This window comes from Amycolatopsis sp. NPDC045836, assembly GCF_056431745.1.
This window is the reverse complement of record NZ_JBWKKF010000001.1, coordinates 401,004-515,574: the sequence shown is the minus strand read 5'-3', so window position 1 is coordinate 515,574 and position 114,571 is coordinate 401,004. Positions and strand designations below refer to the sequence as shown.

The 114,571-nt window shown below is 72.5% G+C and carries 104 protein-coding genes and 1 other RNA gene (1 of these 105 running past the window's edge); 34 read left to right on the top strand and 71 right to left on the bottom strand.

Going from position 1 to position 114,571, the window contains the following annotated elements; genetic code table 11:
- The 5 genes from AC07EG_RS02500 to AC07EG_RS02480 all read left to right on the top strand — a co-directional run.
- Window positions 1–62, top strand: partial view of a winged helix-turn-helix transcriptional regulator gene (locus tag AC07EG_RS02500; protein ID WP_478251164.1) — the final stretch only. Its footprint begins 346 nt before the window's first position; the window shows 62 of its 408 coding nt (coding positions 347–408); its start codon lies off the left edge, out of view; it ends in the stop codon at window positions 60–62.
- Window positions 63–88: 26 nt separating this feature from the next.
- Window positions 89–271: a hypothetical protein gene (locus tag AC07EG_RS02495; RefSeq protein ID WP_478251163.1), complete on the top strand. Its 183-nt coding sequence runs from the start codon at window positions 89–91 to the stop codon at window positions 269–271.
- A gap of 219 nt (window positions 272–490) precedes the next feature.
- On the top strand, window positions 491–1,024 hold the full coding sequence (locus AC07EG_RS02490; RefSeq protein WP_478251162.1) for a hypothetical protein: 534 nt from the start codon (window positions 491–493) through the stop codon (window positions 1,022–1,024).
- Between the two features lie 30 nt (window positions 1,025–1,054).
- Window positions 1,055–1,534, top strand: coding sequence for a thioredoxin-dependent thiol peroxidase (gene bcp, locus AC07EG_RS02485; protein WP_478251161.1), 480 nt, complete (start codon window positions 1,055–1,057; stop codon window positions 1,532–1,534).
- A gap of 1 nt (window position 1,535) precedes the next feature.
- A complete protein-coding gene (locus AC07EG_RS02480) occupies window positions 1,536–4,571 on the top strand; it encodes an NACHT domain-containing protein (RefSeq protein WP_478251160.1) in 3,036 nt (1,011 codons plus the stop codon).
- On the opposite strand, the gene rdgB is transcribed toward AC07EG_RS02480, so the two are convergent.
- A complete protein-coding gene (gene rdgB / locus AC07EG_RS02475) occupies window positions 4,558–5,166 on the bottom strand; it encodes an RdgB/HAM1 family non-canonical purine NTP pyrophosphatase (protein WP_478251159.1) in 609 nt (202 codons plus the stop codon). The genes AC07EG_RS02480 and rdgB overlap by 14 nt on opposite strands.
- Window positions 5,163–5,936, bottom strand: coding sequence for a ribonuclease PH (rph, locus tag AC07EG_RS02470; RefSeq protein WP_478251158.1), 774 nt, complete (start codon window positions 5,934–5,936; stop codon window positions 5,163–5,165). The genes rdgB and rph overlap by 4 nt, the downstream gene beginning before the upstream one ends.
- Window positions 5,937–6,026: 90 nt before the next feature.
- On the opposite strand from rph, the gene AC07EG_RS02465 reads away from it, so the two are divergent.
- Window positions 6,027–6,854: a hypothetical protein gene (locus tag AC07EG_RS02465; protein ID WP_478251157.1), complete on the top strand. Its 828-nt coding sequence runs from the start codon at window positions 6,027–6,029 to the stop codon at window positions 6,852–6,854.
- Here AC07EG_RS02465 and AC07EG_RS02460 read toward each other — a convergent pair.
- Genes AC07EG_RS02460 through AC07EG_RS02450 form a run of 3 tightly spaced genes read right to left on the bottom strand, consistent with a single transcriptional unit; the run spans window position 6,842 to window position 9,083 of the window.
- Entirely contained in the window at window positions 6,842–7,609 is a 768-nt protein-coding gene (locus AC07EG_RS02460; RefSeq protein WP_478251156.1) for an MBL fold metallo-hydrolase, read from the bottom strand. The genes AC07EG_RS02465 and AC07EG_RS02460 overlap by 13 nt on opposite strands.
- 26 nt (window positions 7,610–7,635) lie before the next feature.
- On the bottom strand, window positions 7,636–8,436 hold the full coding sequence (murI, locus tag AC07EG_RS02455) for a glutamate racemase (RefSeq protein ID WP_478251155.1): 801 nt from the start codon (window positions 8,434–8,436) through the stop codon (window positions 7,636–7,638).
- Window positions 8,433–9,083: a rhomboid family protein gene (locus tag AC07EG_RS02450; protein WP_478251154.1), complete on the bottom strand. Its 651-nt coding sequence runs from the start codon at window positions 9,081–9,083 to the stop codon at window positions 8,433–8,435. The genes murI and AC07EG_RS02450 overlap by 4 nt, the downstream gene beginning before the upstream one ends.
- A 124-nt stretch (window positions 9,084–9,207) precedes the next feature.
- Here AC07EG_RS02450 and AC07EG_RS02445 point away from each other — a divergent pair, with 124 nt between their 5' ends.
- Window positions 9,208–12,294, top strand: coding sequence for an amidohydrolase family protein (locus AC07EG_RS02445; RefSeq protein WP_478251153.1), 3,087 nt, complete (start codon window positions 9,208–9,210; stop codon window positions 12,292–12,294).
- On the opposite strand, the gene AC07EG_RS02440 is transcribed toward AC07EG_RS02445, so the two are convergent.
- The gene (locus AC07EG_RS02440; protein WP_478251152.1) at window positions 12,291–12,881 is read right to left on the bottom strand and encodes a rhomboid family intramembrane serine protease; all 591 of its coding nucleotides are present in this window, start codon (window positions 12,879–12,881) and stop codon (window positions 12,291–12,293) included. The two genes, AC07EG_RS02445 and AC07EG_RS02440, sit on opposite strands and share 4 nt — an antisense overlap.
- Window positions 12,882–12,934: 53 nt before the next feature.
- Here AC07EG_RS02440 and AC07EG_RS02435 point away from each other — a divergent pair, with 53 nt between their 5' ends.
- Window positions 12,935–13,453: a methylated-DNA--[protein]-cysteine S-methyltransferase gene (locus tag AC07EG_RS02435; protein ID WP_478251151.1), complete on the top strand. Its 519-nt coding sequence runs from the start codon at window positions 12,935–12,937 to the stop codon at window positions 13,451–13,453.
- A 155-nt stretch (window positions 13,454–13,608) separates the two neighbouring features.
- Here the strand turns inward: AC07EG_RS02435 and AC07EG_RS02430 are convergent, their stop codons facing one another.
- From AC07EG_RS02430 to clpS, 6 genes are all read right to left on the bottom strand, one after another.
- The gene (locus tag AC07EG_RS02430) at window positions 13,609–14,559 is read right to left on the bottom strand and encodes a PLP-dependent cysteine synthase family protein (protein WP_478251150.1); all 951 of its coding nucleotides are present in this window, start codon (window positions 14,557–14,559) and stop codon (window positions 13,609–13,611) included.
- A gap of 3 nt (window positions 14,560–14,562) precedes the next feature.
- The gene (locus AC07EG_RS02425; RefSeq protein WP_113696298.1) at window positions 14,563–14,841 is read right to left on the bottom strand and encodes a MoaD/ThiS family protein; all 279 of its coding nucleotides are present in this window, start codon (window positions 14,839–14,841) and stop codon (window positions 14,563–14,565) included.
- A 57-nt stretch (window positions 14,842–14,898) separates the two neighbouring features.
- Entirely contained in the window at window positions 14,899–15,309 is a 411-nt protein-coding gene (locus AC07EG_RS02420) for a M67 family metallopeptidase (RefSeq protein ID WP_478251149.1), read from the bottom strand.
- A 66-nt stretch (window positions 15,310–15,375) separates the two neighbouring features.
- On the bottom strand, window positions 15,376–16,374 hold the full coding sequence (locus AC07EG_RS02415) for a P1 family peptidase (RefSeq protein ID WP_478251148.1): 999 nt from the start codon (window positions 16,372–16,374) through the stop codon (window positions 15,376–15,378).
- Window positions 16,371–16,928 (bottom strand): DUF2017 domain-containing protein, encoded by a 558-nt coding sequence (locus AC07EG_RS02410; protein ID WP_478251147.1) that lies wholly within the window; start codon window positions 16,926–16,928, stop codon window positions 16,371–16,373. The genes AC07EG_RS02415 and AC07EG_RS02410 overlap by 4 nt, the downstream gene beginning before the upstream one ends.
- The gene (clpS, locus tag AC07EG_RS02405; RefSeq protein WP_153035575.1) at window positions 16,925–17,218 is read right to left on the bottom strand and encodes an ATP-dependent Clp protease adapter ClpS; all 294 of its coding nucleotides are present in this window, start codon (window positions 17,216–17,218) and stop codon (window positions 16,925–16,927) included. The genes AC07EG_RS02410 and clpS overlap by 4 nt, the downstream gene beginning before the upstream one ends.
- 64 nt (window positions 17,219–17,282) lie before the next feature.
- On the opposite strand from clpS, the gene AC07EG_RS02400 reads away from it, so the two are divergent.
- Together AC07EG_RS02400 and AC07EG_RS02395 are read left to right on the top strand one after the other, a co-directional pair.
- Complete coding sequence (locus AC07EG_RS02400; RefSeq protein ID WP_478251146.1) at window positions 17,283–18,578, top strand: nicotinate phosphoribosyltransferase; 1,296 nt, start codon at window positions 17,283–17,285, stop codon at window positions 18,576–18,578.
- 13 nt (window positions 18,579–18,591) lie between these two features.
- Window positions 18,592–19,164, top strand: coding sequence for an isochorismatase family protein (locus tag AC07EG_RS02395; RefSeq protein WP_478251145.1), 573 nt, complete (start codon window positions 18,592–18,594; stop codon window positions 19,162–19,164).
- Window positions 19,165–19,182: 18 nt separating this feature from the next.
- Here AC07EG_RS02395 and AC07EG_RS02390 read toward each other — a convergent pair whose 3' ends face one another.
- Complete coding sequence (locus AC07EG_RS02390) at window positions 19,183–19,815, bottom strand: choice-of-anchor P family protein (RefSeq protein WP_478251144.1); 633 nt, start codon at window positions 19,813–19,815, stop codon at window positions 19,183–19,185.
- Between the two features lie 192 nt (window positions 19,816–20,007).
- On the opposite strand from AC07EG_RS02390, the gene AC07EG_RS02385 reads away from it, so the two are divergent.
- From AC07EG_RS02385 to AC07EG_RS02375, 3 genes are read left to right on the top strand one after another with little or no spacing between them, the layout of a single operon-like run.
- Window positions 20,008–20,598: a biotin transporter BioY gene (locus tag AC07EG_RS02385; RefSeq protein WP_478251142.1), complete on the top strand. Its 591-nt coding sequence runs from the start codon at window positions 20,008–20,010 to the stop codon at window positions 20,596–20,598.
- A gap of 27 nt (window positions 20,599–20,625) precedes the next feature.
- A complete protein-coding gene (locus AC07EG_RS02380) occupies window positions 20,626–22,704 on the top strand; it encodes an ATP-dependent DNA helicase (RefSeq protein ID WP_478251141.1) in 2,079 nt (692 codons plus the stop codon).
- A 57-nt stretch (window positions 22,705–22,761) separates the two neighbouring features.
- Window positions 22,762–23,109 carry a hypothetical protein gene (locus tag AC07EG_RS02375; RefSeq protein ID WP_478251140.1) on the top strand — a complete coding sequence of 116 codons (348 nt, stop codon included), beginning with the start codon at window positions 22,762–22,764 and terminating at the stop codon, window positions 23,107–23,109.
- A gap of 651 nt (window positions 23,110–23,760) precedes the next feature.
- Here the strand turns inward: AC07EG_RS02375 and AC07EG_RS02370 are convergent.
- Window positions 23,761–24,189, bottom strand: a complete 429-nt coding sequence (locus AC07EG_RS02370; protein WP_478251139.1) for a DUF4267 domain-containing protein — start codon at window positions 24,187–24,189, stop codon at window positions 23,761–23,763.
- A 94-nt stretch (window positions 24,190–24,283) separates the two neighbouring features.
- Here AC07EG_RS02370 and AC07EG_RS02365 point away from each other — a divergent pair, with 94 nt between their 5' ends.
- A complete protein-coding gene (locus AC07EG_RS02365) occupies window positions 24,284–24,829 on the top strand; it encodes a TetR/AcrR family transcriptional regulator (RefSeq protein ID WP_478251138.1) in 546 nt (181 codons plus the stop codon).
- Here AC07EG_RS02365 and AC07EG_RS02360 read toward each other — a convergent pair.
- The 7 genes from AC07EG_RS02360 to lysX form a co-directional block, all read right to left on the bottom strand.
- On the bottom strand, window positions 24,804–25,208 hold the full coding sequence (locus AC07EG_RS02360) for an OsmC family protein (protein ID WP_478251137.1): 405 nt from the start codon (window positions 25,206–25,208) through the stop codon (window positions 24,804–24,806). The two genes, AC07EG_RS02365 and AC07EG_RS02360, sit on opposite strands and share 26 nt — an antisense overlap.
- 11 nt (window positions 25,209–25,219) lie before the next feature.
- A complete protein-coding gene (locus tag AC07EG_RS02355) occupies window positions 25,220–25,969 on the bottom strand; it encodes a peptidyl-tRNA hydrolase (RefSeq protein ID WP_478251136.1) in 750 nt (249 codons plus the stop codon).
- Window positions 25,966–27,195 carry a phosphoserine phosphatase SerB gene (serB, locus tag AC07EG_RS02350; protein ID WP_478251135.1) on the bottom strand — a complete coding sequence of 410 codons (1,230 nt, stop codon included), beginning with the start codon at window positions 27,193–27,195 and terminating at the stop codon, window positions 25,966–25,968. Before serB ends, AC07EG_RS02355 begins: the two co-directional genes overlap by 4 nt.
- Window positions 27,196–27,267: 72 nt before the next feature.
- On the bottom strand, window positions 27,268–29,049 hold the full coding sequence (gene ctaD / locus AC07EG_RS02345) for an aa3-type cytochrome oxidase subunit I (RefSeq protein ID WP_478251134.1): 1,782 nt from the start codon (window positions 29,047–29,049) through the stop codon (window positions 27,268–27,270).
- A 228-nt stretch (window positions 29,050–29,277) separates the two neighbouring features.
- Window positions 29,278–29,850 carry a DinB family protein gene (locus AC07EG_RS02340; RefSeq protein ID WP_478251235.1) on the bottom strand — a complete coding sequence of 191 codons (573 nt, stop codon included), beginning with the start codon at window positions 29,848–29,850 and terminating at the stop codon, window positions 29,278–29,280.
- A gap of 42 nt (window positions 29,851–29,892) precedes the next feature.
- The gene (locus AC07EG_RS02335; protein ID WP_478251133.1) at window positions 29,893–30,522 is read right to left on the bottom strand and encodes a DUF998 domain-containing protein; all 630 of its coding nucleotides are present in this window, start codon (window positions 30,520–30,522) and stop codon (window positions 29,893–29,895) included.
- A 37-nt stretch (window positions 30,523–30,559) separates the two neighbouring features.
- Window positions 30,560–33,883 (bottom strand): bifunctional lysylphosphatidylglycerol synthetase/lysine--tRNA ligase LysX, encoded by a 3,324-nt coding sequence (gene lysX / locus AC07EG_RS02330; protein WP_478251132.1) that lies wholly within the window; start codon window positions 33,881–33,883, stop codon window positions 30,560–30,562.
- A 189-nt stretch (window positions 33,884–34,072) separates the two neighbouring features.
- On the opposite strand from lysX, the gene panB reads away from it, so the two are divergent.
- The gene (gene panB, locus AC07EG_RS02325) at window positions 34,073–34,948 is read left to right on the top strand and encodes a 3-methyl-2-oxobutanoate hydroxymethyltransferase (RefSeq protein ID WP_478251131.1); all 876 of its coding nucleotides are present in this window, start codon (window positions 34,073–34,075) and stop codon (window positions 34,946–34,948) included.
- A gap of 413 nt (window positions 34,949–35,361) precedes the next feature.
- A complete protein-coding gene (gene pip, locus AC07EG_RS02320) occupies window positions 35,362–36,315 on the top strand; it encodes a prolyl aminopeptidase (RefSeq protein ID WP_478251130.1) in 954 nt (317 codons plus the stop codon).
- Between the two features lie 139 nt (window positions 36,316–36,454).
- Here the strand turns inward: pip and AC07EG_RS02315 are convergent, their stop codons facing one another.
- Entirely contained in the window at window positions 36,455–37,858 is a 1,404-nt protein-coding gene (locus AC07EG_RS02315) for a PucR family transcriptional regulator (protein WP_478251129.1), read from the bottom strand.
- A gap of 74 nt (window positions 37,859–37,932) precedes the next feature.
- Between AC07EG_RS02315 and gabT the strand changes: the two genes are divergently transcribed.
- On the top strand, window positions 37,933–39,255 hold the full coding sequence (gabT, locus tag AC07EG_RS02310) for a 4-aminobutyrate--2-oxoglutarate transaminase (RefSeq protein WP_478251127.1): 1,323 nt from the start codon (window positions 37,933–37,935) through the stop codon (window positions 39,253–39,255).
- A complete protein-coding gene (locus AC07EG_RS02305; RefSeq protein ID WP_478251126.1) occupies window positions 39,252–40,661 on the top strand; it encodes an aldehyde dehydrogenase family protein in 1,410 nt (469 codons plus the stop codon). Before gabT ends, AC07EG_RS02305 begins: the two co-directional genes overlap by 4 nt.
- Here the strand turns inward: AC07EG_RS02305 and AC07EG_RS02300 are convergent.
- From AC07EG_RS02300 to AC07EG_RS02290, 3 genes are all read right to left on the bottom strand, one after another.
- Complete coding sequence (locus AC07EG_RS02300; RefSeq protein ID WP_478251234.1) at window positions 40,618–41,400, bottom strand: helical backbone metal receptor; 783 nt, start codon at window positions 41,398–41,400, stop codon at window positions 40,618–40,620. The genes AC07EG_RS02305 and AC07EG_RS02300 overlap by 44 nt on opposite strands.
- Window positions 41,401–41,410: 10 nt before the next feature.
- Window positions 41,411–42,817 carry an RNB domain-containing ribonuclease gene (locus tag AC07EG_RS02295; RefSeq protein WP_478251233.1) on the bottom strand — a complete coding sequence of 469 codons (1,407 nt, stop codon included), beginning with the start codon at window positions 42,815–42,817 and terminating at the stop codon, window positions 41,411–41,413.
- 61 nt (window positions 42,818–42,878) lie between these two features.
- Window positions 42,879–43,076 carry a hypothetical protein gene (locus AC07EG_RS02290; RefSeq protein WP_478251125.1) on the bottom strand — a complete coding sequence of 66 codons (198 nt, stop codon included), beginning with the start codon at window positions 43,074–43,076 and terminating at the stop codon, window positions 42,879–42,881.
- 127 nt (window positions 43,077–43,203) lie between these two features.
- Here AC07EG_RS02290 and AC07EG_RS02285 point away from each other — a divergent pair, with 127 nt between their 5' ends.
- On the top strand, window positions 43,204–44,295 hold the full coding sequence (locus AC07EG_RS02285; protein ID WP_478251124.1) for a chitinase: 1,092 nt from the start codon (window positions 43,204–43,206) through the stop codon (window positions 44,293–44,295).
- Window position 44,296: 1 nt separating this feature from the next.
- Here AC07EG_RS02285 and AC07EG_RS02280 read toward each other — a convergent pair whose 3' ends face one another.
- The 7 genes from AC07EG_RS02280 to AC07EG_RS02250 form a co-directional block, all read right to left on the bottom strand.
- Window positions 44,297–45,955 carry a hypothetical protein gene (locus AC07EG_RS02280; protein WP_478251123.1) on the bottom strand — a complete coding sequence of 553 codons (1,659 nt, stop codon included), beginning with the start codon at window positions 45,953–45,955 and terminating at the stop codon, window positions 44,297–44,299.
- Window positions 45,956–45,966: 11 nt separating this feature from the next.
- Window positions 45,967–46,965 (bottom strand): C40 family peptidase, encoded by a 999-nt coding sequence (locus tag AC07EG_RS02275; protein ID WP_478251122.1) that lies wholly within the window; start codon window positions 46,963–46,965, stop codon window positions 45,967–45,969.
- Between the two features lie 3 nt (window positions 46,966–46,968).
- A complete protein-coding gene (locus AC07EG_RS02270) occupies window positions 46,969–47,568 on the bottom strand; it encodes a hypothetical protein (RefSeq protein ID WP_478251121.1) in 600 nt (199 codons plus the stop codon).
- Between the two features lie 4 nt (window positions 47,569–47,572).
- Window positions 47,573–49,627 (bottom strand): magnesium transporter, encoded by a 2,055-nt coding sequence (locus AC07EG_RS02265; RefSeq protein ID WP_478251120.1) that lies wholly within the window; start codon window positions 49,625–49,627, stop codon window positions 47,573–47,575.
- A gap of 67 nt (window positions 49,628–49,694) precedes the next feature.
- On the bottom strand, window positions 49,695–52,625 hold the full coding sequence (locus AC07EG_RS02260) for an ATP-binding protein (RefSeq protein ID WP_478251119.1): 2,931 nt from the start codon (window positions 52,623–52,625) through the stop codon (window positions 49,695–49,697).
- A gap of 3 nt (window positions 52,626–52,628) precedes the next feature.
- Complete coding sequence (locus AC07EG_RS02255; protein ID WP_478251118.1) at window positions 52,629–53,066, bottom strand: hypothetical protein; 438 nt, start codon at window positions 53,064–53,066, stop codon at window positions 52,629–52,631.
- 7 nt (window positions 53,067–53,073) lie between these two features.
- Window positions 53,074–53,340, bottom strand: coding sequence for a hypothetical protein (locus tag AC07EG_RS02250; protein ID WP_113696269.1), 267 nt, complete (start codon window positions 53,338–53,340; stop codon window positions 53,074–53,076).
- A 638-nt stretch (window positions 53,341–53,978) separates the two neighbouring features.
- On the opposite strand from AC07EG_RS02250, the gene AC07EG_RS02245 reads away from it, so the two are divergent.
- Window positions 53,979–55,106, top strand: a complete 1,128-nt coding sequence (locus tag AC07EG_RS02245) for a DUF1996 domain-containing protein (RefSeq protein WP_478251117.1) — start codon at window positions 53,979–53,981, stop codon at window positions 55,104–55,106.
- Between the two features lie 107 nt (window positions 55,107–55,213).
- Here the strand turns inward: AC07EG_RS02245 and AC07EG_RS02240 are convergent, their stop codons facing one another.
- The 6 genes from AC07EG_RS02240 to AC07EG_RS02215 all read right to left on the bottom strand — a co-directional run bounded on the left by AC07EG_RS02240 (window position 55,214) and on the right by AC07EG_RS02215 (window position 60,236).
- The gene (locus tag AC07EG_RS02240) at window positions 55,214–56,092 is read right to left on the bottom strand and encodes an SCO6745 family protein (RefSeq protein ID WP_478251116.1); all 879 of its coding nucleotides are present in this window, start codon (window positions 56,090–56,092) and stop codon (window positions 55,214–55,216) included.
- Between the two features lie 32 nt (window positions 56,093–56,124).
- An RNA gene (gene rnpB / locus AC07EG_RS02235) (RNase P RNA component class A) lies at window positions 56,125–56,533 on the bottom strand.
- Between the two features lie 18 nt (window positions 56,534–56,551).
- On the bottom strand, window positions 56,552–57,316 hold the full coding sequence (locus tag AC07EG_RS02230; RefSeq protein WP_478251115.1) for a COG4315 family predicted lipoprotein: 765 nt from the start codon (window positions 57,314–57,316) through the stop codon (window positions 56,552–56,554).
- A 15-nt stretch (window positions 57,317–57,331) separates the two neighbouring features.
- On the bottom strand, window positions 57,332–58,597 hold the full coding sequence (locus AC07EG_RS02225) for an NAD(P)/FAD-dependent oxidoreductase (protein ID WP_478251114.1): 1,266 nt from the start codon (window positions 58,595–58,597) through the stop codon (window positions 57,332–57,334).
- Window positions 58,597–59,418: a 4Fe-4S domain-containing protein gene (locus AC07EG_RS02220; RefSeq protein ID WP_478251113.1), complete on the bottom strand. Its 822-nt coding sequence runs from the start codon at window positions 59,416–59,418 to the stop codon at window positions 58,597–58,599. Before AC07EG_RS02220 ends, AC07EG_RS02225 begins: the two co-directional genes overlap by 1 nt.
- 38 nt (window positions 59,419–59,456) lie before the next feature.
- Window positions 59,457–60,236 (bottom strand): DUF4142 domain-containing protein, encoded by a 780-nt coding sequence (locus AC07EG_RS02215; RefSeq protein WP_478251112.1) that lies wholly within the window; start codon window positions 60,234–60,236, stop codon window positions 59,457–59,459.
- 289 nt (window positions 60,237–60,525) lie between these two features.
- Between AC07EG_RS02215 and AC07EG_RS02210 the strand changes: the two genes are divergently transcribed.
- From AC07EG_RS02210 to AC07EG_RS02200, 3 genes are all read left to right on the top strand, one after another.
- A complete protein-coding gene (locus AC07EG_RS02210; protein WP_478251111.1) occupies window positions 60,526–61,059 on the top strand; it encodes a sigma-70 family RNA polymerase sigma factor in 534 nt (177 codons plus the stop codon).
- Window positions 61,060–61,074: 15 nt separating this feature from the next.
- Window positions 61,075–61,386, top strand: coding sequence for a zf-HC2 domain-containing protein (locus AC07EG_RS02205; RefSeq protein WP_478251110.1), 312 nt, complete (start codon window positions 61,075–61,077; stop codon window positions 61,384–61,386).
- Window positions 61,387–61,726: 340 nt separating this feature from the next.
- The gene (locus tag AC07EG_RS02200) at window positions 61,727–64,531 is read left to right on the top strand and encodes an AAA family ATPase (RefSeq protein WP_478251109.1); all 2,805 of its coding nucleotides are present in this window, start codon (window positions 61,727–61,729) and stop codon (window positions 64,529–64,531) included.
- Here AC07EG_RS02200 and AC07EG_RS02195 read toward each other — a convergent pair.
- A complete protein-coding gene (locus AC07EG_RS02195) occupies window positions 64,528–65,016 on the bottom strand; it encodes a gluconokinase (RefSeq protein WP_478251108.1) in 489 nt (162 codons plus the stop codon). The genes AC07EG_RS02200 and AC07EG_RS02195 overlap by 4 nt on opposite strands.
- A 100-nt stretch (window positions 65,017–65,116) precedes the next feature.
- Between AC07EG_RS02195 and AC07EG_RS02190 the strand changes: the two genes are divergently transcribed.
- Window positions 65,117–66,067, top strand: a complete 951-nt coding sequence (locus tag AC07EG_RS02190) for a cobalamin biosynthesis protein CobD/CbiB (RefSeq protein ID WP_478251107.1) — start codon at window positions 65,117–65,119, stop codon at window positions 66,065–66,067.
- Between the two features lie 70 nt (window positions 66,068–66,137).
- Here the strand turns inward: AC07EG_RS02190 and AC07EG_RS02185 are convergent, their stop codons facing one another.
- From AC07EG_RS02185 to AC07EG_RS02170, 4 genes are read right to left on the bottom strand one after another with little or no spacing between them, the layout of a single operon-like run.
- Entirely contained in the window at window positions 66,138–67,010 is an 873-nt protein-coding gene (locus AC07EG_RS02185) for an SURF1 family cytochrome oxidase biogenesis protein (RefSeq protein ID WP_478251106.1), read from the bottom strand.
- Window positions 67,011–67,042: 32 nt separating this feature from the next.
- Window positions 67,043–67,864, bottom strand: coding sequence for a fructosamine kinase family protein (locus tag AC07EG_RS02180; RefSeq protein ID WP_478251105.1), 822 nt, complete (start codon window positions 67,862–67,864; stop codon window positions 67,043–67,045).
- Complete coding sequence (locus AC07EG_RS02175; protein ID WP_478251104.1) at window positions 67,861–68,325, bottom strand: low molecular weight protein-tyrosine-phosphatase; 465 nt, start codon at window positions 68,323–68,325, stop codon at window positions 67,861–67,863. Before AC07EG_RS02175 ends, AC07EG_RS02180 begins: the two co-directional genes overlap by 4 nt.
- 4 nt (window positions 68,326–68,329) lie before the next feature.
- Window positions 68,330–68,896 carry a chorismate mutase gene (locus AC07EG_RS02170; RefSeq protein WP_478251103.1) on the bottom strand — a complete coding sequence of 189 codons (567 nt, stop codon included), beginning with the start codon at window positions 68,894–68,896 and terminating at the stop codon, window positions 68,330–68,332.
- A gap of 32 nt (window positions 68,897–68,928) precedes the next feature.
- Between AC07EG_RS02170 and AC07EG_RS02165 the strand changes: the two genes are divergently transcribed.
- Genes AC07EG_RS02165 through AC07EG_RS02155 form a run of 3 tightly spaced genes read left to right on the top strand, consistent with a single transcriptional unit; the run spans window position 68,929 to window position 71,576 of the window.
- A complete protein-coding gene (locus AC07EG_RS02165) occupies window positions 68,929–69,738 on the top strand; it encodes a Nif3-like dinuclear metal center hexameric protein (protein WP_478251102.1) in 810 nt (269 codons plus the stop codon).
- 24 nt (window positions 69,739–69,762) lie between these two features.
- Complete coding sequence (locus AC07EG_RS02160) at window positions 69,763–70,500, top strand: zinc ribbon domain-containing protein (protein ID WP_478251101.1); 738 nt, start codon at window positions 69,763–69,765, stop codon at window positions 70,498–70,500.
- A gap of 2 nt (window positions 70,501–70,502) precedes the next feature.
- Window positions 70,503–71,576: a histidine phosphatase family protein gene (locus AC07EG_RS02155; RefSeq protein WP_478251231.1), complete on the top strand. Its 1,074-nt coding sequence runs from the start codon at window positions 70,503–70,505 to the stop codon at window positions 71,574–71,576.
- A gap of 188 nt (window positions 71,577–71,764) precedes the next feature.
- On the opposite strand, the gene nudC is transcribed toward AC07EG_RS02155, so the two are convergent.
- From nudC to AC07EG_RS02125, 6 genes are all read right to left on the bottom strand, one after another.
- Entirely contained in the window at window positions 71,765–72,784 is a 1,020-nt protein-coding gene (gene nudC / locus AC07EG_RS02150) for an NAD(+) diphosphatase (protein ID WP_478251100.1), read from the bottom strand.
- Entirely contained in the window at window positions 72,781–74,166 is a 1,386-nt protein-coding gene (locus tag AC07EG_RS02145) for a M16 family metallopeptidase (RefSeq protein WP_478251098.1), read from the bottom strand. The genes nudC and AC07EG_RS02145 overlap by 4 nt, the downstream gene beginning before the upstream one ends.
- On the bottom strand, window positions 74,163–75,449 hold the full coding sequence (locus AC07EG_RS02140) for a M16 family metallopeptidase (RefSeq protein WP_478251097.1): 1,287 nt from the start codon (window positions 75,447–75,449) through the stop codon (window positions 74,163–74,165). Before AC07EG_RS02140 ends, AC07EG_RS02145 begins: the two co-directional genes overlap by 4 nt.
- 10 nt (window positions 75,450–75,459) lie before the next feature.
- Window positions 75,460–76,776 (bottom strand): DUF2207 domain-containing protein, encoded by a 1,317-nt coding sequence (locus tag AC07EG_RS02135; RefSeq protein WP_478251096.1) that lies wholly within the window; start codon window positions 76,774–76,776, stop codon window positions 75,460–75,462.
- Window positions 76,773–78,428, bottom strand: a complete 1,656-nt coding sequence (locus tag AC07EG_RS02130) for a DUF2207 domain-containing protein (protein ID WP_478251095.1) — start codon at window positions 78,426–78,428, stop codon at window positions 76,773–76,775. The genes AC07EG_RS02135 and AC07EG_RS02130 overlap by 4 nt, the downstream gene beginning before the upstream one ends.
- Window positions 78,429–78,652: 224 nt before the next feature.
- Entirely contained in the window at window positions 78,653–79,483 is an 831-nt protein-coding gene (locus tag AC07EG_RS02125) for an RDD family protein (RefSeq protein ID WP_478251094.1), read from the bottom strand.
- A 78-nt stretch (window positions 79,484–79,561) separates the two neighbouring features.
- Between AC07EG_RS02125 and AC07EG_RS02120 the strand changes: the two genes are divergently transcribed.
- Window positions 79,562–80,569, top strand: coding sequence for a stage II sporulation protein M (locus AC07EG_RS02120; RefSeq protein WP_478251093.1), 1,008 nt, complete (start codon window positions 79,562–79,564; stop codon window positions 80,567–80,569).
- On the opposite strand, the gene AC07EG_RS02115 is transcribed toward AC07EG_RS02120, so the two are convergent.
- The 5 genes from AC07EG_RS02115 to AC07EG_RS02095 are packed head-to-tail and all read right to left on the bottom strand — an operon-like array spanning window position 80,566 to window position 85,661.
- On the bottom strand, window positions 80,566–81,837 hold the full coding sequence (locus tag AC07EG_RS02115) for a DUF58 domain-containing protein (RefSeq protein ID WP_478251092.1): 1,272 nt from the start codon (window positions 81,835–81,837) through the stop codon (window positions 80,566–80,568). The genes AC07EG_RS02120 and AC07EG_RS02115 overlap by 4 nt on opposite strands.
- Complete coding sequence (locus tag AC07EG_RS02110) at window positions 81,837–82,796, bottom strand: AAA family ATPase (RefSeq protein ID WP_478251091.1); 960 nt, start codon at window positions 82,794–82,796, stop codon at window positions 81,837–81,839. The genes AC07EG_RS02115 and AC07EG_RS02110 overlap by 1 nt, the downstream gene beginning before the upstream one ends.
- Entirely contained in the window at window positions 82,793–83,929 is a 1,137-nt protein-coding gene (locus tag AC07EG_RS02105) for a DUF4350 domain-containing protein (RefSeq protein WP_478251090.1), read from the bottom strand. The genes AC07EG_RS02110 and AC07EG_RS02105 overlap by 4 nt, the downstream gene beginning before the upstream one ends.
- Window positions 83,926–84,549, bottom strand: a complete 624-nt coding sequence (locus AC07EG_RS02100) for a DUF4129 domain-containing protein (RefSeq protein WP_478251089.1) — start codon at window positions 84,547–84,549, stop codon at window positions 83,926–83,928. Before AC07EG_RS02100 ends, AC07EG_RS02105 begins: the two co-directional genes overlap by 4 nt.
- On the bottom strand, window positions 84,546–85,661 hold the full coding sequence (locus AC07EG_RS02095) for a YciC family protein (RefSeq protein ID WP_478251088.1): 1,116 nt from the start codon (window positions 85,659–85,661) through the stop codon (window positions 84,546–84,548). The genes AC07EG_RS02100 and AC07EG_RS02095 overlap by 4 nt, the downstream gene beginning before the upstream one ends.
- 213 nt (window positions 85,662–85,874) lie before the next feature.
- Here AC07EG_RS02095 and AC07EG_RS02090 point away from each other — a divergent pair, with 213 nt between their 5' ends.
- On the top strand, window positions 85,875–87,002 hold the full coding sequence (locus AC07EG_RS02090) for a neutral zinc metallopeptidase (RefSeq protein WP_478251087.1): 1,128 nt from the start codon (window positions 85,875–85,877) through the stop codon (window positions 87,000–87,002).
- Window positions 87,003–87,010: 8 nt separating this feature from the next.
- On the opposite strand, the gene AC07EG_RS02085 is transcribed toward AC07EG_RS02090, so the two are convergent.
- From AC07EG_RS02085 to AC07EG_RS02070, 4 genes are all read right to left on the bottom strand, one after another.
- Window positions 87,011–87,463, bottom strand: a complete 453-nt coding sequence (locus AC07EG_RS02085) for a hypothetical protein (protein ID WP_478251086.1) — start codon at window positions 87,461–87,463, stop codon at window positions 87,011–87,013.
- Window positions 87,464–87,523: 60 nt separating this feature from the next.
- The gene (locus AC07EG_RS02080; RefSeq protein WP_478251085.1) at window positions 87,524–88,603 is read right to left on the bottom strand and encodes a potassium channel family protein; all 1,080 of its coding nucleotides are present in this window, start codon (window positions 88,601–88,603) and stop codon (window positions 87,524–87,526) included.
- 64 nt (window positions 88,604–88,667) lie between these two features.
- Complete coding sequence (locus tag AC07EG_RS02075) at window positions 88,668–91,940, bottom strand: ATP-dependent helicase (protein WP_478251084.1); 3,273 nt, start codon at window positions 91,938–91,940, stop codon at window positions 88,668–88,670.
- On the bottom strand, window positions 91,937–95,128 hold the full coding sequence (locus AC07EG_RS02070; RefSeq protein ID WP_478251082.1) for an ATP-dependent helicase: 3,192 nt from the start codon (window positions 95,126–95,128) through the stop codon (window positions 91,937–91,939). Before AC07EG_RS02070 ends, AC07EG_RS02075 begins: the two co-directional genes overlap by 4 nt.
- Window positions 95,129–95,235: 107 nt before the next feature.
- Between AC07EG_RS02070 and AC07EG_RS02065 the strand changes: the two genes are divergently transcribed.
- Both AC07EG_RS02065 and AC07EG_RS02060 read left to right on the top strand, forming a co-directional pair.
- On the top strand, window positions 95,236–95,547 hold the full coding sequence (locus AC07EG_RS02065) for an MGMT family protein (protein WP_478251081.1): 312 nt from the start codon (window positions 95,236–95,238) through the stop codon (window positions 95,545–95,547).
- Between the two features lie 30 nt (window positions 95,548–95,577).
- Window positions 95,578–96,402, top strand: a complete 825-nt coding sequence (locus tag AC07EG_RS02060) for a siderophore-interacting protein (RefSeq protein ID WP_478251080.1) — start codon at window positions 95,578–95,580, stop codon at window positions 96,400–96,402.
- Window positions 96,403–96,485: 83 nt separating this feature from the next.
- Here AC07EG_RS02060 and AC07EG_RS02055 read toward each other — a convergent pair whose 3' ends face one another.
- On the bottom strand, window positions 96,486–97,295 hold the full coding sequence (locus AC07EG_RS02055; protein WP_478251079.1) for a uroporphyrinogen-III synthase: 810 nt from the start codon (window positions 97,293–97,295) through the stop codon (window positions 96,486–96,488).
- Window positions 97,288–98,250 (bottom strand): helix-turn-helix transcriptional regulator, encoded by a 963-nt coding sequence (locus AC07EG_RS02050; protein ID WP_478251078.1) that lies wholly within the window; start codon window positions 98,248–98,250, stop codon window positions 97,288–97,290. Before AC07EG_RS02050 ends, AC07EG_RS02055 begins: the two co-directional genes overlap by 8 nt.
- A gap of 63 nt (window positions 98,251–98,313) precedes the next feature.
- Here AC07EG_RS02050 and AC07EG_RS02045 point away from each other — a divergent pair, with 63 nt between their 5' ends.
- Entirely contained in the window at window positions 98,314–98,709 is a 396-nt protein-coding gene (locus AC07EG_RS02045; RefSeq protein ID WP_478251077.1) for a DUF3224 domain-containing protein, read from the top strand.
- Between the two features lie 11 nt (window positions 98,710–98,720).
- Window positions 98,721–99,812 carry a winged helix DNA-binding domain-containing protein gene (locus tag AC07EG_RS02040; protein ID WP_478251076.1) on the top strand — a complete coding sequence of 364 codons (1,092 nt, stop codon included), beginning with the start codon at window positions 98,721–98,723 and terminating at the stop codon, window positions 99,810–99,812.
- Here AC07EG_RS02040 and AC07EG_RS02035 read toward each other — a convergent pair.
- The 11 genes from AC07EG_RS02035 to AC07EG_RS01985 all read right to left on the bottom strand — a co-directional run bounded on the left by AC07EG_RS02035 (window position 99,737) and on the right by AC07EG_RS01985 (window position 113,630).
- Window positions 99,737–100,441, bottom strand: coding sequence for a sirohydrochlorin chelatase (locus AC07EG_RS02035; protein ID WP_478251229.1), 705 nt, complete (start codon window positions 100,439–100,441; stop codon window positions 99,737–99,739). The two genes, AC07EG_RS02040 and AC07EG_RS02035, sit on opposite strands and share 76 nt — an antisense overlap.
- 2 nt (window positions 100,442–100,443) lie before the next feature.
- Entirely contained in the window at window positions 100,444–101,559 is a 1,116-nt protein-coding gene (locus AC07EG_RS02030; RefSeq protein ID WP_478251075.1) for a uroporphyrinogen-III synthase, read from the bottom strand.
- The gene (gene nirD, locus AC07EG_RS02025; RefSeq protein WP_478251074.1) at window positions 101,556–101,897 is read right to left on the bottom strand and encodes a nitrite reductase small subunit NirD; all 342 of its coding nucleotides are present in this window, start codon (window positions 101,895–101,897) and stop codon (window positions 101,556–101,558) included. Before nirD ends, AC07EG_RS02030 begins: the two co-directional genes overlap by 4 nt.
- Window positions 101,894–104,395: a nitrite reductase large subunit NirB gene (nirB, locus tag AC07EG_RS02020; RefSeq protein ID WP_478251073.1), complete on the bottom strand. Its 2,502-nt coding sequence runs from the start codon at window positions 104,393–104,395 to the stop codon at window positions 101,894–101,896. Before nirB ends, nirD begins: the two co-directional genes overlap by 4 nt.
- Before the next feature lie 25 nt (window positions 104,396–104,420).
- The gene (locus tag AC07EG_RS02015; RefSeq protein ID WP_478251072.1) at window positions 104,421–105,764 is read right to left on the bottom strand and encodes a nitrate/nitrite transporter; all 1,344 of its coding nucleotides are present in this window, start codon (window positions 105,762–105,764) and stop codon (window positions 104,421–104,423) included.
- Between the two features lie 10 nt (window positions 105,765–105,774).
- The gene (locus AC07EG_RS02010; protein ID WP_478251071.1) at window positions 105,775–107,223 is read right to left on the bottom strand and encodes an FAD-dependent oxidoreductase; all 1,449 of its coding nucleotides are present in this window, start codon (window positions 107,221–107,223) and stop codon (window positions 105,775–105,777) included.
- Complete coding sequence (locus tag AC07EG_RS02005; RefSeq protein WP_478251227.1) at window positions 107,220–109,196, bottom strand: molybdopterin oxidoreductase family protein; 1,977 nt, start codon at window positions 109,194–109,196, stop codon at window positions 107,220–107,222. The genes AC07EG_RS02010 and AC07EG_RS02005 overlap by 4 nt, the downstream gene beginning before the upstream one ends.
- Before the next feature lie 205 nt (window positions 109,197–109,401).
- Window positions 109,402–110,208, bottom strand: a complete 807-nt coding sequence (locus AC07EG_RS02000; protein ID WP_478251069.1) for a TIGR02569 family protein — start codon at window positions 110,206–110,208, stop codon at window positions 109,402–109,404.
- Between the two features lie 32 nt (window positions 110,209–110,240).
- On the bottom strand, window positions 110,241–111,419 hold the full coding sequence (moeZ, locus tag AC07EG_RS01995; protein WP_478251068.1) for an adenylyltransferase/sulfurtransferase MoeZ: 1,179 nt from the start codon (window positions 111,417–111,419) through the stop codon (window positions 110,241–110,243).
- Between the two features lie 105 nt (window positions 111,420–111,524).
- On the bottom strand, window positions 111,525–112,529 hold the full coding sequence (locus AC07EG_RS01990) for a DUF3152 domain-containing protein (protein ID WP_478251067.1): 1,005 nt from the start codon (window positions 112,527–112,529) through the stop codon (window positions 111,525–111,527).
- 180 nt (window positions 112,530–112,709) lie between these two features.
- Window positions 112,710–113,630, bottom strand: a complete 921-nt coding sequence (locus AC07EG_RS01985) for an alpha/beta fold hydrolase (protein ID WP_478251226.1) — start codon at window positions 113,628–113,630, stop codon at window positions 112,710–112,712.
- A gap of 184 nt (window positions 113,631–113,814) precedes the next feature.
- On the opposite strand from AC07EG_RS01985, the gene AC07EG_RS01980 reads away from it, so the two are divergent.
- Window positions 113,815–114,444 (top strand): TetR/AcrR family transcriptional regulator, encoded by a 630-nt coding sequence (locus AC07EG_RS01980; protein ID WP_478251066.1) that lies wholly within the window; start codon window positions 113,815–113,817, stop codon window positions 114,442–114,444.
- Window positions 114,445–114,571: the final 127 nt, after the last annotated feature.

Sequence of the window (114,571 nt, the reverse complement as noted above, 5' to 3'; positions counted from 1 at the left end):
CCATTTCAGCGGCCCGTGAACGCTACGACGCGGCGGAGCCCGCCGAAGCGACCGCCAGCTAAGGTGGTGGCGACCAGGAGGTGAGCGCGTGCCCGCGAAGAACCCGTTCCGCTGGCTGGGCGCGTGGGCCGACTGGTTCGAGGCGCGGGGGGTCTACGTGCCGGGCGAGGAGGCCCGGCCGGTCAACCCGTGGCGGGATTTCGGCTGGCTGGTCGTGGTGTGGCTGGCGGGGCTGGCCGTGTTCGTGCTCTTCTTCGCGCTCGCGACCTGAAGTGGACCGCGTGCGGAACACTGACACTTGCGTGACGACTGTCACTCGCCGTGCAGAATCGGTCACGGATCGGCCACGGGCCGACGTCAGCTCCGCGTCAACACCCCCAGTTGGCTCGCGCGTACCGCACGGTACGTAGAGAGTGGAGCGCGTCGGCCGAAGTACCTACGCCGAACGGACCATCGCCAGCATCCGGACCGGGAAGAGGGAGAAGGGCCAGTGCGCTCGCTAGGACCCCTGCTGCTCGCCTGCGGGCTGCTGGCCACGGCGGGCTGCGGGGCAGCCGGGGTGGACGCCAATTCGGCGATGACCCTGCCCAGCCCCGGGCAGGCCGCCCACCAGGCCATGGTGCCCGCCGAGAACCGGGTCGACTTCGGCCGCGAGTTCCGCTTCCCCGACGGCCTGGTCGTGCTGGTCTCCACGCCCAGGACGTTCCAGCCCAGCGAGACCGCCTATCCGCGGTGCGCGCGGGCCGTGGCGTTCGAGGTCAACCTGACCAACGACGGCAAGCAGCCGTACCGCCTGTCCAGCTTCTCGGCCTCGGCCACCGTCTCCGGGGAGGCCGCCAAGCAGGTGGTCGACTCGGCGCAGGGCTTCACCGGCATCGTCGACGCCGCGAAGGACATCGAGCCGGGCCGGAACGTACGGCTGAACTTCGCCTTCGCCATGCCGGCCGACCCGGTCACCCTGCAGATGTCCGTGCGACCGGGACCGGAGAGCCAGGCGACGGCGTTGTACACCGGCCAGGCCTGAGCCCCGCCCCGCACCCGGTAACCTCCGGGCATGACCGAGCAGCAGCGGCTTTCCCCCGGCGACGCGGCCCCCGACTTCACCCTGCCCGACAGCGCGGGCAACCCGGTTTCGCTGTCGGACTTCCGCGGGCAGCACGTGATCGTGTACTTCTACCCCGCCGCCGGCACACCCGGCTGCACCAAGCAGGCCTGCGACTTCCGGGACAACCTCGGCGAGCTCAACGGTGCCGGTTACCAGGTGCTCGGCATCTCCCCGGACAAGCCGGAGAAGCTGGCGAAGTTCGCCGAGGCCGAGGCGCTGACCTTCCCGCTGCTGGCCGACCCCGGCAAGACCGTGCTCACCGAGTGGGCCGCGTTCGGCGAGAAGAAGAACTACGGCCGCGTGGTGCAGGGCGTGATCCGGTCCACCTTCGTGGTCGACCCCGACGGCAAGATCGCCAACGCGCTGTACAACGTCCGCGCCACCGGTCACGTGGCGAAGCTGAGCAGGGACCTCGGCGTCCACGCCTGACGTGGCGGGCCTGGAAGCCGCGGCGCTGAAGCTGGGCGGTTCGGTCGCCCAGCACGCCGCCAGGTTCTGGCTCCAGCGCCGCAGGGCGAAGTTCGACCGGTCGGCGAGCCTGGCCGAGCTGGCCGAGCAGGAGCTGGGTGGGCCGCTCCGGCGCCGCAACCTGGACCACCTCGTCGACCGGGTGGAGACGCTGGTCGCCGAGCAGCTGGCGCCGGTGCTGGACAGCCGGTTCGCCGCGTTGCCGGAGAACGAGGTGGCAGCCGCCGTGCTGGCGGTGACCGACGTGCTCCGGCAGGCCGACCTCTCCGACGAGGCGCTGCTGGCCGACGACGCGGACCCGGAGGCGCTGGCGCGCCGCGTGCGGACGCAGTTCGCGGACCGGCCTGCCGAGGTGGCGCTCGCCGAGCGGGCGTGGCCGCTGTACGAGTTCGCGCTCGACCAGTCCTGCCGCCACCTGGTGCAGGTGGTGCGGTACCTGCCCGCGTTCCAGCCCGCCGCGCTGGCCGAGGTGCTCAGCCGGCTGAGCAGGCTGGAGGAGCTGCTCACCCGTGCCCCGGTGACCACCCTGCTCGCCCCGCGCGGCACCGATCACGACACCGAGTTCCGGCACACCTACCTGCGTGCGCTGGCGAAGTCGCTGGACCGGCTGGAACTGCTCGGCCTGCCCGTCGACGAGCAGCCGCGCCTGCCGCTCACCGTGGCCTACCTGAGCCTGCGGGTCTCGGTCCCGGTGCCGGAGGAGCCGGACGACGAGCCGTGGCGGGGTGAGGTGCCGGTGGAGTGGGCCGTCGGCCACACCGGGCGCACGCTGCTGCGGGGAGAGGCGGGTTCGGGCAAGACCACGCTGCTGCACTGGCTGGCGGTGACGGCGGCGCGGTGCGAGTTCGGTGGTGAGCTGAGCGGCTGGAACGGCCTGGTGCCGTTCGTGGTGCGGTTGCGCACCTTCGCGGGTGGCAGGCTGCCCGCGCCGGAGGAGTTCGTGGCGCACGGCGCGAGCGCGATCGCCGGGTTGATGCCGGAGGGCTGGGTGCACCGGGTGCTGCACTCCGGCGCGATCCTGCTGGTCGACGGCGTGGACGAGGTGCCGGCGGCCCGTCGCCGGGAGGTGAAGGGCTGGCTGCGTGAGCTGCTCGACGCCTATCCGGGGGTGAAGGTGGTGGTCACCGCCCGCCCGGCGGCGGCCGACCACGCCTGGTTGTCCGAAGAGGACTTCCGCGCGGTGGCGCTGGACCCGATGGGCCCGGCGACCGTGCGCGCCTTCCTGCGGCACTGGCACGACGCCGCCGAATCCGCCGGTGTCCGGGCCGACGTGGCCACCGCGCACCGGCGGCTGATCGCCCAGCTGGAACGCCCGCACCTGCGTGAGCTGGCCGCGACCCCGCTGCTGTGCGCCATGTTGTGCGCGCTGAACCTGGCCCACCGCGCGAGCCTGCCGACCAGCCGGATGGACCTCTACGCCAAGGCCCTGGCGATGCTGCTGCACCTGCGGGACGCCGAGCGCGGCATCACCGCCGTGCTGGCCGACGCCGAGAAGCGGGTGGTGCTGCGGGACCTGGCGTGGCGGCTGACCCTGGCGAACCGCGTCGAACTGGCCAGGGACGACGCCCTGCGGCACCTGGCCGCGAAGCTGCCCGCGATGCCGAACGTGACCACCGAACCGGAGGCGCTGCTGGCGCACCTGCTCGAACGCAGCGGGGTGCTGCGGGAACCGGTGCCGGGCCGGGTCGACTTCGTGCACCGGACCTTCCAGGAGTACCTGGCGGCCGACGAAGCCGTGCAGCAGCACCACCTGCCGACGCTGCTGGCGCACGCGCACCTGGACACCTGGCGGGAGACCGTGGTGATGGCCTGCGGGCACGCCACCGCGCGGCAGGCGGGTGAGCTGGTTGACGGCCTGCTGGACCGGGCCGCCGCCGAACGCCGCCACACCCGCCGCCTCCGCCTGCTGGCGGCGGCCTGCCTGGAAACCGTGCAGGACATCGCTCCCGCGACGCACGCCCGGGTGGACGAGGCGCTGCGGAAGCTGGTGCCCCCGCGGGACTCCCGCGAGACGGCTTCACTGGCCGCGGTCGGGCACCGCCTGCTGAAGCACCTGCCGACGGACCTTTCGGAGCTGTCGGACGCCAAAGCGGCGGCCACGGTCCGGACGGCGACCCTGACCGGGGACCCCACCGCCCTGCGGTTGCTCGCCGGTTACGCCAAAGACCCGCGCGAGGGGGTGCAGGAAGAACTGCAGCACGGCTGGCAGTTCTTCGATCCCGAGCGGTACGCCGCCGAAGTGCTCGCCGAGGCGCCGCTGCGGAATGGCTGGCTGGTCGTGCGCTCCCTGGACTGCCTGCCGTTCGCCAACCGGCTACGGCACCTGAAGTCGCTTTCGATCTACGCCGATCCACCCGAGGACCTCGGCGAGTTGGGTGAGCTGCCGTTCCTCGACGACCTGATGTTCTTCGGCGACCCGCAACGCCCGATGGACCTCGGCCCGCTGCGCGACTACCCGGAGCTGTGGCGGCTGCGGGTCTACCGCGCGCAGCACTTCACCGGCCTGGATGTGCTGGCCGACCTGCCCGCGCTCGTCGAACTCGGGCTCAGCCAGACCGAGCCGTGGCCCGATCTCGGCTTCCTCCGGCACACCCCGCGGCTGCGCTGGCTGAGCCTGGACGACACCGGCACCCTGCCGGAGCTGAACGCCCTGCACGACCTGCCGGAGCTGCGCAGCCTGGTGCTGGTCAAGTACTCCGGCGCCACGCTGGCCGCGACCACCCCGCTGCCCGGCCTGCAGAGCGTGGCGCTGTTCGACCAGGAACCGGAACTGGCCGCCGTGCCCACCACCTTCCCCGGGCTGGGCCGGATCAACATCAGGCCGGTCGGCGTGGCCGACCTCTCGCCGCTCCGCGGGCTGCCGCTGGGGCAGGTGATCCTGCAGAACTACGGCGGGACGGACCTCAGCGCGCTCGCCGGGGTGCGCGAGGTGCTGTTCTTGAACCCGGAGGTACCGGTGGACCGCTCCTCGCTGACCGGGAAGGTCAGGATCTGCTGAGCGCCCGCAGGTGGGGCAGCAGCGCCCGCAGCGCCCGCCCCCGGTGTGACTGGGCGTCCTTTTCGGACGGTTCCAGCTCCGCCGAGGTCCGCGATTCGCCGTCCGGCACGAAGATCGGGTCGTAGCCGAAGCCGTTGGTGCCGCGTTCCGCCCGGAGCAGCGTGCCCCGCCACTCACCGCGGACCACGACCTCCTCCCCGCCCGGGACCACCAGTGCGGCGGTGCAGACGAACGCCGCACCCCGGCGCTCGTCCGGGGTGTCGGACAGCTGCGCCAGCACCAGGTCCAGGTTGGCCTGGTCGTCACCGTGGCCGCCGGACCAGCGGGCCGAGAGCACCCCCGGCATGCCGTTCAGCGCGTCGACCGCCAGGCCCGAGTCGTCGGCCACCGAGGGCAGGCCGGTGGCCGCCGCCGCGTCGCGGGCCTTGGCGAGCGCGTTCTCCTCGAAGGTCGCCCCGGTTTCCGGCGCTTCCGGGAACTCCGGCACGTCACCGAGGCCGACCACCTCGATGCCGCCGAGCCCCTCCGCGGCCAGGATCCGGCGCAGTTCCCCGAGCTTCTTGGCGTTGCGGGAGGCCACCAGCAGCTCGGTCACTTCTTCGCCTTCTTGTCCGGCTTCGGCTCCGGCAGCTCACCGGGGTACGGCAGCGCCAGCGCCTCCTTCTGCTTCTCCACCAGCTGCGCGCAGCCGGCCAGCGCGAAGTCCAGCATGGTGTCCAAAGTGGACCGCTGGAAGGTGGCGCCCTCGCCGGTGCCCTGCACCTCGATCAGCGTGCCCGCGTCGGTGGCCACCACGTTCATGTCCACTTCGGCCCGCGAATCCTCCTCGTACGGCAGGTCCAGCCGCACGCGGCCGTCGACGACACCGACGCTGACCGCGGCCACCGACGTGGCCAGCGGCTGCGGGTCGGCCAGCCTGCCCGCCGCGCCCAGCCAGGTGATCGCGTCGGCCAGCGCCACGTAACCGCCGGTGATCGCCGCGGTCCGGGTACCGCCGTCGGCCTGAATCACGTCGCAGTCGATCATGATGGTGTTCTCGCCGAGCGCGGCCAGGTCGATGCAGGCCCGCAGGGACCGCCCGATCAGGCGGCTGATCTCGTGCGTGCGGCCGCCGACCCGGCCCTTGACCGATTCGCGGTCGCTGCGGGTGTTCGTGGCCGAGGGCAGCATCGCGTACTCGGCGGTGATCCAGCCGAGCCCGGAACCGGCCCGCCACCTCGGCACGCCCTCGTTCACGCTGGCCGCGCACAGCACCCTGGTGCCGCCGAACTCGATGAGCACCGAGCCGGCCGGCCACTGCTGGAAGCCGCGGGTGATCTTGACTTCGCGGAGCTGGTCGTCGTTCCTGCCGTCTTTTCTCGCCACCCGTGCACTCTAGAACGCCCTCCCGGGTACTTGTTGACCGGTGCGCACGCGATTACCGTCTGCGGGCACCGAACTCACCGGGGAGGTCCGATGAACCGGGTCCGCACCGTCCTGCTCACCCTGCTGAGCGCCCTGCTGATCGGCGGTGCGGCACCCGCCGTGGCCGTCGCGCAGGACTGCACCGCCACGCTCGAGTGCACCGCCGAGGACATCAACCTGATGAGCATGCCCGAGCGGCTGGACTTCGTCCGCGAAATGTCCGCCGGGCCCGCCGCCGAACTGCTGCCCGGCTACGCGCCGCGCTGGCGCAACATCGAAGGCATCATCGGTTTCTTCCGCGACCGCGGGATGGGCGCCCCGGGCAGCTGGGTGTCCTATGTGGACGCGGGCATCGTGGAGGGCATCGAGCGCGGGCTGGCCATCGCGTCCGGCTGGGGCACCGACACCTTCGGCAACCCGGGCTCGGCGTTGTGGGCGGAGTACCTGACCGAGCTGCGGAACGGGCAGCTGACCGGCCGCGCCGCGCACGACCGCGCGTGGAGCCTGGCCGAGCAGGCGTCCACCGAGCACGGCGTGCGGCTCGCCGAACAGGTGCACGGCGTGCCCGCGAGCGCCGAGGAGGAGCGGTTCTTCGCCTACTCCGAGTTCTACCGCTGGGTGCTGCGGAACCGGCCGCCGCTGCTGGACCTGCTCTCCCCCGGCGGGGTGCCCGGGTCACCGCAGCAGCTCACCTTCCTCGACTGGTTCACCGACGTGACCAACGAAACCCCGTCGCGCAAGGGTGCCGAACTCGCCTACGACCTGGCCGAGTTCGACGTCGGCGGCGGCGCGCTGAGCATGCTCCGGCTGGCGAGCGCCTACTTCGCCGAGCTGTTCGACGACTACCTCGCCGACGTCGGCGGCCGTCAGACCTCGTAGACCTCGCCCTGCTCCACCAGTTCGGCCGCGCCGAACTCCAGCCGCGCCTCGGCCAGCACGGCTTCTCGATCGGTCCAGGGCGCGACGTGGGTGAGCAGCAGCCTGCGGGCCCCGGCGTGCCGGGCCAGTGCCCCGGCCTGCCTGCCGGACAGGTGCACCCCGGCGGGCCGGTCCGGCGCGTCCGTCCACGAAGCTTCGCTGAGCAGCACGTCGGCGTCCGCGGCGAGTTCGGCCAGCGCGTCGCACGGGCCGGTGTCCCCGGTGTAGACCAGCGTCCGGCCGCCGTGCCGCACGCGCAGCCCGAACGCCGGGGTCGGGTGGTCGACCTCGGCCACGTCCACCTCGAACGGGCCGAGGCGCAGCCGGCCGGGCACCAGCTCGCGGAAGTCGTACACGTCGGACAGATCGGTCTCGGCCAGCTCCACCGCGTCGGGTGCGTAGGCGTTGGCCAGCCGCACCGCGGTGTCCGGCGGGCCGTAGAGCGGGAGCTTCGCCGGGCGCCGGTCGTAGGGCAGCTCGGGGTGGTAGCGGCGCAGCACGGTCAGCGCGCTGACGTCCGCGCAGTGATCGGGGTGCAGGTGCGAGAGCACCAGCGCGTCGAGGTCGAACGGGTCGCGGGCGACCTGCAGCTGTGCGAGCGTGCCGTTGCCCAGTTCCACGCCGAGCACGAAGCCGTCGGCTTCCAGCAGGTATCCGGAGGCGGCGCGGTTCGGCCCGGGGATGCTGCCCGAGCAGCCGAGGATCGTCAGTCGCACCCCCGGCACTCTGCCACGTGGACCCCCTAACCGCTCATGGCCGAGAACACACCCGGGGTGAATCCCATGAATCGCTGCGCCAGCCGGGTGAACGGTTCGGCGGAGCCGGTGGCGGTGAACTCGTGCCGGGGCGGCGGTCCCGCCTCGGCCAGCAGGTCCAGCTCGGTGAGCACGCGGACCACGTCCTTGGCCGTCTCCTCGGCGCTGGAGACCAGGGTGACCTCCTGGCCCATCACGATCTGCAGCACGCCGGTGAGCAGCGGGTAGTGGGTGCAGCCGAGCACCAGGGTGTCGACCCCCGCCCGCAGCAGCGGGTCGAGGTAGCCCTGGGCCAGGCCGAGCACCTGGCGCCCGGAGGTCACCCCGCGTTCGACGAAGTCGACGAACCGCGGGCACGCGACGCTGGTCACCTCGACGTCCCTGGCTGCGGCGAAGGCGTCTTCGTAGGCGCGGGAGCGGATGGTGCCCTCGGTGCCGATCACGCCGATGCGCCCGGAGTGCGTGGCGGCGACCGCGCGCCGCACGGCCGGGAGCACCACTTCGACCACCGGCACGTCGTACCGCTCGCGCGCGTCGCGCAGGCAGGCGGCCGAGGCGGTGTTGCAGGCGATCACCAGTGCCTTGACCCCGCTGTCGACCAGGTCGTCCAGCGCGGCCAGGGCCAGCTCCCGCGCCCGCGCGATCGGCAGCGGGCCGTACGGGTTGTGCGCGGTGTCGCCGACGTACCGGAGCTGCTCACCCGGCAGCTGGTCGACGATCGCCCTGGCCACCGTCAGCCCGCCGACGCCGGAGTCGAACACGCCGATCGGGGCCTGGGCTCGGGTCACCCCCCGAGATTACCGGTGGCGGGCTCGGCCGCCCGCCCGCGGCTGATCACCCAGGCCGCCAGCACCCCGGCGAGCGCCCCGAACAGGTGCCCCTGCCAGGAGACCCGCGGGTCGGTCGGCAGCACGCCCCAGATCATCCCGCCCCAGACGGCCAGCAGCGCCAGCGCCACCCCCAGCTGCGGCCAGCTGCGGTTGAACAGCCCGCGCACCAGCAGGAAGGCCAGCCAGCCGAAGGCCAGCCCGGAGGCGCCGACGGTGACCGCATCACCGGGGCCGACCAGCCACACGCCGAGCCCGCCGACCACCCAGATGATGCCGGTGACCACCAGGAAGCGGCCGATCCCGCCCGCCATCGCCAGGAAGGAGAAGACCAGCACCGGGATGGTGTTGGCGAACAGGTGGCCCCAGCCGGCGTGCAGCGCGGGTGCCCAGGCGATGCCGTCGAGCCCCTCCAGCGTTCTCGACTGGATACCGCCGTGGTCCAGGTCGGCCGGGAGGACGACGTCGACCAGTTCGACCAGGTAGAGCAGGGCGACGAAGCCCAGCGCGAGCAGCGCCGCGGCCTTCGGCTTGGCCGGCAGCACGCGCTTCGCCGGATCGGTGGCCGGCGTGCCGCCGCCGTTGGGTTGCGCTGGAAGTGTGCTCACGAATTCCAGGCTAAACGCCGTTTCCCGGCCCCGCCTCGGGAGAAATCCCTGATGTCGGAATCGGGGAACCGGCGCTGGACGACGGGTGCGCGCCCCGGCATAGTTCCCCGGGGAGGTGGTGGGGATGTCACCCGAAAGCCTGTCCCGCCGTCAGGTGTTCCTGCGCAGCGGCCTGGTCGCCGCCGGACTGGGCGTGGCCGAACCGCTCGCCGGGGCGGGCACGGCGGTGGCCGAGCCGGACGTCGGCGGTCCCTCCGGGGTGCGGCTGCGCGAAGGCACCAACTTCTCCGTCGCACCGTCGCCCGACGGCAGCACGCTGGCGCTCGACCTGGTCACCGGGATCTGGCTGCTGCCCGCGGCCGGGGGCCGGGCCCGGCGGCTCACCGACGACCTGCAGGACGCCACGCTGCCGTCGTGGTCGCCGGACGGCCGGTCGCTGGTGTTCCAGGCGTACCGCGACGGCAACTTCCACCTGTATTCGCTGGACACCGCCGGGGGCAGGCCGCGCCGGCTCACCGACGGCCCGTTCGACCACCGCGAGCCGGTGTTCTCCCCGGACGGCGAGCGGATCGTGTTCAGCAGCGACCGCGGTGGCAGCTACGGCATCTGGCTGCTCGACCCGGCGTCCGGCGCGGTCGAAGCGCTGACCGGCACCCCGGCCGAGGAGGCCGCGCCCCGCTGGTCGCGGGACGGGCAGCGGGTGTTGTTCACCGTCGACGAAACCGCCATCGACGTGCTCACCGTGGCCACCGGAGCCCGCACCACGGTGCTGAAGGCCCCGGCGGGCGGCAAGCTGTACGGGCCCGCGTTCGGGCCCGACGACCGGACCCCGAGTTACCTGCTGCTGCGTGGGGCGACCGCCGATCTGATGCTCGGCGACCAGCAGCTGACCCGGGGCGAGGACGTGTTCGGCTTCGCCGCCGGCTGGTCCGGCGACGGTGTGCTCTACACGGCGGACGGGCGCATCCGCCGCCGTTCCGGATCGTCCACTGCGGACATCCCGTTCGAGGCGGTGGTGCCGATCGCGCGGCGCGAATACCGGCACCGCGTGCGGGACCTCGATTCACCGGCACCCCAGCCGGTGCGCGGGATCGCCAGTCCGGTGGTCTCGCCGGACGGCAGGCAACTCGCGTTCCGCGCGCTGAACGCGCTGTACCTGGTGCCCTCGGGTGGTGGCAAACCGCAGCGGCTCACCTCCGGCCAGTACTTCAGCTCCGACCCGGACTTCTCACCCGACGGCACGAAGCTCGTCTACGCCAGCGACCGGCTCGGCACGGCCGACCTGTGGCTGCGCGACCTGGCGTCCGGGGCGGACACGGTGCTCACCGCGTTGCCCGGCGCCCAGGTCGCACCGCGCTGGTCCCCGGACGGCAGCCGGATCGCCTACACCGACCAGGACGGCGCGCTGTGGACGCTGGACGTGGCCACCAAGGCGGTCCGGCAGCTGACCCCGGCGCTGTTCATGCCGGGCAGGCCGAGCTGGTCGGCCGACGGCAGCACGATCGCGCTGGCCGCGGTGAAGCCGTTCTCCAAGCGGTTCCGCGAGGGCACCAGCCAGATCCTCACCGTGCCGGTGGACGGCGGCGAGCTGACCTACACCGAGCCGATGCCGTTCCGCTCGCTGGCCACCCGCGGTGACGACGGCCCGCTGTTCTCGCCGGACGGCAAGCGCCTGGCGTTCACCGTGGAGAGCACCGCGTGGGTGGTGCCGGTCGACGGCAAGGGCACCTTCCTCGGCGAGCCGGAGCAGGTCACCCGCGAGGTCACCGATTCGCTGGCCTGGCTGGACAACGGCACGCTGGTCTACCTCTGCAAGGGCGAACTGCGCCGGATCGCCGTGGCCGGCGGGAAACCGCGCACGATCCGCCTCGATTTCAGCTGGCGGCGCCCGAAACCGGCGGACCGCACGATCATCCACGTCGGCGGGTTGTGGGACGGCACCGCCGAGAAGCTGCGCGAGAACGTCGACATCGTGGTGGAGCACGGGCGGATCGCGGACATCCGGCCGCACGGGGGTGGCACGGGCACCGCCGACGTGGACGCCGCCGGGCTGGTCGCCATGCCCGGCCTGATCGACGCGCACAACCACTGGCACCTGCGCGGCAGGCACTGGGGTGATCGGCAGGGCAGGCTGTGGTTGTCCTACGGCGTCACCACCACCCGTTCGCCCGGCGACCCGGTGTACCAGATGCTCGAAACCAGGGAGGCGCTCGAATCCGGGGCCCGCCTCGGGCCGCGGTTCTTCGGCACCGGTGAGGCCATCGACGGTTCACGCGTCTACTACAACTTCATGCGGCCGACGCTGTCGTCCGAGCAGCTGCGGCTGGAGCTGGACCGGGCGGTCTCCCTCGGCTACGACCTGATCAAGACCTACGTGCGGCTGCCGGTGCACCTGCAGCGCGAAGCCGTCGAGGCCGCGCACCGGGCGGGCGTTCCGCTGACCTCGCACTACCTGTTCCCGGCGGCGAACATCGGCATGGACGGGATGGAGCACACCGGCGCGACGAACCGGCTCGGTTACTCGCACACGGTCAGCCGGACCGGGCGGGCGTACCAGGACGCGGTCGAGCTGTTCGTGCGCTCGGGCATGTCGCTGACCCCGACGTTGTTCAACTCCAAGGCGCTCTACGCCGGGGACAAGTCGCTGGTGCAGGACGAGCGGACGAAGGTGCTGTTCCCGCAGTGGGAGTACGACCGGCTGGTGGCCGACGCCGAAGCCGCGGGCAAACCGGAGAACGCCCACGTGCGCGACCTGCTGGCGGGCAACGTGGACATGGTGCTGCGGGTGCACCGCGGTGGCGGGTTCGTCATCTGCGGCACGGACACCCCGCTCGACAGCATCGCGATCTCGCTGCACCAGAACCTGCGTGCGATGGTCGAATTCGGCTTCACGCCGTACGAAGCGCTGGTGACCGCGACGCGGAACCCGGCGCGCTGGCTCGGGCTCGCCGGGCGGATCGGGGAACTGCGGCGTGGTGCGTACGCGGACATCTCGCTGGTCGAGGGCAATCCGCTCGCGGACATCCGCGCGGCTGCGGCGGTCCGGCGGGTGTTCGTGGGTGGCCGGTCGTCGGTGGTGGACGAGTTGCTGGCACCGTTCCGGTCACCGGGTCGCGGGGAGGTGACGAACCCGGTGCTGCCCGCCAACACCTCGACCGCGCACTGGTGGCACCGGCCGGAGTGGTCCGAACACGTCTGCTGCGGCGTCTAACCGGTCGCGGGCTTGAGCGACTGCCCCACCATCCAGGCCGCGAGAACGCCGCCGATCGCCCCGCACAGGTGTCCCTCCCAGGAAACGCCGGGGTCGGCGGGGAGCACGCCCCACAACGCGTAGCCGTAGAGCAGGAAGACCACGACGGCGATCAGGATCTGCAGGGGGCTGCGGGCGAACAGGCCGCGCACGAGCAGGAAGGTGAGCAGGCCGAAGACCAGTCCGGAGGCACCGGCGTGCACGCCTTCGCTGCCGATCAGGAAGGTGCCGAAGCCGGCGGCCAGCCAGATGGTGGTGACCACGCCGGAGAACTGCCGCAGGCCGCCGGAGGTGGCGAGCAGGCCGAGCACCAGCAGCGGCACCGAGTTCGCCGCGAGGTGGTCCCAGCCGTAGTGCAGCAGCGGGGCCCAGATCAGGCCGTCCCACTGCTCGATGGTGCGCGGCCAGATGCCGTCGTCGTCGAAGGGGTGCGCGAGCACGGTGTCGACGGCCTCGATCACCCAGAGCAGCCCGACGAAGCCGGTGACCACCGCGACGGACAGCAGTGGTTTTGGCGGCAGGATCCGTTTGGCCGGCTCGAGTTCCACGGCGCCGAAGCTACCCGACGGGGATTGTCGGTGGTGGCGGAATAATGAAGGTCATGGACACAGTGGCGTTCGGCAGCCTGGCTGCCGAAGTGGGCCGGGTGCTGGTGGCGGTCACCCCGGCGGGCCTGGCGTCGACGGCGTTCGACGACACCCCGGAGCTGCGTGAGCGGATCGCCGCGCGGCTCGGCCTGCCGGTGGTCACCGACGACGCTCGGGTGGCGCCGGTGCTGGCCGAGCTGCGGGAGTACTTCGACGGCAGGCGGGAGCGGTTCGGCTTCGCCGTCGACTGGCGGCTGTACTCGGCGACGCAGCAACGGGTGCTCGGGACGTTGTACGAAACGGTGCCGTACGGGAAGACCGTGACGTACGGGGAGCTGGCTTCGCGGAGCGGGACGGGGGTGCCCGCGCGGGGGATCGGGTCGATCATGGGCAGCAATCCGATCCCGATCGTGGTGCCGTGCCACCGGGTGCTGGCGAGCACCGGGCTGGGCGGGTTCAGCGGTGGCGAAGGCGTGCCGTCGAAGCGGCAGCTGCTCACGCTGGAGGGCCACCTGCCGCCAGGACTGTGGTGACGACTGTTCATGGCGTACCGGACGAGGTCGGCGATCAACTCGTCGACGCGGCGGTGGCGAGCCGTAGGGGAAGAGGGTGAGACCGCAGACCAGGTAGCAGCAGATCGCGGGAAGTCCGGGGGTGGGCGGCAGCGAGCCGCCCACCCGGCGGTGGGTCAGGCCCAGAGTTCCCCGTCGAGCCTGGCGGCGGCGTCGTCCAGGGTGCCGCTGTAGGCGCCCGTCGAAAGGTACTTCCAACCGGCGTCCGCCACCACGAAGGCGACATCCGCGCTCTCCCCGCGAGCCGCGGCCTTTTCGGCGACGGCCAGGGCGGCGTGCAGCACCGCGCCCGTCGAGATCCCGGCGAAGATGCCCTCGTGCTCCAGCAGTTCCCGCGTCCGGCGCAACGCGTCGTACGCACCGACCGAGTACCGCCCGTTCAGCACGCTCGGGTCGTACAGCTCCGGCACGAACCCCTCGTCGATGTTCCGCAGGCCGTAGACCAGCTCCCCGTACCGCGGCTCGGCGGCGATGATCTGCACGTCCGGCTTCGCCTCGTGGAGGTAGCGGCCGACGCCCACCAGCGTGCCGGTGGTGCCGAGCCCGCCGACGAAGTGCGTCAGCGTGGGCAGGTCCTTCAGCAGCTCCGGCCCGGTCCCCCGGTAGTGCGCGTCGGCGTTGGCCGGGTTGCCGTACTGGTAGAGCATCACCCAGTCCGGATTGGCCTTGGCCAGTTCCTTCGCGCGCCGGACGGCCTCGTTCGACCCGCCCGCCGCCGGGGAGAACACGATCCGCGCCCCGTAGGCCTGCAGCAGCTGCTTGCGCTCGGCGGAGGTGTTCTCCGGCATCACGCAGACCAGCCCGTAGCCCTTGAGCTTGGCCGCCATCGCCAGCGCGATCCCGGTGTTGCCCGAGGTCGGCTCGAGGATGGTGGACCCGCGGCGCAGCACGCCCTCGCGCTCGGCCGCCTCGATCATCGCCAGCGCGGGCCGGTCCTTGATCGAGCCGGTGGGGTTGCGGTCCTCGAGCTTGGCCCACAACCGCACGTCGTGCGTCGGCGAAAGGCGGGGCAACCCGACGAGCGGGGTGCCCCCGAGCGCGTCGAGCAGCGACTCGTAGCGCGCCATGGCCTAGCGCGCGCCGCCGGCCACCGCGGGCAGGATGGTCAGCGTGTCGCCGTCCTTGACCTCGGCGTCCAGCCCACCGGCGAAGCGCACGTCCTCGTCGTTGACGTAGACGTTGATGAACCGGTGCAGCTTCTCGTCCTTGACCAGGCGCGCCTTGATACCACCGTGGCGGCTCTCGACGTCGTCGATCACCTCGAGCACCGTCTTGCCGGACGCCTCGACGGACTTCTCACCGCCGGTGTGCGTCCGCAGGATGGTGGGGATGGACACGTTCACGGCCATGGATTTCTACCTCCGCTTGGGATCTCTCGTAGTGGGCTGACGTTCGGGCGAGGGCGGTTATTCCTCGATCTCGACCGGCTCCTCGGTGATCTCACCGTCGACGATCCGGTACGACCGGAGTTCGTGCACCTCGGGGTCCCTGGTGGAGACCAGCACGTAGTGCGCGAACGGCTCGGAGGCGTAGGACACGTCGGTGCGCGACGGGTACGCCTCGGTGGCGGTGTGCGAGTGGTAGATCACCACGGGCACCTCGTCGTTGGCGTCCATCTCGCGGTAGAGCTTGAGCAGATCACCGGAGTCGAATTCGTAGAACGTCGGCGAGCGCGCCGCGTTCAGCATGGGGATGAACCGCTCGGGGCGGTCCGAGCCGTCGTCCGGCCCGGCGATCACCCCGCACGCCTCGTCCGGGTGGTCCCGGCGGGCGTGCGCGACCATCTCGTCGACTAGTTCACGGCGGATCCGAAGCACGATCTCATCCTAGGTGCTGGACAAGCCTCGTCCACCCACTGAGACAGAGCCCTCGGAGGCTTGACCTCAGCCGAACGCTTCCGGCCAGACCTCCCGGTACGCGCGCAGCCCACCGGCACCGGTGGCGGCCAGCAGGCCGTGCACCATGGCCCTGGCGAACACCCGGGCGGCGGCCGAGCACAGCTGGTCCAGCCCACCGGCCCGCGAAGCGTCGGCGAACGGCCCGCTCGCCACCGGCAGCTCCCGCGCGCCCGTCGCCAGCGCGAACACCGTGTCGCCGTCGAACATCGTGTGCGCGGGGCGCACGGCGCGGGCCAGCCCGTCCTGCGCGGCGACCGCCAGCCGCCGGGCCTCCGCCTTCGACAACGCCGCGTCCGTGGCGACCACGCCGATCGTGGTGTTCAGGTCCGTCGGCGCGGCGGAGACCTCACCCGGCCGGTCCGGCCAGCGCACGCCGAACTCGGCGTCCACCTCGTGATCGGCCGCGAACGCCCGGCCGGTCCGCAGGTCGACGGCCTCACCGGAGGCGTTCACCGCGGCCACCGCGCCGACCACGAACTCGCCGACCCGCTCGCTCGCCGTGCCGATGCCGCCCTTGAGCGAGCCGGCCGCCGCCCCGGCACCCGCACCCACCGTGCCCTGCGCGAAGTCACCCGGAGCGGCGGCTTCGCAGGCCGCGTAGCCGAACGACGCGTCCGGCCGGTTGCCCCAGTCGCCGCGCGGCAGGTCGAACAGCACCGCGGCGGGCACGATCGGCACCACCTCGTGCGGCTGCGCACCCACCGGGAAGCCCATCGACCGCTCACCCAGCCAGCGCACCACCCCGTCGGCGGCGGCCAGCCCGTACGCGCTCCCGCCGGACAGGCACACCGCGTTCACCCGCTGGACCAGGTTCTCCGGCTCCAGCAGATTGGTCTCGCGGGTGCCCGGCGCGCCTCCGCGCTGGTCCACCGCACCGACCGCGCCGTCCGGCACCAGCACCACCGTGGTGCCGGTGGCCCAGCCGCCGCCGACCCGCTGGTGGTGGCCCACCAGCACGCCGGGGACGTCGGTGATGGAGCTCACTCGGTCAGCGCCTGGACCAGGCTCTCCTGCACCCAGGTCAGCCAGTGGTACACGCCGAGGTGCGGCGCTCGCGGGTCCTCCGGGGGCAGTTCGTCGGGCATGTCCTCGGTGACGTCCAGCGCGGTGCCCAGCGCCAGGCGCACGTCGTTCAGCGCGGACAGCCAGGCGTCGGCCTGTTCGAAGCTCAGCCGCACCTCACCGCCGTCCGGCGACAACGTGTCCAGCACCACCGCGGCCACCCCGACCTTCGCGTCCAGCAGCTCCGGCTCGTGCAGCGAGCGCAGCGCGGCGGCGGAGTCGAGGTCCTCCTTGGCCGGGTTGTCCGGGTCGAGGCGGTGGAAGTCGGGCAGCAACCGGGAGAGCACCGGGTCGTCCGGGGCCTGGCTCGGGCCGGTGCGGATGCCGGTCAGCTCGGCCAGCTCGTCCTGCGGGGCCTCCTCCGACCGGGCGCGCAGCATGTCGTCGACCTGGCTGATCAGGCCGCGCAGCACCGCGGCCTCCTGCTGCTCGAAACCCGCCTGCACCCGCGCGCCCTTGCGGCGCCACGGCTTCACGACGGGTGCTCCATGGTCGCCCAGAGCCCGGCGGCGTGCAGCTTGGCCACGTCGCCCTCCACCTTCTCCTTGCCACCGGACGAGACGATCGCCTTGCCCTTGTGGTGCACGTCCAGCATCAGCTTGGTGGCGTGGTCGCGGCTGTAGCCGAACAACTTCTGGAACACGTAGGTCACGTACGACATGAGGTTCACCGGGTCGTTCCAGACCACGGTCTGCCACGGTTTGTCCTCAGCCCCCAGGTCGGCCGCGGACGGCTCCACCATCGGTTCGGCGGCAGGCGTACTCATGGCCTCCATGGTGTCACGTCGCCCACGTCCGGTGGTCCGGCAGGTCAGCCCATAGGGTTGCGCCATGGCCCCCGAGCGTTCCGGCAGCACCGCGCTGCTCACCGACCACTACGAGCTGACCATGCTGGGCAGCGCACTGGCCGACGGCACCGCCGACCGGCCGTGCGTGTTCGAGGTCTTCGCCAGGCGGCTGCCGGGCGGGCGGCGCTACGGCGTCGTGGCGGGCACCGCGCGGGTGCTCGACGCGATCGGCGACTTCCGCTTCACCGACGCCGAGATCAGCCAGCTCGAAGCCACCGCGGTGGTCGACGACGCGACGCTGTCCTGGCTGGCCGACTACGAGTTCGGCGGGGACATCGACGGCTACGCCGAGGGTGAGCTGTACTTCCCCGGCTCGCCCGTGCTCACCGTGCGGGGCAGCTTCGCCGAGGGCGTGGTGCTGGAGACGCTGGTGCTGTCCATCCTCAACCACGACAGCGCGATCGCCTCGGCCGCGGCGCGCATGGCCAGTGCCGCGCACGGCAGGCCGATCATCGAGATGGGCGGGCGCCGCACGCACGAGTACGCCGCGGTCGCCGCCGCCAGGGCCGCCTACCTGGCCGGCTTCGCCACCACCTCGAACCTGGAGGCCGGCCGCCGCTACGGCATCCCCACCCGCGGCACCGTCGCGCACGCGTTCATGCTGCTGCACGACAGCGAGGAGGAGGCGTTCCGCGCGCAGGTGGACAAGCTCGGCGCCGACACCACCCTGCTGGTGGACACCTACGACATCACCGCCGGCATCGAGACCGCGGTGCGCGTGGCCGGTCCCGAACTGGGTGCCATCCGGATCGACTCCGGCGACGTGGGCCCGCTGGCCCGCCGCGCCCGCGAGCAGCTCGACTCCCTCGGCGCCAAGGACACCCGCATCGTCGTCTCCGGTGACCTGGACGAGCACGCCATCGCGGCCCTGCGCGCCGAGCCGGTGGACGCGTACGGCGTGGGCACCTCGGTGGTCACCGGTTCGGGCGCACCCACCGCGGGCATGGTCTACAAGCTGGTCGAGGTGGACGGCCGCCCGGTGGCCAAGCGCAGCACGCACAAGGAGTCGCGGGGTGGCCGCAAGGGCGCGTTCCGGCGGCACAAGCCGACCGGCACCGCACTGGAAGAGGTGGTCTACCCGCTCAGCGGCCCCGCTCCCGACCTCGGCCCCGACGACCGCGAGCTGCAGCTCCCCCTGGTGCGGGCTGGACAGCCGGTCGACGGCCTGCCCACCCTGGACGACGCGCGGCAACGCCTGCGCAAGGGCCTGGTGAGCCTGCCGTGGGAGGGTCTCAAGCTGTCTCACGGCGACCCCGCCGTGCCGACGGTTTTCCGCTGAAAGGAGCTGGGCGATGGCGAACGCGCTGATCGTGGTGGACGTGCAGAACGACTTCTGCGAGGGCGGGGCGCTGGCGGTGGCCGGTGGTGCCGACGTGGCCGCGCGCATCTCCGAGCACCTGCGGGAGCACGCCTACGACCACGTCGTGGCGACCAGGGACCACCACATCGACCCGGGCGCGCACTTCAGCGACGAGCCCGACTACGTGCGGTCGTGGCCGCGGCACTGCGAGGCGGGCACCCCCGGCGCCGACTTCCACCCCGCCCTCGACCGGGGCCCGATCGCGACGGTCTTCTCGAAGGGCCAGTACAGCGACGGTTACTCCGGTTTCGAGGGCACCACCGACAGCGGGGAGAACCTGGCGGACTGGCTGCGGGAACGGGACGTGGACGCCGTCGACGTGGTGGGCATCGCCACCGACCACTGCGTCCGGGCGACCTCGCTGGACGCCGTCGAGGCCGGGTTCACCGTCCGCGTGCTGCTCGGGCTGACCGCCGGCGTGGCACGGGACACCACCGACCGGGCGCTGGCGGACCTGCGGGCCGCCGGTGCCGAGCTGACCGGCGCCCCGGTGGTCGCCGGCTGACCACCGGGGGCACCGCGCTCAGGCGAACGGGTCGCAGGCGGCCGAGCCGACCACGATCTCGCCCGAGGCCGGGCCGCCGTCCGGGAACAGCTGGACGCGCATGGCGTTGGTGACCAGGCTGCCGTCCGGCGGGGTCGGCGCGACCAGCTCGTTGAGCACCACCTTCGCCACCGTCCCGCCGTCGTTCCCCGGCACCAGGATGGTGTGGTTCGGCTCGATGGTCGCGGGCACGGTGATGCCGGCGACCTGGTTCAGCTCGACCACGCCACCGGCGCCGTTGGCCGTGGTGTCGCAGCGCGCGCTGTAGCTGCCGACCTTGAGCACCGGGCCGCCGTACGCGCGCAGCACGCTCGTCTCGAACCGCTGGCCGCGCACCACGCTGGTGGCGAACCCGGTGTCGGCGGCGAGCGAGCACCGCGCCTCGCTCTTGCCGAACCGGGTGGCACCGATCTGCGTTCCCGGCGCGTTGACGGTCTCCTGCTGGCCGAGCCGGCACTCGCCGACCGGCCCCTCCTGCACGGTCTGCGTGCCCTCGGTCAGGTCGACCGAGCCCGCGGTCGCCGACGCGGTGGCACCCGGAGCGGCCTGCGCCACGGCCGGGGCCGCGAGCAGGCAGGCGCACACCGCCACGGCGGTTTTCCTCAACTTCACACTGCACTCCCTCCACCGGAACATGAATCTTCCTCATCGACATCGGCAGGGGAGATCAACAGCCGAACCCCGGCGGGGGCACACCACTCGGACGAGTAATGAGTGAGCTACCCGACTTCGGGGGATTTTGCCGGTGCACGGGCGTTAACCTGCCCCGAGAGCTCTTGGCACAACGCTTTCGTGGAGGCCGCCTTGTCGACGCTGACCCTCGCCGCCCGCCGCCCCGTGCTGGCGGACCTCATCCCCGGTGCGCTGGCCCGTGACCTCACCCTGGTCGCCGCCGGTGCCGGGCTGACCGGCCTGGCCGCGCAACTGGTCATCCCGGTGCCCGGCAGCCCGGTGCCGATGACCGGCCAGACCTTCGCCGCCCTGCTGGTCGGCGCGGCGCTGGGCTGGCAGCGCGGCGGTGCCGCCATGCTGCTGTACCTGCTCGTCGGTGCGGCGGGCGTGCCGTGGTTCAACGGCGGCAGCTCCGGGCTGTTCGGGGCCAGCGCCGGCTACATCGTCGGCTTCGTGCTGGCCGGTGCGCTGGTCGGCGCGCTGGCGGGCCGCGGCGGCGACCGCACCCCGCTGCGCACCGCGGGCACCATGGTGCTCGGCAACCTGGCCATCTACGCCGTCGGCGTGCCGTGGCTGATGGCCGCCGCGTCGATGGACCTCGGCACCGCCTTCGACAAGGGCGTGGTGCCGTTCCTGCTCGGCGACGCGCTGAAGATCGTCGTGGCGGCCGGGCTGCTGCCGGTGACCTGGGCGGTGGTGAACCGCTTCCGCCGCCAGAACTGACGGTGGCCCCCGGTACCGTTGCTCCTCGTGCCGAAGTCCGCTGAGATCACCACCGCACGCAGGAGCGACCTCCCGGGGGTGCTGGAGCTGCTCACGCACGCCGTGGAGTCGGTGGGCGGGGCCGAACGCGCGGGTCAGGTCGAAATGGCCGACGCGGTCGGCCGCGCCATCCGCACCGGCGAGCACCTGGCCGTGCAGGCGGGCACCGGGACCGGCAAGTCGCTGGCCTACCTGGTGCCCGCGATCCGGCACGCGGTGGCCAAGGACACCACCGTGGTGGTCTCCACCGCGACCATCGCGCTGCAGCGCCAGCTGGTCGACCGCGACCTGCCCCGGCTGGCGAAGGCGCTGAAGAAGCCGCTCGGCCGCGAGCCGACCTTCGCCATCCTCAAGGGCAGGCGCAACTACCTCTGCCTGCACCGGCTCGACACCGGTGCCCCGGAGGAGCCGGAGGACCAGGCCCTGTTCGACCCGTTCGCGGTGTCGCGCATGGGCAAGGAGGTCAAGCGGCTGCACGAGTGGTCGTCGGACACCGAGACCGGTGACCGCGACGAACTGGTGCCCGGCGTGTCCGACCAGGCGTGGCGGCAGGTGTCGGTGTCCGCACGCGAATGCCTCGGCGTGTCCCGCTGCCCGATCGGCACCGACTGCTTCGCCGAACGCGCGCGGGCCGAAGCCGGGCGCGCGGACGTGGTGGTCACCAACCACGCCCTGCTCGCCATCGACGCGCTCCAGGGCTACCAGGTGCTGCCCGAGCACGACGTGGTGGTCATCGACGAGGCGCACGAGCTGGTCGACCGGGTCACCTCGGTGGCCACCGCGGAGCTGACCAGCGCGATGGTCTCCACCGCCGGGCGCCGCTGCGGGAAGCTGATCGACGCCGACCTGGCCGACCGGCTGATGGAGGCCAGCGACGGGCTGGCGCTGGTGCTCGACGACCTGCCCCCGGGCAAGCTGGACTCGCTGCCGCAGCCGCTCACCGGCGCGCTGCCGATGGTCCGCGACGCCGCGCACACCTGCCTGTCCGCGCTCGGTTCCGACCGCAAGGACGACGGCGCCGACGAGGCGACCGCCCGCAAGCTCGCGCGCACGCTGCTGGAGGAGGTGCACGACACCGCGGTCCGGCTGCTGGGGGCGTTCGACGAGGACCAGGCGCACCGGCCGGACGTGGTGTGGCTCAGCGGCGACCCGTACTCGTCGAACCCGCGGCCGCCCGCGTTGCACGTGGCCCCGCTGAGCGTGGCCGGGCTGCTGCGGGAACGGGTGTTCGGCCAGACCACCACCGTGCTGACCTCGGCCACCCTGGCGCTCGGCGGCACCTTCGACACGCTGGCCCGGCAGTGGGGGCTGCCGCCGTCGCAGGCCACCGAGCGCCAACCGGACCCCGGCACGGCGACGGAGAAGAAGGCGCCGTCGGACAAGGAGACCGTGCGCTGGACCGGCCTCGACGTGGGCTCGCCGTTCGACCACCGCAAGAACGGCATCCTGTACATGGCCAAGCACCTGCCCACGCCCGGCCGCGACGGGCTCGCCGAGCGCACGCTGGACGAGATCGCCGAGCTGATCGACGCCGCGGGCGGCCGCACGCTCGGCCTGTTCTCCTCGATGCGCGCGGCGAAGCAGGCCACCGAGGCGCTGCGGGACCGGGTCGAGCACCCGATCCTCTGCCAGGGTGACGATTCGACCTCGCTGCTGGTGCGCAAGTTCAGCGAGGACCCGCGCACCTGCCTGTTCGGCACGCTGTCGCTGTGGCAGGGCGTGGACGTGCCCGGCCCGTCGCTGCAACTGGTGCTGGTGGACCGGCTGCCGTTCCCGCGGCCCGACGACCCGGTCTCCTCGGCCCGCCAGCGCGCGGTGGAAGCCCGCGGCGGCAACGGTTTCCTCACCGTGGCGGCCACGCACGCGGCGTTGCTGCTGGCCCAGGGCGTCGGTCGGCTGCACCGGTCGACCAGCGACCGCGGCGTGGTGGCCATCCTGGATTCGCGGCTGGCGAACGCCCGGTACGGCGGTTTCCTGCGGGCTTCGCTGCCGCCGTTCTGGCCGACCACGGACCCGGAGGTGGCCAAGGCCGCCCTGCGCCGGCTGGACGCCGCCGCCCCCGCCTGAGTCCCGGTTGTCAGCGGCAGTACCGTAAACGGAACGCAAAGACGAGGGAGTCGTAGTTTGTCCCAGGACTCAACCCACGCGCAGTCCCGCTCGGTCGCGGTCGACGACACCGGAGTCCGCCGCCTGCTCGCCGACGGCACCGAGGAGTCCGTCACCTGGGCCGAACTGTCCGCCGTGGTGATCCGGGTGATTCCCGAGGGGCCGTGGAAAGAGGACGTGTTCATCATGCTGGCCGGCGCCGATGGCAAGGGCACCGCCATCCCCAGCGGCGACCCAGCCGCCGACGCCCTGATCGAACGCCTTCAGGCCCTCCCCGGCTTCGACAACGACAAGTTCGTCGAAGCCATGACCACCGACGCCGATGAGGCCTACGTGGTCTGGAAGGCCACCGCCGCCGAGGCTTAGCCCACCGCACACCGCAGGCGGCACCCAGCGGGGGCAGCCACCCAGGCCCCCACGCCGCCAGCCGGGCGCCCGACGGGAGCAGCCAACCAGCCCGCCCGCCCCAAACACCGCGCAGGCCGGGCACCCCACGGAAGCAGCCCGCCCCAACACCCCCGCAGACCGGGCACCCAACGGAAGCAGCCCACCCCAACACCCCCGCAGACCGGGCACCCAACGGAAGCAGCCCACCCCAACACCCCCGCAGACCGGGCACCCAACGGGAGTAGCGCCCAGCCCCACACGAACCGGGCCACCGAACGGGCAAGCCCACCGCCCCCCTCACAAACCGGGGCAACAAACGGCAGCAGCCACCCAAGCCACACCACCCCACCTCACCTCACCCACCACAGGCCGGGTGGTGGCCAACGGGAACAGCGCCCAGCCACCCCACAAACAGGGGCACCCAACGGGGGCAACGCCCAGCCCCACAGGCGCAGCCCCCACAGCAACCACCCAGCCGTCACCCCCATGACGAGCCCACCGTGGCCCGGGGCACCCACAGGCGCAGCCCGCCCAGAACCCCCACCCCGCCCCGGTCCACCGCCAAAAACACGGCGAAGGCCGCGATGTCAAGGCATCTTTCCCGCCTTGACATCGCGGCCTTCGCCGTAGTCACACTGAAAAACCGGGGCGGCTCCCCCGCCGTCCCCCACCAGCCACCTCAGGCACCTTCGCCGTCAAGTACAGCGAAACAGCCACCAGCATCAACGTCGCCGTGCTGAAGTGCCAGCCGAAGGCCGCGGCGGCGGAGCCGTGGCTCAGCACGAGGAAACCGTCGGTGAGCGGGATGACCGTCATGGCGAGCAGCACCCAGCCCAGCACCCGCCGCTGGCCGAGGGCGAAAAGGGCCAGCACGACCAAACCCGAAGCGATGTCCCGGAAACCCTTGACCGCCAGGTAAGCCCCGAAGTCGCCCCCGGCCGAGACCGGGACGCCGTAGCCCGCCGCGGCGCTTTCCGGCGTGAGCAGGAAGGTCACGCCGATGTAGATGACGCCGATGCCGACCAGCAGAGCGATGCCGTTGGCGATCTTCCGACCCATGATGCTGCCCTCCACGGAAACTAGCGGCGCTAGAACTTCTAGCAACGCTAGCACTAGCAACGCTAGTTTGGCTAGCAGTGCTAGATTCGAGGGCATGTCCGACCGCCGGGCGCGGGAGCGCGCCGAACGCCACCAGCTGATCATCCGCACCGCCCGCGAGCTGGCCGAGCGGGAAGGGTGGGAAGCCGTCACCACCCGGCAACTGGCCCTGCGGATCGGCTACAGCCAGCCGGTGCTCTACAGCCACTTCGCGAGCAAGGAAGCCATCGTCACGGCGGTCGCACTCGAAGGGATGGCGGAACTGACGGAGGCGATGCGCGCCGCCCGTTCGGCCGACTCGCTCGTCCGCGCCTACACCCGCTTCGCCTTCGACAACCCCGTGCTATACGACGCGATGTTCACGCTCAGCACAGAACTGAAGTTCGGCGCCGAAGCGCCCGAACCGCTCAAGAACGCCTTCGCGAAGCTGTTCGAAATCCTCGCCCCGCTGGCAGGGGACCAGGACCCCGAGACGTTCACCGAAGTCGCGTGGAGCGCGATGCACGGGATCGTCACGCTCACCCGCGACCACCGGCTGCGCGAAGGGCTCCGCGAGGAGCGCATCGCGCTGCTGGTCAAGCTGCTGGGAACTCCTCGCTGACCGGAATCCCCTTCTTCAGCGTCCGGCTCACCGTGCACAACCGGTCGATCGCCCGGTCCACCGCCACCGCGAGCGCCGCCCGGCGGTCGTCGTCCAGGGTGGACAGGTCGACGTCGAAGGTCACGTGGACGGCGTCCAGCTCGGACGCGGCGTCGTTCCGGTCGGCGGTCACCTCGACCCGGAACCGCGCGTCCTCGCCGGTCCGCCGCACCACCAGGTCCTCGGCGGTCACCGCGGCGCAACCCGCCGCGGCGAGCTGCAGCAGCTCCGCCGGAGAGAACACCTCCGCCTGCCCCTTGCGGCCGATCCGGACCTCGGCGCCGCGCTCGTTGCGCCCGGCGAACACGTGCTCGCCGATCCGCTCCACTTCCAGCCCCACGAACTCCTCCTCTACCGCCACTGGGCGAGCACCGTGACGGTGCCCGGCTCCACTTCGGTGAACCCGGCGTCGCGCACCGCGATCACCGCGCGGTCCGCCCACGCCCGCCCCGGGTCGTCGCCGGGGTGCAGCTCGGCCCACTCCGCCCGCGAGGGAGTCCGTACCGCACAACGGAAACCACGGTCTCCCCACGCGGCGAGCCGGCGTTCGTCGAGCAGCGAGGCCAGCAGCATGGTGCCGTGCCCGACCTGCGCCGCCGCCTTGCCGACGGTCATCGCCACGCCGGGGTTGAGCAGCAGCACGGGCCCGTCCGGGGCGGGCCCCGGCTCGTCCGGCGGCAACTCGCTCCCGGAGATCTGCAACCGCGAGACCTCCTTCGGCGCGTCGACCACCCGGCCCGGCAGCAACGCGCGGGCCTCGGCCCCGTCCACCGCGACGGTCACCCCCGGCAGCTCCTGCACGGCCTGCCAGTGCGCACCCCGCGCACGGCGGGCGACCTTGCGGATGTGCCCGGACACCCAGTCCCGCACCGGTTCGTGCCACTCCCCGCCCGGCTTCGCGCGCTCGTCCAAGCACACCGCCAAAGCCGCCGCGGCGGCGGCTTCCAACAGGGGTGTGCGCTCCGGAGGTTCCGCTTTCTCCATGCGCAGGATGACCGGCATCGCCCGCACCTGGTCCGGGGCGGCCTCCGGCAGCGCGGTCTCCTCGGCGGGCAGCCCCAGCCACGACGCGTACCGCGCCGCCAGCGGTTCGAGGATCACGGCCGGTCCGGCTGCAGGCCGTCGGCGGCGTCGGCGGCTTCCACCTCGGCCCGCGTGATGCCCAGCATGAACAGCACCGCGTCCAGGAACGGGTGCGACAACGCGGTGTCCGCCACCTCGCGCAAGGCGGGCTTGGCGTTGAACGCCACCCCCATGCCCGCCGCCGAGAGCATGTCGATGTCGTTGGCCCCGTCCCCGACCGCCACGCACTGGCTCAGCGGGATGCCGTAGTCGGCGGCGAACCGGCGCAGCGCCACCGCCTTGCCCGGCCGGTCGATCACCTCGCCGATCACCTTGCCGGTCAGCTTGCCGTCGACGATCTCCAGCTCGTTCGCCGCGGCGAAGTCCAGGCCGAGGTCGTCGACCAGCTTCTGGATGATCGTGCTGAACCCGCCGGAGACCACCCCGCAGCGGTACCCCAGCCGCTTGAGCGTGCGGACCGTGGTGCGCGCGCCCGGGGTCAGCTGCAACGACCGCGCCACGTCGTCGAGCACCGTCGCGGGCAGCCCTTCGAGCAGCGCCACCCGCCGTTCCAGCGACTCGGTGAAGTTCAGCTCACCACGCATCGCGGCTTCGGTGATCTCGCGGACCTGCGGCTCCACCCCGGCGAACGCGCCGAGCATCTCGATCACCTCGCCCTGGATGAGCGTGGAATCCACGTCGAACACGATCAGCCGCTTGGCCCGCCGGGTCAGCCCGGCCCGCTCGACGGCCACGTCCAGCCCGCCGCGCGAGGCCACGTCCGCGAGCGCGGTGCGCAGCGCCTCGTCGGCCTCTTCGGTGTCGTCGGCGACCGAGACGTACACCTCGAGCCCGGTCACCGGGTAGTCGGCGATGCTGCGGATCGAGTCGATGTTCGCGTTGAGCGCCGCCAGCCGCCGCGCCACCTCGGTGAACGCCCGCGCGGTGAACGGCAGGCCGAGCACCACCAGCACGTGGCTGGAGTCCTGGCGGGCCGGTGCGAACGGGTCCTCGCCGATGGCCGCGCCGATGCTCACCTCGACCTGCATGGACACCGAGTGCATGGCCTGCTCGACCGACTCCTGCAGGCCCTCGGGGTCGCGGTCGACGCCCACCAGCACGCCGAGCACCAGCTGCCCGCGGATCACCACCTGCTCGACGTCGAGCAGGTCGACGCCGTGCCGGGTGAGCGCGGCGAACAACACCGAGGAGACGCCCGGCTTGTCGGGGCCGGTGGTGGTGATCAGGACCGGGGTCTTCGTCACTGTCGCCCTTCCCTCACGCAGAAAACGAAGCGCGCACCCCGGGGATCCGGGATGCGCGCTTCGGGACTTCGATCACTGCTCGCCCGCGTTGTCCTTGGTGTGGTTACCCGGGATCGCGGCCTCGGTGAGCACCTGCGACGGCGCCTTCGGCTCGCCGTGCGGCTTCGGCTTGCCGGTGAAGGTGATCTCACCTTCCTTGTGGATCCGCTCGATCATGTGCGGGTAGTGCAGCTCGAACGCCGGGCGCTCCGACCGGATGCGCGGCAGCTCGGTGAAGTTGTGCCGCGGCGGCGGGCACGAGGTGGCCCACTCCAGCGAGTTGCCGTAGCCCCACGGGTCGTCCACCGTGACGATCTCGCCGTACCGGTAGCTCTTGAACACGTTCCACAGGAACGGCAGCGTCGAGGCGCCGAGGATGTAGGCGCCGATGGTGGAGATCGTGTTCAGCGTGGTGAAACCGTCGCTGACCAGGTAGTCGGCGTACCGGCGCGGCATGCCCTCGTTGCCCAGCCAGTGCTGGACCAGGAAGGTGCCGTGGAAGCCGATGAACGTGGTCCAGAAGTGCAGCTTGCCCAGCGGCTCGTCGAGCATCCGGCCGGTGATCTTCGGGAACCAGAAGTAGATGCCGGCGAAGGTGGCGAACACGATCGTGCCGTAGAGCACGTAGTGGAAGTGCGCCACCACGAAGTAGCTGTCCGAGACGTGGAAGTCGATCGCCGGGGCGGCCAGCAGGATGCCGGACAGCCCGCCGAAGAGGAAGGTGACGATGAAGCCGACGCTGAAGATCATCGGCGTCTCGAAGCTCAGCTGCCCCTTCCACATCGTGCCGATCCAGTTGAAGAACTTGACGCCGGTCGGCACCGCGATCAGGAAGGTCATGAAGGAGAAGAACGGCAGCAGCACCGCACCGGTCGCGTACATGTGGTGCGCCCACACCGCGATGGACAGCGCGGCGATGCCCAGCGTCGCCCAGACCAGGCCCTTGTAACCGAAGATCGGCTTGCGGCTGAACACCGGGAAGATCTCCGAGACGATGCCGAAGAACGGCAGCGCGACGATGTAGACCTCGGGGTGGCCGAAGAACCAGAACAGGTGCTGCCAGAGGATCACCCCGCCGTTGGCCGGGTCGAACACGTGCGCACCCAGGTGCCGGTCCGCCAGCAGGCCCATCAGCGCCGCGGTCAGGATCGGGAAGGCCAGCAGGATCAGCAGGCTGGTGACCAGGATGTTCCAGGTGAAGATCGGCATCCGGTACATGGTCATGCCCGGCGCCCGCAGGCAGACCACCGTGGTGATCATGTTGACCGCACCGAGGATGGTGCCGAGACCGGACACCACCAGACCGGAGATCCACAGGTCGGCGCCGACACCGGGCGAGTGGATGGCGTCCGAGAGCGGGGTGTAGGCGAACCAGCCGAAGTCGGCGGCGCCACCCGGGGTGAGGAACCCGGACATCACGATCAGCCCGCCGAACAGGTACAGCCAGTAGGAGAACGCGTTCAGCCGCGGGAACGCCACGTCGGGCGAGCCGATCTGCAGCGGCAGGATGAAGTTCGCGAAGCCGAAGAGGATCGGCGTCGCGTAGAGCAGCAGCATCACCGTGCCGTGCATGGTGAACAGCTGGTTGTACTGCTCCTGGGAGAGGAACTGCTGCCCCGGCCGGGCCAGCTCGCTCCGGATCAGCATCGCCATCGCGCCGCCGACCATGAAGAAGGCGAACGAGGTGACCAGGTACATGATGCCGATTTGCTTGTGGTCCGTCGTGCGGAACAACCGCAGCAGGTACGAACCCTTCACCGACTCGCGCGCCGGGTACGGGCGCGTGGCGATCGGCTTGGGGGCTACGGCCGTCACTCCTGCCTCCTGCACTGCTCTTGTGGTGGTCCCGGCCGCGGACAGGCCACGGCCGAGTGGCTACGGGGATCGTAGCCCGCGCCCGCTTCGGGGCCGCGCACCGGCTGGCAAGATCACGGCACCGCGCCGCCGCACCCGGGCTGACCCGGGCGGATCCACCTCGGCCGTCGGCTGGTCAGCGCCGCATTCCACCGGTCACCGCGGCTGCCCGGCCGACTGTGGCTTCGCTCACGCCCGCGTCCACGGCCGCAGCCACGGCGACGCCGGCCAGTTCTCGGCGGCGGCCAGCAGCGGCATCGCGGTGGCGCCGTCGAGGTGCTCGCGCACGAGGTCGGCGTGCCCGGCGTGGCGCGCGCTCTCCTCGATCAGGTGCAGCAGCACCCACCGCACCGACCAGGCTTCGAGGTGGTCGGGGTACCAGGGCACGTTCTTCGGCACCGGGACCGGGTGGTTCAGGTCGCCGATCGCCAGGACCACCCGCTCGGTGCGCCGCGCCACCTCGGCGTAGAGCTCCAGCACCCCGGCCAGCGTCTCGTCCTCGCGCAGGGTGAACCCGTCCGCGTAGTCCTCCGGCTCCATCTCCGGCTGGGCGCCGGTCTCCAGCAGGTCGAGCCAGCTGCGCTCGGTCACCGCCACGTGCTTGACCAGCCCGCCGACGCTCAGCGCGCTGCGGCTGGGCGCGCGGCGCGCCTCCTCGTCGGTGAGCCCGTGCGCGGCGGCCCGCAGCACGCGGCGCTGCTGGGCCAGGAAGGCGAGCAAGCCCTCCCGTTCGTCGGCCACCGGACCGGCGTTCGGATCCACTTCAGCCACTTCAGCACCCCCAGGTGTGTTCCGGCGGCTGAATCATGCCACCTGCCCGGGTCGTTCGACACGACCGAGGTACGCCGCGCCGAACACCAGCAGCACGGCCATCGCGGTGGCCTGCACCCTGGTCGCCAGCCCGGCCAGCGGTTCGACCAGGTGCACCCCCAGTTCGCTGGCCGCGACCAGGACGAAGACCACCGCGGCCACCGCCCGCCAGCGCGGCGGCCACCAGCGCACCAGGCTGCCCGCGCCGACCAGGTAGACCGCGGTCAGCACCTCGGTGAGCACCACGTGCGCCCGGTGCCGCGGCGACGTGCCCCGGCACAGCGCGTCCACCGAACTCGCGCAGTCCAGCGGCAGCAGGGCGTGCGCGATCAGCAGCACACCGAAGACCCCGACCGAGACCACGGACAGCCGGGACACCCAGTGGGTCGGCGCGAGCCGGTTCAGCGGCGGCACCGCCACCACGAAGGCGACCCCGGCGATCAGCTCCGCACCGCGGAAGAGCGCCCCGTGCGGCCGGTCCAGCGCGCTCGCCTCGTCCACCGGCGAGCGCAGCACGGACAACCCGGTCGGCACGACGAGTTCCCACACCCAAGCCGAGTAGGCGGCCACGGCGAGCGCGAGCAGTCCCACCGCCACCAGGCGCACCAGCCGCAGTCCCTCCACGCGCCAAAGGGTGACACGGCGATCACCGGGAACCGGTTCAGCCCCTCGCCCTGACGAACGGGAAGACCACCGTCTGCCGGATCGACGCACCGGTGAGCAGCATCAGCAGCCGGTCGACGCCGAGGCCGAGGCCACCGGTCGGCGGCATCCCGTGTTCCAGCGCGAGCAGGAAGTCCTCGTCCAGCTCCATCGCCTCGATGTCACCGCTGGCCGCCCGCAGCGACTGGGCCTCCAGCCGGCGGCGCTGCTCGAGCGGATCGGTCAGCTCGCTGTAGGCGGTGCCGACCTCGGCGCCGAAGGCGATCAGGTCCCAGCGCTCGGCGAGCCGCGGGTCGGTGCGGTGGCGCCGGGTCAGCGGGGAGACCTCGGCCGGGTAGTCGGTGTAGAAGACCGGGCTGAGCGTGTGCGGTTCGACCAGGTGCTCGTGTGCCTTGAGCAGCAGGTCGCCCGCCCCCAGCTCGTCGGCGCCGTCGAGCGGCACCCCGGCCCGGCGGCAGTGGCGGCGCAGTTCGGTGGCCGTGGTGCCCGCGTCGACCCGCTCCCCCAGCGCTTCGGACACCGCGTCGTGCACGGTGACCACCGGCCAGTCGCCCGAGATGTCGACCTCGCCGCCGGGGCGCCGCACCACCTGGCTGCCGTACGCGGCTTCGGCGGCGCACTGGACCAGTTCCCGCATCAGCCGCCGCATGGTGCCGTAGTCGGCGTACGCCTGGTACGCCTCGAGCATGGTGAACTCGGGGTTGTGCGTGGCGTCCACGCCTTCGTTGCGGAAGTTGCGGTTCAGCTCGAACACCCGCTCCACCCCGGCCACGCACAGCCGCTTGAGGTAGAGCTCCGGCGCGATCCGCAGGTACATCCGCATGTCGTAGGCGTTGATGTGGGTGACGAACGGACGGGCGTTGGCACCGCCGTGCACGGTCTGCAGCATCGGCGTCTCGACCTCGAGGAAGTCGCGCTGGTGCAGGCGGTCGCGCAGGGCCCGCACCACCGTGCCGCGCAGGCGCAGCATCGCCGCGGACTCCGGGTTGACCGCCAGGTCGAGGTACCGGCGGCGCACCCTGGTCTCCGGATCGGACAGCCCCTTGCGGCGGTCGGGCAGCGGGTGCAGGCACTTGGCGGTGACCGTCCACGACGAAACCAGCACGGACAGCTCGCCGCGGCGGGAGGTGACCACCTCGCCGGTCACGCCGACGTGGTCACCGAGGTCCACCCCGGACCGCCAGTCGTCCAGCGGCAGCACGTCCGCGGCGAGCATCAGCTGGAGTTCCCCGCTGAAGTCCTTGAGGCGCGCGAAGCAGAGGCCGCCGAGGTTGCGCAGGGCGACCACCCGGCCGGCCACGCGCACGCGCTCGCCGGTGTGCTGATCGGGTGGCAGGCCGCGGTGGTTCTCCACGATGTCACCCAGCACGCAGTCGCGGTCGAAACCGACCGGGTAGGGGTCCATGCCCGCCGCCCGCAGGCGATCGAGCTTGGCGATGCGCACGCGCACCTGCTCCGGGCGGCGCACCGGTTTGACCGCCACCGCGGTGCGTTCCTCGATCCGCCGCACCCGGTCGACGAAGTCGTCGGAGACCGATTCCAGGCGCAGCGCGCGGTGGGCGCCGAGGCTCGGCACGAAGCCTTCCAGCGCACCGGCGACCAGGCCGACCTTCGGCAGCCGCCTGGCCGAGGCGTAGCAGAGGAAGCGCGGCTCCCATTCGGGCCCGTACTTGGCGTTCGCGCGGTACAGCGACTCGAGCTGGAAGAAGCGGGAGAACACGCTGAGCACCGCGCGCCAGGCCCGCAGCACCGGCCCGGCGCCGATGCGCTCGCCACCGGCGAACACCGCGCGGAACATCGCGAAGTTGAGCGAAATCCGTTGCGCACCCAGGCGGGAGCAGGCGGCGACCAGTTCGGTCAGCAGGAATTCGTTGAGGCCGTTGCCGGCGTCGCGGTCGCGGCGCATCAGGTCGAGCGAGAGGCCGCGGCGTCCCCACGGCACGAAGGAAAGCAGGCCGCGGAGCTCGCCGCCGGCGTCGAACGCCTCGACCATCACGCACCGGCCGTCGGACGGGTCGCCGAGCCGTCCCAGCGCCATGGAGAACCCGCGTTCGCTTTCGCCGCCACGCCATTGCTGTGCCTTTTTCAGCAGCGCCGCCATTTCCACCGGTGATATTTCGGAATGGCGGCGGACGCGGCTGGAGAAACCGGCGCGTTCGATCCGGCTCACCGCCTGGCGCACCGTGCGGCGGTCGGGTCCGCTGAGGCTGAATTCGCGGACGTCGAGAATGGCTTCGTCGCCGATTTCCAGTGCTTTCAGCCCGGCCGCGGTGTAGGTTTCGGCACCCCGGCGGCTCGCGCCGAGCACGCCGGGGACCCAGCCGTAGCGCCGGGCTTCGGCCAGCCACTCCCGCACCGCCGCCGGCCACGCCTCGGGGTCGCCGACCGGATCGGCGCTGGCGATGCTGGCGCCGCCGAGCACCCGGTAGGTGACCGCGGCCCGGCCGGACGGCGCGAACACCACGCTCTTGTCCCGGCGCGTGGCGAAGTAGCCGAGCGAATCCGGTTCGCCGTGTTCGGCGAGCAGTTCCCGCAACCGCAGTTCTTCGTCGTCGGTGCGCAGGTGCCGGGTGCGCACCCCGCGGAAGAAGACGAACAACGCGGCCACCGTGGCGAACGTGCCACCGAGGTCGAGCAGCACGTCCAGCCAGTCGGGGCCGTGCCCGACGCCGAACCGGCCCAGCCGGAGCAGCTCGCCGGTGGAGTGGTTCGCCGCCCAGGCGAACCGCTCCCAGCTGCTCGCCAGCGTGCCGGGGAAGACCTCGGCGAGGATCCAGCCGCCGACGGTCACCGTGGCCATGCCGGCGAAGAGCACCAGCAGCCCGTGGCGGAAGGCACCCGGCGCCAGCCGGGCCGGGAACGCCGGGCGGAGCGCGAGCAGCAACACGGTGAACGCGGCCGAAACCAGCTGCAGCCCGCCGATCGCGACGACGATCTCCGGGAGGTGGGCGTATTCGTCCGGCCGCAGGTCGACCAGGTCCGGGGCCCACAGCAGCAGGGCCTGCCCGGCGAGCAGGATGACCAGCCCGGCGACCTGGAACAGCACCAGCGCGTACAGCGCGGCCCGCTTGCGCCGCCGCAGCGCGGCGCCGAGCACCACCAGCACCAGCGCGATCACCAGGTTGGCGTCGGCCGGAATGCTGAGCAGCCAGAACACCCCGGCGAGCACGTGGCGCAGCCAGCGACCGTGGTCGCCGAGCAGCAGGAACAGCAGCGAGGAGAAGGCGCCGAGCTGCACCACGGTGGCGATGAGCCCGGCGGTCCTCGCCTTCCAGCGGGGTACGGGTGGGGTGCGCAAGATCGGGTTCCCTTTGACCGGCATCCGGAACTCCTACTCAACCCGCGGCACGCCTCATCCGACATCGGTCGCGAGTCTGGCGATCCTTCGTTCGTTCGGGGGACCCGCGACGGTACCGGTGTGAAGCTGGTCGCAGGCGGTTCGGGGCCGCCCGCCCGCGTGTCACGCTGGCCCGGTCGATGTGGTCAACGAGCGAAGGGACGGTCGACGACGATGTCTGCCCCCGGCACTGATGGCGGCGAACTGGCCGCACCGTACGGCTCCGGTCCCTCGGCCGCCGCTCCCGCACCCCGCCGGAAGGTCCGGGTGCACCACCTGCGTGAGCTGAAGGAGCGCGGGGAGGCGTGGCCGATGCTCACCGCCTACGACATGTACACCGCGGAGTTGTTCGACGAAGCCGGGATCCCGGTGCTGCTGGTCGGCGATTCGGCGGCGAACAACGTGTTCGGCTACGACACCTCGCTCCCGGTGACCGTCGACGAACTGCTGCCGCTGGTGCGCGGCGTGACCAGGGCGGTGAAGTACGCGCTGGTGGTGGCCGACCTGCCGTTCGGTTCGTACCAGCTGTCCCCGGAGCAGGCGCTGGCGACGGCGGTGCGGTTCATGAAGGAGGGGCGGGCGCACGCGGTGAAGCTGGAGGGCGGGCGGAAGTTCGCGCCTTCGGTGGCGGCGCTGACGTCGGCCGGGGTGCCGGTGATGGGGCACATCGGGTTCACCCCGCAGAGCGAGCACAACCTGGGCGGTTACCGGGTGCAGGGCCGGGGTGCGGCCGGGGAGGAGCTGGTCGCCGACGCACTGGCGCTGCAGGAGGCCGGTGCGTTCGCGGTGGTGATGGAGATGGTGCCCGCCGAGGTGGCCAAGCAGGTCACGCACACCCTGTCCATCCCGACCGTCGGCATCGGCGCGGGCCCGGACTGCGATGCGCAGGTGCTGGTGTGGCAGGACATGGCCGGCCTGCGACGGGGGAAGGCCCCGCGCTTCGTCAAGCGGTACGCGGATCTGGCCGGTGTCCTGTCGGAAGCCGCTGGCAACTTCGCCGCCGACGTCCGCCGAGGCGAGTTCCCGGGGGCTGAGCACTCGTTCCACTGAGTCGGGCGTTCCGGATCGGCGGGTACCGCTCTGCCACGGCCCGCCGTCGCACTACCTCTGCCTGCCCGCGTGCCGGCTCCGTCCGCGGTGGTTCGTTCGCCCGCTCTCTCGGCCCGTTGTTCACTTGGCCCCGGCGCAGGCTCAAGCTCAGCCGCGAAGCGCGGGCTGGCCATGACGGGGGAGGCAATGGTTGAGCCTTGTTCAAGGTTGTGAACAAAGGTCATGTACTTGACTGTATTCAGTCAGTGGCTTAGCGTTTGAGCACCGCCGCCACGGGTCCTCGAAGAGGAGGAGACGATGCGCGTATCGCGCGCCGCGCCTGTTCGCTGAACCCCCATCGACTGGGGGCTCGTTCAGTCTGGCGGCGGGAGCGAGCCCCCACCCTTCCCTGCGGATGAGGCACAGTGGTGCGCATGGATGAGCTGTACCCGGCGATCGAGCCGTTCCGGAGCGGACTGCTCGACGTCGGCGACGGGCACCTCGTGCACTGGGAGACTTCCGGCAATCCGGACGGCAAGCCGGTCGTGGTGTTGCACGGCGGGCCGGGCAGCGGGCTGACTCCGTTGTCCCGCAGGCACTTCGACCCGTCGGCGTACCTCATCGTGCAGTTCGACCAGCGTGGGTCCGGGCGCAGCACGCCGAGCATCACCGACCCCGAGGTCGACCTGTCGGCGAACACGACCTGGCACCTGGTCGCCGACCTCGAACGGCTGCGGGCGCACCTCGGCATCGATCGCTGGCAGGTGTTCGGCGGGTCGTGGGGCGCGACGCTCGCGCTCGCCTACGCGGAAACGCATCCGGGGCGCGTCAGCGAGATCGTGTTGCGCGGGATCTTCACCGCCCGGCAAAGCGAACTCGACTGGATCTACCGCGACGGCGCCTCCCGGCTCCACCCCGACGCCTGGGGCGACTACCTCGCCCCCATCCCCGAACGCGAGCGCGACGACCCGATGGCCGCCTACCGGCGCCTCGCCTACCACCCGGAGCGCGGCGTGCGCGAAGCCGCGGCGATCGCCTGGAGCGCCTGGGAAGGCGCGATCGTTTCGCTCATTCCGCAGCCGAGCTACCTGCAGAGCTACAGCCGGCCGGATTTCGCGCTTTCGTTCGCTCGCATCGCGCTGCACTACTTCACCCACGGCGCCTGGCTCGACGAAGGCCAACTGATCCGTGACGCCGCGAAGCTGACCGGCATTCCGGGCGTGCTGGTCCAGGGCCGATACGACGCGGTCTGCCCGCCGATCACCGCCTGGGAACTGCACCAGGCTTGGCCGGGCTCGGAGCTGAACCTGCTCAACACGGCGGGCCACGCGGTCAACGATCCGGGTGTGCTGGCCGCGTTGCGAGCGGCCACCGATCGGTTTCGCTGACTATTGACCTTGAGGCTTGTTGAACAATCCTCAAGGTTGCCGCGGTGAAGGAGTGGCCATGCTGTGGCCACGGCATCGTCGGCGGACATGGCGCCCCTGGAGCGGGAACTGCGAACCAGCAACCCGGGCGACCTGGGGGTTATCCGCCTGGGGGATTGTTGAACAAGAGGGCGATCCACAGTTCGGCGCGAGTGCCGGGGGAGGCCAGGTCCCGGCCGATCAGGGATTCCACTTTTCGCAGGCGGTTGCGCAGGGTGTGCCGGTGGATGCCCAGGCGGGTGGCGGCGGCGTCGTAGTGGCCGTGTTCTTCCAGCCAGCAGCGCAAAGCCTCGATGAGATCGGTGCTCAAAGGCGAGAGCAGAGCGTCTGCGAAGAGAGCAGTGCTCTCTTCTGGGAGCAGTGATAGCAGGCCGGTGCCCGCGTACTCGGTGAAGTCCAGCCAGGGCACCCCCTGGCCCCGGGCAGCGAGAGCGGCCTGTTCGGCCTGGCGGACGGCAGTCGTGGGGTCGGTCGCCGCGGAGATTCCGGCGTGCAGGCCGAGGCGCCGCACCACCGGCTCCAGATCCGCCGGTGAGGCAGCGATCACCACCACATCCGAATCCCGGGCAACGCAGAAGGAATCCCCCGAGGCATCCGCAAAAGCCCGCCGCCCAGCCGCGGCCCCCACCACGACCACAACCCGCCAAGGCGGCGCAGGCAGCGAAGGCCACCACCCCCGGATCGCCGGCACCGCCAAGTCCACATCGGACAGCAACAGCTCCAGCAACCCCGCGGACAACCGCGACAGAACCCCGCTCTGCTCCCGATTCCGCTGCAACGCCAGCGAGAGCAGCGAAGCCGCCGTGTTCACGATGAACTGCTCAGCGGAATCCAACGCCGCCGCCCGCCCCACCGCGAGCACCGTTCGCGAATCCAGCGAGTGCAACACCACCTCGTCCCCCGACGAGACCCGCGCACCCCGCGTCCCCCGCAGCTCCGAAACCCGCAGTTCACCAGCCCAAGACCGCGCCGAAGCCGGAACGGCCTCCACCACCGCCCCCGAGTCCAGCAGCAGCACCCAGCCATCCACCAGCCTGGCCAGCCGCCGCACCACCGCCCCCGGACCGCCCCGGCCGACCGCCGCGCGGGTCAGCTCCTGCTGCCCCCGCCCGGTCCGCACCACGGTCGCGTACTCGTCAGCGGCCACCGCCGCGGACACCGCCTTGGTGATCGCGATGAACGGCGTCTCGTGCGGCACCTCCAGCAAGGGCAACCCCGCGGCCTCAGCCGCCGAGACCAGTCCCGACGGCACCCGGGGGTGGCTCAGCCCGCTGCCGAAGCCGATCCCGGCCACCCCCGCCGCCACCAGCCGGTCCACATAGGCCCCGTAGGCACCGCCCAGCGCCAGCCCGGTGGTCAGCAGCAGCTCCCCGCCGTCGAGGAACGCCGTCGGATCGAGCAGCTCGGTCGGGTGCACCCAGCCGATCGTCCGGTCCAGGCCCGCCGAACCGGCCAGCACCGGCAACCCCTCCGCCGTCGCCAGTTGCCGCAGGGTAAGTGCCACGCTGGCGAATCCTACCGGCCAGGTTGTACAAACCGGCACCTGACGGCCGGACCCGCCGGACGCATCCTGAACCCATGACCGCCCAGCTCACGCAGCGCAGGCTGCGGACCGAAATCCCCGGCCCGGCCTCCCGTGCCCTGCAGGACCGCCGCGGCAGCGCGGTCGCCGCGGGCGTCGGCTCGGTGCTGCCCGTCTACATCACCTCGGCCGACGGCGGCCTGCTCACCGACGCCGACGGCAACCAGCTGATCGACCTGGGTTCCGGCATCGCGGTGACCAACGTCGGCCACAACGCCCCGGCCGTGGTCGACCGCGTCCGGGCGCAAGCCGGGAACTTCACCCACACCTGCTTCATGGTCACGCCCTACGAGGGTTACGTGCGGGTCTGCGAGGAGCTCGCGGACCTGACCCCCGGCGACCACGCCAAGCGCTCGGTGCTGTTCAACTCCGGCGCCGAAGCCGTGGAGAACGCGGTGAAGATCGCCCGCGTGGCCACCGGCCGCCAGGCCGTCGTGGTGTTCGACCACGCCTACCACGGCCGCACCAACCTGACCATGGCGCTGACCGCGAAGTCCGTCCCGTACAAGCACGGCTTCGGCCCGTTCGCGCCCGAGGTCTACCGGGTGCCCGGCTCCTACCCCCACCGCGACGGCCTGACCGGTCCCGAGGCCGCGGCCGCCGCGCTCGACCGGATCGAGAAGCAGATCGGCGGGGACCAGGTCGCCGCCGTGGTGATCGAGCCGATCCAGGGCGAAGGCGGCTTCATCGAGCCCGCCCCCGGCTTCCTGCCCGCGCTGGCCGAGTGGTGCGCGCGCCACGGCGCGGTCTTCGTCGCCGACGAGGTGCAGACCGGCTTCTGCCGCACCGGCGACTGGTTCGCCTCGAACCACGAGAACGTGGTGCCGGACCTCATCGCCACCGCGAAGGGCATCGCCGGCGGCCTGCCGCTGGCCGCGGTCACCGGCCGCGCCGAGCTGATGGACGCCGTGCCGTCCGGCGGCCTCGGCGGCACCTACGGCGGCAACCCGATCGCCTGCGCCGCCGCACTCGGGTCCATCGAAACCATGCGCACCGAGCGGCTGGACCTGGCTGCCCGCGGCATCGCCGACGCCGTGCTGCCGCGGTTGACCGCGTTGGTGGAACGCACCGGCGTGATCGGCGACGTCCGCGGCCGGGGCGCCATGCTCGCCGCCGAGTTCGTCCGGGACGGCGAGCCGGACGCGGCGCTGACCGGTCGCGTCGCCAAGGCGTGCCACGCGGCGGGCGTGGTGGTGCTGACCTGCGGCACCTACGGCAACGTCGTGCGCCTGCTGCCGCCGCTGTCCCTGTCCCCCGAACTGCTCGACGAGGGCATCTCCGTCCTGGAGCAGGCAATCCTCGCGGAGGCCGCGAAATGACCACCTTCCCGTTCTGGATCGCCGGAAAGCCCCACACCAACGGCGAAACCACCACGATCCGCAGCCCCTACGACAACGCACCAGCCGGCACGCACGCCGTCCCCGGTGACGCCGAAGTCGAAGCCGCCGTGCGGGCCGCGCACGAGGTCCGAGCCGAAGCCGCGCGCACGCCCGCCCACGTGCGCGCGACGGCGCTCGACCACGTTTCCCGCCGCATCACCGAACGCGCCGAGGAGTTCGCCCGGCTGATCACCGCCGAATCGGGCAAGCCGGTCAAGTGGTCACGCGGGGAGGTCGCCCGTGCCGCGTCGACGTTCCGCTGGGCCGCCGAAGAGGCCCGCCGGTTCTCCGGCGAGCTGCAGCGACTGGACACCGACGCCGGTGGCACCGGCCGGATGGCGCTGGTGCGGCGGGTGCCGAAGGGTCCCGTGCTCGGCATCACCCCGTTCAACTTCCCGCTGAACCTGGTGGCGCACAAGGTGGCCCCGGCGATCGCGGTCGGCGCGCCGATCGTGCTCAAGCCCGCCCCCGCCACCCCGCTGACCGCCTTGCTGCTCGGTGAACTGCTCGCGGAGACCGCGTTGCCCGCCGGCAGCTGGTCGATCCTGCCCACCGGCAACGACGTGGCGGCCCGGCTGGTCAGCGATCCGCGGCTGCCGGTGGTCTCGTTCACCGGATCGGTGCCGGTCGGCTGGGGCATCCGGGACCGCGTACCGCGCAAGCACGTCGCGCTGGAACTGGGGGGCAACGCGGCGGCCATCGTCTGTCCGGATTGGACGGACCTGGAGTTCGCCGCGCAGCGCATCGCCACCTTCGCGATGTACCAGGCCGGGCAGTCGTGCATCTCGGTGCAGCGCGTCTACGCGCACGCCGACGTCTTCGACGCACTGGTGGAGAAGGTCACCGCGGCGGTGGCCGCGCTCGGGGTCGGTGACCCGAACGACGAGAGCACCGACGTCGGCCCGCTGATCAACACCGCCGCCGCCGAACGGGTCGAATCGTGGGTCCGCGAAGCCGGCGGCGAGGTGACCCGCGACGGGGCGACGCTGACCCCGGTCGTGCTGACCGGCGTGGCCGAAGACGCCAAGGTGCTCGCGGACGAGGTGTTCGGCCCGGTGGTCACGCTGAACCGCGTCGGCTCGGTGGCCGAGGCGTTCGACCGGGTCAACGAATCGCGGTTCGGGTTGCAGACCGGGGTGTTCACCCGCGACCTGCCCACCGCCTTCGAGGCCGCGGCCCGGCTCGACGTCGGCGGTGTGGTGATCGGTGACGTGCCGAGCTTCCGCGCCGACCAGATGCCCTACGGCGGGGTGAAGGACTCCGGCGTCGGGCGCGAGGGCCCGGCCGCGGCGATGCTCGACCTCACCGAAGAGCGGGTAACCGTGCTGACAGGGCTGCCGCTGTAGCGGCGTGCGCCTCCACGAGCGACGGGCCGTACCAGGTCAGGAACCGCCCGGAGACCAGCACGTAGGGCACTCCGGGGAACGCCTCCGGCCCGTCCTCGTCGGTGAACGGGTACGGCTCGTCCGGTAGCACCAGCAGGTCCGCCGCCCCGCGCTCGAACTGCGCGCGCAACTCGTCCAGCTCCGGGCGCGGGTAGCGGTCCTCGTGGTCCGCGTGAGCCAGGCCGACGCCGAGGCGGCGCAGCACGTCACCGCCGAAGGTGTCCCGGCCGAGCACCACCCACGGCTTGCGCCAGACCGGCACGATCGCCGTCGCCCGCACCGGCGGCGTCTCCCGCCACAGGTCTTCGGCCTGCACCAGCCAGTCCGGCTGGTCGAGTTCGAGCCCCTGCGTGAGCAGGCGGCGCAGGGACCCCAGCGCGGCGGGCACGGTCGCCGCCGCGGCCATCACCCACACCGGAACGCCGTTGGCACGCAGGCGTTCCACGTCGTCGGGACGGCTCTCCTCGGCGTTCGCCAGCACCAGGTCCGGGCGCAGGTCGAGGATCCGGTCCACCGCCGGGTACTTCGAACCGCCGATGCGCGGCAGGTCCAGCTCCGGCGGGTGCGTGCAGTAGTCGGTGACACCGACCAGCCTGCCCGGCGCGCTCACCGCGACCGCCTCGGTCAGCGACGGCACCATCGACACGATCCGGTCCGGCGCGCCGGTCAGCGGCACGTCCTCGCCGAGGTCGTCGGTCATCCGCATGCGCTCAACCCCGTTCGAAGCTCACCTTGCGCTTGTCCACGTCCACCGCGGTCAGCCGGATGGTCACCCGCGCGCCGTCGGTGAACCCCTCGCCGGTGCACTTGGCGAGCACCGGCGGGTCCTCCAGCAGCACCTCCGCCCGCGCCTCCTCGGCCCGCAGCACCACCGCGCCGAAGGTCTCGCCGATGCGGTCGGCCAGGATCCACGCCTCGACCTGGTCCACGCAGGCGCGTTCGACCTTGGCCGCCAGCGTGTCCGACGCGCTCATCAGCTCGGGCAGCCGGTCCAGCGCCGCCCGCACCCACTCCGGCACCGGCCGGTCCGCGGTCACCGCCAGGCAGACCTCGGTGGCGAACCGGTCGACCAGGCGCCGGATCGGCGCGGTGACGTGCGCGTACGGGCCGCCGATGCCGGCGTGGGTGAGGCCGTCGGGCGCACCGCCGTCGAAGGCGGTGTACCCGGCGCCGCGCAGCAGGCGGGTGGCGTCGGCGTAGAGCGCCAGCGATTCCGGCTGCCCGGGGTCCAGTGCGGACAGCAGTTCGGCGACCCCGGCCTCGGCGGGCCAGTCGATGCCCAGCGCACGGGCCGAGCGGCGCAGCCAGTCGACCGCGTCCGGCTCGGCCTCGGGCAGCGTCCGCAGCACACCGGTGCCGGCGTCGAGCATGATCTTGGCCGCGCTCATGCCGGTGAGCAGGGAGATCTCCGCGTTCCAGGCGTCGACGTCGGTGCGGGGACGGCGCATCAGCCGCCAGTTCCCGTTCTCGTCGGCGTTGATCTCCTGCTCGGGCAGTTGCAGCTCCAGCGCGCCGCGGTGCACGGCCAGCTCGCGGCGCAGGCGCCCCAGTTCGGGCAGGGCGGCGATGGACGGGTGCACGCGGCCGGTGTCGGCGGCGGCCTGCACGGTCTCGTAGTCGAACTGCTCGGTGGACCGGACCAGCGCGCGTCGGACGTGCACCGACCGGGGGTCACCGTCGGCGTCGGTGTCGATGGTCCAGAGCACGGCGCGCCGGGTTTCCCCTGGTAGCAGGCTCGCGGCCCCCTCGGAGAGCACCGGCGGGTGCAGCGGCACGTTGCCGTCGGGCAGGTAGAGCGTCTGACCGCGGCGCCGCGCCTCCCGGTCGATCGGGCCGCCGGGCGCGACGAAGGCGGCCAGATCGGCGATCGCGTAGTGCACGCGGAAGCCCCCGGCCCGGCGTTCCACCAGCAACGCCTGGTCGAGGTCCTTCGCGCCGGGCGGATCGATGGTGACCAGCGGCAACCCGGTGGCGTCCTCGCGGTCGCCGTCCTGCGGCAGCGGGTCCATCACCGCGGCCTCGGCCTCGGCGAGCACGTCGGCGCCGAAGCCGTCGGGCAGCGCGAACTCGGTGCGCAACCGGCCGAAGTCACCATCGGCCGGGTGCGGGCGGATCACTGCGGGGGCCACCAGACGACCCTAACCCGAATCGTGCCTGTTCCGGGGGGTCGAGCGGGTGCTAGTCCTCGTCCCATGCCCGGTCCGCGGCGTCCGCGGCCCTGGTGCGTTCGCGGGCGATCTCCAGCGCGCGCCGGGCGGTCGCCTCGTCCGGATAGGGGCCGAGCAGGTCCACCGAACGGGCGCGCTCGAGGTGCTCCACCTCGTTGGTCCGGGTGTTGTAGTACCAGCCGGGGTCTGGGTTCGGATCCTTCGCCATGGGTTCGAGCCTGGCACCTCGGCGGCGCTCGCGCGACCCGTGCGCTGGTCTAGACCACTTGACAAGTGTTCCATTGGTCTAGTCCAATTCGGAGTGACCTGCGTCACCAGCCTTCGGGAGGCTCCGGATGAGACGACTGTTCACCGCCCTGCTGCCGATGCTCGCACTGCTCCTGGTCACCCCGGGCACGGCGGCGGCCGCGCTCCCCAAGCACGTGCTGGTCGGTTACCTCCACGCCAGCTTCGCCAACGGCTCCGGCTACGTCCGGATGCAGGACGTGCCGGACGAATGGGACATCATCAACCTCGCCTTCGCCGAGCCGACCTCGGTCACCTCTGGTGACCTGCGGTTCTCCCTGTGCCCGGCGGCGGAGTGCCCCAACGTGGAGAGCGAAGCCGAGTTCACCCAGGCGATCAGGGCCAAGCAGGCGCAGGGCAAGAAGGTGCTGATCTCCATCGGCGGCCAGAACGGCCAGGTGCAGCTGAGCACCACGGCCGCGCGCGACCGGTTCGTCAGCTCGGTCTCGGCGATCATCGACAAGTACGGCCTCGACGGGCTGGACATCGACTTCGAAGGCCATTCGCTCTCGCTCAACACCGGTGACCGGACACTGGCGAACCCGACCACCCCGGTGATCGTCAACCTGATCTCGGCGTTGAAGACGCTGAAAGCGCGTTACGGAGCCGCCTTCGTGCTGACGATGGCGCCGGAGACGTTCTTCGTGCAGCTGGGCTACCAGTTCTACGGCAGCGGCAAGTGGGGCGGCGCCGACCCGCGGGCGGCGGCGTACCTGCCGGTGATCCACGCGATGCGGGACAGCCTGACGCTGCTGCACGTCCAGGACTACAACTCCGGGCCGATCATGGGGCTGGACAACCAGTACCACACGATGGGCGTCGCCGACTTCCACACCGCGATGACCGACATGGTGCTGGCCGGTTTCCCGATCGAAGGCGACCCGAAGAACCCGTTCCCGCCGCTGCGGCAGGACCAGGTCGCCTTCGGGTTGCCGGCGAACAGCTACGCCGGCAACGGGTTCACCCCGGTGGCCGAGGTGCACAAGTCGCTGGACTGCCTGATGAAGGCGCAGAACTGCGGCGCGTACAAGCCGCGCGGGGTCTACCCGAACCTGCGCGGGCTGATGTCCTGGTCGATCAACTGGGACAAGTTCACCGGCCAGGAGTTCTCGAAGGCGCACCGGGCGAAGCTGCCGCGATGAGCTACTTCCGGTAGCGGTAGGGGATTTCGGTGGGGTCGCCGCTGGGGCCGAACCCGGTCTCCTGCGGCGGCTCCGACGAAGAAGCCGCCGATGCCGAGTCGGGCAGCTCGTCGAACCAGCCGCGATCGCCGAGCGGCAGGCCGCGGGGCGGGGTGTCGGTGTCGTCGGGATCGGCCTGGGCCGACGGCACGGCGAACGGCTCGTCGAGTTCGGAAACCGGCCTCGCCGTCGCCGGTGGCACCACGGGCAGCTGACCTGAGGTCGACAGGGCGTTCTCGCCGGGTGCCAACGGCGGATTCACGATTCGCTGGGGTGCCGGTTGCGTCGTGTTGACGGACGGCTGCTGGACCGGCTGCTGCGCTGGTCCGGCGCCGGTGGGCGGCTGCTGCTGAGCCACACCAGTGGGCTGCTCCGGGGCCGTGGGCGCTGCCGGTGGCGGGCTGACGTGTGCGGGCTGGGCCGGGTGCTCGGCAGCAGGCCGCACCGGCGCCTCGGCGGCTGGCGCCTGCGACTGGGCAGCTGGTGCCTGCGGCTCGGCGCCGATGGCGGCGGTGAGCGGCGAATCGGCAACGCTCGGAACACGAGCGGGCGGTTCGGCCACCGGCACCGCCGAACCGGCAGCGGGCGGCTCGGCCACCGGCACCGCCGAACCGGCAGCGGATGGCTCGGCCACCGGCACCGCCGAACCGGCAGGGGGCGGCTCGGCGACCGGCACCGCCGAACCGGCAGCGGGTGATTCGGCCACCGGCACCCCCGAACCGGCAGCGGGCGGCTCAGCGACCGGCACCCCCGGGCTGGTGGCCACAGGCGACTGAGCGGCAGGTGGTTCGGCCACCGGCGCCGAGGCCCCGGCGGCGGCAGGTGCTGGGGTCTCGGGTGCGCTCGGCACCGGCGGAGCAGCAACCGGAACCTGCGCGGCCGGCACGAGCGGCTCGGGAGTCGAAGGAGCCGGCGCACCCGCCACCGAAGCCGGCGAACCGGCAACAGGCGTCCCGATCGCCGCGGCCAGTGGGGAATCCGCCGCAGCCGGTGGAGGGGCGGCCACGTTCCTCGGCGGTTCGGGTACCGGCAACGGCGGAGCCGCCGGTGCCTCCGAAGACGTCGGCACGGTCCGCCACACCGGCGCGGGCGGCAGGTTCATCGGCACCGGGGTGCGCTTTTCCGCCGGGGCCTCCTGGCGCGGCGGGGCCGGCGGGCGCTGCCGCACGATCGGGTCCAGGGTGGCGACCAGCACGGTGGTGTTCTCCGGGTTCTCCACCCGCCTGCCGCTGCGCTCCCGGTAGACCATCTCCCCGTCGTAGTCGATTTCGACCAGGTAGCCCGCTTCGGCGAGTTGCTCCTCGTCCAGGTCGACCAGGCGCTCGTACCGCGACGGCGTCACCCGGTAGATCGGCCACGACAGCCCCCGGTGCGCGCCGTGGAACTGCGAGAGCAGCTCGGCCAGTTGCTGCTGCCACGGCAACGACATGCCTTCGGCCAGCGACCGCGGCAGCACCACGTAACCCTCGTCGACCCCGGGCCAGCCGCGGTCCAGGAAGTCCGCCAGCGGCGTGCTCGAGGCGGGCGGGCCACCGCGGCGCGGCATCGGCGGCCCGAACATGTTCCTCGGGTCCTCCGGGGCGTCCTTCTTCTTGCCGCGCTTGCCGAACTTCTTCGCCACCAACTGACTCCTCAAACTCCCGGCCGGACCGCCTGCGCGACCAGTTCGCCCTCGTCCCAGGAGACCTTCCTGGTGTGCACCGGCACGCCGCTCTGCTGCGCCTCCACCATCTTCCCATCCCCCAGGTACATCGCCACGTGGTGAATGGTCTTCGGGTTCGACGGGTCGTAGGCCCAGAACAGCAGGTCACCGGGCTGCGCCTGCTCCACCGGCAACATCGCACCCGCCTTGTACTGGTCCCGCGAAACCCTCGGCAGGGTGACGCCCGCCGCCTCGTACGCCCGCAGCATCAAGCCGGAGCAGTCGTACGAGTTCGGGCCGGTGGCGCCCCAGACGTACGGCTTTCCCTGCTCTCCCAAGGCGAATTCGATCGCCTTGGCGGCGGTCTGGCTGGGCGGCAGCACCGCGCCGGTGCCCTCGCCGCAGCCCGCGGCGTCGACCACTTCGCCGACGTTCTCCACCAGGTGCACGGCCATCGGTTCCCACTTGTGGTACCGGTCCGGGAAACCGGAGCGCTCCACCGCCTGCGCGGCGTCGCCGGGCCGCATGGTCTCCCAGCCCTTCACCCCGAGCAGCACGTCGTAGAACTTGTTGACCTGGTACGGCGGATCGGTCACCTGCGCGACCGTGCCCCAGCCCATCGACGGCCGCATCTGGAAGATGCCCAGCGAGTCCCGGTCGCCGTAGTTCAGGTTGCGCAGCCCCGATTCGGTCATGCCCGCCTGGATCGCGATCTGCCACGCCCGCGGCGAAAGCTGCCGCTGCTTGCCGATGGTGATGATCAGCGTGACGATCTGCAGCTGCTCGTCCTTGAGGTTCGCCGCGTCCGTGGCGCCCTTGCCCTGCTGCCCCGGCTGCGTCGGGCCGACCGCCGCGTCGCAGCTGAGGTTGACCACGCCACCGAGCGCCTGCTCCTGCTGGTTCTCCACCACCACCGCGACCGTGCCGGTGGTCACCACCGCGGCGAACAGCACCGTCACCAGCACCCCGGCCAGCACGCCGATCTTCACGGCTCAGCCCGCCTGGTCGAGCGCCGATACCCGCCAGCCGACGTTCGTGCTGACCACGGTGATGGACAGTTTCGGCCCGTCGGTCGGCACTTCGGCCTCCAGTGAGCTGGTCAGCGAATTGATCGGCACCGGGGTGCCGGTGACCCGGGTGGCCGGGATGTTCGCCGGGTCCACTGTGGACATTGTGGGCAGGAACTCGTCGGTGCTGTAGGGCTTGAGCCCGGCCAGCCACTGCTCATTCGTGATGCCCTGCGGGTGGTTGACCCAGGCCGCGGCGAACTGCTCGGCCACGCGCATGGCGTCGCCGTTGGGGGCGGCCGAGGTCGGCGACTCGCGCGGCTGGGACAACCGCGTCGGCAGCGGGCCGGTCGACCGCTGGGACGCGGGCGCGGCCTTGCCGTCGTCCGGGTTCACCGAGATCTGCCCGGCCCGCCCGGTGCGTTCGTTCCCGCCACCGGCCAGCTTCGGCACCAGGATGCCCGCCGCGACCAGCAGCACGGCGAGCACCACCAGGGTGATGGTCAGGTGGGTGGTCGACCGCAGCGGCCAGCCCCACAGCCTGCGGTACACCGCGGCGCGGCCGCGGTTCGTTCGGATCGGCATCGCGTCAACCCCTCACGGCACGATCGGTGTCACGGAGGTCCTCTCGCACCTCGAGCCCGCGCGAGGGGCGGTAGATCACGTGCACCGGCCTGCCACCCACCACTTCCGCGTCGACCCGGCGGGGCGCCGGGCGGGGTGCGGGCACGGCCGGCGTGGAAACCGGTGGTGCGTAGGCGGCTTCCGGCTGCGGCCCGGCACCCGGGGTCATCCGCGACGGGATCACCACCGGTTCCGGGTCGTCACCGCGGTCCCAGCCGCGGTCGAACACCGGCGAGGTGTCCACCCGGCGGCTGGCCGGTTGCGGCAGCTGGTTGCCCGGCAGGTTCCCGCCGGGCACGAACCCGCCGAACACCGGCGTGCCACCGGCTCCGGCGGGCAGTTCGGCGTGGCCGCCGCCCGGCAGCGCACCGGGGATGGCCCCGGACCACGCCGCCGCGGGGCGGGTGGCCAGGTTCGCGTTGTCCAGCCGCTGGGCGGTGGCGAACACGGTCGCCTCCGGGCGGAACCGGCCGCCACCGGCCGTCGCGCCGATCGGGCCGCGTGCGTCGGTGCCGGTGGTCTCGTCGGTGTCGCGGACGTTCTGCCAGAACTCGTCCTGCGGACTGGGTTCGCCGTTGTTCTTGCGGAAGCGGGAGAACAGCCCGCCACGCGGGGAGGGCACGGCCGAGCCGACCATGCTCACCGACATCTCCACCATCTGCCACAACCGCCGCGCCGGGCGGCCGACCAGGAACAGCAGGATGGTGACCAGCCCGGCCATCGCCATCTGCACCAGCATCGACAGCGAGTTGCCCGCGTCGAAGATCGCCTGCAGCAGCAGCGCGTGCACGCCGGCCAGCACCGAGAGCACGATCAGGTTGAACGCCACCGCCCCGAGCACCCGCGCCACGCGGCGGAGGATGTCGTGGTGCAGGATCGCCACCAGCCCGATCAGCGGCGCGGTCAGCGTGAACAACCGCAGGATCACCTGCGCCAGCAGCACCGCCGCCTTCGCGAAGAGCTGGAACAGCGAATACACCAGGCTCTGCAGGAACGCCAGGAACCCGGCCCCGGTCCGGCTGCCGTCCTCACCGGTGAAGTACCCGGTCGCCGGGCCGAGCTGGGTGGAGATGTTCTTGAACTCGCCCTTCTTGGCGTCGACCACGGCCTGGTCGGCGTCCTGGTCGTTGTTCATCTGCGTCCAGGTGAACGCCTGCGCGTCCAGCAGCGGCCTGCCGAACTGCTCGGCCTGCTCGGCGTCCGGCGCGCCGAACTCGCCACGCAGCCAGTTGTCGTAGATGACGCGGTTGTGCAGGTTGGTGGGCAGCACCTCGTGCGCGATGGTGTCCGCGTCGTTGGCGTCGACGAACCCGGCCTGGATGCTGCTCGTGGTCTTGACGATCGCGTCGTCGATCGGGTCCAGGTAGCGCAGCAGCGCCAGCGAAGAAGCCGCCAGCCACACGCCACCCAGTGCGAACAACGCGCGTTTGCTCACCGTGGACAGGTCGCCGCGCCAGATGTTGCGGAACATCATGATCGCCAGCACCAGCGCGGCGAGACCGAACAACTGCGCGTAGATGTTGTTGTAGACCTTCTCCGCGCCGGACTTCACCGCGTTGTAGATCGGGCTGAGCAGCCCGTCCTCCATCACCGTGTAGTGCAGCGAGTTGGTCGCGCCGACGATGTTCTTGGCGATGTTGAACAGCTGGTTGCCGCCCCAGGTGTCGATCGTGGAGTTGGGGTCGGTCAGCCCGGACATCGGGCCGCAGTTGGTCTCGAAGACGTGCCAGACCATGCCGGCGTAGCTGTAGTCGAGGTAGGCGCTGCCGTCCAGGCCGTGCTGGCGCGGCGGGTCGATCGCGCCGACCATGCCGGAGCCGGGGCGTTCCGGGTTGGGGGCGGCCCCGCATTCGGCGGCCATCGCCTGCGGGGCGGTGACCACGGCCTGGATGCCGAGGATGGCCACCACCATCAGCATGGCGGCCCGCTTGCGCCGCACCGGTGACGGTTCCCGCCGCCTGCGCCCGCGCAGGAAGTGCCAAGCTCCCGCCGCGGCCAGGAGCACCAGAACGGTGGTCATGCCCGGTCACCGCCGGGCGCCGGCCTGTGCCCGCGGCGGGCCGTGACCGCCGCTGCCCGGACCCCGCTCATGCCGCGTCCCGGCCCGGTCCACCCGGGGAGCCGGCCGAAGCCCGCACACCGCCACCGCCGTCCGGCCCCCGGCCGTTGCCGTTCCCGCCACCGTCACCGCCGGGCGCCTGCCCACCCGGCACCGGTTCGGACAGCACCTGCTCCTCGGTCAAGCCGACCTCCAGCTCCGCCGCGAGTTCGAAGTCCGACTCCGCGTAGGTCGCGGCGTCGTCGTCCGGGGGCACCGGGACGTGGCGGGGCTCCGGTTCCGGAGCGGGTTCGGGCCGGACCAGCCCGGTGGCTTCCTTCGAACCCGGCGTGGTGTCCATCGCGTTGCGCAGGTGCTCCAGGTGCGGCCCGGAGAAGTCCACCCGGATCCGCTCCACGCCACCGGCGCCGTCGCCGAAGATGAACTGCCGCGGCTCCCGGTCGCGTTCGGTGTCGCGGTGGGCGCCGGGGCGGCGGCCGAGCGCGGCCACCACCTGTTCGTAGCCGACGCCGACCGGCACCTTGAGCAGGCGCAGCGCGTCCGCCTGGGCGTCGTCGTCGTCGAGCCGTCCGACGAAAACGGAGTCGAGCAGGGCCACGAAGCCCTGGATGCGCAGGAAGTCCGCCGGGATCTGCGAGGACAGCAGCACCCGGACGTTCCACTTGCGCGAGTCACGGGCGAAGCGGTTCATCAGCACCCGCCCGGTCGGCACCTCGGAGAGGAAGAACGCCTCGTCGATCCAGACGCCCTTGCGCTGCTCCTTCGGCCGCTCGTACACCGACCGCTGGGTCAGCCAGGCGGCCAGGTTCAGCATCTCCACGCCGAGCGCCTCGGCGTCGGTCCAGTGCTCGCGGCCGACGCCGTCCTTCGGCAGGGTCAGCCCGGCCATGGTGAGCACGGTCATCCGGTCGTCGCGGGTCTCCGAGTACGGGTCCGCGTTCTCCTCCGGGATGAGCAGCGACATGCGCTCACGCATCTCGTCGAGGAAGTCGGCCACCACCACGGCGTGCTCGTGGTGCTCGCTGGAGTCGCGGCGCAGCGCGTCGATCACCTGGCCGGGGTCGGCGTCGAACCGGCCGCCGACCGCGCGGACCGCCCGCAGCAGCACGATCCGGCTCTGCGGCATCCGGGACACCTCGTACGGCAGCACCCCGGTGAGCACGTCCAGCACCAGCCGCCGCCGGGTGGCCCCGGCCAGCGCCTTCTCCCGGCGCCACGAGCGCTCGGGGTCGTCCTCGTCCATGAAGTGCTCGAGCAACGGCTCGGCCACCACGCGGTACGGGTTGAGGATGCCGGGTTCGGCGTTGAGCAGGTTGATCGGCCGCGCGTACGGGCGGATCTCCGGCAGGTCGCACAGGCGCGACAGCGGGCCGGACGGGTCGAGGATGGTCCAGTGCGCCCCGGCGCGCAGGGTCTTGTAGACGATCCCGCCGCCGAGGAAGGACTTGCCGCCACCGAGGCCGGCCACCATCGCGGTCAGCCCGGAACCGTCGCGGATCTCCTGCGCCATCCACGGGTCCCAGGCCACCGGGCGCCGGGTCGCGGTGCAGGTCTCCCCGAGCAGGATGCCGCGGCGGTCGCCCACCTCGGCGGTCGCGGTCGGCACCGCGGCGGCGGCCCAGACCACCGAACCGCGCCGGGTGTAGGCACCGGAGGCCAGCGGCTCGCCGGGGATGAACTCCCTGGCCATCGCGTACTGGGCCTCGGGGTGCTCGATGGCGATCTTCGGCTTGTACAGGTCGAGCAGCTGCTGGGCCAGGCGCAGGGCGTCGCGCTCGGTCGGGCCGGACACCGCGAGGCGCCACCACGACCGCACGCGGGTGGCCAGCGCGGTGAAGCCCGAGGTCATCTCGTCGTCGATCTCCAGCACCCGCGACGCCTGGCGCGCCAGCGACTGCGGCGGCTCCAGCTCGTGCTCGTCGGTGTAGTGCTTGACCTGCGAGCGGACCTTGTTCATCTGGCGCTGGAGCTCACCGGCGACCTCTTCGGGGCGCCGGACGTAGATCCGCGCGGACCACTCCACCGACGCGGGCAGCCGGTCGGCGTGCTGCACCCACGGGTCGTCGACCTCGGGGATCTGCAGGCCGTGCATCTGCCCGACGGTCAGCACCGCCACGTGCCGGGTGACCCCGGCGTTCGAGCCGGTGCGCCCGCGGACGGTGACCGTCGGGGCGTACGGGTCGGCGTGGAAGTCGGCGGCGTCGGTGAAGCTGGCCAGATCCTCCGGCTCCCAGGCGGCCCCCGGCACGGCGGGCATGTTCCGCGGCGCGGGCAGGCCCAGCGAGCACGACCGGTGCATCAGCCACGACATCTCGTCGGCGTGCGCCGGCCTGCCCTCCAGCCCGGCCGAGCCGAGCACCTGGTCGAGGTGCTCGACCTCGGAGTCCAGCGCCATCAGCTCGGCGTCCACGGCCTCGGGCAGGATCTTGCGCAGCAGCGGCGCGGCCCGCTCCACCGCCCGGTCCACCGCGCGGCGGGTCTGCACCTGGACGCCGAGGTAGACCTCCTTCTCCGCCATCGACCGGCCCATCAGCTGCTGCTGCTCGCCGATCAGGTAGTCGTCGAAGGAGAGCGCGCCGGGCACGTCCTTCGGCCGCCCGACCGCGTTGTGCACGTGCGCCTCGGCCCACATCCGGATCGGGTACGGCCGGTTGGTCACCCGCAGGTGCAGCCAGCGGCCCGCCAGCTCGGCGTACTGCCCGGCGATGGCCGCGATCAGGTCGCGGCGCTGCGAGTCCGAGCGGAACGACCAGCGCTGCGGCGCCAGCCGGTACCAGGCGTAGACCTCGTGCCCGGTGCGCAGCAGGTGCCCGTCGATGCTGCGCGCGGCGATCGACGGGGTGTACGAAGGCACCGCCTGCTCGCCGGGCAGTCTGCGGCCCCGCCTGCCGCCACCACCCTGTTTGGGCTGGACGGGGCGCTGGTCCCGCTTACCTCGGCTACCGCCGCGACCGGACAACGACTACCTCCCCGTCGCGGCGTGGGTGCCGCCGCGACGCGCTCGGGTGCTGCTGGCTCGTCCGCGAGCACCCCGGGGCCGGGGTCGTTCGGTCCGCACCCGGACCTTGCTCGCGCTGACCGCGCCACCGGTGCCGGTGGAACGCTCACGTGGGGTGTTCAGCTCCCGCACCCACATGGTGAGAACGGCGCTGAGGGGGCGCTCGTGGCTGATCTTGGCCGTGATCAGCCGGGTGATCACGATGGTGGCGACGAACGCCCACGCTGTCGAGAAGAAGCCGAAGCCGAAGCCGATCTGGCGTTCGATCGTCAGCACGACGAGGAACACCGGAATACCGACCGCCCAGGCCACGTAACGCGCCCGCCAGGGGAAAGTCGCCTTCGGCGGGCCGAGCCAGACGGCGTCGACGCGGTAGACCTCGTCGTCGGTTCGGATGCGCACGGGTGCCTCAGCCCGTGAACAAGCCGGCGATCCATTCGCCGACGTCCACGCCGAGGCCGCTGACCGCGAGGCCGATGATCGCCAGCGCGATCACCACCCCGGCCAGGCGCCGCATCACACCGGCGTTGTCACCCTTGCCACCACCCAGCCAGAGCAGCAGCAGTGCGACGGCCAGCAGGACTAGTGGGATGATGTTGTCGATCATCCAGTCGCGCACACCCTTGGTGCCCAGTTCGCCATCCTGGGCCAGGGCCGCGAGGGTCATGGTGGTCATCGCTTAACTCCTGAGTACAGCGGGACGGCCCGCTGCGATTGCCGAACGTGCCGAACCTACTACTGTGCGCCAGAACATGATGGCGGCGCGAGACGGGGTGGGTCAAAGGGCGTTCCACGCAAAAGCCCGTGCCGAGCCCGCTTCCGCACCACGCGGGCGTGGACCACTCTCACCGATATCCATCCCCTCCATCATCGTTGCCGGGGCGTCCAGGATTAACCCAGTCCACCCGGATTTCCTAGTGTGCGAAGCGACTCACTCACACGCGAGGTTTTCGGCTACTCCGAGTGGCCGAGCTATGTGATGGATCACGCCGGGAACAGTGTGGCATGCCCCGTTCGGTCCCCTCTGCGGCCTCCGTCGTGTGAACCCGCTTCACCGGGACTTCACATTTGCGGGCTCACCCGTTCGAACAGGGAGAACGCGCGGGGCGCCACTGTTCTACGCCACTTCCCTTCACTTTCGGTCATCCACTGCTCTTCTCGGTGATCTTGCTCCGGCCGCTCATCAGCGACGATGAGTTTATAACGGCAGAGTAACGAACAGGCGTCGTTTTCGTCCACCGCGCGCGGAGTGCCCGTATCCCCGGTCGGCGCCCCCCAGGACCACCCCACGCCGAACAAGAGGTGACACAGTCGATGGCCCGAGACAGCCACGCGGGACGGCATCGCGTCTCCCGGAAAGCGAAACTGACCACCGGCGGCATCGGCCTCGCGGTGCTCACCGCCGGGGCTCTGGTCGTCGGCACCACGACCGGCACACCCCCGTCCGCCAGCGCCGACAACCCCGGCCTGAGCCAGTTCGTCGACATCACCACCGTCGAGCCGAACGTCAACGAGCCCGAGGCGCAGGACGACGCGTCCACCGGCACCTTCACCGTGGACTGCGGCCGCAACGAGAACGGGCACTTCAACCCGGACAACTTCATCGCCCAGCCCGGCGTCCGGAACGGGGCCCAGCACCTGCACGACTACGTCGGCAACCTGTCCACCGACGCCGACTCGGACGACCAGAGCCTGCAGGCGGCCGGGACCACCTGCGCCAACGGCGACAAGTCCGCCTACTTCTGGCCGGTCGTCCGCATCGACACCGAAGGCGACGGGGAAGCCGAGCAGCAGCAGGACAACGCAGAGGAGGGCCAGCGGGGCGGCCAGGACCAGGGCGGCGAAGAAGGTGGCCAGCAGGACGAACCCCTGCCCCCGCAGGACGAAAACGGGGAACTGCCGGGGAACGAGGGTGAGATCCAGCGTCCGGCGGTCGTCGACCTCACCTTCCGCGGCAGCCCGGTGACCGGGGTCGAGGCGATGCCGAAGTTCCTGCGGGTGCTCTACGGCGACGCGAAGGTGTCGGCGAACGGGCCCGCCAACGCCCGCGAATCGTGGACCTGCACCGGCTTCGAGGACCGGGTGCGCATCGGCGAGTACACGATCTGCCCCGAGGGCAGCGACGTGGTGCGCGTGCACGACTTCCCGAGTTGCTGGGACGGGCAGCACACCGACAGCGCGAACCACCGCGACCACATCGTCTACCCCGACGAGAACGGGCAGTGCGCAGACGGCTTCACCGCCGTGCCGCAGCTCCGGATCAGCCTGACCTACGAGATCCCGCGCGAGGTCCAGCTCGCCGGACAGTACAAAGTGGACGCTTTTCCGGAAGAGGACCACAACCCCCGCTCCGACCACGACGACTTCGCCAACGTGATGTCGAACGCGATCATGAACCGGGTCGTGGACTGCATCAACTCCGGCCGCACCTGCAACGAGTAGGAGGGAGGACCCGCCAGGAACCACTTCGCACGAGCACTCCGTTACCGGTGAAGGCCACCGCGGCGTCCCCCCGACTCGGCCGCGGTGGCCTTCCCGCACGTCCGGGGCTACGAAGCCTTTTCCGAGCCGGTGCCGAAGATCTCGGCGGGGAAGGCGCCGTTCGCCACCGCCGCCCGGCTCAGCCGGCGCGCCAGCTCGTGCAGCCGGTCCGCCTTGTCGCCGCCGGCGCGGAGCCAGGGCGCGGCCGAGGAGAAGTTCGTGGTGTCTTCGATGCCGTCCCGCACCTCCTGACCCCGTGCGGTCAGGCCGCCCTCGGTGTCGAGGATGCCTTCGGTGCGCAGGTAGTCGGCGGCGGCCTCCCACTGCTCGTCCGACCAGCCCCGGCTCTTCTTCGCCGCCGGCTCCACGAAGCCCTTGCCGGTGGCGGTGTGCGTGACCAGCGCGGTCAGCCCGTTCATCCCGGCTCCCACCAGCGCCGCGATGTGGTTGTCACCGCGGAACTCGCGCAGCAGCGAAGCCGCGTGCCACAGCACCAGCAGCGGTTCGCTGGGCCACTCCAGGTCGGCGTGCGCCGCGTACAGCGGGCGCCCTTCCGGCAGGCACCCGTCGGCGACCTCCCGCGCCAGTTCGGCGGCCTCGCGGACCACCTCCGAGGACGCCAGGTCCCCCAGCAACCGGCTCAACGCGGCCTCCGCGGCGGCGAAGCGGGCGTCGAGCACGGCGTGCGGCTCGGCCAGCGTCCACGCCCGCGGGATGAACCGCGCGACCAGCTCCGGGTTGAAGTTGAAGAAGGTGGCGGCCACCGTTCCCGGGCCGACCGCGCCCATCGGCGCCGACCGGCTGGCGAAGTACCCCATCCGGCCCGGCCGCAGCCCCACCCCGGTGAAGCGTTCCTCCGCCTCGGGGGCGAAGTAGATCATCGCGTGGAGCGGTTCGAGCACGCGATGGCAGCGGTACGCGATTTCCTTGGCCTCGGCGAGTTCCATGCGAGCGAGGCTACCGCCGACCCGCGGAAAAGAGGACGAGCTGGCATGTAAGCCGGATCCTGTCCCCACGACCCCGGCGGACCGGGACCGCGGTGGGCGGCCATCCATCTCGGCCTGCCGTCGCCGGCAGGCTCCAGCGGCCTACCCGCAGGCATCGGGCGGGCCGCCCTCGATCGCCTGCGCAGGAGCGCTCGCGCTCCCTCTTGGCCTTGCTCCGGGTGGGGTTTACCGAGCCGTCCCGGTCACCCGGGACGCTGGTGGTCTCTTACACCACCGTTTCACCCTTACCCAGCCGCGAACGACTGGGCGGTCTGTTCTCTGTGGCACTGTCCCGCGGGTCACCCCGGGTTGCCGTTAGCAACCACCCTGCCCTGCGGAGTCCGGACTTTCCTCGAAACCCGCCCCCGGGGGAACGGGTCACGCGACCGCCCTGCCAGCTCGTCCAGCGCACCAGGGTACTCAACCGCCGCCGGCCGCTGCGCGCTGCCCGTCCGGGCGCACGGCGAACCACTGGCCTTCGCGCCCGTGCCCGTTGCGGTCACCGGCCAGCCGGTCGCCGGCGAACCGGTAGAGCGGCCGCCCGGCGAGGGTGACCTGCCAGCTGCCGTCGGCCCGCCGCACCGTGCCCACCAGTTCGGGGGCGATGCCCTCGACGGTGGCCTGCCGCTCGGTCAGCACCGGCGGCCAGGTCCTGGCGCACCCGTCGTCGCAGGACGACCGCGACGGCCCGGTCCGGTCCTTCTCGAAGCGGTAGAGCACCGAACCGTTCCCGTCGGTCACCGTCGTGCCGCGCGCGACCAGCTGCACCGCCTTGCCCGAACCGGCGGGCGGCAGCGGCATGGTCGGCTCGGCCGCGGTTTCCGGGGCGCGGACACCCTCGTCCAGCTCGGCCAGGTCGCCCGCGCTCGGATCGTCCGACGCCAGCACCGGCGGTTTCACCAGCGCGGCCGAGGTCTCCGAAGGGGACACGGTGGCCGCCGGGGCCGCGACCTCCGCGCCGCCGTCGGTGCCCCACCAGTTGACCAGGCCGACCACCAGCAGCGCCCCGGCCGCGCCCGTGGCGACCTTGCCCGCGGTGGTGGCCAGCCCGGCCCGCCTGCCGAGTTCACCGAGGTCGCGCAGCCAGAGCACGGTGGCGCGGCGCAGGTCACCGACCCCCCGGCGGGCGGCCCGCCAGGACCCGGCACCCCGTGGCCGCTGATCGGCGCCATGTCGAGCCGCCACTGCGTCGTCCCCCTCCTACCGGCCGGCGAGGATCCTGGCCCGGTTCAGCTCGCCGGTGGTGATCCGGTCCGGCACCTCCAGCTCACCCGGCACCGGGCACTGCCGTTCCAGGTCGGCCGCCCAGGCCAGCACGGCCGACGGGCTGTTCATGCCGACCACGCCGAGCAGGCGGCCGTCCCGGACGTACCCGGTCACGGTCCGGCCGCCTCCGGCGGGTGGACTGAGCGCCACCGTGTCGGTGCCGAGCTTCGGCACCCCGGCGGCCTGGATGCGGACCCCGTGCTGTTCGGACCAGAACCGCGGCATCGGCGTGAACGGCTTGGCCGCGGCCGGTCCGGCGAGCAGGTTCTCCGCGGCGGCGCGGCCCATCTCGATGGCGTTGAGCCAGTGCTCCACGCGCCGCGGCACCGCGTCGAAGCGCAGGTTCGGCCACTGCGCCACGTCCCCGGCGGCGACCACGTCGTCCGCGCCGATGACGTGGCAGGTGGACTCGCAGACCACGCCGTCGGAGATCCGGAGCCCGGCACCGCGCAACCACGACACCGCCGGCACCGTGCCGACCGCGGCCACCACGCAGGACGCCACGAGCATCTGCCCGTCGGACAGCCGGATGCCCATGCCGGTGCGCCCCGGCAGCCAGTCCTGGATCGAGGCCCCCAGCGCCAGCCGGACGCCGTGGTCGCGGTGCAGCTGGGTCAGCCGCTCGCCGAGGTCCTCGCCGAGCACGTTGCCCATCAGGTTCTTCGACCGCCCGATCAGGGTCACCTCGCGGTCCATCTCACGCAGGCTGGAGGCGATCTCGCAGCCGGTGAACCCGCCGCCGATCACCGCGACCGGGCCGCGGGTGCCCGCCAGGTTCTGCTGCAGCCGCTGCGCGTCGGACAGCGTGCGCAGCACCACCACCCGGGGGTGCCCGTGCGGGGTGTTCGCCGCCCGCCTGGGTTCCACGCCGGTGGCGATGATCAGGCCGTCGTAGGTCATCTGCTCACCGCCGGGCAGGTGCAGCACCCGGCGCCGCGGTTGCAGGTGCAGCGCGGTGGTGTCGAGCCGCCACACCGCGCCGAGTTCCTGGTACTGCTGCAACCGCAGGTCGGCCGCGCTCATCGCGCCGCTGAGGAAGCCCTTGGACAACGCGGGCCGGTGGTAGGGCCGCAGCGGCTCGCTGCCGATCAGCACGATCTCCCCGTCGAAGGCCAGTTCACGCAGGCGTTCGGCGGCACGCAGCCCGGCCAGGCCGGCGCCGACGACGACGATGCGCTCGGCCGGCTGTCTCGCTCTCATCACTGATCGACCCCCTGGAGCTGGATGGCGCGCATCGGGCAGGACCGGGCGGCGGCCTGCGCCTGGTCGTTCTGCGCGTTGTCGGGATTGCGGGTGTAGCGCAGGCGCCCGTCTTCGCGGAGCTGGAAGACGTCGGGGGCTTCCTGCTGGCAGATGCCGTAGCGGCGGCAGCGCTGGTTGTCCACGCTGACCCGCATCACCACGGCCCTGCCCGGTTTCGACGGGCCGACCGGCGGGGCGTCGAGCAGGCCGATGCGCACCAGGTGCTTCGGGGGCATCAGCCGCAGCACGCCGAGCGTGAGCGCCGGGGCCAGCAGCGTGATGCCGCCCAGCCACAGCAGGCCGAGGTGCCCGTTGGCGGCGGCGCCGAACCACGCGTGCACCACGGTCATCGCCACCGCCGGATAGGCCAGCTGGTGGAACCGCAGCCAGTTCAGGTACTTCACCGTGCGGTGCAGCCCGGCGGTGAGCGCGATGGCGACCATCAGCTCGAGGCCGAGGATGCCGAGCGCGTGCCGCGCCAGGCCGCCATCGGCGAACGGGACGAGGACCTTGCTCAGCCCGAAGTCGATGTCGTCGAGGAACGGGAACGCGGCGGCGTGCGTGATCCCGGTGGCGATGGTGAACGAGGCCAGCATCTGGTGACCGCCGCGCAGGGCGTGGTGGCCGCTGAGGCGGCGCACCCAGCCGGTGGCGGTGAGCACGCCCCAGCACAGCGTCAGGCACATCGTGACGTAGGACAGCCTGGCGGACAGGGCCGCCATCTCGCGGACACCGGCGTCGTGCGGGGAAACGGCCTGCAGGAGCAGGGGGTCGGGCATGGAAGTTCGTGCCTCCGGGATCAGTGGTGGGGAGCCCGCTAGTCGGTCGCGTGGCGGGAGCCGCGGCGGTAGGCGCCGAACCAGCGCACCAGGCCGAGCGTGGCGGCGATGGCGGCCAGTCCGGCCAGCACCCCGAGCAGCACGCTGCCGATGCCCAGCTCGTCGCCTTCGGCGGCGGTTCCGGCCAGCGACCGGCTGCTCCCGGCCACGCCGGCGGGCTGGCCCTGCGCGGCGGCGGGGGTGGCGGACCGGGCGGGCGCGGTGGTCAGCGAATCGGCGCGGGCCAGGCCGGTGCTCTCGAGCAGGGTCATGTGGCGCATCACCGCGTTCACCGCTTTCTGCGCGAAGGAGCGGACCGCGTCGTTCTTGGTGGTCGCGCGCACGGTGGCCACCAGCGGGAAGACGGTGCCGTGCGCGGCGCGGGCGAGGTTGACGTAGGTGCGGTCGGCGTCGGCCCCGGCCTTGCCGGAGATCTCGTCCATCCAGCCCCGCTGCTGCGCGGTCGGCTGGCTGGGCAGGCTGACGCCCACTTCGGCGGCGGTCTTCTGCACCTCGCCGTCGAGCACCGCGTGCTCCTCGGACAGGTGCTTGCCGACGTCCTTGACCTTGGTGTTGGTGGAGCGCTCCGACATCAGCTGGCTGATCGGGCCCTCCCACAGCCCGGCCAGCCGCACCTTGACCAGGATCTCTTCGTCGGACGGGCTCAGTTCCGCCTGCGCGGCGGCCGGGGCGGCACCGCACAGCAGGCAGAGCGTCAGGCTCGCGGCGAGCAGGGACAGCAGCCGGCGCAGGCCGGGGGGTACCGCGGGGTGGGCCATCGCATGCCCCTTCGGGGGAAAGGTTTTTCGAGCTCTTCGGGGGATTCACCAGTGGTACGGCAGTGGCCAGCACCCGGTTCGGTCCACAGTTCAGAAAATGGTGTGATCTGGATCACATCTTGGTTACGCTGCGTTCCTGTCGAGAATACGGACGTGAACCTGGTTCACTTCCGGTTGATGCAGTATTGTGATCGCACCGCCGGAGCGCGACCGAATACCCCCGACTCCGCATTCGACGCGCCGCGGTAACGAACTCTTTCACCTCGCCTTCAGGGAGGCAGGTCGCTCTATGAAAAGCACAGGAATCACCGGTGTGACCCGGAGTGGTCCGGACGAGGAACTGGTGACCATGCTGTACCACCAGTTCCGCGAGAGACTATTCAGCCACGTGCTGAGGCTGACCAATTACGATCGGCAGTGGACGGAGGACGTGGTCCAGGAGACCTTGATCCGCGCCTGGCAGAACTCGGCCACCCTGACCAGGGAACCCGGCATGCTCCGGGGCTGGCTGCTGACCGTCGCGCGGCGCATCGTGATCGACGGCTGGCGCTCGCGGCAGGCCCGCCCGCAGGAGGTGGAACTGCTCCGCCCGGAAATGGCCGGTTGCCCGGACGAAACCGATCAATCCCTTTCGGTCATGGTCATCGTCGATGTCATCAGCAGACTCTCGGAAGAGCAGCGTTCGGCCATTTATCAAACGTATGTGAAAGGCCACACCGTGCGGGAAGCGGCAAAAATCCTGCAGGTGCCGGAAGGCACCGTTAAATCACGTCTGCACAAGTCCATGCGGCTGATCAGGAATGCGCTGCAGGAGTGGACGTGAGGGAGGCGTGATGTGATGCGTGCACGGCATTCCGCGCTGGCGGCCTACGCACTGGACGCGTTGGACGAGAGCGGAGCCAGGAAATTCGAACGGCATTTGTCGCGGTGCCGCCGCTGCCGCGGCGAACTGGCGGACTACGACCGGGCGGGGATCGTCGGCCTGCTCCGCGACGCGGCGGAGACCGGCATGCTCAACCCGCTGCTGGACAGCATCCCGCGGCAGCGGACGACGGACCTGCCGGAAGCCGGGGAAACCGGGCCCCGGCGGCGGCTGCTGCTGTCCTGCCGGTCGCGGCTGCGCCGGGTGCTGCTGCTGGTGGGAAGGTGACCGGGCGGGCGAACGCGGCCGCACCGCGTCGCGCCGCACCGTCCAGGCTGCCTGGCGCCATCTGCGTTCCCACCGTCCCGACGAGTCCGGCCGGTGCACCCTGGGTGACCGGCACTACTGAGGTTGGCCCAATTCTGCCGCCGAACGGCCCGCGGGTCTCTACGGTAGGCACCGTAGAAAACACGGAGAGTTGGGCGTTTGGCCCTTCGGTACCTCCGCTGGTCACGCTCGGTGCCCTGGACAACCCGTCGGAGAATGGTGCATCCTCCGGGTCCCACGCGCGTTCACGCCGTAGGGGATACCGAGAGCGGCCGGGGTGCCGCGGATCGGAGAGCTGCACGTGACCACGTCTTCCGCGCTGGCGCCTGCCCGAAGACCAGCCGAGTTGGTGAGCGCCGGGCCGTTCTTCGGCCGCGAGCCGGAGCTGGAGACCATCGGCGGCCTGCTCTCGCGCGCCGGGGACGGGCTCGACTCGCACGTGATGGTCTTCGGTGAGTTCGGCGGCGGGAAGTCCGCGCTGCTCGACGCCGCCGCCCGCCGCGCGCGGGCGCAGGGCTTCACCGTGGCGATCGCCCGCGGGGCCCGCCTGGAGGTCCGCCTGGCCGGCGGCATCGTGCACCAGCTCTCCGACGCGCTGCTGGAGGTCATCGACGGCGACGGCACCAACGCGCTGCCCGCCCCGGTCCGCACCAACTCCGAGTTCGACGCGCTGGAGTCGTTCCAGCTGCTCGTCCGGACCGCCGCCGCCCGCCGCCCGCTGTTCCTCGCCGTCGACGACGTGCACCTGGCCGACGCCTGGTCGATGCGCTGCCTCGCCTACGCCCGCCCCCGCCTGACCGGGCACCGCGTGGTCATCGCGACCACCGCGAACCGCGGCCTCGCCCCGCTCAGCGAGATCTCCCTGCCGGAGCTGACCGGCACCACCCCCGAGGTGATCGACCTCGGCGGGCTCGACCTGCCCGCGGTGGCCGGACTGGTGCGCGCGGCGACCGGGCGGCAGGACGCCGGGTTCGCCGCGGCCTGCCGGGAGGTCACCGGCGGCAACCCGTACCTGCTGCGGTCACTGGTCAGCACCCTGCAGCACCGCACGGCCGAGGTCGGCGAACTGACCGCCGAGCAGGTGCGCGCGGTGTCCGTGCCGCTGATCGGCGAGATCCTGCGCGTGCGGCTGCGGGGGCTGCCCGGCACCACCGACGTGGCGCGGGCGGTGGCCGTGCTCGGTGAGGACGCCACGCTCGAAGCCGTCGGCGCGCTCGCCGGGTTGTCCCCGCGGGCCACCCTGCGTGCGGTGGACACGCTGGTCCGGCTGCACGTGCTGGCCGACAGCTATCCCCCGGCGTTCACCTACTCCTACGTGCGCAACGGCGTGCTCGACGACATGTGCGTCGCCGAGCAGGCCGCCAGCCACGCCACCGCCGCCCGCCTGCTGTTCGACGCCGGGGTGCCGGACGAGCGGGTCGCCGCGCACCTGCTGGAAGCGGGCCCGATCCGGTTGCCGTGGGGGGTGGAGGTGCTGCGCCGGGCCGCCCGGCGCGCGGTGCACCAGCAGCGCCCCGACCTGGCCGGGGCCTGCCTGCGGCGGGCGCTGGACGAGCGGCTGCCGCCGGATCGCCGGCTGGCCGTGCAACTGGAACTCGGGCACGTCGAGTTCGGCCTGGACCGCTCGGCCGGGCGGGCGCGCCTGCGGGACGCGCTGGCCATGGCCGAGGACCCCGGCGCCGCCGCCGAGGTCGCCGAAACCATGGTGCTCGGGTCCTGCGGGGACGCGGCGAACCGGCTGGCCATCTCGGTGGCCACCGAGGTCCTCGCCCGGCTCGGCTCCGGCCGGCGCGAAGTCGCCCAGCGCCTGCGCTACACCACCTACCTCGCCGCCGCCGGTGGCTCGCGGCACCCGTCGGCGTGCGCGCAGCGGGTGTTCGACGACCTGCGTGCGGAGATCCCGGAGAACGACCAGCTTCGGCGCCTCCACGCGCTGCTGGTCGCGCTCGCGCACGCCAGGGAAGCCGGTTCGCACGCCGACTTCCTCCGGTACGCGGCCGAAGCGCTCGACGGCGACCCGATACCGGCGTTCGGCCAGCCGTACGTGTTCGCCCTGTTCAGCGCGGCGCTGGCGGACGAACCGGAGCACGCCGAGCGGTTCCGCGGGCTGGTCGAGGGCACGCGCGAGCCGCACGACTACCACCTGCGCAAGGGCATCGCCGCGTCGCTGGCCCACGGCAAGGCCATCCACCTGCTGGGCGACCTGCCGAAGGCCCGCACGTTCTTCGCGTCGCCGGTGCGGATGTTCCTCGACTCCGGCACGGCGAACGGCTGCCCGATGGCCACGCTGTGCCTCGCCTGGTACGCCGAGGTCCTGATCGACCTCGGCAGGCTCGACGAGGCGACCACGATGCTGTCGCACACCACCGTCGGCGAGTTGTACGCCGACGTGTACCTGCTGTTCGCGCGCGGCAAGCTGCGGCTGGCCGCGGGTGACGGCCGCGGCGCGCTGGACGAGCTGACCGAATGCGGCAGGCGGCTGGCCGACCGCGGCCTGAGCAACCCGGCCGTGCTGGGCTGGCGTGAGCTGGCCGTGCGGGCGCACCTGCTGCTGGGCGAGCGCGAGCAGGCAGCCGAACTGGCCGCGGAGAACCTGCGGCTGTCGAAGCTGTGGGGCACCCCGCGCCTGATCGGCACGGCTCTGCTGGCGGCGGGCGTGGCGGGCGAGGACGGCGACGACGCCGAGCACGCCCTGCAGTCGGCGATCGAGTCGCTGTCGGCGTCCCCGGCGAAACTGCGCCTGGCCGAGGCCCTGTTCGAGCTGGGTTCGCTGCTGCGCCGCCGCGGGCACCCGGAGAAGGCGGTGCCGCAGTTGCGGCGGGCGGTGGAGCTGACCGCGCAGTGCGCCGCGGAACCGCTGTCCAGGCTGGCCGGGCGGGAGCTGCGGGCCTGCGAATCGGCGGTGCGCGACACGCGCACCAGCACGCACGGGCTGACCAGGCAGGAGAGCCGGGTGGCCGCGATGGCGGTGCAGGGGCTGACGAACCGGCAGATCGCCGACGCCCTGCACCTGACCAGGCGAACGGTGGAGCTGCACCTGTCCGGCGCCTACCGCAAGCTCGGCATCTCGGGGCGAGCCGATCTTTCGGCGGTTTTCCCGGATTAGGCGGGGAGGTTGTCGATGGCCTTGCGGACGACCAGTTCGGGCGGTTCGGTCACGTCCAGCCGGATGCCGCGTTCGCCGGCGCCCAGCGGTTCCAGGTCGGCGAACTGCGAGTCCAGCAGCGACGGCGGCATGAAGTGCCCCGACCGCCCGGCCAGCCGCTGCGCGATGACCTCGCGCGGGCCGTCGAGGTGCGCGAACCAGACGTCACCACCCCGGCGGAGCACGTCCCGGTACCGCCGCTTCAACGCCGACGAGGTGACCACGCCTCCGCTTTCACCGCGCTCGCGGATCCAGCCGGCGATGGCTTCCAGCCACGGCCACCGGTCCTCGTCGGTGAGCGGGGTGCCCGCGGTCATCTTGTCGATGTTGGCCTTCGGGTGGAACGAATCCGCTTCGGCGTAGGGCACCCCGAGCGCCTCCGCCAGCGCGGTGCCCACGGTGGTTTTGCCCGACCCGGAAACACCCATCACGACCACGACCGTCATGCCGGGCATGTTGCCACAGGCGGCTCGCGGGGCCGGTCGACCCGCGCAGTAACCTGAGCGTTCAGACAGGTGACATGGGGCCAGGCGAACGGAGCCAGTGGTGAGCGCGGGTCGCGCGATCGGACTGTTGCTGGGGGTGGCCGCCGACGGCATCGTCGGGCACCCGAAAGACGGCCGTCCGGTGGCCGGGTTCGCCCGCTTGGCGCGGGCGCTGGAGAAGAAGGTCTACGCCGACCACCCGGTACCGGGCGCGGTGCACGCCGGCCTGCTCGCCGGTGGCGCGGTGGTGCTCGGGGTGCTGACCGAGCGCGCGGGCCGTCGCAGCCCGGTGCTGGAGGCGACCGGCACGGCGATCACCACCTGGGCCGTGCTCGGCGGGGCGGCGCTGGCCATCGACGGCACCGAACTGGCCCGTGACCTGGAGACCGGCAGGCTGGACTCCGCGCGCGACACGCTGTCCGAACTGGACCCCCGGGACACCGGCGGCCTGTCCGTCATCGCGCTGTCGCGGGCTTCGGTGGAGACGGTCGCGGAGAGCACTTCGGACGCCGTGGTGTCGCCGTTGTTCTGGGGCGCGGTCGCGGGTGCACCGGGCCTGCTCGGCGCGCGGGCGGTGAAGGTGCTGCGGCGGCTGAACTCGTCGCCGGGGCACCGGCGGTTCGGGTGGGTGGTGGTCCGGCTGGACGAACTGGTCAACCTGCTGCCGACCCGGGTGGCCGCGGCGCTGACCGTCGGCGGGGCGCCGGTGGTCGGGGGTTCGGCCGCGGGCGCGTGGCGGGCGTGGCAGCGGGACGCCTCGGCCCACCCCAGCCCGAACGCGGGCCGGGTCGAAGCCGCCTTCGCCGGTGCGCTGGAGATCCGGCTGGGCGGCCGGACGGTCTACCCGCACGGGGTCGAGGAACTGCCCGTGCTCGGTGACGGCCGCAACCCGGACGCCGGCCACGTCACCCGGGCCGTCGAACTGTCGCGGGTGGTCGGCTGGCTGGCGGGCATCAGCTCGGCCCTGCTGGCGCTGCTGATCGGCCTGCGCCGGAGCACGCGTTCCCGCTGAACCCGCACGGTGAACTCCGGTTACTTCGGATCTGCCGGGTGGCGGCGCCGCGGTTGCGGCGGACGGCGGACTACCGGTGGGTTGCCTTCGGGGTGGCGGGAACGCCTCCGTAGGTTTCGCCGTCCTCGTCCTCGTCCTCGTCTTCGGCGAGCAGCTGGGCGACCGACTTCCGCCGGTCCGGTCGCGGCCGGTCCTCCGCCAGCACCCCGCCCGGCTTGAGCTCCCGCACGGTGAAGTACAGCCACCCCAGCACCCCCATGGTGCCGAAGGCGATCCACTGCAGCGCGTACGAGAAGAACGGTCCCGCTTCCAGCTTCGGCAGCGGCAGCGGCTCCAGCCCGCCCGGCTGGTCCACGTCCAGCTGGAAGTACCCCGGCCGGATCGGCAGGCCGGTCGCACGGGCGACCACCCGCGAATCGACCGTGTAGCTGTGCAGGCGGCCGTCGGTGGAGTCGTCGGCGAAGGCGTCGCGGGCCTTCGGGTCGGTCTCGTCGATCCGCACCCGGGCCACCACCGTCACCGGCCCGGGAGGCGGCGCCGCGTACGACGGCACGCGGGTGCGGTCGTCCGGCCGGACCACCCCGCGGTCCACCAGCACGATCTGCCCTTCGGTGGTCCGCAGCGGCGTGAGCACCTCGAACGCGGGCTCCCCCAGCACGGTCCGCAGCCGCGCGATCACCTCGGCGTCGGCCAGGTAGGTGCCGGTGAAGGTGACCCGGTCCCACTGCGTGTCCTCGGTGGGCGCGGCCCCGCCGGGCAGCACGGCGTCCACCGGGCGCGGCTCCGCGGTGAACGACGCCTGCAACGCGGCGTTCTGCGTGGCGCGCTCGCTGTCGCGGCTGAACTGCCAGGGCGCCAGCAGCGTGTAGCAGGTGGCCGCGAACGCGAACACCACCAGCGTCAACGCCAGCCAGCTCGGCCTGAGCAGGAACTTGAACCGCACCCCTCAACCGTAAGCCGTCGCCCGCGTCGCGTTCACCCAACCCCGCGTGCGGCGGCCAGCGCCTGCCCGGCGTACCCGCCGCCGAACGCCGCGGCGTGCACCAGCAGCGGGAACAACTGGTGCAACCCGGTGCGTTCGCGCCAACCGGGTGCCAGCGGCGCGGCCTCGTCGTACGCGGCCACGATCCGCTCCAGCAGCGGTGTGCCGAACAACGCCAGCATCGCGAGGTCCTGCTCCCGGTGACCGCCGTGCGCCGCCGGATCGATCAGCCACACCCGGCCGTCGGCACCCCAGAGCACGTTGCCGCTCCACGCGTCGCCGTGCAGCCGGGCCGGTGGTTCCTCGGGCACCCCCAGCTCCGGCAACCGGCGGCACAGCCGGTCGAAGACGGCGATCTCGGCGGAGCCGAACAACCCCCGGTCCACCGCCCGCCGCACGTACGGCTCGACGCGCTCGGCGGCGTAGAACGACGCCCACGTGCCGTGCGCGGCGTTGCGCATCGGCTCCGGCCCCATCCAGGCGTCGACGGGACCACCCGGCGGCGGCGCACCGAACGCGTCGGCCCCGCGGGCGTGCAACGCCGCGAGCCCCCGCCCGAACTCCTCCGCCGCTGCCTCCGAAGGGCTGCCGCTCTCGATGTACGGCGTGACCAGCCACTCGTCGTCCGAGGCGAGAACGGCGGGCACCGGGACGTCACCGTGTTCGGCGAGCCACGCCAACCCGGCGGCCTCGGCCCGCACCGGACCCCGCTTGGCCACGACCACCCGTGACCCGGCCTCGATCCGGTGGGCGGCACCTCCGAGCGGCGCCGACCGCGAGACCGGCACCCCGAGCAGCCGCTCGACCGCCTTCACAGCCGCTCGCGCACCCAGTCGAGCAGGCCGGGCATGGACCGTTCGATCATCGCCAGCACCTCGGTGAAGCCGTCGCCGCCGCCGTAGTACGGGTCCGGCACCTCGGCGTCCGCCCCGGCGGACGGGTCGAAGTCACGCAGCAGCCGCACCCGTTCCGGGTCGTCGACCTTGCGCCGCAGCTCGGCGAAGTGGCTCTGGTCGGCCGCCAGCAGCAGGTCCGCGGCCAGGTGGCCGGCGTCGACCTGCGCGGCGATGTGGTCGACCGGGTAACCGGCGGCGGTCAGCGTCGCGCGTGCCCGGCCGTCGGCGGGCTCACCGACGTGCCACGGGCCGATGCCCGCGCTGCTCACCCGCACCCGGTCGGCCAGCCCGGCCCGGCGCAGCTCCTCGCGGAAGACCAGCGCCGCCATCGGCGACCGGCAGATGTTGCCCGAGCAGACGAATGACACATGGAGACTCACCCGGTCAGTGTGCCCCGCAGGCCGAGTCCAGTGATCGGCGGAGGGCACGTCCGTGCAGCTCGTAGAAGTTCAGCTCGCGGTCGACCACCAGGATCGCCACCACCAGCCTGCCGTGGCACGACGGCCGTGCGCGGACCGCCGAAGTGGCCGCCAGCTCGTCCAGCAGCCCGGCGTTGATCCGGTCGATCACCGGCCGGACCTCGGTGGCCAGATCGGGGCGGTGGGTCGGCGCCACCTCCGGGTTCGCCGTCCAGTACGCGTACAGCCCGCGCTGGACCACCTTGTTCGCCTCGATCTGGTCGCGGAAGGACTCGACCGCCTCGGCCGGGTCCAGGCCGAGGCCGGGGGCCTTGGCCGCCACGCCGTCGAGGATCTGCTGCTCGCGCACCGGGTCGTCGATCGGCTGGGTGGTGCCGAACTTGGCGGCGGCCACCTTGTTGGCGAGCTGCACGCGCTGCCCGGCCAGTTCGGTCAGCGGGTACAGCGAAGGCGTGACCGCTGTCGCGACAGGCGTGAGCAGCAGGCAAGCGCTGACCACGGTGAGCAGGACGGTGGTGAACCGACGGCGCATGACCCGTCACGGTACATGCGAGGATCACCGGCATGCCCGTCCAACTCGCCGACGTGATCGCCGCACTGGAAGCCGCCTACCCGCCGGAACTGGCCGAACCGTGGGACGCGGTCGGCCTGGTCTGCGGGGATCCCGCCGAACCGGTGGAGCGGGTGCTGGTCTGCGTCGACCCGGTCGAAGCCACCGTCGACGAGGCGCTGGAGCTGGGTGCGCAGCTGCTCGTGGCGCACCACCCGCTGCTGCTCAAGGGCGTGCACGGGGTGCCTGCCGACCGGCCCAAGGGCGGGCTGGTGCACCGGATGATCCGCGCGGGCGTGGCGTTGTACTGCGCGCACACGAACGCCGACGCCGCCGACCCGGGGGTCTCCGACGCGCTCGCCGAGGCCATCGGGCTGCGGGTGCTGAAGCCGCTGGCGCCGAACCCGGACGGCAGGACCGGCATCGGCCGCATCGGCGAGCTGCCCGAGCCGGAGCCGTTCGCGCGGTTCGTCGAACGGGTGTCCGCCGCGCTGCCGGAGACCCGGCCCGGCAGCTACGGTGCCGGCGACCCGGACCGCGAGATCCGCACGGTGGCGGTGTCCGGCGGCGCCGGGGACAGCTATCTCGACGCCGCCACGGCCGCCGGGGTGGACGCCTACGTGACCGCCGATCTGCGTCACCACCGGGCGGGTGAGCACCTCGAAGGCGGGCCGTCGGTGCCCGCGCTGGTCGGCGTGACGCACTGGGCCAGCGAATGGCCGTGGTGCGGGCAAGCCTCGGCCGTCGTGCGGGACGCGCTTGCCGGTACCGTCGACATTCACGTCTCCACGCGGTGCACCGACCCGTGGACGATCCGCGCTTGAAGTCCCCGAGGGAGTGACGACACCGTGAAGGCCGAACCCGCCGTGCAACGCCGCCTGCTGGAACTCGCCAAGGTCGACGCGGAGCTGTCCCGGCTGGCCCACCGGCGACGCACGCTGCCGGAGCTGGCCGAGATCGCCGAGCTGGAGCAGGAACTGCGGGCGAAGAAGGACGCACTGGTCTCCGTGCAGACCAACGCCTCGGACCTGGACCGCGAGGTGGCCAGGCAGGAGCGCGAGATCGACTCCGTGCGCACCCGCAGCGAGAAGGACCGCAAGGCGATGGCGTCCGGCGCGGTCGGCGCCAAGCAGCTCACCGAACTGCAGCACGAACTGGACAGCCTCCAGCGCCGCCAGACCGCGCTGGAGGACGACCTGCTGGAGCTGATGGAACGCCGAGAGGCGCTCGAACTGGACGCCCAGCGCACCGGCGCCGAGGTGGACAAGGTCAACGCGCAGCTGGAGCAGGCCGGTCGCCGCCGCGACGAGGCGTTCGCCGACATCGACACCAGCCAGGCGCGCCGCGAGCAGGACCGCACCGAACTGGCGCCGAAGTTCCCCGAACCGCTGCTCAAGCTCTACGAGCGGGTGCGGGCGCAGCGCGGCATCGGCGCGGCGCTGCTGCGGTCCCGCCGCTGCGGGTCGTGCCAGCTGGAGCTGGACCGCAACACCGTCTCGGAGATCAAGTCGGCGGCCGAGGACGAGGTCGTGCAGTGCGAGAACTGCAACGCCATCCTGGTGCGGACCATGGAGTCCGGCCTGTGAAGGTGGTCGTCGAGGCCGACGGCGGATCGCGGGGCAACCCGGGGCCCGCCGGCTACGGCGCGGTGGTCAAGGACGCCGGGACCGGGGAGGTGCTGGCCGAACGCCGGTCCGGGCTCGGGGTGGCGACCAACAACTTCGCCGAGTACTCCGGCCTGCTCGCCGGACTGGCCGCGGCCGCCGAACTCGGGGCGTCCGAAGTGGATGTCCGGATGGACTCGAAGCTGGTGGTCGAGCAGATGTCCGGCCGCTGGAAGATCAAGCACCCGGACCTGCAGCCGCTGGCCGCGCGGGCGCGGGAGCTGGCGGCGGACTTCGACCGGGTGCACTACGAGTGGATCCCGCGGGCGAGCAACTCGCACGCCGACCGCCTGGCCAACGAGGCGATGGACACCCAGGCCGGGAAGCCCACCGACCGCGTGTCCCCGGCGAGGTGGAGCGGGGCACAGGGCACGCCGACGAAGTTCCTGCTGCTGCGGCACGGCCAGACCGGGATGTCGGTGGAGCGGCGGTACTCCGGGCGCGGCGACGTGCCGCTCACCGACCACGGCCGCCGCCAGGCCGACGCCGCCGCGAAGCGGCTCGCGGCGATGGAGGGCCTGGTCGTCGACGGGGAGCCCGCGCCGGTCATCTCGTCGCCGCTGCTGCGCACGCAGCAAACCGCGCAGTCCGTGGCCGATGCGCTCGGCGGGCGGGTGGAAACGCACCAGGGCCTGATCGAGACGGACTTCGGCAGCTGGGAAGGGCTCACCTTCACCGAAGCCGCCGAACGGGACCCGGAGCTGCACTCGGGCTGGATCAGCGATTCGTCGGTGAAGGCACCCGGCGGGGAAAGCTTCGACGCGGTGCACCGCCGCGTGCGTGCGGTGCGGGACGACCTGGTCGAGCGCTTCGCCGGACGCACCCTGGTGGTGGTCAGCCACGTCACCCCGATCAAGTCCCTGCTGCGGCTGGGGCTGGACGCGGGGCCTTCACTGCTGTTCCGGTTGCACCTGGACCTGGCTTCGCTGTCCATCGTCGAGTTCTACCCGGACGGCAACGCCTCGGTCCGCCTGGTCAACGACATCTCGCACTTGTGATTTGGTCGCGCCTCCGGCGCGACGGCGAGGTCGCTTTTGAGCGACCTCGCGGTCGAAGGGTGGAATCGCCGCCCGGGCTCCCCAGCAACTCAGGTGATCTGAACCGCTGCCTAGGCTCCCAGCCACTCAGGTGAACGGGGGCGACTTGCCCAGGCTCGAGCACGAGCCGGGCGATGAAGTTGCCCGGCTCAACCGGCCGGAGCAGCCGCCCATGCCTCCAGCATCACCCGGGCGATGGAGGAATTGCCCGGCATGACCAGGCGGTCCGGATCGAACTCCGGGTCCTCCGGATCGGGGCGGCCGCCCCGGCCCAACTCGAAAGCCTCCAGCACCTCCGCCCGCGTCACCCACCGCGCCGACTCGATTTCGCCGTCCTGGGGGACCAGGGGTTTCGAGGCGTCCGCACGTGCGGTGAAGCCCAGCATGATCGACCGCGGGAACGGCCACGGCTGGCTCCCGAGGTACCGGATCGCCGAGACCTCGGCGCCGACCTCCTCGCGGATTTCCCGTTCCACGCAGCCTTCCAGCGACTCCCCGGCCTCGACGAAACCCGCCAGGATCGAGTACCGGCCCTTCGGCCAGATCGGCTGCCGCGCCAGCAGCACCCGTTCACCGTTGACGCCGACATCGTCGTGCACCAGGCAGATCACCGCCGGGTCGGTGCGCGGGTACTCCTCGTGCCCGCACCGCGTGCACCTGGTCGCCCAGCCGAACTGCACCCGCTCCACCGGACTCCCGCACCGCGCGCAGAAACCCGCGCGGTGGTGCCAGTTCCGCAACGCCATCGCGGTGGTGAACAGCCCGGCGGAGGTGTCGTCCAGCAGGTCGCCGTGGCCCCGCAGGTCGACCCAGACCTCACCGTCGGCCAGCGGTGCCCGGTCACGCAGGCCCCAGCTCCCGGTCAGCGTCACCCACTCGCCGTTCTCCGGCGGCGCGCCGGGCAGGGTCCAGTAGTCCACGCCCTCCCACTCACCGAGGAACGCCGCGTCCTCCGGCGGCTCGTCGCCGAAGGCCAGCGCCTTGCGGGTGGCCAGGGCGTCGCCGTCGCGCGGTACGGGGGTGCGGCCGGACTTGGCGTCCAGCAGCACCACCCGGGCGCTGGACCAGCGCGCGTGCAACCGGTCCGGGTCGCCGCGCAGGTTCTCCTGGCGGTCCACAGTGGACCGCGAGAGCGTCGGCAACCGGTCGAGCTGGAACGGCTGGGTCATGCGTCTCCGATCGTGACCCCGCCGATGGCCTGCAGCCGCCGCCCGACCTTCTCCGCGTCACCGACCACCACGCCGGTGAACCGGTGCGGGGCGAAGAAGTCCAGTGCCGCCTCGGCGACCTCCTCGGCGGTGACCGCGGCCAGCCGCTCCGGGTGCCCGGCCAGCCACTCGAAGCCGAGCCCGGCCTGCACCAGCGCGGACAGCTGCCCGGCCAGGCCGGTCTGCGAGGAGGTGGAGATACCGAGCGAGCCGATGGCGTACTGGCGCACCGATTCCACCTCGTCGGCGGTCGGCGGCACCAGCCCGAGCCTGCCCAGCTCGTACCGGGTCTCCAGCAGCGCCGCCGCGGTCACGTCGGTGGCGGTGTCCGCGTCGACCAGCAGCGTGGCGGAGTTGCCGGTGAACTCGAAACCGGAGTGCGCGCTGTAGGTGTACCCCTTGTCCTCGCGGATGTTCTCCACCAGCCGCGAGGAGAAGTAACCACCGTAGGCCAGGTTCGCCAGCTGCAGGTGCGCGTACCGCGGATCGGTGCGGCGCAGCGCCTGCGCGGACAGCCGCAGCTGCGACTGCACCGCACCCGGCCGCGGCACCAGCAGCACGTCGCCACCGGTCAGCTCCGGCAGGTCCGGCAGCAGGTTCGCCGCCTTGTCCGAGGCCCAGCCGCCCAGCGCCCGCTCCAGGTCGGCGACCACCTGCTCGGGATCGATGTCACCGACGATCACCAGGGTGGAGTTCCGCGGCAGCACCGCCTCGGCGTGCAACCGGCGCACCAGCTCCGGCTCCACCTTGGCCACGTCGTCGGCCTGCGGCACCTCGAAGGTCGCCGGGTGGTTGCCATAACGCTTGCGCTGCAGTGCTTCGCGGGCGATCGTGCGCGGCTGCGTGCGGGCGATGGCCAGCCGCTCGATCAGCCGCGCCGACTCCCTGCTGACCTCGGCGTCCACATAGGACGCTTCGGTGAGCAGGTCGGCCAGCACGTCGAACAGCGTGGGCAGCCCGCTGGCCAGCGCGCTGGCGCTGACCGCCAGCCGCTCCGGGTCGACCATCGTGCTCAGCTCGCCGCCGATCAGCGCCAGCTCGGTGTCGATGGCCACGCGGTCGCGGCGGGCGGTGCCGGTGACCATGGTCTCGGCCAGCACCTCGGCGGTGGCCGGGTGCAGCGGATCGGTGCCGGCGAACGGAATGCTCAGCCGCAGCTCGACCAGCGGCACGGTGTCCTTGCGCACGGCCAGCACGCGCAGCCCGTTCGCCAGTTCGGTGTCCACATGGGACAGATCGGCGGCGGCGCGCTGCTCGCCGAGCGGCGGCAGCGGGCGCGGGCCCCGCTCGGTGCGGCCGATCTCCTCGGCACCGCGGTGTTCGGTGCGCTCGACGGCGGTCACTTGCTTCCTCCCTTTTCGGGCTGGACGACCAGCACCGCACGTGAATCGGGGCGCAGCGCCTTGGCCGCGGCGGCGACGTCGTCCGCGGTCACCGCGGCGAACCGGTCGGCCAGGCCGTGCACCAGGCTCGCGTCCTCGTAGAGCAGTTCGAAGGCACCCAGGGCGAGCGTGCGCGAGACCATCCGGTCGTGCTCGGAGTGCATGCCCGCCGCCCAGCGCGCGGTCACCTTGGCCAGCTCGCGCTCGTCCGGCGGGGTGCTGGCGAGCCGATCGATCTCCTCGTCGATGGCCTTGAGCACCCGGTCGCCGGGCACGTCCGGCGCGTGGATCGCGGTGATCGAGAAGGTGTCCGGATCGCGGGCCTCGAAGGGGCCGAACAACCCGGCACCGGCACCGATGTCGGTGACGATGGCGTCGCGGTGCACCAGCCGCTGCTGCAGCCGCGACCCGTCACCGTCGGTGAGCACCCCGGCGAGCACCAGGTTCGCCAGATAGGCGTCCAGCTCGCCGACCGGGTCGGGCATGCGGTAGCCGACGGCCAGCGCGGGCAGCGGGGCGTGCGGGTCGACGTGGTGCCCGCGCAGTTCCTCGGTCGGCCGCGGCTCGGCGAACGACCGGCGCTCCGGCGCCGGCCGGAACGGCACGTCGCCGAAGTGCTTCTCGACCAGCTCGCGGGCCCGGCCGACCTCGAAGTCGCCCGCCACCGTGAGCACCGCGTTGGCCGGGGCGTAGAAGGTGTCGAAGAAGGCGGCGCAGTCGTCCAGCGTGGCCTGCTCCAGGTCGACGAAGTCGCCGTAGCCGTTGTGCGCGTTGGCGAAGGTGGAGTACAGCACCGGCGGCAGCAGGATCCACGGGAACCCGCCGTACGGCCGGTTCAGCACGTTGAGGCGGATCTCCTCCTTCACCACGTCGATCTGGTTCGACAGGTTCTCCTGCGTCAGCTTCGGCGCGCGCATCCGGTCGGCCTCGAGGAACAGCGCGCGCTCGAGCGCGGCGGCGGGCAGCACCTCGTAGTAGTCGGTGTAGTCCGGGTGCGTGGACCCGTTGAAGGTGCCGCCGCTGGACTGCACGTGCCGGAAGTGGGCCAGCTTCTCCAGGCTCTCGCTGCCCTGGAACATCAGATGCTCGAACAGGTGCGCGAACCCGGTGCGCCCCTCGGGCTCGGAGCGGAAGCCCACGTCGTAGTGCACGGCGACACCGACCACCGGCGCGGTCGGGTCCGGCGCGAGCACCACGCGCAGCCCGTTGTCCAACTTGAACCTGTGTAGCTCGGGTACGGCCATGCCCGCCACCCTACGGGTTGACACCGACACGGTGGGAGCGACCGGCGGCGGCCAGGGTGAACTCGTCCGCCGTGCCCGGCCGGTACCGCTCGGCGAGCCCGCGCAGCACCGCCGACCCGCGGGTGGTGCGGGCCGGGAGCGCCACCGCGCCGAGCGCGAGCGCCGCGCCCGCCACCGCCAGCACCACGCCGAGCTGGGCGTGTCCCACGGTCAGCGCGAGCAGGCCGGTCAGGAAGGCACCGTAGAAGACGATCCGGACCCCGGCCCGGCGCAGCCGCGGGGTGCGGAGCAGGCCGTCCCGCCGGAGGTCGGCGCGGGCGAACCGGTCGAGTTCGGCGAGGTCGATCCGGAGGTCGTCGAGCCGGACCCGTTCTCCCACCCGCCTGCCCGCCCCCCTCGACGGTGCCGCTTCGCGGCGCTCGTGTTCTCCACTGGCGAACACCTGATCCAGCAGCACCTGCTCGAACTCGCGCAACGAGTCCTCGGACTCCGTGCGCGCCAGCGTGCCGCCCTCCACCGTGAAGTGCCCGCGGTCACGAAGATCGGCGAGGGTGAGCGCGGCGTCCATCGCGTCGACGCGGCCGTCGGCCAGCGTGCCCGCGTACCCGGGTGGGTACCCGTCGCGCGCCTTCGGCCACCACCGGCGCAGGAAGAAGATCAACAAGGCCCAGCCGAGCACCAGGAAACCCAGCACCGCCCACGCCAGGGCCACCGGCGTGGTGACCAGGAAGGCACCACCGAGCGTGGCGGACGGGACCAGCCGCTCGTTCGCCGGGACCGAGCCGGGCGGCAGGTCGACGGTGATCACCATCCGCTGCCCCGGCGGCAGGTCCCGGTGGCTGAACCGGGTCAGCCCGGCGTGGTCGATCTGCGCGGCCAGGCACGGTTTGGGGCCCGCGACGCAGCGGATCGCCTCGGCGATCTTCGGCGCCGCGAGCGACGCGCGGACGAACTCCAGCTCGGTGCTCCAGCCCTGCGCCAGCGGCCAGTACACCTGCGGCCCGGTGGGGCCGGTGGTGATCGCGCCGTCCACCGTGTACCGGAGCACGGCGGTGCCGGCCAGCTCGACCCGGAACGAATCGGCGGTCAGCTCGGCGTGCCCGTCGCCTTCGAGGCTCACCTCCCGCACGGTGAGCACCCGGTCCCGGTCGCCGCCGACCGGCTGGCGCAGCGGCAGTTCCCGGGTCATCGGCTCGTTGGCGGACACGGCCTCGATGACCGAGAGCGCGCCGTCGCGCTCGACCCGCAGCTCGATCTCCGCGCTCTGCGGCAGCGTCGGCAACGGCGGCGCCACCGCGAGCAGCACCGCGGCCACCAGCGGGATCAACGCAGCGACCGGAGGTGCCCCGCCTCGGCGAGCACGCCGTCCAGGGCGGTGAGCAGGGCGGGCAGGTGCGTGCCGAGCCGCTTGAGGTCGCGTTCCCCTTCCAGCCCGCCGAACCAGTACAGCCCGGCGGCGCCGTCGGCCTCCGGGTCGAGCTCGGCGAAGGTGTTCAGCCAGCGCTCGGTCTCCCCGAGCACCACGGCGTAGGGCAGCGAACGGGAGAACACCAGTTCGCGGTCGGCGTCCGGGATCTCGTCGGCGGGCACGCTCTGGAGGTAGTCGATCAGCCCGCGGACCTGCCCGGCGACCGCCCGGCCGCGGGCGGTGCGCCTGGGCAGCAGCCCGGCCCCGGCGGTGATCGCCAGGCCGAACACGATCAGCGCCAGCCCGAGCAGGGCGTCCCCTTCGGACAGCGCCAGCACCACGGTGAGCAGGAAACCGGACAGCGCCAGCACCACCCCCGCCCAGCCGGCGAAGCCGCGGCCGGAGCCGGGCGGCCGGGAGAACCAGCCGCGCCCGACCACGTCGGCGTACATGGCCTGGTCGAACGGCTTCAGGTCGAGGCCGCGCCCGGTGCGCAGTTCGGACAGCAGCGAGGTCTCCGCCCCCGAGGGCAGCACGGCCTGGAACACCGCGCGCTCGTAGGGGTGCAGGCTGTCGTCCGGGTCGTTGCGGCGGGAGATCCGCCAGTCGGTGATGCCGTCGGCGTCGCGCACCGGGGCGATCAGCAGGTAGTTGCGCACGGCGAGGTCGACGACGGTGGCGGTCACGTCGACCACGTCCGCCTTGCCGTCGACGATGGTGCCGACCTGCCCGGGCAGCACCCCGTCCGGCGAGGCGAAGAGCACCCGGCCGTTCTCGCGCACCAGGAGCTTCGACGGCTCGTCCGGCGCCTCCGGCACGCTCGCGTCCCGGCGGCGGCTCCAGAACAGGAACCCGCACCACGCCACGGTGCCCAGTCCGGCGACGGCGAAGCCGAACACCGCGGTGGTGGTCAGCACGAAGGCGTTGGCCAGGCGGGAGGTGTCGGCGAACCGCGCGTTGGCGGGCACGGTCGCCGAAGGCAGGCCGACCGCCAGGTCGACCGGGTCGCCCGCCTCCAGTTCCCCGTGCTCGACCTTGATCACGCCGCCGTCGGCGGTGTCGGCCAGCTCGCACTGGCCGCCGGAACCCCCGGCCTGGCAGCGGATCGAGGACGCCTCCGGCACCGGCGGCACGAACGAACCGGTGACCCCGGCCAGGTCGGTGTCCCAGCCACCGGCCAGCCGCCAGCGGATCTCCTGCTGGTCGCGCAGCTCGGCCACCGCACCGTCCACTGTGTACTGGACAGTGGTCTCGCCCTCGGGTGCGCGGATGACGAACTCGTCGCCGGTCACCTCGGCCGCCCCCGCGCCGTCGGTGGTGACGTCGCGCACGGCGAACACCCGCTCGGTGTCCTCGCCGACGAGCAGCCGCAGCGGGGCGTGCCGGGTCGCCTCCTGTCCACTCGGGACGGTCACCGTCTCGGTCACCGAGAGCAGGCCGTCCGGCTCCACCTTCAGTTCGACGCCGACGGTCACCCCGGCGTCCGACTGGGTCTCCGGCTCCTGGGCCGAGGCGGCCACGCCGCCGCCCAGCACGAGCGCGATCGCGGTGAGCCCCGCAAGCTTGAACACGGTGCTAGACCATAGACCACCCCGCCCGGACGCCGGTCCGTTTCGAGAAGAACATGTCAGAACTGTGCTCTCGGCCGCGCCTCCGGCGCGGCGGCGTGGTCGCTTCGAGCCGGTCAACGGGCCGAGGCGCGACGGGCCGCTCAGCGGCACGGCGTGCCTCGGCCCGTTGACCGGCGCGACCACGCGTGGTGGCTGGGTTTGTTCTCTCTCCATGTCCGTCCCACTCAGCTCGGCGGGGCGAAGGGGAGTTCCCCGGCGGGCGGCGGCGGTGGTGGCGGCTGCGGGGGCTGCTGTTGCGGGGGTTGCCACGCCTGGGCGTGGTCCCGCCGCCGTCGTTCCGCGAGCACGGCGGACAGGTAGGCCCAGTACGGCATGCCCGGCGGCACCGGCGTGCCGATGGCCGCGGCGATCTCCTGGCTGATCCGGAAACCGAGCTGCCACCTGGCGTCCTCGCTGAACTCGGGGTAGCGGCCGAGGTACTGGCGCGCGTCGAGCGCGGCGGCGTCCGGCAGGTGCGCCAGGTCCAGTTGCGCGGCCCACCCCGCCAGGCCGGGCGGCATCACGATCACCGGGGTGACCGCGGCAGGCGTCCGCTCGGAGATCACCACGGTGCCCGCCAGGTAGTCGCCGACCCGCTTGCCGCGGCCGGAGACGAAGGCCACCACCAGCGCCACCGCCCCGGCCACGCCCAGCGCCCAGAAGTCGACGAAGAACCCGGCCAGCCCGCGGGTGAGCGCGTGCCGGAACCGGATCGGGCCGCCGTCGTCGCGGACCACCCGCAGGCCGAGCGCCATCTTGCCGAGGGTGCGGCCGCCTGCCAGGCTCTCCATCGCCACCGGGTAGCCGACCAGGGTGAGCACCACGAGCACCAGCGAGACGGTGAGGAACAGCGCCTCGCTCAGCGACGTGGCCAGCGCCACCCCGGCGACCAGCAGCAGGCCGATCAGCACGGCGGCCTGCAGCAGCACGTCGAGCAGGAAGGCCAGGCAGCGGGTGGGCACGGCGGCGACGCGCAGCCGCAGCACCACGGCGTCGCCGGTGACCAGTTCGGACATGGCGCTCCCTCGCAGGCAATGGGTTCCGCCCGAGGGTAGTACTGTCGGAGGCACTGGAACCGAGGGGAACGGACCGGGATGGACGTCGACGTCTTCGTCGCCACGCACCGGCCCGCGTGGGACCGGCTCGAGCAGCTCACCGAGCACAGCCGCAGGCTGACCGGGGCCGAGGCGGACGAACTGGTGCGGCTCTACCAGCGCGCCGCCACGCACCTGTCCACCCTGCGCGCGAAAGCGCCGGACCCGGCCGTCGTCGAGCACCTTTCCCAGCTGGTGATCCGCGCGCGGTCGGCGATCACGGGCACGCACAGCCCGGCGTGGCGTGAGTTCGGCCTGTTCTTCTCGCAGCGCTTCCCGGCGGCGGTGTACCGGAGCTGGCGCTGGTGGGTGCCGGTGATGGTGGTCTCGCTGCTGGCTTCGGCCGCGGTGTCGGCGTGGATCGCGATGAACCCCGAGGTGCAGGCCGCCGTCGCGGCACCGGAGGAGATCCGGCAGCTGACCGCGCCCGGCGGTGACTTCGAGTCGTACTACTCCAGCGATCCCGCGGCTTCGTTCGCCGCGCGGGTGTGGACGAACAACGCCTGGGTGGCGGCGGGGTGCCTGCTGCTCGGGGTGCTGTTCGGCCTGCCGGTGCTCTACATCCTGGCGACCAACGTGCTCAACGTCGGGCTGTCGGGCGGGCTGATGACCGCGGCCGGGCGGCTCGACATCTTCCTCGGCCTGATCACCCCGCACGGCCTGCTGGAACTGACCGCGGTCTTCGTCGCCGCCGGTACCGGCCTGCGGCTGGGCTGGACGGTGATCGACCCCGGCCGCCGCACGCGGGCCGCCGCGCTCGCGCAGGAGGGCCGGACCGTGGTGCTGATGGCCCTCGGCCTGGCGTGCGTGCTGCTGGTCACCGGCGTGATCGAAGCCTTCGTCACCCCGTCGGGCCTGCCGACCTGGGCCCGCGTCGGCATCGGCGTCGCCGCCGAACTCGTCTTCTTCGCCTACGTCTTCATCCTGGGCCGCCGAGCCGCGGCCGCGGGTGAGACCGGCGACCTCGACGCCCGCTTCACCGCCGACACCGCACCGAGTTCGGCCTAGAGGCGACCGGCGGCCTTCAGCGCCAGGTACCGGTCGGCCAGCGCCGGTGCCAGTTCCGCCGGGACCGCGTCCACCACCTCGACGCCCCGGCTCCCCAGCAGACCGGTGACCTGCCGCCGTTCCGCCAGCGTCCGTTCCGCCGCGGCGGCGTCGTAAACGGCCTCGGCGTCACCCCGGGACGAAGCCATCTCCGAAACCCGCGGATCCGCCACCGCCGCCACCACGACCCGGTGCCGCGCGGTCAGCGAACTGAGCACCGGCAGCAAACCGTCCTCCACCGAGTCCAAGCCGGTGAACAACACCACCAGCGAACGCTGCCCCGCCCGCCTCAGCACCTCGGTGACCATGCCGCGCACGTCCGGCTCGACCAGTTCCGCCGCCAACGGCGCCATCGCGTTCACCAGCGACGGCCCCGCGCCCCGCACCGAAGCCCGCAGCACGCGGTCATACGCGATCAGCTGCACTCGATCACCGGCCCGCGTCGCCAGCGTCGCCAGCAACAAGGCGGCGTCCATCGAAGCGTCCAGCCGGGGCACGTCCCCGACCCGGCCCGCCGCCACCCGGCCGGTGTCCAGCACCAGCACCACGTGCCGGTCCCGCTCCGGCCGCCAAGTCCGCACCACCACGTCGGCGGCCCTGGCCGAGGCACGCCAGTCGATCGACCGCACGTCGTCGCCGATCACGTACTCCCGCAGCGAGTCGAACTCCGTGCCCTGCCCCCGCACCAGCACCGCCTGGCGCCCGTCCAGCTGACGCAGCCGCGAAAGCCGGGCGGGCAGGTGCCGCCGGCTGTGGAACGGCGGCAGCGCGCGCAACGACCACGGCACGTCGTGCGAACCCTGCCGCGCGGCCAAGCCGAGCGGCCCGAACGAACGCACGGTGACCGCCGCGGCCCGCCGGTCACCACGTCGCGTCGGGGTCAGCACGGCCACCACCCGGCGGCTCTCCCCAGCGGGGATCACCACGGAGTGCCGGTCCTCGGCGATCCCCGCGCTCGGCTGCCACGCGTCCCGCAACCGGCCACGCAACCGCCGCCGCCCCGGGTTCTCCACCGTCAACGTCACCTCGGCGGTTTCGCCCAACCGCACGGAATCCGCCCCGGAGCGCGAAAAGGTCAGCGCGCGGACGCTCGCCGCCAGCCCCAGGTCGACGCCGATCCCCAGCAGCAGCACCGAAGCCAGCACCAGCAGGGTGGGCCAGGACGGCCACCGCACCGCCACCACCACGCCCGCCAGCGCGACCAGCCCGGCGCGCCCGGTGATCGCCATCAGCGCGGCACGGGCACCGAAGCGAGCACCCGCTCCAGCACCCCGTCCGCGGTCGCCCCCTCCAGCTCGGCCTCCGGCCGCAGCCCGAGCCGGTGCCGCAGGGCGGGCCTGGCCAGCGCCTTCACGTCGTCCGGGGTGACGTAGTCGCGACCGGCCAGCCACGCCCACGCCCGCGCCGCCGCCAGCAACGCCGTCGCCCCACGCGGGGAAACGCCGAGCCGCACCGACGGTGAGGTCCGCGTCGCGCGGCACAGGTCGACGATGTAGGCGATCACCTCGGGCCGCAGCTTCACGTCGGCGACCGCCTTCCGCCCGGCCTCCAGCTGCGCCCGCCCGGCGACCGGCCGCACCCCGGCCGCGGTCAGGTCACGCGGGTCGAACCCCTCGGCGTGCCGCAGGAGGATGCCGTACTCGTCCTCCCGCGAGGGCTCCGGCATGGTCAGCTTCACCAGGAACCGGTCGAGCTGCGCCTCCGGCAGCGGGTAGGTGCCCTCGTACTCCACCGGGTTCTGCGTGGCGATCACGGTGAACGGGTCGGGCAGCGCACGCGGGGTGCCGTCCACCGAGACCTGCCGCTCCTCCATCGCCTCCAGCAGCGAGGACTGGGTTTTCGGCGGCGTCCGGTTGACCTCGTCCGCGAGCAGCAGGTTGGTGAACACCGGCCCCTCGCGGAAGGAGAAGTCGGCCGTGCGCGCGTCGTAGACCAGCGAACCGGTCACGTCGCCGGGCATCAGGTCGGGGGTGAACTGCACGCGGGTGGTCTTCAGGTCGAGCGCGGTCGCCAGCGCCCGCACGAGCAGCGTCTTCGCCACCCCCGGCACGCCTTCGAGCAGCGCGTGCCCGCGGCAGAGCAGGGCCACGATCAGCCCGCTCACCGCGCCGTCGTTGCCCACCACGGCCTTGGCGACCTCCGCACGGAGCGCGATCAGTGCCTCGCGGGCGTCAGCAGCGGACGTCATCGGTCGTCGACCTCTTTCTCCAGTCGGTCAAGTTCATCGGCGAGCCGGACCAGCTCCGGGTCACCGGCCGGTGGCGGGCCGTAGAGCAGGGCGTGCAGGTCGGCGCCGGGACGGCCGGTCCGGGCGGCGAGCCCGCCGAGCAGCGCCGGGGGTTCGGCGTCGGGGGCCAGGCCGACCCGGGGCGCGAGCCGGGCGCGGGCGGCCTGCCGGAGCGTTCCGGACGCGTGCGCGAGCGCCCCGGACCGGCGGTAGAGCCGCGCCCGGCCTTCCACCGTCTCGGCCGCGCGGACCACCACCGGCAGCGGTTCGTGCACCACCGGGCCCAGCCGCCGCGCCCGCCACAGCGCGAGCACCACCGCGGCGGCGAACAGCTGCACCAGCCCGAACTTCACCCCGTCCGGCACGAGTTCGGGCAGCGACTTCTCGTCCCCGCCCAGCGACGGGTCGGTGGCCGACGGCAGGTACCAGACCACGCGTTCGTTCGCCCCGAGCAGGCGCAGGCCCAGTGCCGCGTTGCCGGCCTCGTCGAGCCGGGCGTTGGTCAGCGGGGCCGGTGTGCCGAGCAGGGTCACCGTGGTCACGGGGCCGCCGAAGCGCTGCACCAGCGTGCCCGCGTCGCCGTCGGGATAACAGGAGAGCACGCCGTCGCCCGGCTCGTACCGGATCCCGCCCGAGGTCGCCTCGGCCGCGGCGACGGCCGCCGACAGCGGGCATTCGGGCTGCCGGTCGCGTTCCTCGGCCAGCCCGGCGACCTGCGTGCCGGGCAGCACCGCACCGACGCCCGGGCCCTGCGCACCCACCAGCACCAGGTGCCGCGCCCGGTCGCGCAGTTCGACCAGCCGTTCCGGCGGCAGCAGGTCCGGCTTGGCGACGAGCAGCGTGGCACCGGCCGCCGAGCGGGCTTCGCCGAAGGTGTCCACCTGGTCGACGCGGACGCCCTGGCCGCGGAGCAGCTGGGCGAGCGCGCGACCGCCGTCAGGGGCGTAGGAATCGGGGTGCAGTTGCTCACGCGCCCCCTCGTCGCCGCGCACCAGCACGAGCACCAGGACACCGGCGAGCAGGACGCCCAGGATGAGCAACGGCGTTTTCGCGGCACGCCAGATCTTCGCGGCGTCGGGCGAGGTGGAGGTCACCGGGCGGCCCCGGCGGCCGTCGGCCGGGTCCCGGCCGCCGCCTCGTCGAGCGCGGCCAGCCGGCGGTAGCCCGCCTCGGTGGCCGCGCGGCCGCCGTAGAACACGTCGTCGAACTGGACCGCGCCGTGCCGCAGTTCGTCCGCGAGGGCGGGCAGCCGGCGGCCCGCCTCGGTGGCGGCCTCGTCGGCGGTGCGCCCGGAACGGACGTCCAGCACCCCGCGCTCTTCCAGGCCGCAAACGATTGCGCGGAACCGGTCGCGCACGGCGTCGGCGGTCCGGCCCTCGGCGAGCGCGGTCTCGGCGGCCCGGCGGTAACCGGCGGCGGTCAGCTTCTCCCCGCTGAACACCTCGTTCGACGCCTTCGCCCGCCGCCGGGTCGGCCCGATGCGCCACCGGATCACCAGGACGACGACCACCACCAGCAACGCGAGCAGCAGCCAGCCGAGCGGGGTCGCCGTGGTCAACTCGGCGGCGGCGGCGAACAGCTCGCCGAGCCGGGTCAGCACCCAGTCGATGGCCTGCTCCAGCACGGACGGCTCGGCCGCCCGGTACGCCGGATCGGCGAGTTCCCGCCGGGCCGCCTCGGCGGCTTCGTCCCGGCCGATGTCGACCGGGATCACGACGGGCGCGGCGGCTCTGGGTCCTGCTTGGGCTGGTCCTCCTCGGCTTCTCCGGTCGCGGGCGGTTCGGCCTGGCCCAGCGGGATGCCCGCGGCGGGCGTCGGATCGGTGGACCCGGCAGGCGGCGCTGCCGGCGCCGCCGCGGCGCGGGCCAGCTGCAGGTCCATGCCCTCCTTGCGCATGCGCTGGTCGATGTAGACCAGCGACCGGACACCGGAGACGAACGGCGAGGTGAAGGTCAGCGCGATCACCGAGCCGAGCGTGGTCAGCAGCAGGCCCGACGCGGTGTACTCGGGCACCTCACCGGTGAACAGCGTGGTGAACCCGGAGAAGTCGCCGGCCAGGGTGAACGGCAGCGAGACCACCTGGCTGATCACCCAGGAGATGAGCATGCCGAGCAGCAGCACGCCGAGCACCCGCCAGAACGAGTTCTTCACCAGCAGGGCGGACCGCTTGAACGCGGTGCCGACACCCGCCTTCTCCAGCACCAGCGCGGGCGTGGCCAGGCCGAACACGACCGCCACGTAGACACCCGGCACGATGCACAGCACCAGCCCGACGAAGATCATCAGCGTGTAGAGGATGGTCAGCCCGAGCAGCGGCAGCAGCCGCGGCAGGGCCTCCTTCACCGCCTCGCCGAAGGTCGGCTTGCGGCCGAGGATGGCCTTGCCGACGACCACGGTGAGGAAACCGTCGAGGAAGCTGGAGCCGAGCGCCGAGACCAGCCCGCTGACCAGCGCCACCAGTGCGCTGGAGCCGAGCAGGTCGGTCGCCAGGTCCAGCGCCTGCTGCTCGGTGAGCACCCGGTTGCTGGCCTCGGTGGCGCGGTTGAGGTCGTCCAGCAGCGGCAGGCTGATCAGGTAACCGGCGAGCTGGGTGATCAGCACCACCACCAGCGACACGCCGAGCATGATCGCCGGATTGCGCCGGACGGTGGTGAACGCGCCGTCGAGGATCTCACCGATGTTCAGCGGCCGCAGCGGGATGACCCCCGGCTTGCCGTACCCGTCCGGGTTCCAGCGCGGACCCGGCTGCGGGGCCTGCGGCCAGCCGTGCGGCTGGTGTTGCGGCGGTGGCCCGCCCGGGGTCGCCCACCCATTCGTGTCGCTCATCGGCTCCTGCCCCTGTTGTTCCCGGTGACCCCGAATACTCTTTCAGAGCAGGTGGGCCCGGGCCAACGCGACTCGGCGGAAGCCGGGCACCCGGTGCGGCCGGTACCGGCCCATTCGCCCGGAAGGGCCCCGGCGCCGCGGCCGAGTGGATATGCTTTCGGCAGTCGTGACCGCCGAGGCCACCAGTGCCGGAGACAGCCGGGGATCTTCTCTATGACGCAACCGCCGCAGGGCCCGTGGCCGCAGCCAGGCCACCGGGGCCAGCAGCCCCCGTCCGGCCCGCTCCCGCCGCCGCGCCCGGCCCCCGGTCCGCCGGGGTACCCGCCACCGCACTGGGGGCAGCAGCTGCCGCCGTACGGCGGGCCGCCGAAGAAGAAGTCGAACGGGCCGCTGATCGCGGTCTGCGCCGGTGCCGCCGTGCTGCTGGTGGTCAGCCTGGTCGTGGTGGTCGTCGCGGTCAGCTCCAACCGGGACTCGGTGGCCGACGCGGGCACCATCGCCCCGGCCACGCTGAGCGACACGCCGAGCGAGCCGACCGGTGGTTCGTCGAGCACGGCGTCCTCGACGCGGTCGGCGCCGAGCAGTTCGCGGTCGGCGGAGAGCCCGTCGTCCAGCGGTCCGCAGAAGGTGTTCAAGCTCGCCGACCACCCCATCCTGCAGGACCCGGCGGCCGGGCTGAAGAACCGCGTGTGCAACCTGCCCGGCTGGCAGAGCAACCAGGCCGCGGCGGAGGCGTTCTTCACCGCGGCCAGCCAGTGCCTCGACGCGGCGTGGGGGCCGTTCCTGCAGCACTACAACCTGCCGTTCAGCCCGCCGAGCCTGCACTTCCCGACCGGTTCGAGCTTCCAGACCGAATGCGGCAACATCCAGGTCGGCATCGCCACGGCGGCGTACTACTGCGAGAGCAACCTGTACGTGCCGTTCCGCGGGCTGCAGACCGACCAGTACGGCAACAACCCCGGCGTGTACCTGGCGTTGTTCGCCCACGAGTACGGGCACCACGTGCAGGAGGTGGCCGGGCTGATGGACGCCGCGTGGGAGGAGATCTACGCGGCGGGGCAGAACTCCGAGGCGGGCCTGGAAATGGCGCGGCGCAAGGAGTTGCAGGCGCAGTGCTTCTCGGGCATGTTCCTCGGGGCGCACGTGGACCGCGGCGGCACCATCACCCGGGACATGTACGACAAGGCGTGGGACGACCAGGAGACCCGCGGGGACAACACCTCCGGCAGCCGCGACCACGGCACGAACGCGCACTACGCGTCGTGGTGGCGGGCGGGGGCCAAGGACAACCGGATCGTCGACTGCAACACCTTCGCCGCGAGCAGTTCCTCGGTCTCGTAGTCACCCGCTCAAATCAACACCGCGCGCCGACGCGGCCCCCGCAGGTACAGCCAGGCGTAACCACCACCGGCCGCACAGCTCAACGCCAGCAAACCGAGAGCCACCGGCCGCAACAGCGCATTGTCACCCCGGGCAGCCGGAACGATGCGCACTTCCAGCGGCCCGGTACCGGCACCCGCCGGCACCGCCACGTCGAACTGTTCCCCCTCGCTGTGCCCGCAGGCGCTCAGCGTGGCGTCCCGCCGCTGGCCGTCGACCTCCACCCGGACGCCTTCCCTGGCCCCGGTGTTCGTGCACGGCAACGGCTTCGTCACGGTGGCCCGCACCACGGTCTCGCCGGTCCCGCCGTTGACCCCGAGCACGCCCGGCGCCAGCCACACGGCCAGCACCACCAGCACACCGGTGACCGCCGCGACGGCGATCTCCCGCCACCGCGCCGGGAGACGCGAAGACCCGACCACACCGGCAATCGTTCCAGACCGCCGTAACGGAACGCACCTAGCCCAGCCGGACCAAGATCATCAGCTGGACTGCTCCGCCGGGGTGACCTTCTTGACGTAGAGCAGCCGATCCCCCGGCTCGATGGCGTCGGCCTCCGGGGCGTCCACGCGGAACAGCTGCCCGTCGCGCACCAGCCCCAGCACGATGTCCGGCAGGTGCCGCGGCGAGCCGCCCTCCTCCGAGGGTTCCACCGGGCGCTCGGCGATGGCCAGCCCGGACTCCGGGGTGAGCAGGTCCTCCACCATGTCCACCACCAGCGGCGTGGAGGTGGCCATGCCGAGCAGCCGCCCGGCCGTCTCGCTGGAGATGACCACCTGGTTCGCGCCGGACTGCTTGAGCAGGTGCACGTTCTCCGCCTCGCGCACCGAAGCCACGATGTGCGCCTTGGGCGCCAGCTCCCGCGCGGTCAGCGTGACCAGCACGGCGGAGTCGTCGCGGTTCGAGGCGACCACCACCGCCCGCGCCCGCTGCACGCCGGCCACCCGCAGCACGTCCGACCTGGTCGCCGACCCGTGCACGGTGACCAGGCCGAGCACACCGGCGGCGTCGAGCGCCTGCTGGTCGGTGTCCACCACGACGATCTGGCTCGGCTCGATGTTCTCGTCGCCGAGCAGCGTCTTCACCACCGCCCGGCCCTTGGTCCCGAACCCGACGACCACCACGTGGTCCCGCACCTTGTGCCTCCACTTCTGGATCTTGAACGCCTGGCGCGACCGTTCGGTGAGCACCTCGAGCGTCGTGCCGACCAGCACGATCAGGAACAGCACCCGCAGCGGGGTGATGACCACGACGTTGACGAAGCGCGCCGACGGGGTGGCCGGGGCGATGTCACCGTAACCCGTGGTCGACAGCGAGACCGTGGCGTAGTACACGCTGTCCAGGAAGGTCAGCCCGTCGCCGTTGGCGTCGCGGTAGCCGTCCCGGTCGAGGTAGACGATCAGCACGGTGGCCAGCAGGGCCAGGCTGGCGCCGATCACCCGTTTCACGATCGCCCGCAGCGGGCTGACCGTGTGCTCCGGCATCTTGATCACGCCGACCAGTTCGTGGTCGGGCTGGTCGTGCAACCGGTCGCCCAGCTGGAAGGGGATGCGCTTGATCATGCCTGCTCCCCGCGGCGTGCTTGGATCACGCGGGGAGCGTAGCCGACGGTGATCCCGGCCACGTTCATTCCGGCGGTACCGCGCGAAGAAGTTCACGCAGCCCGTCGAAGTCCAGCAGGTCCACCGGCCGGACGGTGCGGTCCTCGCGCACGTAGTGGAAGGCCGCGCGGACCTGCTCCAGCGGCACACCCGCCAGCACCGACCAGGCCAGCCGGTAGGCGGCCAGCTGCACCGACAGCGCGGGCAGCCGGTCCGGGCCGGGCACCCCGCCGGTCTTCCAGTCGAGCACGGTCCAGCCGCCGTCGGGGTCGGCGAACACCGCGTCCATCCGCCCGCGCAGGTTGATGCCGTCGACCTCGGCGGAGAACGGCACCTCCACGTCGTACGGGGTCCTGGCGGCCCATTCGCTGTGCTCGAACGCGCGTTGCAGCAGCTCCAGCTCACCGTCGTCGACGGCTTCGTCGTCGGCCGCGCCGGGCAGGTCCTCGAAGTCCAGCAGCCGGTCCCCGCTGAACCGCTGCTCCAGCCAGGCGTGGAAGGCGGTGCCGCGGCGGGCGAAGCTGTTCGGCGGCGCGGGCAGCGGACGGCGGAGCCTGGCGGCCAGCGACTCCGGGTCGGCGGCCAGTTCGACCAGCTGGCTCACCGACAGGTGGTCGGGCAGCACGATGTCCTCGGTCCGGCCGGCCGCCTTCGCCCGTTCGGCCAGCAGCACGTCGGTGTCGGCGATCCAGCCGTCCGGGTCCTCGTGCCCCTCGTCCGGATCGGGTGCCCCGGGGTCGCGGCGGCTGAGCACGGCGAGTTCGTCGAGCACCAGCTCGACGCCTTCGGTGACCGCGGACCGCCGTCCGCCCAACGGGTCCACCGGCCACACCGCGGTGCGCGTCGAGGTGGTGAGCGGGTTCTCCGCCTCGTTGACCGGCGGGTCGGCCCACTGCTCGATCACCCCGAGGTCGTCCGCGCCCTGCTCGAGGACCACCTCGCGGATCTCGGTGAGGAAGGTGGACGGCCCCTTCGGCTTCGAACTGCTCTCGTTCCACCAGTGCCCGGAAACCAGCAGCCCGTGCTCGGACCGGGTCAGCGCCACGTAGCAGAGGCGGCGTTCCTCGTCGGCTTCGCGATCGGCGAAGTTCGCCTCGTGCAGCTCCAGTTCTTCGAGCAGTTCCTTGCGGTTCTCCCCGCCGCCGAGCCGGAGCTCGGGCAGGTCCTGCTCGTCACCGCGGAACTTGGCGGGCAGCGCGGTGACCGTGCGCAGCCAGGACGACGACCGCCGCTTGCTCGGGAACACGTCGCCGACCAGGTGCGGCACGGCCACGTACTGCCATTCCAGGCCCTTCGCGGCGTGCACGGTGAGCACCTGCACGCGGTCCGGCACCACCTCGACCTCACCGGGGCTGAGCCCGTCCTCGGCGTGCTCGGCGGTGGCCAGGTAGTCCAGGAAGGACATCAGGGTGGCGGTCGGCGAGGTCTCGGCGAATTCGGTGACCACGTCGGCGAAGGCGTCCAGGTGGGCGCGGCCGGCGGCGTTCGGCCGGGCCAGCGCCTCCACGTCGAGCAGCATGGTGCGCTCCACATCGGACACCAGTTCCGGCAGCGACTGGTCCAGCCTGCGGCGCAACGCCGCCAGCTCGGCACCGAGGCGCTGGATGCGGCGCAGCCCCTCGCGGGAGTAGCGGTCCGGGTCGCCGGGGTCGTCGATGGCGTCGACCAGGCCGGTGTGCTCGGCGCGTTCGGGCACCAGCGTCGGCTCGGTGTCACGCGGCTCGTCCGGATCGGCGGACAGCTCGACCGCCCGGCTCCACAACGCCTTCACGTCCGCCGCACCCAGCCGCCAGCGCGCCCCGGTGAGCAGCCGCGCGGCCGCCGTGCCGGCCAGCGGGTCGGCCAGCACCCGCAGCGTGCTGACCAGGTCGGCGATCTCGGGTTCCTCCAGCAGTCCGCCGAGGCCGACCACCTCCACCGGCAGGCCGCGTGCCCGCAGTTCGGCGGCGATCGGCGCCATGTCGGCGCGGCGGCGGACCAGCACGGCGGCGGTCGGCGGCTCGCCGGTCGCCTCGATCGCGGTGAACCAGCGCTCGGCCAGCCGTTCGGCCACCCATTCGCGTTCGGCGCGGATGTCCGGCAGCAGCGCCACCGAGACGTCGGCCGGGGGCGCGCCCACCCGCGCCCGCAACTGCTTGACGCCGAGTCCCTTGACCCGCAGCGGTTCCACGATGGCGTTGGCCAGCACCAGCACCTCGGGCGGATTGCGGAAGCTGGTCAGCAGGCCGTATTCGCCGGCGGGTTCCAGGCCCTCGTCGGTGCCCTTCGGGAAGTCGGTGGTGAACCGCGGCAGGTTCGCCGCGCTCGCCCCGCGCCAGCCGTAGATCGCCTGCGCCGGGTCACCCACCGCGGTCACCGGCAGCGACGGGTGCTCACCCAGGCCGAACAGGCCGCGCAGCAGCACGCGCTGCGCGTGCCCGGTGTCCTGGTACTCGTCGAGCAGCACCGCCCGGTAGCGCTCGCGTTCGCCGAGCACCACCTCCTCGTGCTCGGTGGCCAGCCCGGCCGCCAGCGACATCTGGTCCGCGAAGTCCAGCGCGCCCTCGGCCCGCTTGCGCTCGTGGTAGGCCTCCACCAGCGGCAGCAGCGCGAGCCGGAACCGTTGCGCGGCCACGATTTCCTGCAGCTTCACCGGTAGCGCGTCGCGCTGCCCCTTGGCCTTGGGCGCGGTCTCGATCAGCTCGCACAACCACTCGGTGTACCCGGCCAGCTTGTCCGTGGACACCAGGTGCTCACCGAGTTCCCCGGCCAGGCCGAGCACGTGCGCGGTGATCGTCGGCGGCACCTTGTCGGTGTCGAGATCGGGGTCCCAGTGCGAAACCACCCGGTGCGCGAGCTGCCAGGACGCCGTTTCCGACAGCAGCCGCGCGCCCGGCCGGACCGGCAGCCGCAGCCCGTGCTCGGCCAGCAGGCGTCCGGCGTAGGCGTGGTAGGTGAGCACGGTCGGCTCGCCCGCCATCACCGCGGCGCGGCGGCCACCGCTGGGATCGACGCGCTCCAGCAGCCCGGACCCGGCCAGCCGCCGCAGCCGCGCCCGCACGCGCTCGCCGAGCTGACGCGCGGCCTTGCGGGTGAAGGTCAGGCCCAGCACCTGTTCCGGGGTGACAAAACCGTTGGCCACCAGCCACACCACGCGGGCGGCCATGGTCTCGGTCTTGCCCGCGCCCGCCCCGGCCACCACCAGCGACGGCTCGGTGGGCGCGGCGATCACGGCCGCCTGCTCGGGCGTCGGCGGGTGCAGGCCGAGCGCCTCGGCGACGTCGGCCGGGCTGACGAGACGCGTCTGGACAGCGGTCACGGGCCGGTCACCTGTCGTCCTTCGGGGCGCACCGGGCACGAACCGCGGGCCGGGCACCGCGGGCAGTCCGCGTTCTCCCGCGCTTCGAAGCCCGGCCCCGCCGCGGATCCGGCCGCCCGCCGCACCAGTTCCAGCCAGGTGGGCCCGGTTTCGTCGTCGAGCGGGGCCTGCTGCCGTTCCGTGGCACCGGTTTTCTTGTTCGCCTTGGCCACGTACACCAGCTTCGCGCCACCCGGTTCGGTGCCGTGCTCGCCGAACGCGCCGAGCAGCACGGCCAGCTGGTAGGCGGCCAGCTGCGGGTGCTGCTCGGCGTCGGTGGCGGTGACCGGGGTCTTGCCGGTCTTGATGTCGACGATCACCGGACGGCCCTGTGCGTCCAGCTCCAGGCGGTCGACCCGGCCGCGCAGGCGCACGAGCAGTTCGTCCTCCCCGTCGCCGTGCTCGGGTGGCAGCACCACCTGCACGTCCTTCTCGTTCCCGGCGCTGGTCAGCTCGGCGCGGCTGGCCCGCAGCCACGCCATGAAGTTCTCCAGCATGTGCTCCACGCGCCGCCGTTCACGGCGGGAGAACCAGGGCGCACCGGCGTCGACCCTGGTCCACGCCTCGTCCAGCGCCGCCCGCAGCTCGGCGTCCCCGGTGCCCTCGGCGGCGGCCTGGGCGAGCGCGTGCACCAGCGTGCCGGTGACCGCGGCGAGCTGGGCCGGGTCGTCCCCGCCGTGCCGTTCCAGCAGCCACCGCAGCGGGCAGCGGGCCAGGATGTCCACTGTGGACGGCGAGACGCTGACCAGCTGGCCGGGGTGGAACAGGGCCACCTCGGTGGACGGCTGCGGCACGCCGTACCAGGTGTTCGGGTGCGCACCGGGCACCCCGGCGGCCGCCAGTTTCGCCAGCTGGCGCGCGGCGAGCTGCCGCTTCCCGGTGTCCATCTCCGCATCCGAGACCGCCCGCCGCAGCTCCCCGACCAGCTCGGCGAGCACCAGCGAACGCCCGCCCGACTTCAGCCGGGGATCGGCCGCCGACTCGTCGGGGGCGGCCTCGTCCAGCTCGTCGACGAAGCGCGACGGCTGCTCGTCCTCCCCGCGCACCGCGCTGACCAGCAGCGTCCGGCGGGCCCGGCTGGCGGCCACGTAGAACAGCCGCCGTTCCTCGGCCAGCAGCGGCGCCGTCGCGGACACCTGCTCACCGTCCACCCCGGACAGCAGGTCGACCAGCCGCTCCACGCCCAGCAGCGACCCGCGCAGGCGCAGGTCCGGCCAGCTGCCCTCCTGCGCACCGACCACCGCGACCACCGTCCACTCCCGGCCGGCGGACCCGTGTGCGGTGAGCAGCGTGACGCCCTCCTTGCGGGCGGCCTTCGGGGCCAGGCTGTCCCCGGCGATCTGCTGCGAGGTCAGGTAGTCGGCGAACGCGGTCACGGTGGAGTGCGGGAGCCGGTCGACATAACGACCGGCGGCGTGGAACAGGGCCACCACCGAGTCCAGGTCGCGATCGGCCTGCGCCCCGAGCGACCCGCCGCGGTCGGCGAAGCGCAGCAGCCGCGCTTCGAGATCGCTGGCCTGCCAGAGGTCCCACAGCACGTTCTCCACGTTGCGGTGCTGCGCGATCGACTCCCGCGCGGTGGCGATCAGCCCGGCCACCCGGCGCACCGGAGCCGCCTCGGCGTCGGCGAGCGCGGTCAGCGGATCGTTGTCCAGCAACGCCTCCACCAGCAGTTCGTCACTGGACCGCGCACCGCCGGCCGACAGCTCCAGCCGCCGCAGCCCGCGACGCAGCCGCCGCAGCGCCAGCGGGTCCGCTCCGCCCAGCGGCGAGGAGAGCAGCATCTCCGCCAGGTCGGCGTCCACAGTGGACGGATCGTCGGCGGCGCGGAGCGCGGCCAGCAGCGGCCGGACGGCCGGCTGCTTGGCCAGCGGCAGTTCCTCCGAGGCGGCGGCGATCGGCACCCCGGCCGCCCGCAGCGCGCGGGTGAGCACCGGGAAGGTCCGCGACGGCGAGCGCACCAGCACGGCCATCTCCGACCACGGGACCTCGTCCATCAGGTGCGCGCGGCGCAGCTGGTCGGCCATCCAGGCGCCCTCGGCCGCCGGGGTGGAGAGCAGGCGGATCTTGACCGTGCCCTCGTCCTCGGTGTCCCTGGGGGACAGCTCCGGGCGCCTGGGGCCCGGCAGGTGCCGGGCCAGCCGGTTGACCGCGGCGGCGATCGCGGGCGCGAGGCGGTGGCTGCGGGTGAGCCGGATCGTCCGGTCCCCGCGGCGATCGGCCTGGTCGAGCAGGCCGGGGTCGGCCCCGCGGAAGGAGAAGATCGACTGGTCCGGGTCACCGGCGAGGACGAAGTCGTCGGCACCGGAGCCGAGGTGGCGGAGCAGGCGGAACTGCAGCGGGTCGAGGTGCTGGGCGTCGTCGACGAAGAGGTGCCGGACGCGGTTCTGCTCGCGGTCCATCAGTTCCGGCTCGGAGTTCAGCGCCACCAGCGCCGAAATGACCAGTTCGGCCGCGTCGTAGGCGGTGGCGCCGGGCAGCGCGAGGGCGTTGCCCCCGGCCCCCTGCAACGCGCTGACCTCCTCGTACTGCCGCCAGAACAGCCCGGCGGCGATCCACTGCTCGCGTTGCTTCTGCTCGCCGAGCTTGATCAGGTCCTCCGGCCCGAGGCCGCGTTCGGCCGCGCGCTGGAGCAGGTCGCGCAGTTCCTCGGCGAACCCCGGCACGGTCAGCGCGGGCCGCAGCTCGACGGGCCAGTCCCAGGCCCCCAGTTCCAGATCACCGGCGAGCAGCTCACGCACCATCACGTCCTGCTCCGCGCTGTTGAGCAGCCGGGGCGCGGGTTCCTCGCGGATCCGTGCCTGCAACCGCAGCACCGCGTAGGCGTAGGAGTGCACTGTGCGCACGATCGGCTCGCGGATGGTGCGCGGGACCTCCGGATCGCCGTCGCTGAGCAGCCGCGTGATGTCGGCACGCAGCGCTTCGGCCGCCCGGCGGGACGTGGTGAGCACCAGGATGCGCTCGGGATCGACGCCGTGGTCACGAATGCGGCGGGTGACGGCCTCGGCGAGCAGCGTGGTCTTGCCGGTGCCGGGCCCGCCCAGCACGCGGACGAAACCGACCGGCCCGCCGAGCACCCGGCGGGCCTCGGCCGTCCACTGGCGGGGTGGCGCGGGCACGACCGGGCGGCGCACCAGTCGCGCGCTCACCCGGTGCTTCGTCCTGCTTGCCACACCCGATTGCACCACGGGTGGTGATCGGGGGTCGGCAGCGGCACCCGGTGAGAACTGTCGGTGTCGTCCGGTTAGCTGTGCGCATGGACGAAGCACTGCACGAACGGGTGCGGACGGTGATCTGCGACGTACCGCCGGGCAAGGTCGCCACCTACGGCGACATCGCGACGCTGGCGGGCGCCCCGTCACCGCGGCTGGTGGGCGCCATCCTCGCCGAGGACGGGCACGACCTGCCGTGGCACCGGATCCTGCGTGCGAACGGCACCCCGGCACCGCACCTGGCCGAGGAGCAGCTGGCGCGGCTGCGGGCGGAGGGCGTGCTGGCCGACGGGCAGAAGGTGGACCTGCGCCGGTACCGGTGGCAACAGGAGGAGCCGGAGGGTGGCCTCTGGTAAAACGCCCCGCTCTTTAGTTAGGCTAACCTAATGGCGAGCCTGACGTACCACCCGCTGCACGTGTCCGCCGTCCGGCGGCTCACCCCGCACATGACCCGGATCACCTTCGACGTGGCCACCACGGTCACCGATGCCGGACCGGACCAGTACGTCAAGCTGTTCTTCCCGCTGCCGGGCGCCGCGCGCCCGGTGCTGCCGCCGCCGCTCGAGGACGGCGAAGTGCTTTCCTGGTACCGCCGCTACCTCGCCATGCCCGACGCCGAACGCCCGCCGATGCGCACCTACACGATCCGCGCCATCCGCCCCGGCGAGATCGACGTCGACTTCGTCCTGCACGATGTCGGCCCCGCGTCTTCGTGGGCGTCGACCGCCACCGTCGGCGACGAACTGATCTTCCTGACGCCCCCGCACGCGTTGTACTCGGTCCCCGCCGACACCACCTGGCAACTCCTGGTCGGCGACGAATCCACCCTCCCGGCCGTCGGCGCGATCATCGAGTCGCTGCCCGCGGACGCCGTGGTCCGGGCCTACCTGGAGATCCCGGGCCCGGAGGACGAGCAGAAGTTCGACACCGACGCCACCGACGTCGAGATCACCTGGGTCCTGCGCGAGGGCCGCCCCCACGGCGAGTCCGTGCTGGAGGCCGTCCGGGCCGCCACCCTGCCGGCCGGCACGCCCTACGCCTGGCTCTCCGGTGAGGCCACCCTGGTCAAGCACACCCGCCGCCACCTGGTCCGCGAACGCGGCTTCGACAAACGAGCCATCACCTTCACCGGCTACTGGCGGCAGGGGAAGAGCGAAGAAGAGGTCGGCCGCGAAGCCCTCACCACCCCCACCCCGGCCGACGACGTCTGACCAAGGCACCCGGCGGTCAGCCGGGCAAACGCGGGCAGAAACAGGCGGCCGGCAACACAGAACTCGGCGGAGCCGTGGTCACCCTAGAAAGCCGGGGTGGACAACTCCCGCACCAGCAACTTCACCAAGGAACCCAACCGCGGCCGCTCCGGCTGCACCGTCGGCACCCCCGCCGCCACCAACGGCGCAGCGGTAACCGCACCCACGCAGGCGCACAGAACCCCATCCCGCAAAGCCGAAACCAGCTCCCCCACCCGATCCCCGGCCAACGCCAGCAAATTCGCCGCCGCCGGGGCGCTGGTGAACGCCAGAACCCGAACCCGCCCGCCGATGACGTCGTCGATCAGCCGAAGCGCAGGCGAGGAATCAACCGGCCATTCCCACCGATACGGCTGCACCTCCAGAACCGAAGCCCCCGCATCCGCCAGCGACCCCACGAACCCAGGCAACGGGGAACCGTGCAACTGCACCACCACCCGCTTCCCCGCCACCCCCTCGTCCAGCAACCAGGAGAACAACTCCGCGTTCGTCTCCCCCGCAGCCGACCACTCCTCCGCCAACCCCGCCCCCCGAACCGCACCCTTCGCCTTCGGCCCCCGCACCGCCAACCGCGAGGAACCCAGCTGCCGCAGCAACTCCGCACCCACACCCCAGCCCGAAGCCGCCTCCAGCCAGCCGCGGAAACCGGCGCCCGTGGTGACGGCGGTGAAGTCGACCGGAGCCGACAACACCGAAGAAGTGGCCGAACGCAGCAGCGCGTCATCCGGCAACGGCACGATCCGGATGGTCGGCGCGTGCCGCACCGTCGCCCCGTGCCGTTCCAGTGCCGCGATGAACTCCTCCGCCCGCCGTTCGGCGGTGATGCCGATGGTCACCCCGGTCAGCTCACCCATACCGCGCCCCCATCTCCCGAATCGCCGCCGCCAGTTCCTCGCGCAGGTCGGCGGGCTCCAGCACCTGCAGCTCCGCGCCGAACCGCAGCAGTTCCCCGATCGCCGGTCGCCCCTGCTCCACCGGCAGCTCCACCCGGACCCAACCCCGGTCGTCCGCGGCACCGGCGTCACGCAACGCCCGCGCCCCCACCGAACCCAGGTAGTACGGTACGAGCGCCCGCCCCAGCGGTGACAGCCGCACCACCGCCCGCCTCGGGTACATCCGCTGCTCGAACTGCTCCGACCACTCCCGCCAGTACGCGGCCAGGTCGAAATCCGCGGGCCGCTCGAACGGCGCCAGCGTCTCCAACCCCTCGATCCGCGACACCCGGTACGTCCGGTCGGACCCCGAACACCGTCCCGCGAGGTACCAGTTCCCGCCCTTCAGGATCAGCCCCAGCGGCTCGATCTCCCGCGTGACCTGCTTGTTCCCCCACCGCCGGTACTCGATCCGCAACCGCCGCGGCTGCCACACCGCCTCCGCCACCTCCGCCAGCTGCGGCAGGCTCTCGATCCCGCGGTGCCACCCCGGGACGTCGAGGTAGAACCGCTGCGACACCGACGCCGCCCGGTCCCGCAGGTCCGCGGGCAACGCGGCGTACAGCTTCAGCTGCGCCGCGGCCAGCACCGTGCCCAGCCCCAGCTCGGACGCCGCCGCGGGCAGCCCTGCCAGCGACAGCGACTGCGCCTCCTCCTCGGTCAACCCGGTCAGCCGCGTGCGGTACCCGTCGACGAGCCGGTAACCCCCGGTGCGCCCGCGATCGGCGTACACCGGCACCCCGGCCGCCGACAGCGCCTCGACGTCGCGGTACACCGTCCGCACCGACACCTCGAGCTCCGCGGCCAGTTCGTCGGCCGTCATCCGCCCCCGGTTCTGCAACAGCAGCAGCACCGTCAGCAGTCGGCTCGCACGCATGGAAGCCAGTATGCCCGGAAAACCTGACACGAGCTGTCAGCTAAGCCCGGCACAGTACCGCCCATGAACACCTTTGCGATGAAGTCCTGGGACGAGCACGTGGTCAGCGGCGCCGAAGACCAGCCCCGGTACGCGCACGCCCACGCCGTGATGACCTACACCGGCCTGATCGAGGGCGAGTCCTCGGTCGACTACCTCCTCTACTACTCCGGCCCCGGTTACGACGGCGCCGGGCAGCGCGCGCCGGGCTTCGAACGGATCGAGGGCGCGGTCGACGGGCGCAAGGGCAGCTTCGTGATCCGCCACGAGGTAGGTTTCGACCACACGGGCATCAACGGCGAGTTCACCGTGGTCGACGGCTCGGGCACCGGGGAGCTGACCGGCCTGCGGGGCACCGGGACCACCGCCGGCGCGTCCGGCGAATCGGCGGTGCACTACACCTTCGAATACTCCATCTAGGACGGTCACCCATGGACAGGCAGCAGGTGCTGGCCTACCGGATCGCCGCGCAGGGGCTGCACCGGGACACCGCCGACCCGCACGAACTGGCCGTTTTCGACCTCGGCGTGCAGGACAACCAGCGCGGTGGCCCGGCCATCGCGCTGGCCGCCCGGCTCTCCGCCCCGGCACCGCCGGACGACCGCTTCGCGTTGCTCTGGTCCCACCGGGGCGCTCCCCACCTGCACCGGCGGCGAGACCTGGAGGCCCTGACCCGCAGCCTGGTGCCGCTGTCCGAAGCGGACGCCGAAACGCGGCTGAACTGGCAGCGGGCACAGGTGACCCGCGCCGGGGTGCCCGCCGCCGAAGCGCTGACCACCACCGCCGAGGCGCTGCGCAAGGCCGTCGGCCGGACGATGACCAAGGGCGCGGTGAGCACCGCCGTCACCAAGCTCGTCCCGGACGGCTTCTCGGTGTGGTGCCGGGGCTGCGGCGCCACGCACGTCCTCGAACAGCTCATGCGCCTGGCCGCCCCGCTCGCCGGGCTCGAACTGGTCCCGGACACCTCCCCGGCGACGCTGACCCCGCAGGAGCGCCGCGGACCGGTGCCCACCGAACCGGACGTCCCGGCCGCGACCGCGGTCATCGCGGCCTACCTGCGCCTGCACGGCCCGGCCTCGCCCGGTGAGGCGGGCGGTTTCCGCGGCACGAACGCCACCGCCGCCAAGGAGATGTGGCCGTCCGGCCTCGCCGAAGTGCCCATCGACGGGAAGCAGCGCTACCTGCCCGCCGATTCCCTGTCCCTGCTGGAAAACCCGCCGGAGCCGGACCTCGTCCGCCTGCTGCCGCCCTCGGACCCGCTGCTGCAGGCCAGGGACCGCGACCTGCTGGTGCCGGAGAAGGCGCACCAGAAGGAGATCTGGAAGATCCTCGGCAATCCCGGCGCGGTGCTCGCGGACGGGGAGGTCGCCGGCGTCTGGCGCCCGAAGACCTCCGGCAAGAAGCTGTCGATCACCGTCAGCACCTTCTGGCCGCTCGGCCCGAACACTCAGCAACGCGTCGCCGAAGAAGCCGAACTCGTCGCCGCCGCACGCGGGCTCACGCTCGCCAAGCTCGCCTGGTAACGCCGGACGACCAGGTCGGCGACGGAGGCGTGCGCCCCCAGTGGCGCGGCCACCACCGCCGCCCCCGATCCGACCAGCCGCCGGTGGAACAACCCCGGCGCCAGCAACCAGGACGCCACGGCGACCCGGGAGACCCCCAGCGAACGCACCACCTCGGCCACCGAAGGCCGTGCCGTAGCGGCGAACCCCACCCGGACCGGCACGGCCAGCCGGGCCCGCAACGCCCGCGCAGCCGCCCGCACCTCGCCCAGCGCCCGCGGATCGCTGGACCCGGCCGCCGCCAGCACCACCGCGTCACCCCGGCGGTACCCGGCTTCGAGCAACCGCGCTTCGAGCACGCCGATCAACTCCGGAGCCGCACCGAACGCGGGCGTCACCGCCACCGCCGGGTGCCCGCTCGCCGCGACCTGCGCCGGGACGTCGGTCCGCACGTGGTACCCCGACGCCAGGAACGCGGGCACCACCACGGCCGGGCCGGGCACCCCCGCCAGCACGGTCGTCACGTCCGGCTGGAGCACGTCCGCGAACGCCACCCGCACCGGCACGGCCACCCGCTCGCGCACCATCGAGGCCAGTTCCGAAATCACGCGCACCCCGGCCGCCGCCCGGGTGCCGTGCGCCACCAGCACGATCAAGCGATCCCCGCCTCCTCCACGGCCAGCCGGTAACCCCGCTTGACCACGGTCTGCACCAGTTTCCCCTCACCCAGCGAAGTCCGGAGCCTGCCGACCGCCGTCTCCACCGCGTGCTCGTCGCCCCCGCCGGGCAGCGCGGTCCTCAGCTGCCGCCGGGAGACCACCCGCCCCGGTTCCTCCGCGAGCGCCCGCAGCACCGCCAGTTGCGCCGGTGCCAGCGTCCGCAGCTCACCGTCGACCACCACCGCCTGCCCACGCAGTTCCACCGCCCGCCCGGCCACCCGCCAGCCCGGCACGCGGTCCAGCAGCGCCTGCGACAGCGTGCGAGCCAGCGCCCCGATCCGGGACCGCTCCGGCTGCACGGTCGGAATGCCCAGTGCGGCGAACGGCGCGGCGGTGATCGGGCCGACGCAGGCCACCACCACCCGCCGGGTCAGCGCCTCCACCAGCGCCGCGTACCGGCCGGTGCGCCTGGCCACGGCGAACGTGCTCGCCGCGGCCGGTGCGCTGGTGAACGGCATCGCGTCGATCCCGCCCTCCAGCACCGCATCCAGCAGCCGGTCCAGCGGCCCCGGATCGGCGGGCCCGACCCACCGGTACACCGGGATCTCGATCACCTCGGCCCCGGCGGACCGCAGCGACTCGACGAAGAACGGCAACGGCTCGCCGTGCAGCTGGACCGCCACCCGGCGGCCGTCCACCCCGGAAGCCAGCAGGTGCTGCAGCAGCTCGGCGTTGCTCTCCGAGTCCGGTGAGTACGCCTCCACCAGCCCGGTCGCCCGCACCGCCCCCTTCGCCTTCGGCCCGCGTGCCAGCACCTCGGCCTCACCGAGCCGGGCGAGCACGGCGTCGCCGAGCCCCCAGCCCTCGGCCGCCTCGATCCAGCCGCGGAACCCGATGCCGGTGGTCGCCACCACCACGTCGGGTGCCTCGTCGAGCAGCCGCCGGGTGGCGCCGAGCAGTTCGGTGTCGTCCGAGAGCGGCACGATCCGGATCGCCGGGCCGTACCGCACGGTCGCCCCCTTGCGCACGAACAACGCGCCCAGTTCGTCGGCCCGGCGCGCCGCCGTGATGCCGACGGCGAAACCGGCCAGCGGTGGCAGGGCCGTCACGGCCCGCCCACCTCCACCGTGCCGCCGGCCACCCGCACCGGGTAGCAGGCCACCCGCACCCCCGGCTCGTCCAGGCACTGCCCGGTGGCCAGCTCGAAGCACTGCTTGTGCATCGGCGAGGCCACCACCGGCACGCCGCCCCGGTCCCCGGTGATGCCGCGGGAGAGCACCGCCGCCCCGCTGAACGGGTCCACGTTGGACAGGGCGAACACGGCGTCCCCGGTCCGGAAGACGGCCACCTGCGTGCCGTCGGGCAGCAGCGCGGCCACCCCGGCACCCGGCGGCACCTCGCCGACCGGGCACACGGCCGTCCAGGTCGGTTCCCGCATCACGGTCATCGTGCAGCCACCTCCGGCAGGCCCAGTGCGACGGGCACGTTCTGCTCGCGTTCGACGCGGAAGGAGATCGTCGGGTCCGGGGTGCCCGGCGCGTTCACGAACGAGGTGAACCGCGCGAGCTTTTCGGGGTCTTCCAGCACACCGCGCCATTCGTCGGCGTAGGTGTCCACGTGCTTGGCCATCGCCGCGTCCAGTTCCTCGCAGATGCCGAGGCTGTCGTCGACGATCACCTCGCGCAGGTGGTCGAGACCGCCCTCCAGCTCCTCGATCCACGGCGCGGTGCGCTGCAACCGGTCGGCGGTGCGCACGTAGAACATCAGGAACCGGTCGATCGTCCGGAACAGCGTCTCGGTGTCCACATCGGACACCAGCAGCCGCGCGTGCCGCGGGGTGGTGCCGCCGTTGCCGCCGACGTAGAGGTTCCAGCCCTTCTCCGTGGCGATCACGCCGAAGTCCTTGCCGCGGGCCTCGGCGCATTCACGCGCGCACCCGGAGACCGCCGCCTTGAGCTTGTGCGGCGAGCGCAGCCCGCGGTACCGCAGTTCCAGTTCGACGGCCATGCCGACGCTGTCCTGCACCCCGTACCGGCACCAGGTCGAGCCGACGCACGACTTCACCGTGCGCAGCGCCTTGCCGTAGGCGTGCCCGGACTCGAACCCGGCGTCCACCAGCCGCCGCCAGATCGGCGGCAGCTGGTCCACCGTGGCGCCGAACAGGTCGATCCGCTGCCCGCCGGTGATCTTGGTGTACAGCCCGAACTCCTCGGCCACCTCGGCGATCACCTTCAGCTTCGCCGGGGTGATCTCGCCACCGGGGATGCGCGGCACCACCGAGTACGAGCCGTTGCGCTGGATGTTCGCCAGGAACCGGTCGTTGGTGTCCTGCAGGGTGGCCTGCTCACCGCCGAGGATGTGGCCGTTGCCCAGCGTCGCCAGGATGGACGCCACGGCGGGCTTGCACACCGCGCAGCCGGTCCCGGTGCCGTGCCGGGAGATCAGCTCGCCGAAGGTGGTGATCCGGGTGGCGCTGACGATCTCGAACAACTCCGCGCGGGAGAACGAGAAGTGCTCGCAGAGCGCCTTCGACTGCTCGACGCCGCACGAGTCCAGCAGCTTCGCCAGCATCGGCACGCACGAGCCGCACGCGGTACCCGCCCGCGTGCAGGTCTTGATCTTCGCCACGTCGGTGCACTCGTGCTCGAGGATGGCGTCGGTGATCGCGGCCTTCGTGACGGCGTTGCAGGAACACACCTGGGCGTCCGGCGGCAGCGCGTCCACGCCGGCACCTTCGCCACCACCCGCCGGGGAGAGCATCGACCCGGGTGACGCGGGCAGCGCGCGCCCGACGAACGACCGCAGCACCGTGTACTGCGAGGCGTCGCCGACCAGCACGCCGCCGAGCAGCGTTTTGCCGTCCTCGGAGACCACCAGCTTCTTGTAGTGACCGTCGATCGAATCGGCGAAGGCGACTTCCCGCGCGCCCTCGGTGGCCGCGTGGGCGTCACCGAAGCTGGCCACGTCGACACCGAGCAGCTTCAGCTTGGTCGACGTGTCCTGCTCGCCGAACTCGGCGTCCCCGCCGAGCAGCTGCGCGGCGACGATCTCCGCCATGGTGTACCCGGGCGCCACGATGCCGTACACGCGGTCCTCCACCGCGGCGCACTCGCCGATCGCGTACACGGCCGGATCGCTGGTGCGGCACCGGTTGTCCACCAGCACCCCACCGCGCCCGCCGACCGCCAGCCCGCTCGACCTGGCCAGTTCGTCACGCGGCCGGATGCCCGCCGAGAACACCACGAGATCCAGGTCCAGCTCGGTGCCGTTGGCCAGCTTGGCGATCAGCCGGTCGCCATCGGGCTCGATCACGCTCGCCGACGTTCCGGTGTGGACGGTCACGCCGAGCGCGGTGACCAGGTCGCGCAGCAACCCGGCACCACCGTCGTCGACCTGCAACGGCATCAGCCGCGGGCCCATCTCGACCACGTGCGGTGAGAGACCCATGTCCCGCAACGCCTTCGCGGCTTCCAGTCCGAGCAGGCCACCGCCGACCACCATCGCCGACCGCCGGCCCCGGCTCGCCCGGCCCGCCGCCTCCCGGATGGCGTCCAGGTCTTCGATGGTGCGGTAGACGAAGCAGCCGGGCAGGTCGTGCCCCGGCACCGGCGGCACGAACGGCTTCGAGCCGGTCGCCAGCACCAGCGCGTCGTAGGACTGCTCGTGCCCGGCCGCGGTCCGCACCAGCTCGCGGTCCCGGTCCACCGCCACCACCGGATCACCGAGCCGCAGCTCCACCAGCGGGTCCCCGGCGTAGTCGGCACCGGGCAGCGCCAGCGCAGCGGCGTCCCAGCCGTCCACGTAGGAGGTCAGGGCGACCCGGTCGTACGCCGGGCGCGACTCCTCGGCCAGCACGACCACGCGCCAGTCGCCCCCGCCCGCCCGCACCGCTTCGACCAGCCGGTGGGCGACCATGCCGTGCCCGGCGACAACCAGTGTCCGCATTTGCTGCTCCTCCCGGTGGATGAGTTCAGACCCCGGCCCCGGCCAAGGCGGGGCTCGGCGAACGCAGGCCCTCCCGGCGCAGGTAGACCGCCCAGGTGACGCCCGCGCAGATCAGGTAGAACACGCAGAAGCCGACGAACGCGGGCACCCCGCCGCCGGTGCCGGCGAACGACGCGCGGAAGGCCAGGTTGATGAACAACCCGCCGATCGCCCCGATCGCCCCGGCCAGCCCGATCAGCGCCCCGGACAACCGGCGTGCCCGCAGCAGTTCCGCCGTCCGCGGGGCACCCGCCTCGATCGCCGACCGCGCCTTCGCCCGGAAGATCGCCGGGATCATCTTGTAGGTGGACCCGTTGCCGATGCCGGAGAGCACGAACAACAGGATGAACGCGGTGGTGAACAACGCCAGCGAACCGGCGTTGGAGGCGAGGATCGCGCCCAGTGCCGCCACCGCCATGCCGCCGAAGGTCACCAGCGTCACCTTCGCGCCACCGACCCGGTCGGCCAGCGTGCCGCCGACCGGCCGGATCAGCGAGCCGATCAGCGGGCCGAGGAAGGTCACCGCCGCGGCCTGCAACGGCGTCCGGCCGAACTGGTTCTGCAGCACCAGCCCGAAGGCGAAGCTGTAGCCGATGAACGAGCCGAAGGTGCCGACGTAGAGGAAGGACATCACCCAGGTGTGCCCGTCCCTGACCACCTCGCGCATGGCCCCGGTGTCCCCGCGCACGCTGGCGAGGTTGTCCATGAACAGGTAGGCGCACAACGCGGCCACCACGATCAGCGGCAGGTAGACGTATAGCACGAGCCGCGGCGCCATCGCCCCGGCGGTACCGATCACCAGCAGGCCGACCAGCTGGATCGCCGCCACGCCCAGGTTCCCGCCACCGGCGTTCAGCCCGAGCGCCCAGCCCTTGAGCCGTTCCGGGTAGAAGGTGTTGATGTTGGTCATCGACGAGGCGAAGTTGCCGCCGCCGACCCCGCCGAGCGCGGCGACCAGCACGAAGGTGGTCAGCGGGGTACCCGGTTCCACCACGATCGCGGCCAGCAGGGTCGGCACCACCAGCAGCCCGGCGCTGGCCACCGTCCAGTTGCGGCCGCCGAACCTGGCCACGGCGAAGGTGTAGGGCACCCGCATCAGCCCGCCGACCACGGTCGGGGTGGACACCAGCAGGAACTTGTCCGCCGCCGAGAAGCCGTATTCCGGCCCCATGAACAGGACCATCACCGACCACAGCGTCCAGATCGAGAAGCCGACGTGCTCGGCGAAGATGGAGAACCACAGGTTGCGCCGGGCCACCCGCCTGCCGGTGCTCTCCCAGAACCCGGTGTCCTCCGGGTCCCAGTGCTGGATCCAGCGTTTCGTTCGCATGTATCGCCTTTCAGGAGGTTTCCGCGAGCCAGGAGGTGATGCCCCGCACGGCATCGGCACAGCCACCGCAGCCGGTGGTCGCCCTGGTCGCCGCGGCCAGCGCGGGCACGTCGGTGGCCCCGCCGCGCCACTGCTCGACCAGCCGGCCCTTGGTCACCGCGTTGCACCGGCAGACCACCGCGGTGGCGGGCAGGCTCGCCGGGCTCACCGTCGAGGCGGCCACCGCCTCGGCCCCGGGCAGCGCCCGGCCGAGCAGCAGCGGGAGCCGGTCCTCGGGCAGCCGGGCACCGCGGTCGTAGAGCTGGGTCAGGTTCGCCGCCGCGTCGGGCAGGCCGAGCACGATCGCCCCGGCCACCTTTTCCCCGCGCACCAGCAGCTTCGCGTACCGGCCGCGGGCCGGGTCGGACACGCTGAGCACCTCGGCCCCGTCGGCCCCGTCGGCTTCGGTGTCGCCGAACGCCGCCAGGTCCACCCCGCGGGCCTTGAGCCTGGTCACCACCGGGGTGCCGCGGTAACGCGCGGCGGCGTTCTCACCGGTGACCAGGTCGGCCACCACGGCCGCCTGTTCCCAGGCCGGTTGCACCAGCCCGGACACCGTGCCGGGGTGCTGCGCGCAGTCACCGATGGCGAAGATCCGGCCGTCGCTGGTGCGCAGGGAGTCGTCCACGACCACCCCGCGGTCGACGGCCAGCCCGGCTTCGGCGGCCAGCGCGGTCTCGGCCCGCACCCCGGCGGACACCACCACCAGATCCGCCTTGACGTACGAGCCGTCGTCCAGCTTGAGGCCGTCACCGGGCAGGTAACGGGCGGCGGTGGCACCCAGCCGGAACTCGATGCCGAGCCCGCGCAGGGTTTCCGCGAGCACCCGGCCGCCTTCGGGGTCGAGCTGGCGTTCCATCAGGTGCCCGACCGGGTGCACCACGGTGACCAGGTTCCCGCGTCCGGCGAGCCCGCGGGCGGCTTCCAGGCCGAGCAGCCCGCCGCCGAGCACGGCCACCGGCGCGCCGACCCCGGCGGCACCGAGGATGCGCTCGCAGTCACCGAGCCCGCGGAAGGCGACCACCCCGGGTGCCGGTTGCCCGGCTTCGGTGGTCAGTCCCTCCACCGGCGGCAACCACGGCGCGGCCCCGGTCGCCAGCACCAGCGCGTCGTAGTCCACAGTGGACCCGTCGGCCAGTTCGACCCGCCGGGCGGTGCGGTCGAGCCGCCGCACGGTCGTGTCCAGCCGCAGGTCGACGTCGTTCTCCTTGGCCCACTCGGTGTCGTGCAGCCACACCGAATCCGGGTGCATGGTGCCCGCGACCACGCCGGAGAGCAGCACCCGGTTGTACGCGGGGTACGGCTCGGCACCGAGCACGGTCAGCGCGACGCGCGAGCTGTCCGCGTCCCGGTGGCGGATCTCCTCGGCCACCCTGGCGCCGGCCATGCCGTAGCCGACGACCACCACGTTCCGGCTCATTCGGCACCCGCCAGCCGGACCGCGCACACCTTGAACTCCGGCATGCGGCTGGTCGGGTCGAGCGCCGGATTGGTCAGCAGGTTCGCCCGCTGCTCGCCGGGGAAGTGGAACGGCACGAAAACCAGGTCGGGCCGCATCGACGGCACGCAGCGCACCCGCGCCCGCACGGCACCGCGCCGCGATTCGACCGCGGCCCAGTCGCCGTCGGCCAGCCCGGCGCGGGCCGCGGTGTCCGGGTGCACCTCGACGAACGCCTCGGGCACCGCGTCGGCGAGTTCCCCGATCAGCCGGGTCTGCGCGCCGGACTGGTAGTGCTGGAGCACGCGGCCCGTGGTGGCCTGCAACGGGAATCCGGCGTCGGTCGGCTCGGCGGGACCGCGGTGGTCGACCGGGTGGAACCGCGCGCGGCCGTCGGCGTGCGCGAACCGGTCGAGGAACACCCGCGGGGTCCCGGGGTGGTCCGGCTCCGGAACCGGCCAGTGCAGCCGTTCCCCGGCCCGCAGCCGGTCGTAGGTGACCCCGGAGTAGTCGGCGAGCCCGCCCCTGGAGGCGGCTCGGAGTTCTTCGAACACGGTTTCCGCGTCGGCCGGGAACCGGCCGTCCGGTTGCCCGAGCCTGCTCGCCAGGTCCGAGAGCACGTCGAGATCGGTGCGGACGCCGTCCGGGGGATCGATCACGCGGCGGCGGAACAGCACCCGCCCCTCCAGGTTGGTCATCGTGCCCTCCTCCTCGGCCCACTGCGTGACGGGCAGCACAACGTCGGCGAGCGCGGCGGTCTCGGACAGCACCAGATCGGCGACCACCAGGAAGTCGAGCGCCCCCAGCCGTTCGGCCACGCGTGCCGACCGCGGCGCCGAGACCAGCACGTTGCTGCCGAACACCAGCAGCCCGCGCGGCCCCTGCTCGGTGCCCAGGGCGTCGAGCAGTTCGCAGGCCGAGCGGCCGGGACCGGGCAGGGAAGCCGGCGGCACCCCCCACACCCCGGCGACGTGCGCCCGCGCCGCCGGGTCGTCGATGCGCCGGTAACCGGGCAGCTGGTCGGCCTTCTGCCCGTGCTCGCGCCCGCCCTGGCCGTTGCCCTGCCCGGTCAGGCAGCCGAACCCGGAACCCTCGCGGCCGGGCAGGCCCAGCGCCAGCGCCAGGTTGATCCACGCGCTGACCGTGTCGGTCCCGCTGGCGTGCTGCTCGGTGCCGCGGGCGGTGAGCACGTAGGCGTTGCGCGCCTCGGCCAATCGCGCGGCCACCGCCCGCTGGTCGGCGGCCGACACCCCGGTGATCCGCTCCACCCGTTCCGGCCACCACGCCGCCGCGATCCGCCACACCGCGGCGAACCCGGTGGTCCGTTCGTCCACATAGGACTGATTGAGCAGGCCGTCGGCCACCACCGCGTGCAGGATGCCCAGTGCCAGCGCCAGATCGGTGCCGGGCGCGGGCTGCAGGTGCAGTTCGGCCAGTTCCGCGGTCGGGGTGCGGCGGGGGTCCACCACGACCAGCCCGCGCTTGAGGTACCGCGCGAACGGCGGCATGGTCTCGGCCGGGTTCGCGCCGACGAGCAGGATCGCGTCCGCCTCGGCCAGGTCCGCCAGCGGGAACGGCAGCCCGCGGTCCAGCCCGAACGCCCGCATGCCCGCCGCGGCCGCGGAGGACATGCAGAACCGTCCGTTGTAGTCGACCTGCGAGGTGCCGAGCGCGACCCTGGCGAACTTGCCGAGCAGGTAGGCCTTCTCGTTGGTCAGCCCGCCGCCGCCGAACACCGCGTTCGCGTCGGCGCCGTGCTCGTGCTTCAACCGCGCCAGCCGGGTGGCGACCAGGTCGAGCGCCGCGTCCCAGCTCGCCGGGCGCAGTTCACCGCCGACCCGGATCAGCGGCGTGGTCAGGCGCGACGGCGAACGCAGCAGCGTGCCCGCGGTCCAGCCCTTCTGGCACAACCCCCCTTCGCCAGCCGGTGCCGTCCGGGTGTCTTGTACGGCCATGGCGCACTGGAGTGCGCAGTAGGGGCAGTGCGTGACCGTGTGGGGCTCGGTCACCGGAACGATCGTCGCAGTCACGGGCCCTCCCTTCCGCCTCGGCCGTAAATCGACGGTAGGGAGCGCTTGTTACTCGAAAGCGACCGAATGTTTCATTCGTTTGACATTGCCCGGGCGATTGCGGGCAAGTGGCGGTGAGGTTCCCGCGCGTTCAGAGCAACGCGCTGACTTCACCGGCGGCGATCCGCAGTCCGTCCAGGGAGGACGGGGTGAACCGCGGCTCCAGCGCGATGATCGCCAGGCGGAAGAGGGTGGCCCGCAACACCAGTTGTGGCCATTCGGGCAAATGCGCCCAGCGGCGCAGCAACCGGGGGTCGGCGCCACCCCAGGCGAGCGCGTCGACGGTGGCCACCGCGGCCCCCCATTCCGCGGGGCGGAAGTACGGTTCGAAGTCGACGATGCCCGGTGGCCCGTCCCCGTCGAAGAGCACCCGCCCGAACAGTTCGCCGTGCACCAGCTGGTCGTGCCCGCGCACCGGCTGACGGGCCCCGGCGAGCACCTCGAACCAGCCGCCGCCCTTGCGCTCGTCGAGGTCCGGCTCGAGCTCCTCCCAGGCCATCCGGTCGGCGACCGCGTAGACGTCCTGGCGGGTGGCGAGGAAATCCGGGCGCGGCTCGTTCGCCGTCGCCTGGTGCAGCTTCAACGCGACGAGCACCACCTCGTCGTACCGCGGTTGCGGGGTGCCGGGGAGGAACCGGCACGCCGCCCAGCCGGCCACGATGGACCGCCCGTCGCTGGCGCGGACCGGCCGGGCGACCCGCACGTCGGGCAGCGAAATGCGTTCCATCGTGCGGGCCTGCCACAGCGTTCTCGCCCGGTCGCGGACCGGTTTGAGCACCAGCTCACCGCACCGCCAGCCGGGGCTGCCGGGCATCGGCTCCGGTTCGGCGCCCTTCGCCCCGAACGCCGCCACGACGTGCGGCGGCGGGGGCTGGCGTCGCGGAGCCGGGGTGGTCACATCCCGCACGTTATCGCGGGATGAACCGATCGTCAGTACGTCGGCAGGCTCGGGTCGACCTGGCGCGCCCAGGCCAGCACCCCGCCACCGAGGTGGGTCGCGTCCTTGAACCCGGCCTGGTGCAACGCGGCCAGCGCCTCCGCCGAGCGCGCCCCCGACTTGCAGTGCAGCACGATCGGCTTGTCCTGCGGCAGTTCGGCCAGCGCCTCCCCGGACAGGATGCGGTCCTTCGGGATCAGCTTCGCGCCCTTGATGTTGACGATCTCGTACTCGTGCGGCTCGCGGACGTCGATCAGCTCGAAGTTCTCGCCGTTGTCGAACTTGGCCTTCAGTTCGGGCGCGGTGATCGTGCTGTTCGACGCGGCCTGCTGCGCCTCGTCCGAGACCACCCCGCAGAACGCCTCGTAGTCGATCAGCTCGGTGATCTTCGGCGTGTCCGGGTCCTTGCGGATCTTGACCTCGCGGTAGCGCATCTCCAGCGCGTCGTAGCTGATCAGGCGGCCGAGCAGCGGCTCACCGATGCCGGTGATCAGCTTGATCGCCTCGTTGACCATGATCGAGCCGATCGACGCGCAGAGCACGCCGAGCACGCCGCCTTCGGCGCACGAGGGCACCATGCCGGGGGGCGGCGGCTCGGGGTAGAGGTCGCGGTAGTTCAGCCCCTTGCCGTTCGGCGCGTCCTCCCAGAACACGCTGACCTGGCCCTCGAACCGGAAGATCGAGCCCCAGACGTACGGCTTGCCGAGCAGCACCGCGGCGTCGTTGACCAGGTAGCGGGTGGCGAAGTTGTCCGTGCCGTCGACGATCAGGTCGTAGTCGCGGAAGATCTCCAGCGCGTTCGAGCTGTCCAGCCGATCGGTGTGCAGGTGGACCTTGACGTTCGGGTTGGTCTCGGCCAGCGACTCCTGCGCCGAAGCGGCCTTCAGCTTGCCGATGTCGCCCTGCCCGTGGATGACCTGGCGCTGGAGGTTCGATTCGTCGACCACGTCGAAGTCGACGATGCCCAGCGTGCCGACCCCGGCCGCGGCCAGGTACAGCAGGGCCGGGCTGCCCAGCCCACCGGCGCCGATGACCAGCACCTTGGCGTTCTTCAGCCGCTTCTGCCCCTCCATCCCGACATCCGGGATGATCAGGTGACGGCTGTAGCGGGCCACCTCGTCCTTGGTGAGCTCGGCGGCCGGCTCGACGAGCGGCGGCAGCGTGCCTGACATCGTGGTGGACCTCCATCTTCGCGCAGCGTTCTCGCGTTCCACTATGCCTAACGCACGCCCGCCGCCCGGTCTTCCCCCGGTCCACCTGGTGGGAAGGGGTTGCGCTCAGCCCGCCTGGGCCCCCGGGTTCGGGAAGCTGTTCGGCTTGCACACCTTGCCGTCGGCGGGCACCGAGTTCCGGTCGCCGCCGGGCACGTTGTTCAGCCGGGCCACGTAGTCGTTGTTCACGCCGAAGCTCTGCTGCATCATCACCGGCGCCAGGTCGCCGTCCTTGGCGCAGCCGGTGTGCCCGTGGCCCAGCGCGTGCCCGACCTCGTGGTTGATCGCGTACTGGCGGTAGGCCAGCAGGTCCGAGCTGAACGCCTTGGCCCCGCGCACCCAGCGGGACAGGTTGATCACCACCTGCTTGGTGTCGCCCTTGCGGCAGGACGCCTCGTACGGGATCGACGAGCCGCAGATCCGCTTGGCGGTGTCCGAGGTGGTCAGCGCCACCTTGAAGTCGGGTGCCGGGTCGCTGTTGTCCACCCGCTGCAACCGCAGCTGGCCGCTGCCCGCCCAGCCGCGCGGGTCCTGCGACAGGATGCCCTGCACGGTGGTGGCGAAGGTGTCCTCACCACCGATGTCCTCCGGCGCGATGCCGTCCTCGATCTCGATGGTGTACTTCCACAGCTTCCCGCCGCTGCCGAACGGCTCGGACTTGCCCGGCACCACGTGCCAGCTGCCCTGGCCGGTTTGCGTGTACGGCTTGCCATCGGGCAGGTCGGCGGTGGGGATGTTCAGGTCCATCTGCGGCGCGGGCAGCTCGGCACCGGCCGGTGGGGCGTCGCCCTCGCCGTTGGTCCCGGTGCCTTCGCCGCCGGACATCGCGGTGCCGGTCTGGTCGGCCGGCGGGGTCTCCGGCGGGCTGGTCGCGGTGTCGAACACCACCAGCGCGGTGATCACCGCCAGCACCGGCAGCGCGTACATCCGCCAGCCGTAGGTCCTGGCGAACCCGCCCTTGCGCTTCGGCGCGGCCTCCGGTTCCTCCTCGCGGGGGTTCCAGGACGCGCTCAGCGGTTCCGCGGCGGTCCGGCGGCCGCCGGGGCGGTAGCGCTCCTCATCGGTGCGCACGGCCCGCCCCTGGCCCGTGGAGTAGCTCCCGGACCGGTCCGGACGACGAGCCGACTGGGCCGAAGGCGGGTACGGCGGGCGTTCACCGCCACCTCGCGCCCCATTCGTCACCCGGTTCACCACGCGTCCAGGGTGCCATATCCAAAACGTTATGCCGTCGCCGACCGGCGCCCGAACGGGTTACCAGGCACCGGATTCCACGCGCTCCCACATGCCCAGCACCGCCTTGGCCACGGTGTTCGGCCGCTCCATCTGGGCCACGTGACCCGTTCGAGGGAGCACCAGCAGCCGGGCCCGGGGGACCAGCGTCGCCGTGCGTGACGCGCGTCGCACCGAAATCACCCGATCCTGCTCACCCCACACCACCAGGGTCGGCGCGGCGACCTCCGCGGCCGCCGCCCACAGCGAGGCCGGGCCGCGGCTGAACCAGGCGCGGAGGATGCCGAAGGTGCTGCGGGCCATCGCGGGCGCCGCCCAGGCGAACTCGGCCCGCGCGCTGTGCTCCTCGGTGAGTTCGGCGAGCCGCTGCTCGGAGAACCCGCTCGGATCGGCGAAGCACAGCTTGATCACCTGCTTCGCGCGCTCCTCCGCCCCCAGGGCGGCGAGCGCCTGGCGGACGCGCTTGCCGACGAAGGGCAGGTAGGCCAGCGCCATCCGCGGGTCGGACAGCCTGCGGTGGTCCAGCCTGCGGTCGGGCACGGCCGGGGAGATCAGCGTCAGCGTGCGCACCAGCTCCGGCCGCCGAGCCGCGACCAGCAGCGCGATCGCCCCGCCCATCGAGTTGCCCAGCAGGTGCACGGGCCCCTTGCCGAGGCCGCCGACGAACTCGGCGAGCAGCGCGGCGTGCGAGTTCAGCCCGAAGTCGAACTCCGACGGCGGTTCGGAGAAGCCGAACCCGGGCAGGTCCACCGCGATGCCACCGGCGAACGGCGCCAGCAGCGCCGAGAGCTCGGTCCAGTTCGTCGACGACCCGCCGAGGCCGTGCACGTAGACCGCGACGGGCTCTTCCGCGCCCGGCGTCCGGCGCACGTGCAGGGACAACCCGCCGACCGACTCGGTTTCCCCTGGCCACGGCGCTACGTGCGAGTCGAGCGACGGCAACGGGGTGGTGGTCAGCGGCACGTGGGTGATCGGCGTTCTGCCGTTGGAGGTGGTCGGCGGCACTCGTCCAGAATGCCTGATGTGGCCGGACGCTTGGCGTTTGCCGAGTACCGGCGAGTAATGTCGGGGGGACGCCTCGGCCGTGGTGACCCCCACGCGGGGCGGAGATGGTCTGGAGGGACTGATGACGGAAGCGGCTCAAAGCACCCAGCGAACGCAGGTGCGGCTGCCTCGCACGGAACGGCGTGCCCAGCTGCTCACCGCCGCCCAGCGGGTGTTCGCCGCGAACGGCTACCACGCGGCGGCGATGGACGAGATCGCCGAGCAGGCCGGGGTCAGCAAGCCCGTGCTCTACCAGCACTTCCCCGGCAAGCTCGACCTCTACATCGCGCTGCTGGAGAGCCACGTCGACGAGCTGGTGCGGCGGGTGCGCGCGGCGCTGGACTCCACCACGGACAACAAGCAGCGCGTCCCGGCCACGGTCGGGGCGTTCTTCGACTTCGTCAACGGCGACGCCGGCGCGTTCCGGATGATCTTCGAGTCGGACCTGCGCGGGGAACCCGCCGTGGAGAAGGCGGTGGACCGGGCGACCTCGGCCAGCGTGGACGCGATCACCGAGACGATCACCTCGGACGCCGGGCTCGACGAGGACCGCGCCCGGCTGCTGGCCGTCGGCCTGGTCGGGCTGAGCCAGGTCAGCGCCCGGTTCTGGCTGGCCAACCACAGCTCGATCAGCCGCGAGGAAGCCGTCGCGCTGACCTCCACCCTGGCCTGGCGCGGCATCGGCGCCGGTTTCCCGCTCCAGCACCCGTGACCCGGCGGGGGGGGCGCGGCCGCCCCCCCCCCCGAGGGATCCCGAGGGGGCGGGGAACAGTACCCCTTCCAACGTGAGGGAGGTCCCGGACACCCCCCCGGCGGGCTCTTCAGGGAGAACGTGCCCC

Excerpts from the sequence above, each read along its gene's own strand:
- bcp (WP_478251161.1), top strand. The coding sequence starts at position 1,055 with ATGACCGAGCAGCAGCGGCTTTCCCCCGGCGACGCGGCCCCCGACTTC.
- AC07EG_RS02465 (WP_478251157.1), top strand. The coding sequence starts at position 6,027 with ATGAACCGGGTCCGCACCGTCCTGCTCACCCTGCTGAGCGCCCTGCTG.
- AC07EG_RS02445 (WP_478251153.1), top strand. The coding sequence starts at position 9,208 with ATGTCACCCGAAAGCCTGTCCCGCCGTCAGGTGTTCCTGCGCAGCGGC.
- AC07EG_RS02435 (WP_478251151.1), top strand. The coding sequence starts at position 12,935 with ATGGACACAGTGGCGTTCGGCAGCCTGGCTGCCGAAGTGGGCCGGGTG.
- AC07EG_RS02430 (WP_478251150.1), bottom strand. The coding sequence starts at position 14,559 with ATGGCGCGCTACGAGTCGCTGCTCGACGCGCTCGGGGGCACCCCGCTC.
- AC07EG_RS02425 (WP_113696298.1), bottom strand. The coding sequence starts at position 14,841 with ATGGCCGTGAACGTGTCCATCCCCACCATCCTGCGGACGCACACCGGC.
- clpS (WP_153035575.1), bottom strand. The coding sequence starts at position 17,218 with ATGAGTACGCCTGCCGCCGAACCGATGGTGGAGCCGTCCGCGGCCGAC.
- AC07EG_RS02400 (WP_478251146.1), top strand. The coding sequence starts at position 17,283 with ATGGCCCCCGAGCGTTCCGGCAGCACCGCGCTGCTCACCGACCACTAC.
- AC07EG_RS02395 (WP_478251145.1), top strand. The coding sequence starts at position 18,592 with ATGGCGAACGCGCTGATCGTGGTGGACGTGCAGAACGACTTCTGCGAG.
- AC07EG_RS02370 (WP_478251139.1), bottom strand. The coding sequence starts at position 24,189 with ATGGGTCGGAAGATCGCCAACGGCATCGCTCTGCTGGTCGGCATCGGC.
- AC07EG_RS02365 (WP_478251138.1), top strand. The coding sequence starts at position 24,284 with ATGTCCGACCGCCGGGCGCGGGAGCGCGCCGAACGCCACCAGCTGATC.
- lysX (WP_478251132.1), bottom strand. The coding sequence starts at position 33,883 with ATGCCGGTCAAAGGGAACCCGATCTTGCGCACCCCACCCGTACCCCGC.
- panB (WP_478251131.1), top strand. The coding sequence starts at position 34,073 with ATGTCTGCCCCCGGCACTGATGGCGGCGAACTGGCCGCACCGTACGGC.
- pip (WP_478251130.1), top strand. The coding sequence starts at position 35,362 with ATGGATGAGCTGTACCCGGCGATCGAGCCGTTCCGGAGCGGACTGCTC.
- gabT (WP_478251127.1), top strand. The coding sequence starts at position 37,933 with ATGACCGCCCAGCTCACGCAGCGCAGGCTGCGGACCGAAATCCCCGGC.
- AC07EG_RS02305 (WP_478251126.1), top strand. The coding sequence starts at position 39,252 with ATGACCACCTTCCCGTTCTGGATCGCCGGAAAGCCCCACACCAACGGC.
- AC07EG_RS02300 (WP_478251234.1), bottom strand. The coding sequence starts at position 41,400 with ATGACCGACGACCTCGGCGAGGACGTGCCGCTGACCGGCGCGCCGGAC.
- AC07EG_RS02290 (WP_478251125.1), bottom strand. The coding sequence starts at position 43,076 with ATGGCGAAGGATCCGAACCCAGACCCCGGCTGGTACTACAACACCCGG.
- AC07EG_RS02285 (WP_478251124.1), top strand. The coding sequence starts at position 43,204 with ATGAGACGACTGTTCACCGCCCTGCTGCCGATGCTCGCACTGCTCCTG.
- AC07EG_RS02270 (WP_478251121.1), bottom strand. The coding sequence starts at position 47,568 with ATGCCGATCCGAACGAACCGCGGCCGCGCCGCGGTGTACCGCAGGCTG.
- AC07EG_RS02265 (WP_478251120.1), bottom strand. The coding sequence starts at position 49,627 with ATGACCACCGTTCTGGTGCTCCTGGCCGCGGCGGGAGCTTGGCACTTC.
- AC07EG_RS02250 (WP_113696269.1), bottom strand. The coding sequence starts at position 53,340 with ATGACCACCATGACCCTCGCGGCCCTGGCCCAGGATGGCGAACTGGGC.
- AC07EG_RS02245 (WP_478251117.1), top strand. The coding sequence starts at position 53,979 with ATGGCCCGAGACAGCCACGCGGGACGGCATCGCGTCTCCCGGAAAGCG.
- AC07EG_RS02240 (WP_478251116.1), bottom strand. The coding sequence starts at position 56,092 with ATGGAACTCGCCGAGGCCAAGGAAATCGCGTACCGCTGCCATCGCGTG.
- AC07EG_RS02225 (WP_478251114.1), bottom strand. The coding sequence starts at position 58,597 with ATGAGAGCGAGACAGCCGGCCGAGCGCATCGTCGTCGTCGGCGCCGGC.
- AC07EG_RS02220 (WP_478251113.1), bottom strand. The coding sequence starts at position 59,418 with ATGCCCGACCCCCTGCTCCTGCAGGCCGTTTCCCCGCACGACGCCGGT.
- AC07EG_RS02215 (WP_478251112.1), bottom strand. The coding sequence starts at position 60,236 with ATGGCCCACCCCGCGGTACCCCCCGGCCTGCGCCGGCTGCTGTCCCTG.
- AC07EG_RS02210 (WP_478251111.1), top strand. The coding sequence starts at position 60,526 with ATGAAAAGCACAGGAATCACCGGTGTGACCCGGAGTGGTCCGGACGAG.
- AC07EG_RS02205 (WP_478251110.1), top strand. The coding sequence starts at position 61,075 with ATGCGTGCACGGCATTCCGCGCTGGCGGCCTACGCACTGGACGCGTTG.
- AC07EG_RS02195 (WP_478251108.1), bottom strand. The coding sequence starts at position 65,016 with ATGACGGTCGTGGTCGTGATGGGTGTTTCCGGGTCGGGCAAAACCACC.
- AC07EG_RS02170 (WP_478251103.1), bottom strand. The coding sequence starts at position 68,896 with ATGCGCCGTCGGTTCACCACCGTCCTGCTCACCGTGGTCAGCGCTTGC.
- AC07EG_RS02165 (WP_478251102.1), top strand. The coding sequence starts at position 68,929 with ATGCCCGTCCAACTCGCCGACGTGATCGCCGCACTGGAAGCCGCCTAC.
- nudC (WP_478251100.1), bottom strand. The coding sequence starts at position 72,784 with ATGACCCAGCCGTTCCAGCTCGACCGGTTGCCGACGCTCTCGCGGTCC.
- AC07EG_RS02140 (WP_478251097.1), bottom strand. The coding sequence starts at position 75,449 with ATGGCCGTACCCGAGCTACACAGGTTCAAGTTGGACAACGGGCTGCGC.
- AC07EG_RS02125 (WP_478251094.1), bottom strand. The coding sequence starts at position 79,483 with ATGTCCGAACTGGTCACCGGCGACGCCGTGGTGCTGCGGCTGCGCGTC.
- AC07EG_RS02120 (WP_478251093.1), top strand. The coding sequence starts at position 79,562 with ATGGACGTCGACGTCTTCGTCGCCACGCACCGGCCCGCGTGGGACCGG.
- AC07EG_RS02115 (WP_478251092.1), bottom strand. The coding sequence starts at position 81,837 with ATGGCGATCACCGGGCGCGCCGGGCTGGTCGCGCTGGCGGGCGTGGTG.
- AC07EG_RS02110 (WP_478251091.1), bottom strand. The coding sequence starts at position 82,796 with ATGACGTCCGCTGCTGACGCCCGCGAGGCACTGATCGCGCTCCGTGCG.
- AC07EG_RS02095 (WP_478251088.1), bottom strand. The coding sequence starts at position 85,661 with ATGAGCGACACGAATGGGTGGGCGACCCCGGGCGGGCCACCGCCGCAA.
- AC07EG_RS02090 (WP_478251087.1), top strand. The coding sequence starts at position 85,875 with ATGACGCAACCGCCGCAGGGCCCGTGGCCGCAGCCAGGCCACCGGGGC.
- AC07EG_RS02080 (WP_478251085.1), bottom strand. The coding sequence starts at position 88,603 with ATGATCAAGCGCATCCCCTTCCAGCTGGGCGACCGGTTGCACGACCAG.
- AC07EG_RS02065 (WP_478251081.1), top strand. The coding sequence starts at position 95,236 with ATGGACGAAGCACTGCACGAACGGGTGCGGACGGTGATCTGCGACGTA.
- AC07EG_RS02060 (WP_478251080.1), top strand. The coding sequence starts at position 95,578 with ATGGCGAGCCTGACGTACCACCCGCTGCACGTGTCCGCCGTCCGGCGG.
- AC07EG_RS02055 (WP_478251079.1), bottom strand. The coding sequence starts at position 97,295 with ATGGGTGAGCTGACCGGGGTGACCATCGGCATCACCGCCGAACGGCGG.
- AC07EG_RS02050 (WP_478251078.1), bottom strand. The coding sequence starts at position 98,250 with ATGCGTGCGAGCCGACTGCTGACGGTGCTGCTGCTGTTGCAGAACCGG.
- AC07EG_RS02045 (WP_478251077.1), top strand. The coding sequence starts at position 98,314 with ATGAACACCTTTGCGATGAAGTCCTGGGACGAGCACGTGGTCAGCGGC.
- AC07EG_RS02040 (WP_478251076.1), top strand. The coding sequence starts at position 98,721 with ATGGACAGGCAGCAGGTGCTGGCCTACCGGATCGCCGCGCAGGGGCTG.
- nirD (WP_478251074.1), bottom strand. The coding sequence starts at position 101,897 with ATGACCGTGATGCGGGAACCGACCTGGACGGCCGTGTGCCCGGTCGGC.
- nirB (WP_478251073.1), bottom strand. The coding sequence starts at position 104,395 with ATGCGGACACTGGTTGTCGCCGGGCACGGCATGGTCGCCCACCGGCTG.
- AC07EG_RS02015 (WP_478251072.1), bottom strand. The coding sequence starts at position 105,764 with ATGCGAACGAAACGCTGGATCCAGCACTGGGACCCGGAGGACACCGGG.
- AC07EG_RS02010 (WP_478251071.1), bottom strand. The coding sequence starts at position 107,223 with ATGAGCCGGAACGTGGTGGTCGTCGGCTACGGCATGGCCGGCGCCAGG.
- AC07EG_RS02005 (WP_478251227.1), bottom strand. The coding sequence starts at position 109,196 with ATGGCCGTACAAGACACCCGGACGGCACCGGCTGGCGAAGGGGGGTTG.
- moeZ (WP_478251068.1), bottom strand. The coding sequence starts at position 111,419 with ATGTCAGGCACGCTGCCGCCGCTCGTCGAGCCGGCCGCCGAGCTCACC.
- AC07EG_RS01980 (WP_478251066.1), top strand. The coding sequence starts at position 113,815 with ATGACGGAAGCGGCTCAAAGCACCCAGCGAACGCAGGTGCGGCTGCCT.